Here is a 112847-nt window from a genome sequence, read left to right as displayed (position 1 = left end):
ATCTCGTCGTCGAGGTCGGCGGCGTCGGCACGCTGAACGAGTCGATCCGCGCCACCAGGATCGGCGGCACGATTGCCTTCATCGGCGTGCTCGCAGGTCCGGCAACGGCGGACTCCCGGCTGCCACTGATGGTGATGCAACAGCAGCGGCTGCAGGGCGTGACCGTCGGCTCGATCGAGGACCTGCAGGCGCTGTGTGACGGCATCAGCATGCACGGCGTCAAGCCCGTAATCGACAAGGTGTTCGCCTTCGACCAGGTCAAGGACGCGTTCGCCCACATGGCGAGCGGCGCGCATTTCGGCAAGGTCGCGATTGCAATCGGGTAGGACCGCCAAGGCCTAGCGCCCCGTGAACTGGGCCTTGCGCTTCTCGACGAAGGCCTGGCGGCCTTCCCTCGCGTCCGCGCTTTCGCGGATCACCGACTGCAGCTCGATCTCGCGGCGGAATTGGTCGGCGTAGCTCGCATGCTCGCTCTCCTCGAGCAGCCGGCGGGTCGCGACCAGCGCGCGGGTCGGGCCATCGGCGAGGCGGCGGGCGAGCGCCTTCGCCTCGTCGAACAGTCTTGCGTCATCGACGACCTCGCGCACCAATCCCCACTCTTTCGCCCGCTCGGCCGACAGCGGCTCGTTCAGCAACATCAGGTCGAGCGCGCGCTGGCGGCCGATCAGGCGCGGCAACAGCCAGGTCGAGCCGAGATCGGGCACCAGGCCGATCCGGCTGAACACCTGGATGAAGCTCGCCGAGCGCGCCGCCAGGATGATGTCGCCGGACATCGCGAGGCTGAAGCCGCCGCCGGCCGCAACGCCGTTGACCGCGACCACCACCGGCAGGCTGCATTCGCGCAAGGCGCGCATCGCCGGCCAGTAATGCGTCATCACGCCGGTCACGATGTCGTTGCCGAGCGACTGGAACGCCTTCAGGTTCTGCCCCGAGCAGAAGCCGCGCCCCTCCCCGGTCAGGACCAGCGCGCGGATGCCTTGGTCGCTGGTCATCTCGCCGACGGCGCGTGCGAGATCGCCGAGCAGCTCGGGTGTCATGGCGTTCAGGCTTGCGGGGTCGTTGAGCGTCAGGATGCCGACCTTGCCGTCCCGTTCGCGTCACTGCAGTCATTTTCCTCTCCCTGGAATTGCTCGTTATTGCGCTTCTTGTGCCGCTCTCTTGCGCTTACTGTGCCATGCTTGGCATGCTACGCCAACGTGCCCCGCCCGCAACAAGAACAGCGAAAGCAACGCCATGTCCGACCAGTTCTCCGACTCGCAAGTGATCCGCAAACCCGCCGTCAGCGCCAAGGGCGGCATCGTCGCCGCGCAGTCGCGCAAGGCGGCCGAAGTCGGCGCGGAGGTATTGGCAGCGGGTGGCGATTGCGTCGACGCGGTGATTGCAACCACGTTTGCTCTCGGCGTGCTGGAGCCCTGGATGAGCGGCGCCGGCGGCGGCGGCGCCATGGTGCTGTACCGCGCCAAGGAAAATCGCGTCGAGGTGATCGACTACGGCATGCGCGCGCCGGACGGCCTGCGCCTGGAGGATTATCCGCTGACCGGCGGCGCGGCCTCCGACCTGTTCCCCTGGGCGCGGGTCAAGGACGACCGCAATCTGCACGGCCCCGGCTCGATCGCGGTGCCCGGCGTCGTCGCCGGCATGGAGGAGGCGCATCGCCGCCACGCCAAATTGCCGTGGAAGGAGCTGCTGGCGCCGAGCGTCAAGCTCGCCGGTGAGGGCCTGCTGGTCGATTGGTGGACCACCGCGATGATCGCAAGCTCGGCCATCGATCTGCGGCGCTATCCCGCCAGCGCCGCGGCCTATCTGCTGGATGGCCTGCCGCCGAATGCGCCATGGGGCATCAAGTCGAGCGTCCGCATGCCGCAGGACAGGCTGAAGGCGACGATGGCGCAGCTCGCCGCAGCGGGTCCGCGCGACTTCTACGAGGGCGATCTGGCGCGCAGCATCGCCGACGACATCCAGGCTGCCGGCGGCGCGCTGTCGGTGCGCGATCTCGCCTCGTTCCGCGCCCATCTGCGCGAGCCGCTCAGGATCCCCTATCGCGGCGGCACGGTCTATGCGACGCCGGAGATGACCGCGGGTCCGACCATGGCGCGCACGCTCGGCCTGCTGCAGAAGGCGTTCGAACCGGCACAAGGCGGCCCGGATGCGGCCGCCTATACGGCTTACGCCGAGGCGCTGCAGGCCGCCTATCGCGAGCGGCTGAAGGAGATGGGCGACGTCGACGGCCGTCGCGCGCTCGGCGCGGAAGCGGTCGCGCCAGCCTGCACCACGCATTTCTCGGCGGTCGACCGCGACGGCAACATGGCGGCGGTGACGCAGACCCTGCTGTCGAACTTCGGCTCGCGCTTCGTGACGCCGAACACCGGGCTGACCATGAACAACGGCATCATGTGGTTCGACCCGACGCAGGGCGCGCCGAACTCGCTGGCACCCGGCAAGCGCTGCCTGACCAATTACACGCCCGTCGTGGCAGAGGCGGCCGACGGCCGCCGTCTCGCTGCCGGCGCATCGGGCGGCCGCCGCATCCTGCCGGCGGTGTCGCAACTGCTCTCCTTCGTGATGGATTACGGCATGGACCTCGACGCTGCGATCCACCAGCCGCGGATCGACACCAGCGAGGGCAATGTGGTGACCGGCAACGTCAGGCTTCCCGCCGCCGTGCGCGACGCGCTGCGCGGCCGCTTCGACTTCGAGGAAGCCCGTACCCAGACCCTGCCGATGAAATTCGCCTGCCCGAGCCTCGTGCTGCGCGACGGCACCACCAACTTTGGCGCCACCGAGCCGTTCCAGCCGTGGGGCGATGCGGTGGCGGAGGGGTGACGGCGTCGGCGGCACATCAAAGCTGTCGTCCCTGCGAAAGCAGGGACCCATAACCACAGGGTTGTGTTGTTGGGATAAGCTGTGGCCACAGCTCTGCAAGCCAATTCGCATTCGTGGTTATGGGTCCCGGCTCAAGGCCGGGACGACACTGAATTTTTTGCCGCAGGGGCTTGCCACGTCGGGCAACTCAGTGATTGGCGTTTTCGCGATGGCGTCTCATGCGCGAGCCGACTCAGGCGGCCGGCGCAGTCGGATCAGCAGCGGGGTATCCGGAACGTGAATCGTGTTTCGGCGGCGGAGGACGTCACCTCAAGTGTGCCGCCGTGGGCGCGCGCAATTTCCGTGGCGATGTAGAGGCCCAAACCCAGGCCTTCGTAGCTGGACTGGTGCGCAACGCGAAAGAAAGGTTGGAACAACTTCTCGATGACAGCCGGAGAGATCGGTGCCCCGCCATTCGCGACCGACAACTCAAAGCCCTCGCTGTCGGTTACGGCAGACACCGTGATCGGTGAATTGCCATCGCCATGCTTCAGGGCATTGCCGACCAGGTTGGACAACAATTGCGCGATCCGGGCGGAATCGCAGTTGATGCCGCGATTGATGGCGAAATCGGTTTGGATCACGCGATCAGGCCACGCCGCACGCAATTCATTCACGACTTGCTCAAGCGCCGGCAGCAATTGCGCTTCGGCGCTGCGCTTCAATTTGAAGCCGCCGCCGAGACGGACGCGCGCGAAATCCATGACGTCGTCGATCAGGGTCGCCATCCGCTTCACGCTGTTCTGAAGCAACCCGACATAGGTCATCGACTTTTCGTTGAGCGGCTCCTTCAGCAGAAGCCTCATGCCCGCGTCGATCGAGGCGAGCGGATTGCGCAGATCGTGCGCGAGAACTGCGATAAATTGCTCGCGAAGCTCGTCCGTCTGTCGGTGGCTCAGCAGCGCTGCCTCGCTGGTCGCGACCCTCTCCTGCGCCTGCAGGTGAAACGCGATCAGCGAAGCGAACAACTTGAACATGTTGACGACTTCCGACGTGTTCACTTTCGCCGGATGCGGATCGATCGCACAGAGTGTCCCGAAAAACGTGCCGTCGGCGAGGACGATCGGAATCGAGATGTAGCTCTGAAATCCGTACATCGCCGGCGTGCGGTGGTCGCGAAAAGCCGGATCCTCGGCAACGTGGTCGATGACAACCCCGTGTCCGCTCGCCCGGATCTCGTCGCAGATCGTGGTCTCGACCTTCAGCTCGCCGCCAGGCTGAAGTCCGAATGAGATGTTGTCCCGGACCGCGCACGCCACCCAACGATCTTCCGTGACCCTCGCCACCGCGGCAAAGCCCATGCCCGTGGAGCGGCACACAACGTCGAGGATGGTCGGAACCGCATCAATCCGCCCGATCGCGAGAATGTCGGCCTTCAGGTCAGCGGGGAGTTCGTTCGTCGCGGCGGCTGACGAATCTTTCAAGTCCGTTGCAATCAATTCGGAATTTCGGGCTTACTCCACGCAAATGCCGGGAACAAAAAATGCCCCATCGCGGGTCGCACACCATGGGATAGTCAACAATCTCAACATGGCCCGAAACTTCGACCGCTGTCCACATCAAAGATGGTTCCCGGATTCTGCCAAACCTTGGATCGTACCGACGCCGCAGGGGCTTGCGCCGTCGGACAAATCAGTGATTGGCGCTTTCGCGATGGGCGTGCCGGGAGACATTGCAGGCCGCAAGCGGGCTGATACATTTGGCCGGACAACAACCGAGGTGACCGGCTTGAGTGAAGCAAGTGCAGATGTGCCGCCCGGCGCTCAGCTGCTTGGACGCGAGTGGCTCGGCTTCGACGGCGAAATCGCCTCGATCCGCTTCGCGGCGCAGCCCTTGTTCACCAACCGGCATGGAACGATCCAGGGCGGCTTCCTGGCGGCGATGCTGGATTCGGCCACAGGCCTCGGCGCCCTCGCAGCGCTTCCCTCAACCAAGACCGTGGTGACCAAAACCCTCACCACGCGGTTTCTCAAGCCGGCGCGCGTCGGCCCGATCATCGCCAAAGCGAAAGTCGTCTCGCAGACCGACCTCAACATGATCGTCGAGGCCGATCTGATCGACGCTGACAATTTGACGGTTGCCAGCGCCACTGCCGAGTTGCGGATTCTGGACAAGCGATAGCCATGCGTTGTGCTCCCTTCGTGTTAGCAACCCTGTTGTCGTTTGCGGTCTGCACGGCGCAGGCGGCCGGGCTACGGCGCTTCGACGTTCCCGCGGGCCCCGACGGGCCAGCGATCAGAGGGGTGGCATGGCATCCCTGCGCCGAGCTCCCGCACGAGATCGATGCCCGCGACGGCAGATCCTTCTTCGGCGTGAACGACTGTCCGATCATGGGAGACAGACTGCCGCTCATCGTGATCTCGCACGGCCGGCGCGGATGGCTCGGTGCTCATCATGACGCCGCGGAGGCTCTGGCGAATGCCGGCTTCATCGTTGTGACGATCAATCATCCAACCGACACCGAGCGCGACACCAGCGGCACCGACAGCCTTGCCGTCATGGTCGAGCGCCCCGCCGACATCAAGCGTTCGATCGACTACGCGCTCGGAGGCTGGCCGGACGCGGCACACATTGACGCCGGACGCATCGGTCTGTTTGGCTTTTCGTGGGGTGGCTACACTGGCCTTGCCGCGATCGGCGGTGAGCCCGATCTCCGCAAGGGCCTGCCGAACTGCCAGACGTCGAACTTGCGGGCCTGCAAGGAGCTCGAAGAGGGAGAAAAGCCGAGCGGGCCGGTCGTCCATGATCCACGCATCAAGGCCGCGGTCATCATCGATCCCTATCCGGTGTTCGTCTTCCCGGCGGAAAACCTCAAGAGCGCGACGATCCCGGTTCAGTTGTGGAGTTCCGATCCCGCACAGAACGCCGACGGCCTATCTGGCTGCTGCGCTGCTGATGTCAAAGACAGGCTTCCGTCCAAGCCCGACTATCATTTTGTGGGGGATGCAAAACACTTCTCATTCCTTGCCGTCTGCACGCCGAGAGAGACGAAGGAGAGTGCCCGCATCTGCACCGACGCGCCGGGCTTCGATCGGGTCGCGTTTCATCAGCGCTTGTACGCGGAAGCCGTTGCGTTCTTCAGAGCGCATCTGGGCAATGCCGGAACGCGATAGCGCGAAGCTACACCCCAAGCCGGTCTCTCACCCGCCCCGTCAGCACCGCGGCGGTGACGCCGACGCGCCAGAAGGCGTGCATCGGGATCGGTTTGATGCCGGTCACCGGCATGTCGATCTCGGCCCTGGGGCCGCCGATCAGGCGGCGGGCCAGTTGCGCGCCCATCGCGGTCGAGAGCGCGACGCCGCGGCCGTTGCAGCCGAGCGAGATCAGCAAGTTCTCGGCGGGCTCGTGGACATGCGGATAATGATCGGCGGTAATGGCGAGGCGGCTGTTCCAGCCATGGGTCCAGCTGACGCCCTTGAGCTGCGGCCAGAGCCGCTCGGCGTAGCGGATCAGATAGGAGATGTCGGACGGGCCCTTGATCCAGCGCATCGGGCCGCGGCCGCCCATCAAGAGCCGATTTTGCTGATCGATGCGGTAATAGACCGTGATGTGGCCGCTCTCGTAGAGCACCGGCCGCGTCGGCATGATCGCGCGCGCGATCGCGTCGGACAGCGGCGCGGTCGCCGCGATTGAGGAGAACACCGGCACGATGGTGCGGCGAAGCGCCGGCCACAGGTCATCCGTAAAGCCATTGGTCGCGAGCAGCACCTTGTCGGCATGCACGACCGCGCGCGGCGTCTCGATCCGCCAGCGGCCGCCGTCGCGGCGGAGCCGCAGCGCCGGCGTCTCGCCATGGACGGCGGCGCCGGCGCCGATCGCGGCGCGCGCCAGGCCCCGCGCGTAGCTCAGCGGATGCAGGTCGCCGCCGCGCGCATCCAGCATCGCGCAGAGATAGCGGTCGCTGCCGGTCATCTCGCGCATCTCGGCGGCGTTGAGCAGTTTGACCGGCATGCCGCGCCGGATGCATTGCTGTGCTGTCGTCGCAATCGCCGCCGCGCTGACCTCGTTGTAGGCGGCGCGCAGCGTGCCGTTCTGCCGCGCCTCGCAGGGGATCTGGTAGCGGCGGATCAACTCATGCGTGAAATTGGTGGTGCCGTAGGAGAAGTCGATCATGCGGCGGCCGAGGTCGGCGCCGAAATCCGCTTCGATCTGGTCGGGGTCGTGCTTCAGCCCGGGATTGGTCTGCCCGCCATTGTTGCCGGACGCGCCCCAGCCCGGCTCCTGCGCCTCCAGCACGGTCGCAAGCACGCCCTGCTCGGCGAGATGCAACGCAGTGGAGAGGCCAGTGAAGCCGCCGCCGATGATCGCGACCGGCACGCTCTTGTCTGATGTCAGCGGCGGCGTTGGCGTCGCCTCGACCGCGGTGTCGGCGTAGAGGCTCGGTGGCAGCGGCAGGCGAATGGGCGCGTTCATTGGATGGGACCAGATCACAGCGGATGCAGCACGCGGCGCAGAAAGTCCTGGGTGCGCGGGTGCTGCGGTTGATTGAGGACGGATTTGGCGGCGCCCTGCTCGACGATGACGCCGCCGTCGATGAACAGCACGCGGTCGGCGACGTCGCGAGCAAAGCCCATCTCGTGGGTGACGACCACCATCGTCATGCCGTCGTCGGCGAGCTTGCGCATCACCGAGAGCACCTCGCCGACCAGTTCCGGATCGAGCGCGGAGGTCGGCTCGTCGAACAGGATCGCCTTCGGCTGCATCGCCAGCGCCCGCGCGATCGCGACGCGCTGCTGCTGGCCACCGGACAATTGCGGCGGGTGCACCTCGGCCTTGTCGGCAAGCCCGACCTGCGCGAGCAGCGCGCGACCGCGCGCGACGGCCACCTCACGCGGCTCCTTCTTCACATAGAGCGGGCCCTCGATGACATTCTCGAGCGCGGTGCGGTGCGGGAACAGGTTGAAGCGCTGGAACACCATCGAGACCTGGGTGCGGATCGCCACGATCGAGCGGTCGCCCTGGTCGACGCGCGCGCCCTCGACGCTGATCTCGCCGCGATCGTAGCTCTCGAGCCCGTTGATACAGCGCAGGATGGTCGACTTGCCGGAGCCGGACGGGCCGATGATGCACACCACCTCGCTCTTGGCGACCGAGGCGGTGATGCCTTTCAGCACCTCGACCTTGCCAAAGCTCTTGTGGACGTCGCGCAACTCGATCATTTGCGGTTCGCCTTGTTCTCGAAGTGCCGAACCAGCAGGATGAGCGGGATGCTCATGGTGAGGTACATCAGCGCCACCAGCGTGAACACGCTGGTGTTCTTGAAGGTCGAGGAGGCGATCAGCTTGCCTTGCAGCGCGAGCTCGGCGACGGTGATCGTGGACGCCTGCGAGGAATCCTTCAGCATCATGATCATGATGTTGCCGTAGGGCGGCAGGATGATCCTGACCGCTTGCGGCAGCACCACGCGGCGCATCGTGAGCCACCAGCCCATGCCGATGGTCTGCGCCGCCTCGATCTGTCCCTTGTCGATCGCCTCGATGCCGGCTCGAAAATTTTCCGCTTGGTAGGCCGAATAGGCGATGCCGAGCCCGATGATCGCGGCCTGCAATGCCGAGAGCGCGATGCCGAAATCGGGCATCACGAAATAGATGTAGAACAGCAGCACGATGATCGGGATGCCGCGGATCACGTTGATCAGCGCGGCGCTGAGGCCTGTGAGGATGCGAATGCCGGACACCCGCATCAAGGCCCACACCAGCCCAAGCACGGTCGACAGCACCAGCGAGCCGATCGTGACGACGATGGTCAGCCAGACACCCTGCAGCAGGATCGGCACGAACTCGACGGCGTCGCTAAAGAACCTTTGCATTAGCTAAGTGTATCCAATCCCGTCACTTGCTCGAATTTTACCCCGTCATCCTGAGGAGCGGCGTCTTCGCCGCGTCTCGAAGGATGCACGGCCCGGCTGATGGCCGTCGACCCTTCGAGACGCGCTACGCGCTCCTCAGGGTGACGGGCGACGAGAAGCAACACGCTCTCACGACGCGCTGGCCTTCTGGCCCCATTTCTCGAGGATCTTTGCGATCGTGCCGTTCGCCTTCAGCTTCGCCAGCGAGGCGTTGATCTTGGCGAGCAACTCGGTGTCGCTCTTGCGGACACCGATCGCGACTGTGCCCACCGTGACGGGCTTGTAGCCATCGACCAGGCGGACGTCGGCGAAATTGCCCTGCTGCAGATTGTAGGCGAGGATCGGATAGTCGGCGAAACCGGCCTTGAGGCGGCCCGCGTTCACGTCGCGCAGGATGTCGGGAATGGTGTCGTAGACCTTGACCTCGCTGAACAGCCCGGTCTTCTTCAGCGCATCGACGAACGCGGTGCCGACCTGGGCGCCGACCACGGTGCCCTTCAAATCCTCCTGCGAGGTGTAAGCCTTGCTGTCGGCCTTCGGCACCACGAGACCCTCGCCATAGCTGTAGACCGGATCGGAGAAGTCGATCACCTCCTTGCGCGCGGCGGTGGCGAACATCGCAGCGGCAATGATGTCGATCTTGTTCGCGGTCAGCGAGGGGATCAGCGCCGAGAACTGCATCGGCTCGATCTGCACGGAGAAGCCGGCATCCTTGCCGATCTCGGTGGCGAGATCGACCATGATGCCCTGGATTGAGTTGGTCTTGGTGTCGAGGAAGGTGAAGGGAATGCCGGTCGGCGTCGAGCCGACCTTCAACACCTGCTGGGCCTGCGACGGCACGCTCAAGGCAATCGCAATCACCGCGAGCGCGGCCTGGACGAGACGCTGAAACGACATCGCACCACCTCCCGAAGCTGGCCGCCGGCGCCGCATCGCCCCGCTGTTCAAGCTAGATGTTGCGGGCGACGCCGTTCCGGCCTATTTTCACCAGTATGAAATTGTGGTCACGAAACCGCGGTCAATGCAAGCGGTTTTCATGCACATGAAGGAAGCGGACTGACGTGAGCGGCGGCAAGAGAATGCGCAAAGGCGCGGCAGCGAGGCCTGCGACGGCACGCCGCGCCGCCAAAAAACCGGCCGGTAAACCGGCCGAGCCGGCGATGGATCTCGCGGTCGGCCGCCGCATCCGCGACCTGCGCCGCAGCAAGGAGATGTCGCTGGAGGTGGTCGCCGCGAGCACTGATCTATCGATCGGCTTCATCAGCCAGATCGAGCGCGGCCTGTCGTCGCCCTCGCTGCGTGTGCTGGCGACACTCGCCGACGTGCTCGGCGTCGGCATCGCCGCGCTGTTCGGCGCAACGCCGCGGGATGACGGCGCCGGCGGCGTCGTGACCCGCGAAGTGCAGCGCGCCGAACTGAAACTGTGGCGCACCGGAATTTCAAAGCAGCTGTTGAGCCCGGCCGGCAGCGAGAGCCGGCTCAATCTGTTCCTGGTGCATCTCGAGCCCGGCGGCAACACCGGCGACGAGTTCTATACCCATGACGGCGAAGAGGCCGGCCTCGTGCTTTCCGGCGAGATGACGCTCACGGTGGACACCGAGACCTGGACCCTGAAACAGGGCGACAGTTTCAGATTCGCCAGCCGCCGCCCGCACCGGTTTTCCAACCCGGCTGATGATGCCAAGGCCGTGGTGCTGTGGGTGAATTGCGTGACCGCGGCGGGGTAAGGCTTGGTCCTATCCACGTCGTCCCGGCGAATGCCGGGACCCATTACCACAGGGTCATGTTGTTGAAGCAGGCTGTGGCCCCGGCGTCGCACCACAACTCACATTGGTGGTTATGGGTCCCGGCTCCCGTGCGCAATTGCGCACTAGGCCGGGACGACGACGATGGTTACTCCGCCATTGCGTCGAGCCGTGTCACCCCAATCCCATCACCAATTCCTCGATCTTGATCGGGAAGCGGCGAACGCGGATCCCCGTCGCGTGCCAGACGGCGTTGGCGACTGCGCCGGCGCTGCCGGTGATGCCGATCTCGCCGACGCCCTTGATGCCGAGCGGATTGACGTGCGGATCGTGCTCGTCGACCGTGATCACCTCCATCGGCGGCACGTCGGCATTCACGGGCACATGATACTCGGCAAGGTTCGCATTGAGGATGCGGCCGGACCTGTGATCCATCACCGCTTCCTCATGCAGCGCGAAGGAGAGGCCCCAGATCATGCCGCCGCGCAGCTGGCTCTGCACCATCAGCGGATTGATGATACGGCCGGCGGCGAACGCGCCGACCAGCCGCGTGGCGCGGATCTGGCCGAGCTCGGGATCGACCTTGACCTCGGCGAAGACCGCGCCATGCGCGTGCATCGCATATTGCGATTGCGCCGCGGGATCGGCCGCACCGGTGCCATTGGCCTCGACCTCGGCAACGCCGGCGCGCGTCAGGATCTCGGCATAGCTTTCGCTGCGCGTATCGTCGTCACGGCGATGCAGCCGTCCGCCCCGCGCCACCACGCCGGCATTGCCGGCGCCGAACAGCGGCGAGCGCTGGTCTGACGTCGCGAGTTCGGCGAGTTTTGCGATCGCGGCCGCGCCGGCATTGTGGATCGCGGCGCCCACCGTTGCGGTATGCGCCGAGCCGCCGGCGATACCGGCATCCGGCAGATCAGAGGTGCCCGACAGGAACGAGATCTGATCGAGCTCGAGGCCGAGCGCATCGGCCGAGATCTGCGTGAACGCGGTCCAGGCGCCCTGCCCCATGTCATGTGCGCCGCTCTCCATCACGCCGCGCCCGTCGGCGCGGATCACGGCGCGGGCATTACCCTGGAACATCAGCGCCGGGAATGTCGCGGTACCCATGCCCCAGCCGACCAGAAAACCGTTGTCGTCGCGCATCTGCCGCGGCTTGAGCGGACGCCCCGCCCAGCCGAAACGTTCGGCGGCCTTCGCGTAGCATTGGCGCAGCGCCTTGGAGGAGAACGGCTTGCCGGTGATCGGCTCGACCTCGGAGTAATTCTTCAGCCGGAATTCCAGGGGATCGATACCGCAGGCGAACGCCGCCTCGTCGATCGCGCTCTCGAGCGCAATCGATCCGGTGGCTTCGCCCGGTGCGCGCATGAACAGCGGCGTGCCGGTATCGACGCGCACCGCTTCATGCGCGGTCCGGATCGCGGGACTGGCATAGAGCGTGTGCGAGGCGTCCGCCGCGGGCTCGTAGAAATCGTCGAAGCTCGACGTCGTGATGCGCGCCTCGTGATCGAGCGCGATCAACAGGCCCGCATCGTCGGTGCCGATCCGAATGCGCTGCCTGGTCGCCGAACGATGGCCGACCGGGCCATACATCTGGCTCCGCCGCAGCACCAGCTTGACCGGGCGTCCGACCAGCTTGGCCGCCATGATGCCGAGCACCTGCGGCCCGGAGACCAGTCCCTTGGAGCCGAAGCCGCCGCCGAGGAACGGGCTGTTGATGTGGATATTCGCCGGCGGAATGCCGAACAGCCCGCCGATCCGCATCTGCGCCATTGCCATGCCCTGGCTCGGCGTGTCGATGAACAGACGGTCGCCGTCCCACACCGCGACGATGGCGTGCGGCTCCATCGCGTTGTGATACTGCGCCGGCGTCTCATACGTTGCATCTGTCAGCTTCGAGGCCGCGGCAAGACCGGCATCGATGTCGCCGTGGCGAACCTCGGCCGGATTGCCAATGCCGACCACCGGCGGTGCATAGGCCTCGCCGGCGTCGAGGCCGACGCGTGCGATCTCGACCTGATAGCGCGGCGACAGCAGCGCAGCGCCTTCGGTCGCGGCCTCCAGCGTCTCGGCAATCACGACCGCGATCGCCTGGTTGGCGTAACGCACCTCGTCGCTCTGCAACAGCTCCATGCGGAAGGCGAACGGATTGCCTTTGGCGTCGGGATCCTCCGCAAGCTCGGGCTTGTGCGCCGGCGTCATCACGTCGATGACATCGGGGTGGCGCTTTGCGGCGGCGACGTCGAGCGCGGTGACGCGGCCGCGCGCGATGCAACTGGTCGCGATCACCGCATAGGCCATGGCGGGCGGATGATTGTCGGCGGCATAGCGGGCCTTGCCGGTCACCTTGAGCACGCCCTCGGTGCGGGTCAGCGGCTGGCCGATGTTCGAGCCATGGCGGAGATGGGCCGGGTCGCGGGTCAGATTGAGTTCAGCTGTCATGCGTCACGCTCCTGCAACGGATGAGAAGGGAGAGCCCGGCAGCGCGGGGATACGGTCCGGCGTGCCTGCGGCAGCAAGGGTGAGCGCGCGCACGACGATGCGCTGCGCGAGCTCGATCTTGAAGGCGTTGTCGCCGGACGGCTTTGCATCGGCGAGCGCGGCGCGCGCCGCCTCGCGATAGCTGGCCGTATCTGCCGCGCGACCGGCGAGCACCTGCTCGGCCTCGCGCGTGCGCCACGGCTTTGCGGCGACGCCGCCGAGCGCGAGCCGCGCTTCGCGGATTTTGCCGTCTGCGATGCGCAAGGCCGCCGCGGCCGAGACCACGGCGAAGGCATAGGAGGTGCGCTCGCGGACCTTGATGTAGCGGGCATGCCTGGCAAAGCCCTGCGCGTCGGCCGGAAGGCGCAGAGCGACGATCAGGTCGCCGCGCTCCAGCGCGGTCTCACGCTCCGGTGTCTCGCCAGGCAGCCGGTGCAGCGCCTCGAGCGGCAGCTCGCGCCGGCCGCTTTTGCCCTCGATCTCGACGATTGCATCGAGCGCGACCAGCGGCACGCAGAAATCCGACGGATGGGTCGCGATGCAGCCCTCGCTCCAGCCGAGCACCGCGTGCAGGCGGTTCTCGCCCTTCAAGGCGTCGCAGCCGGCACCCGGCCAGCGTCGGTTGCAGGCGCTGCCGGCGTCATAGAAATAGGCGCAGCGTGTCCGCTGCATCAGATTGCCGCCGACGGTGGCGGCATTGCGAAGCTGGGCGGATGCGCCCGACAGCAGCGCTTCGGCGACCGCGGGATAATTGCGCGCGAAGTCCGCGTCGTGCGCGAGATCGGCATTGCGCACCAGCGCACCGATGCGCAAGCTACCGTCGGCGAGATGCTCGATGCGATCGAGCCCGGGCAGCCGCGTGACGTCGACCAGGCGGCTCGGCCGGCTGACGCCGCCCTTCATCAGATCGAGCAGATTGGTGCCGGAGGCGAGATAGGTCGCGCCGTTTTCGGAAGCCGCCGCGATCGCATCCGCGACGCTGGCCGGCCTGACATAATCGAAATTCATCATGCGGAGCGCCTTTGTTTTGCAGTGGTCATGTTGCTCTGTGCCTCGAGCACGGCTTCGGTGATCCCCTGATAGGCGCCGCAGCGGCAGAGATTGCCGCTCATGCATTCGCGCACCCGCTCCGGATCGTCGCCCGCCTGCCCCTCCTGGATCAGGCCGATGCCGCTCATGATCTGGCCCGGCGTGCAGAAGCCGCACTGGAAGCCGTCATGGGCGATGAAGGCGGCCTGCACCGGATGCAGTTGATCGCCGCGCCCGACGCCCTCGATGGTTAAGATCTCGGCGCCGTCATGGCTGACGGCGAGCGCGAGGCAGGGATTGATGCGGCGGCCGTCGACCAGGATGGTGCAGGCGCCGCACTGACCGCGGTCGCATCCCTTCTTGGTTCCGGTCAGGTCGAGCCGCTCGCGCAACAGGTCGAGCAGGGTGACGCGGGGGTCGTCGAGGACAATTTCCCGGCGGACACCATTGATGGTGAGACTGAGTGGGAGATTCATGCGGGGCTCCGATCCGTGTATGGTCGGTTGAATCAGGGCAACGCCGTCCCGTGGCCGCCGATCGGTGATCGGCGCGCCTTGTCAGGCCGGGTGCTGGTCGCCATATACGGAGGCGCCCTCCGTTTACAAGGGAGGGCGAGAAGAAAAAGCAATGGCCGGTCCATCGACAGAAATGGCTCGCAAGCCGCGCGCCGATGCCGTGCGCAATCGCGAGCGCGTGCTGGAGGCGGCGAAGGCTGTGTTCTCGGCCGGCGGCAGCGAGGCGAGCCTCGAGGCCGTCGCGCGCCGCGCCGGCGTCGGCATCGGCACGCTGTATCGCCACTTCCCGACCCGCGAGGCGCTGTATGAGGCGGTCTATCGCCGCGAGGTCGAGCAGCTCGGCGACCTTGCCGAGCAGTTGCAAAGCGCGCCCGAGCCGGTCGACGCGCTGCGGCGCTGGCTGCGCGCCAATGTCGAATTCGTCGCCACCAAGAAGGGCATGGTCGCAGCACTTGCACTGGTGGCGGCCGGCTCGAGCGAGCTGCACGCCTATTCGTTCGACCGCCTGACCAAGGCCATCGGCACCCTGCTCGCGCGCGCGGTCGCGGCCGGCGCAATCCGCAACGACATCAGCGCCGAGGACGTGCTGCGCGCGCTGATCGGCATGTGCTACATGCACGACCAGCCGGGCTGGCAGACCACGGCGCTCAGGCTGCTCGATGTGTTCGTCGACGGCTTGCGGGTGCAGTCGGCGGGCACGGCGACGGGCCCGCAAGAGTCGAAACCGGCACGAAAGAAAGCCAGCCTCAAACCATCGCGCTAGAGCGTGATGAATTTAGATCGAATCGGTCCGTTGGTTCGGTTCACCTCTCCCCATCGGGGAGAGGTGAAGTTTCTGCGGCTGCTCCGGTTCAAGCTAACTTCATCAGGCTCTCCGGTGCCGCCAGTAGCCCGCATGAGCGCAGCGACATGCGGGACCGGCAGCCCCGGATATCGCGGAGCCTGTCATCGGGCGCGCATTCGCGCGACCCGTTGGCTCATCCGGGCTACAGCCGACAACGGTCCGTCGCTCAATCCAGTTGAACGCGGCGCTACAGGCCCGCTCAGGAACCGACCAGGCTGCGGCGAACGTCGAGCAGATGGTTCTTCATTTCCAATCCCGCGCGTTGAGCGTCGCGCGCGCGCAGAGCTGCCAGGATGTCGCGATGCTGCTTTTGCGTCACCGCGCGACGCGCGGGCGTCACGACGCGCGCCTTCAGGGCGGCCCAATCGGCCTTGCGGCGCACCGCGTTGATCGCGTCGTAGATGTCGATCAGGAGCTGGTTGCGGCATGCGGCAATCAGCGCCTGATGGAATAGACCGTCCCACATTTCAAATTCTGCCACTGTCGGCGCTCTCTCGCCCTTCTCCAGGCATTCGGCCATGGCGTCGAGCTCGGCGCCGTTGGCGCGCGCAGCCGCGCATTCGGCGGCCTGCGGTTCAATCATCAGGCGCACCTCCATGATCTCCGCCGGGCTCGCATTCTCGATGCGGTGCGCGAGGTCGTTCGGCTGCGTGCGCTTGCCCTGCTCGACAAAGGTGCCGCGGCCGACATGGCGGACGATACGTCCCGCGTCCTCGAGCTGCTGCAACGCGCGACGGATGGTATTGCGCGCAACACCATAGTGATCCGACAGCGCGCGCTCGGTGGGAATCCGCTCGCCGGGCTTCCAGCGACCGACGTCGATCGCTTCCTGGAGTGACAGCAGCAGGCGATCAGCCGATGTCTGCTTGGGCATGCGCTGTGAAACTTCGATGCTCATCGGATTGATCCGCAAACCATTGCCGTCATGTTCGCTATACCATCTATACCAATCTAAGCCAAATCGTTTAATCGCGTTACTTTAGCGATGACGCAGTCAGCTGCGAATTCTATAGCGAAGCTTGACGCATCCATATACCCATGCCAGCATAGCAATCAGACATTGGTTCAATTGGTTCATGATCAAGCACACCAAAGCCAATGCGTCTGCAGGGAAGGAAAAAACATGACCTCCGCATTCACGCCCAACGCGAAGAACCACGAAGGCCTGGGACCGCTTGCCTCACGCCTCGTGCACGCCAACGATATGCCCTGGGAGCCGATCCGCTATCCAGGCTGTCACGTGAAGACGCTTATGGTCGACAAGGCTTCCGGCCTGCTTACGGTGCTGCTGAAGATGGATCCGGGCGCCGAGCTCCCCGACCACGAGCACGTCATGCTCGAACAGACCTTCATGATCGAGGGCCGTCTGGTCGACAAGGAAGGACCGGAGACAGGTCTGTCCTGCGGTCCCGGCGAGTTCGTGTGGCGCCCGGCGGGCAGCCGTCATTCGGCATGGACGCCGGAAGGCGGACTGATGATCGCCATCTTTCAGATTCCCAACAAGTTCTACGAGAAGGACGGCAAGGTCGTCGACCTGCTCGGCGACGACTGGGGCCTGAAATGGGGCAAGGCGCTCGAGCACGCATCGTGAGCTAACGCGGCGGCCCGACGCGGAACGCCGCGCTTCATACCGATGGAATCGAGACAGCGGCGAATCTCGCCGGCACGCGCCGGCGCGATCGCATGCGCTCGACAAAAAATACGGGGGGAGGATTGATGTCGCAGCAAATCGCCAACACCACCGAGGAACGGACTGGCGCCGTTCTCGGATGGTACCATGAACTTTCCGCCAAGGAACGCCGCACATTCTGGGCCTGCTTTACGGGTTGGGCCCTCGATGCCATGGATGTGCAGCTTTACAGTCTGGTGATCGCCACGCTCACCGCGCTTTGGTCGATCAGCCGCGCAGATGCAGGCCTGCTCGCGACCGCAACGCTGCTCGCGTCCTCGCTGGGCGGTTGGCTGGTCGGCATTCTTGCTGACCGTTTTGGCCGCGTGCGCATGCTGCAGGTGACGATCCTGTGGTTCTCGGTTTTCACTTTCCTGTGCGCCTTCGCAACGTCCTATGAGCAGCTCTTCCTGTTCCGCGCACTGCAGGGCTTCGGCTTCGGCGGCGAATATGCGGCGGGCGCCGTGCTGATCGGCGAGATCATCCGCGACGAACATCGTGGAAAGGGCAACGGCATCGTGCATTCGGGCTGGGCGGTCGGTTGGGGCGTCGCGGTCATCGCCTATACCGTGCTGTTCACATTCCTTCCCGAGACTGTCGCCTGGCGCGCGCTGTTCGCGATCGGAATTCTGCCCGCGGTCTCTGTGTTCTTTGTCCGTCGCTTCGTCGACGAGCCAACGCTGTTCGTGGACGCTCAGCGCCGCTATGCCAGCGGCCAGGAAGCCCGGCCGAGCTTCCTGAAGATATTTGCACCGTCGTTGTAGCGAACCACGGTCCTGGCGTCGGTGCTGACCATCGGCACCCAGGGCGGCTACTACGCCATCATGATCTGGCTGCCGACCTACCTGAAGACGGTGCGCGGCCTGTCTGTGCTGGGCACCGGCGGTTTTCTCGCCATCATCATCGTGGCTTCATTTCTCGGTTACGTGGTCAGCGCCTATCTCACTGACATCCTCGGACGTCGGAGAAACTTCGTCCTGTTCGCCGTCTGCTCGATATTCACCGTTTTCGCCTACATGTTCCTGCCGATCGGCGACTCCGTCCTGTTCTTCCTCGGCGCACCGCTCGGCTTTTTCGCCTCGGGCATCTACAGCGGCATCGGGGCGTTCTTCAACGAGCTTTATCCGACCAGCGTACGCGGTTCGGGCATCGGCTTCTGCTTCAATGTCGGCCGCGCCATCGGCGCGCTGTTTCCGGCCCTCGTCGGTTACATCAGTGCGACCATGCCGCTTGGCCAGGCCATCGGGATATTCACGCTGGCCGCCTACGGGCTGATCATTGTCGCAGCACTCCTGCTGCCCGAAACCAAGGGGCGCTCGCTCGCCGCCTGACGCAGCACCGACACGGCGGCGTACCTGTCGTGCGCCGCCGCAACCGACAAACCAAGAGGGATTTATGAAGCTCGCTCGCTATGCCCTGAACGGCGCCATTCGAATCGGCCGTATTGACCAGGCCGAAGCAACCATTGTTCCAATTGCCGGCGTCAGCGACATGGTCGACGCAATCGAACGCATCGACGACATCGGCGGCGTCGCAGCCGGCGATGCGCCGGCCCATTCACTCGCCGACGTCAGGTTGCTGGCGCCGATCCCGGCCCCACTCCGCAACATATTCTGCGTCGGCAAGAATTATCGCGAGCATGCGCGGGAGTTCTCAAACAGCGGCTACGAGGCAGGCGCGGTGAAAGGCGCCGAAATCGACAGCCATCCCGCGGTGTTCACCAAACCCGCAAGTACCGTGGTGGGACCGAACGATGTCGTCCAATTGCATGCGCACATTACATCGAGTGTTGATTACGAGGCCGAGCTTGCGCTGATCATCGGCAAGCAAGGCCGAGACATCAAGCCGGAGCACGCCTACGATCACATTTTCGGCTACACGATCGTGAACGACGTCACCGCCCGCGATCGCCAGCGCAATCACAAGCAGTGGTTCCTCGGCAAGGCACTGGACACATTCTGTCCGATGGGACCCTGGATCGCCACCCGCGAAGACGTCGACTCCGAAAACCTCGACGTGAAATGCTGGGTGAACGGGGAATTGCGCCAGAACGCCAATACGCGCGACCTGATTTTCGACATCCCGACCCTGGTGGCAATCATCTCCGCAGGTCTCACACTGAAACCCGGTGATATCATCGCAACCGGCACACCGGCCGGAGTCGGCCTGGGTTTCAATCCGCCCAAATTTCTCCGCGCCGGCGACACCGTATCGATCTCGATCAGCCATCTGGGAACGCTGACCAATACCTTCCAGTAGTTTCGAATGATCGGAGTTCGCTCAGGCCGCCATGTTGAAGAGAACGCCGAGCGGCAGCCGGGGCCCGGCCGGATTGATATGAAGCACCGCGTCGATTGCGCGCGCGGCCGGAGATGACTGCTTCATCCAGTCAAGATGAGCCACGAGCCAGGATCGCGGCTCCGCGGCGAGCACGATCGCCGATCCCCAGGCACCCAATGGATTCTCGCGGGCCAGCGCCTGCTCGCGGCGGGGGATCGATGCGCCGGCCGCCCCCATCACATGATGCAGCACCGCCTTCGCAAGCAAATCATCGAAACGTCCGTCGTCGCATCGTTCGCTCCCGACGGCGTCGATCGCAAACAATGCGTCGGCTTCGGCGCGACTGACCGAAACGCCTGCGCGGCCTGCGACACAGAGAATGCGCGCGCATAATGTTGCGTCGTCGGCGTCGATCGTTCGCGAGAAATGCGCCCGGCCGGCGACGGTCGGCCCCTCACCGGCAATAATGTCGCAGCATACCTGCGCGAGCGCCGCCGCGCTGCGCGCAGCAGCGCCGGAGGTCGACTGCGCGACGTCTGCAACCAGGTCTTCCGCGCCGCGAGGCGCGCGGGAGAACAACTCAAGCTCACGGATCTGCATCGATCACTCCTCCGCCCACCCCGCGCCGGCGGAGCGGCGGCCGCCCTGGAGCCTTTTCAATTCCGATGGATTCGGAACGGGGCTCCAGACTTGTTTTGACGCATTTTCTTGACGCGAACCGGTGTCCATCCCGCCTCAGGCTTCGCTGGAAAACGCTCTTACGGACGTCCGGTGCGCGGCCACAGCCATCCCACGATGATCGCGTGCGGCGTGCGCCGGCTGCGCGGCAGGTTGTGCCGCTGCGACGCCGCCTTTGCAAAGGCTGCTGCCTGCTGGCCGGATTGCCGCTTCTCGCGGGCCAGCAACATCCATTCGCGAATCACGGCGCGTCGTACCTTGGACATATGAAATTCCTTCCGGCAAACCGCGTTCGCCATGGCGCAACCAGTGGCGCGTCAGGCCGCCAGCTGCATCGGATGGGCCTGCGACCGCCGCGCCGACAGCGCGCAACCGTATTGATGCACGATGCCCTGCTCGACGACGAAGCCGCGCCGCTCCAGCGAGGCGCGCAGGCTCTGGTTGGCCGAGGCCTTCTGCGCGTCGACCCAGACCACCAGCACCGCCCGGGCGCTGAGGAAATTCGCCAGCCAGTCCAGTGCCGGCTCGAGCGCAGGAAGCGTACGACGCCGCCAGTCGACCAGCGCGGCATCGTACTGGCCGACCGGACGGCCGCAATTGCCGGTCGCTGTCGCGCGCAGATAGCCGCGCCGGTGCAGCTCGAACATCAACTCCATGCTCTTCGAGCCGGCCACGACGATACGCTGCTGGGTCGTGCAGCCGGCCAGCGCGATCATCGGCTCGATGATCCGGTCGCCGGCGGTAATCTGAAGCGAAGACATGACATCACCTGTTCCCGTTCGCGCTCGCGCGTGCAGCAGAGCCTCGGCGGCCTGGCGTCCGCGGGAGCGCTTGCATCGGGCTCAATATCTTCAGGGCGGGATATGAATTCGAGAGCGCTGCGCACGCCGCGGCATATGAACCGCATAAGCCCGCACAAGTGTGCTGAAGTGCACAGACTGGACGGCGATAATCTCGTTAGATGCCGGTATTGCAAACTAGTGAATATTCATGATCCAGCCCGGCCGTCGTGCCGGGTTGTTTCACAATTTCGCATCAGAAGGCCTCGCTCGAAGCGAGGCTCCTGCGACGATGTTGTGCGGGAACGGGACGCAAAACCCGGATGTCGCTTCGCTCATCCGGGCTTCTGTAACGGGCCTTGGTAAGTCAATCCCTTTTTGCGTGATCCAGTCGCCGGGCACTTGCTTCTGTACGGGATCGGCGCGGTGGCCGTCGCCTGATGGGGTGCATTGAGGAGCCGGCCGGCCAATCTACGGAAGCGTGGTTGTGAGCCACTTCCCGGATGGCGGCCTGACCGGATCCATCGTCCCGGCGAAGGGACCTCGCTCAGGGAGAGCCTGGTGTCGTGGCCCGCCCGGAACCGATTGCTGCTCCTTGCTTAGGTTGCCGAGGCCTTGGCCATCGGGTTGAACGGTTTGGCGTCGGCGAGCATGCGATGCAGGATCACGGCGAGCTTGCGTGCAAGCGCCACCTTGGCCTTGCGCATGCCTGCGCGCCGGGCGATCCGCATCGCCCAGCCCTTCAGCGCCGAGCAGTTCCTGACCGGCTTGGTCAGCATGACATGAGCCGCCTGATAGAGCGCCTCGCGCACGGAGGCATCGCCGATCTTGCTGATGCGGCCGGTATAGTCGGTTTCGCCCGATTGGTACTTCTTCGGGGTGAGGCCAAAATGCGCTCCCGTCGCCTTCGATGACCGGAAGCGCTTCGGGTCGTCGATCGCCGAGGCATAGGTGAGCGCCACGATCGGGCCGACGGACGGTGTCGTCATCAAGAGCTTCGCCTGCGGGTGCGACCTGGCGAGCCTTTGGGTGTGCTTATCCAGGCCATTGAACTCGCGCCGCAGCACGGCGTGGGCTTCGAGCAGTGCCTGGGCCACCACCTCAAGTCCAGGATGGCCCGCTACGAGCTCCCGGATGCGTTCGGCGAACGTGCGCTCGGTGGTCGGGCCGACCTTCAGACCGAAGCCGCGGAGCACGCCGCGCAGGCTGTTCTCGATGTCGCGCAGCTTCGACTGCAGCAGCTTGCGTGCCGTCAGAACCGCCCGCGTCTCCTGCGCTTCGATCGACTTGCAGTGCACCGGCCGGAACCAGCCCAGCCGCATCAGTTGCGCGATCCCGCGGGCATCGTTGCGGTCCGACTTCACCGGCATCGCCTTGAAGGCATCGCGGACGTGCCGCGTCTCCAACAGTTCGACTGCCAGGCCCGCATCCCGCATCGCTGCGTAGAGCCATTGCGACAGCGGACCAGCCTCCAGCCCGATCCGTTCCAGCACCAACCCCAGCGACCGGAACCAGCCGATCAAGGCCTCCGGCTCGCTCGCAACCTTCGCCTCGCGCAAAATCTTACCCGTCCCATCGACAAGGCAGACGCTCGAGCATTCCAAAGACACGTCGATTCCTGCATAGTGGTACATGGTCGTCCCTTAATGATGCTTGGAGCGGGCTTGCCCGACTCCGTTGACACCATCAGTTTGAGGGACGACCGCCTTCCAACCAACAGGCCGCTCGCGAGCGCGCTTCCAAATCGCGCCGTAGCGAGCGGGCGGCCGGCCGTTACCCATCTACGCTTGCTACCGCGCCGACAAACCGAACAGCGATATTCAGAGGAGGCGGCTGGTTTTACCACCTGACGAGACCATCAACGCGACCGATAGATATCCGGGCGAACAACTTCCATGAAACGGGATGGATTGCCGAGCGCTTCGAAGCCGAATTGGCGGTACAATCCGTGCGCGTCCGACGTCAGGAGCAGGAGGCGCCTCAGGCCTTGCAGGTCTTCGTGCTCGACAACGCAACGCATCAGCCACTTCGACAGACCCTTGCCGCGATGTCCCTCCAGGATGAACACGTCGGCAAGCAATGCGAAAGTCGATTTGTCGGTGACGACACGCGCAAGGCCAACTTGCGCAGCGCCATGATAGACACCAAAGCAGAGCGAATTCTCGATCGCGCGCTCGACGATCGATCTTGGAACGCCCGGCGACCAGTAGCTCTGCTCTGCCAGGAACGTATGAATCACATCCAGGTTCAGGCGGCCTGCATCGGTCGATATCTCGTATCCGGCAACGGTCTGCTGCGTCTGCATTCACTTTGCTTCCTTCGATGAAGCCGGCACACCGGCAATACCGGTATCCGCGCGTGGGACGGCGTCTGGAAAACGCCGTTACCCGAATCGCTGATCGTAGCGCTTGATCGACAGCTCCTTGGTGTCGATCTCGGGCTTCTTGCCGGAGAGCATGTCGGCTAGCACCCGGCCCGAGCCGCAGGCCATGGTCCAGCCGAGCGTGCCGTGACCGGTGTTGAGATGCAGATTGGCAAAGCGCGTCGCGCCGATCACCGGCGGGCCGTCCGGGGTCATCGGGCGCAGGCCGCACCAGAAGGTGGCCTTGGGAAGATCGCCGCCGCGCGGGAACAGATCGGTCAGCGAATGGTCCAGCGTCGCACGCCGCGCGGCGTAGAGTTTGGTCGAATAGCCCGAGATCTCGGCGGTGCCGCCGACCCGGATGCGATCGCCGAGCCGGGTGATCGCGACCTTGTAGCTCTCGTCCATCACGGTCGATTCCGGCGCGCCGGCGGCGTCCTTGATCGGCACCGTGATCGAATAGCCCTTCACCGGATAGACCGGCAGTGAGATGCCGAGCGGCCGCACCAGATGCGGCGAGTAGCTGCCGAGCGCCAGAACATAGGCATCGGCGGTCATCATGCCGGCGCTGGTCGCAACGCCGGTGATCCGGGTCGCGTCCGCATTCAGACCGTCGATGCCGACGTTGAAGCTGAAGCGCACGCCGATCTTCTCGGCTTCCAGCGCCAGCGCCTGCGTGAACATGTGGCAGTCGCCGGTCTCGTCATGCGGCAATCGAAGTCCGCCGGCGAACTTCTGCTTCACAGAGGCGAGCGCAGGCTCGGCTTTGATGCAGCCCTCGCGGTCGAGCACCTCGAACGGCACGCCATATTGCTTGAGCACCGCGATGTCGTCGCCGGTGTGATCGAGCTGGGCCTGCTCGCGAAACAGCTGCAGCGTGCCGCGTGCGCGCTCGTCATAGCGGATGCCGATGTCATTGCGCAGCGCCTGCAAGCAGTCGCGGCTGTATTCCGCGATCGGGATCATCCGGCTCTTGTTCACCGCGTAGCGCGAGGTGGTGCAGTTGCGCAGCATCTTCAGAAGCCACAGGCACATCACGGGATCGAGCTTCGGGCGGATCACCAGCGGGCCGTGCTTCATCAGCAGCCACTTCACCGCCTTCACCGGCACGCCGGGACCGGCCCAGGGCGATGAATAGCCCGGCGACACTTCGCCGGCATTGGCGAACGAGGTTTCCAGCGCGGGCTTCGGCTGACGGTCGATCACCGTCACCTCGTGGCCGGCGCGCGCAAGGTAATAGGCCGAGGTGACGCCGATCACGCCACTGCCGAGAACAAGGACCTTCACTTTTCCTCACATCCTGCAGCAACAAACGCAATCGCCGCTGCGAAACCACTCTGCTCCGCAACGGCGACAGCAATTTGTAGTGCTAGCGGCTAATTTGCTAGCAATTATCAGGCCACGCGCTTGATGGCATCGCTCAGGATCGAGACCATGTCGTCGATGTGCTTCTTCTCGACGATCAAGGGCGGCGACACCGCGAGCGAGTCGCCGCTCATGCGCAGATACAGCCCGCTGTTGAAGCAGTCGACCATGAGGTCATAGCCGCGCGCGGCGACGACACCATCGCGCGGCGCGACTTCGACCGCACCCATCAGACCGATATTGCGGATGTCGACGACGTTCGGCAGCCCCTTCAGCGAATGCAGGCCATCGCGGAAATAGTCGGCCATCTGGGCCCCGCGGGTCAGCAGGCCTTCATCCTTGTAGATGTCAAGCGTGGCAATACCGGCGGCGCAGGCCACCGGATGCGCCGAATAGGTGTAGCCGTGGAACAGCTCGATCATGCCCTCGGGGCCGGTCATCAGCGCGTCATGGATCTGACGGGTTGCGAACACCGCGCCGCAGGGCACGCTGCCATTGGTGATGCCCTTGGCGGTGGTCATCATGTCCGGCGTCACGCCGAAGAAGTTGGCGGCGAACGGCGTGCCGAGGCGGCCGAAGCCGGTGATGACCTCGTCGAAGATCAAGAGGATGCCGTGCTTGGTGCAGAGCTCGCGCAGCCGCTGCAGATAATTCTTCGGCGGCGGCAGCACCGCGGTCGAGCCCGGCACCGGCTCGACGATCACGGCGGCGATGGTGTCGGCGCCATGCAGCGCCACCATCCGCTCGACGTCGTCGGCAAGCTCGGCGCCGTGATCCGGCATGTCCTTGGCGAAGGCGTTGCGCGCCATATCATGGGTGTGGCGGATATGGTCGACACCGGGCAGATGGGTCGCGAACTGGCGGCGGTTGGCGACCATGCCGCCGACCGACATGCCGCCGAAGCCGACGCCGTGATAGCCGCGCTCGCGGCCGATCAGACGGGTGCGGGTCGGCTGGCCAGCGGCGCGATGATAGGCCAGCGCGATCTTGAGCGCGGTGTCGACCGATTCAGAGCCCGAATTGGTGAAGAAGATGCGATCCAGCCCCTTCGGGGCGATCTCGGCGAGGCGCTCGGCGAAATCGAACGCCAGCGGGTGGCCCATGTTGAACGAGGGCGCGAAGTCCAGCGTGGTCAGCTGCCGCTCGACCGCGGACGCGATCTGCGGGCGGCCATGGCCGGCGTTGACGCACCAGAGACCGGCGGAACCGTCGATCACCTGCCGGCCGTCGACCGAGGTGTAGTACATGCCCTTGGCGGAGGAGAACAGCCGCGGCGCTTTCTTGAACTGCCGGTTGGCCGTGAACGGCATCCAGAGCGATTCGGTCTCGATGGTGTTCGGAATCTGATGAACGGTCACGGCGCGCTCCATTGCTGACGATGCCTAGTCGGACCACTCTTCCCGGCACTCAACAAGTCCTTTTCTGTCGCACGGCAAGCCATTGATCTTGTTGAGGCGGTCTGCAAAGATTTGTTCGATCCGCAACACCTGCAACAGCGATTTTGCCAAAGGGACTGTAAAGGGACTGTCATGAGCGTCGACATCGGCGGACGGCTGCGATTCATCCGCGCGCGGCACAAGCTGTCGCAGCGCGAACTCGCCAAGCGCTCCGGCGTGACCAATTCGACGATTTCGCTGATCGAATCCAACCAGATGAACCCGTCGGTCGGCGCGCTGAAGCGCATCCTCGACGGCATCCCGATGGGGCTCGCCGAGTTCTTCGCGATCGAGCCGGAGCGGCCGCGCAAGGCGTTCTACCGCGCCGACGAGCTGACCGAGATCGGCAAGAAGCCGATCTCCTACCTCCAGATCGGCGACAGCCTGTTCGGCCGGGCCTTGCAGATCCTGAAGGAGCGCTACGAGCCCGGCAGCGACACCGGCCGGGTGCCGCTGGTGCACGAGGGCGAGGAAGGCGGCATCGTGGTCTCGGGCCGGCTCGAGGTCACGGTCGACGACGAGCGTCGGGTGCTGAACGCCGGCGACGCCTATTATTTCGAAAGCCGCCGCCCGCACCGCTTCCGCTGCATCGGCGCCAAGCCGTGCGAGGTGATCTCGGCCTGCACACCGCCGACATTTTGAACCCGGCGCGCGCCGCCGGCGACCCAAGGCGCAAGGGCCGCATGCCGCGGCCTCGCAGGTCATAGCCCATGCCTCGCTCCCCTCGGCTCGCGGCCATCGCCGCGGCCATCACGGTCCTGGCGTCCGGCCCGTCCATTGCGATGGACGATTATCTGCGCGCATCGAGCAGCGCACCGACCGCGATCAGGCTGTGCGGAGATACCGCCGACAGCACGATCAAGACCTCCGACTGCAAGAAGGCCGGCACTGACAAGCTGGTGGCGCAGATCGACAAGGCGTTCGATGCGGCGCTGGCAAAAATGCCGGCGAACATCAAGCCGCTGCTGAAGCGCGACCAGGCCTGGTTCAACGAGATGATCATCGACGCCGCGGAGGTCTTGGCCGACGCCGATACGGACGAGCTGAAGGAGAGTTTCGCCGAGGCGTTGCGCCGCCGCGTCACCGCGCTTGACGGAATGGCATCCGGCCGTCCCGGCCTCGCCGGCAAATGGGTCAACGCCTTCGGCAACATCACGCTGACGCCGGCCGAGGGCGGCGCCTATCGCCTCGCCGCCGATCTGCGCGGCGACTATGGCGGCGACCGGCGGCGGACTTGCAAGCTGACCGCGCTGGTCAAGCCTGCCGCGAGCGGCTGGCTGTCCGGCCCCGCACTCACCGACCCGGCGAAGACTGCCGAACCCGCAAAGCCACCGTCGTTGAAGGTCCGCCGCCAGGGAGAGAGCTTGCGCATCGTTGCGATCCTGGGCGACGACGAGGGCGGCCTTGCCGCATGCGAATCCATGGGGCAAGTCACCGGCAGCTATTTTGCCGCCGGCAAGGATGCAGCATCCGACACGGCCAACACCGCGTTCGTCGCCCCGACCTTTGACTGCACCAGACCCGAGACGGCGACCGATGAGGAAATCTGCGCCGATCCCGATCTCGCCGACAACGACCAGCGGCTGAACCGCGCCTGGAAGGCGTTGCAGCCACGGCTCGACGAGGCGACGCGGCGCGCGCTGATCGACGACCAGCGCAACTGGGTGAAGAGCCAGGCCGAGGAGTATCCCGAATTCCTGCACCCGGCGTGGGAGAAACAGACCTCGCAGGTGCACGATACCGTCGGTGCCCGCGACCATGTCGACGGATTGCAGCGCGAACGCCTCGCGCTGCTCGAAGGCTTTGACGACAAGCGCAATGGGCTCACCGGCATCTGGCTCGCCTATAACGCCGTCATCAAGGTCACCGCCGACAGCGACGGCACCCTGAGCGCCGCGGGATGGAAGTGGGATCAGGGCGACTGGAAGGCGGGTTGCGACTACGACATGACCGGCAAGATCACCGGCGGCGCGTTCCGCTCCGACGAGCAGCGCAAGAACCCCGACACGCTCGAGCGCGACCACGCCATGCTGATCGTCAACCGGCAGGACGACGTTTTTGCGAAGAAACGCACCGGCAAGGACGGCGCCGAGGACAGCGCCGACGAGGCAAAATGCCGGCGCCGGCTCGACATCTCCTCAACTGCGCGGCTGTTTCCCGCCCGCCCTTCGCCTGACATCGACAAATTCAAGGGCGCGATCCGCTAAAGCGCGGACAGCGTCAGAGATCGCGCGTCTGCCGGTCGCCCCACGCGATGACGACGGCAATGGTGGCGAACATCGCGGTGACGGCGATCATGACAAGGATGGTGTCGAGGGGCATGGGTCGTCTCCTGCATATGATGGAGAGACCTAGCGCGCTCACGCGCGCATCGCCTTGTGCTGGATCAAAAAGCAGCGTCAGCTCGCGCCGCTCAGCTTCAGCCGTTCGAGGTCGAGCAGCCGCACGCCATCGGGCACGATCAGCACCACCTTCTCGCGCGCAAGCCGGGTCAGGGTTCGGCTCACCGTCTCGATGGTGAGACCGAGATAGTCGGCGATGTCCTGCCGGCTCATCGGCAGCGGCACGGTGACGGACATGCTTCCGATCCGGGCGTGTCGCGTCTGCATGTTGAGCAGGAACGCAGCGATCTTTTCCTCGGCACTGCGCCGCCCGAGCAGCAGCATCTGGTCCTGCGCCAGGCTGAGCTCGTGCCCCGCGAATTCATGCAGGCGGCGCAGCAGATGCGGCTTGCCGTCGACATAGGCGAGGAATGTCGATCGCGCGAAACGGCAAACCGCAACCTGGTTCACCGCCTCCGCGGTGACGCCGTAGCGGTCCTGCAGCGCGAGTCCGAGGAAGTCGCCCGGCAGCGCGAAACCGACGATCTGGCGGCGGCCGTCGGGCAATGACTTGTACAGCCGCACGACCCCGTCGGTGACGTTGAACACGCTTCCCGCCAGCGCACTCTGCTCGAACAGCGTCGCTCTTGCCGGGACCTGCTTGGCCTGGCTGATCCGGTCGAGTTCCTCGAGCTCGGACAGCTCCAGTGCGGCGCAGACGCTGAACAGCCTGACCTTGCAGTCCTCGCAGCCATTGGTGGCGCGGCCGTGCCTGCAGTCGCACGGCGCCGCGCCGGCAAACGAATCCTGCAGTGGTTCGGCGATGCTCATGGCTTCGGGGGTCCGCGTGGTTTCGATGTCGACACTATCAGCCCCGATTTGATCTGGATCAACCGCCGGGGTCATTGATGCAGATCAATGCTGCGCCGCCCGTTCCCCAGCAACTTCGACCGTGTTCGGGGAAACCGACGATGAACGAGCATTTCCAAGCACTTCCGATCGACCATCAGGACGCGATCGCGGCCTATCCGCTGGTGTTCATGCACGATGCCAGTATTACCACGGAGCAATGGCTGCGATTCGTGCGCCGGCGCAGCCGCAGCAGTTCGCCCGAGACCGGGCTGATCGCGATCCGCGATCGCCGTGGCGTCATCCATGCCGTCTTCAGCTACCGGATCGACAGCGACCTGCGCGTCCGCAGGCGACTCAGCATCAGCGACCTGATCGTCGCCCATCTGCCCGGCTCGCGGATCGACGACGCGGTGTCGAGCGTCGTCGCCGACGTTTCGGCGCAGCACGGCTGCCAGATCGTCACCATCGAGCGGCCCTTCGCGACGCCCTCAGCGCGGCGGACCGGATGCCCGACCGCCGAGGCGCTGCTGCGCCGCAACCGGCGCGTCAACTGACATGGCTCCTCGATCTGGATCGGTGCACGCCCGATAACGGGCGGCAGCTTCGTTCGAACCTGAGGCGATCCGGAAAGACCAATCCATAACAGCCCGACGTCCCGTCCCGCGGAGTGCATCACCATGTCCGGCCGAAACGGCATCCTGTCGCGCCTGATCGTCGCGGCATTCGTGCTGTGCATCGGCACCGCCGTTCAGGCCGAGAAGCGGGTCGCACTGGTGATCGGCAATTCCGCCTATCAGAGCGCGCCGAAGCTGCCGAACCCGGCCGGCGATGCCAAGCTGATCTCGGACACGCTGTCGTCGCTCGGCTTCATCGTGGTCGGCGGCGGCGCGCAGGTCGACCTGACCAAAGCCGGCTTCGACGCGGTGCTGCAGGCTTTCGGCCGCGAACTGGCCGGCGCCAACGTGGCGCTGTTCTATTATGCCGGCCACGGCGTCGAGACCCACGGCTTGAATTATCTGGTGCCGGTCGACGCCGATCCCACTGACGAGGGTGACGTGTTCATGCAGGGCATCGCCATGGCCGGCGTACTCGACCAGATGGAGAAGTCCGGCGCCAGGATCAATCTCGTGCTGCTCGATGCCTGCCGCAACAATCCGTTTCGCGACCGCGGCGTGCGCTCCGCCACCGGTGGACTGGCGCAGATGCAGGCGCCGGCGGGCACGCTGATCTCGTTTGCGACCCAGCCGCGCAGCGTCGCGCTGGATGGCGACAACGGCCACAGCCCCTACACGCGCGCGCTGGCCGCCACCATGCGGCATCAGGGCTATGGCCTGTTCAGGACCTTCAACGAGGTCGGGCTTGCGGTCGAGAAGGCAACCCACGGCCGGCAATTGCCGTGGGTCGCCGCCTCGCCGATCGCGGACCGGTTCTATTTTGCCGGCGAGCCGGCGGTCGCCAGGGAAACCGAGCCTGCACGGGATGCCGGACTAGCGGCCAGGCCGCCGCGCGGCGTCCCGCGCTGACGCACGCAACGCCTTTGTCGCTTGCAGCGGAAACCGGCCTGGGGTGTCATGCGTAACAGCAGGTATCCGAGATGGAGCCCCGCATGCGCGCGATCGCCCTCATTGCCGCCCTTCTGTTCGCCCTCGTCTCATCAGCTGCCGCCGACGACGTCGGCGCCGCGCAGGATGTGATCCGCGCCCAGGAGCAGGCATTCGGCCGCGACGACGCCGCTTCCGCCTATTCCTATGCCGCGCCCGCGATCCGGCAGATCTTTCCGCAGCCCGACATCTTCATGTCGATGGTGCAGAGCCAGTACGCGCCGGTCTATCGCCACCGGAGCTTCGAGTTCGGCGCGGCGCAGAGCGACGGCGACCGGATCGCGCAGCGCGTCCATATCGTCGATGCGAATGGCGAGGCGTGGGAGGCGCTCTACACGCTGGAGCGGCAGGCGGACGGCAGCTTGAAGATCACCGGCTGCTCGCTGCTTAAAGCCGGCCAGGCGGTGTGATCTGCTGGCCTGCTCCCGGGGCTGGAAAACCTCAGGACAAGTCCTTTCTCAGCCGGAGCCTGTCTTCCAGCCAGTCGAATATCACTTCATTGGCCAATGTGGGATTATCGATATGTCCCTGCATGGCAGCCGTTTCAGCACAGCGAAACAGGATCAGCCGGGCGTCATGATGAATGCTGTCCAATTGATTGCCGAATTCGGTCAGGGCACCGGGAAGAAGCCAGCCGCCTTCGCCCGCGGTGACAAGCAGCGGACAATCGATCCGCCGTGACATCGAGCTGGCGTCTTCAAGCCATCCAGGCTGCTCCCGGCCGGCGGCATGCTGGTAAAAGAAGCTTCTCTCGTGCGAGTCCCAAATGCCGGCATCGCACACGGCAGCGGCAAATCGGGCGTCGCTTGCGGCGGCTCGCGCGACCAGCGAGGAATTCCATGCATCCGCCACGATGGCGATCCGGCTGCTGTCGACACCCGGCTTCTCCGCGAGATAATCCAGGATGCGGCTCATCGCAGTCTCGAACTTCTGGCCTCCGAGCCGCTCCGGCGGCAGAGCCATTTGAGTACCCAAGAGATCCACGGTCAGCAGCGACAGTCCGCGCTCGTTCGCATGGCTGGCGTATTTGGTGATCAATTCTTCCTTGTAGGAACCCGGCTCGCCGATGCATACGATGACGGGCCCATTGTCGCGGAAAGCCGACGGCAAATAGCAGGCCTGAAGAAAGAGGTCTTCAGTCCAGGGGATCGAGAGCACCTGGCCGGCTGGAATCCTGTTCTCCAGGAAATTCGTTGCACATCGCCGCATGCCGTCGACGGCGCATTTCAAAAGATTGCTGGAGCACCCGGGAAGCCTTGCGGCGGCATGAAAGTAGGTCGTGGCCCGCAGCCAGTTGTGACGGGCGGTGATCAAATTGCCGTTCAACAACGAAAGATCGGCTCTCGCCTCGTTCAGTTCCGCGGTCCTGATCCACTCTTCGGACCAGGAATTTTCCGAAGCAAGGTCGATCCTGCTCAGTGTCAGCCAGCATTCGGAAACGGTCGAACCTCCCTCCTGCGCGGCAGCCAGCAGTTTGATGAACTCCGCCGACAAATCCTCTCGGCCCGGCCAGGAAGGCCAGCCCTTGTCGTCAAACTCGACGCCGCTTGACGAGGCGCCGCGCGCCCCCCGGTGCTCATGCATATTCCATCAACTCGTTCGCTTCTCGGAAGGGTCCCTGATCCTGCTTACCGGCAAGCCAACGATTTCGCCTCTACAGCTGAGATCTTCGCGTGCGGTTGGTCGCGACAGTTGGAGTTTGCGTAGCCGCGGAAAGCCGGCGCCGAAATCGCAAACGCCAATCACCCAGCTCTCCCAAGAAAATACACGAGCGCCTTTCATATAATTAAAGTAATTCGGCGGCCGCAATCGTTGATATGGCGGCGCAGGAATGCGTTGCGCTTATGTCTGACAGCTGATTGCTGATTGTTGCCGCCGCAATCGTTACCGAGCAATTGCTCGGTAAACGCGCACTGTCTCATGTGGCGAGCGTGCCGCCGGCGCAAGTCTGCTCACAGAATTGCGAGCAGCGGGATGTTGCCGGTCACTCGACCGTGACCTGGTCAGGCAACTTGACAAGTCATGCCGTTAGAACGAGACGATGTCGCTGTCCCTGGCCAGATAGTCCTGCATCGCCAGCGCTCGATCGCTTGACCTGATGAAGCGCTCGACGAGTTCGAGAAAGATGGAGAATTCTTCATCATTCATGCAGTCCAGCCAGACGTCGTTGACGTTCGACTGCATGGGCGCGAGCGAGTCGAGAAGGATGCTGCCGCCATGTGTGACGGTCAGCCTGGTCCGGCGGCGATCATCCGAATCCCCGGCCTTCTCGACCAGTCCAAGCTCGGTCAGGTGCTGGATCGCCTTCGTCACACCCGCGCTGGTCAAGCCGAGATACTCGGCGACGGTCACCGGGAAGACGTCGCCTTTGGTCTCGAGATAACGGATCGTGGTCAGGATCGTGTACTGAATGCCGGCGATGCCGACATGCGCTGCATAGCCTTGGGTCAGGTCGTGGTGGCGCGATGCCAGGGAGTGCAGACAGCCCGTGAGGCGCTGCAGCTGCAGTTCCGTTGCTTTCGCGACTCGATGGGTTCGAGCAGTCGAGCGAACCGCCGCCGGCAAATCGGCAGTCGAAGGTTTACGGTGACGGCTTGATTCTGCGTTTGCCTTCGGCATGCCGGGCACGCTCCCGCAATTCTATGATAGAGTCATATAACTGGCATAAGACTTCCCGTCCAGATGATCCTGCCGCCTCGGCCGTGTGGCAGATCACGATTTCGAGGCCGCCCTTCGATCCCGGGCTTCACGAACACGTGCGCCGCGCCTGCGCGCACCGAAAGGGCTTTGCATCGCCCTGTCGGCGCGCGCGTGCTGGAATTTCGCCGACAGCGCGATCGAACCGCGCACAAACGAAAACCTCCGGCAGGGCATTGCCGGAGGTTCGGGAGGTTCGTTCATGAAGAGGTTGGTTATCTCCTCATCAACATCGGCGGCAAAAGCCGCTGCGGGTTTGTATATGATCTAATAATGTTAGTAAATCATACAGTGATCTCGTTTCGACAACGGCCTCATTGCAAAAACAGAACCCCGACGGTTGCCCGTCGGGGTTCTTTTTAAAGGTCAGATCACGTCAGCTGGAGATTACCAGTTGCGCTGGGCGCGGAGCAGCAGCGTGACGGTGTCCTGATCCTTCAGCTCGTACACCGTGGCCGGCTTGCCGATCGAGGCGCTGCCGGGATAGGTGATCGTACCCGCGTACTTCTGATCCAGATGAGTGTAGGTCAGGTCTGCCGAGAAGGTCAGGTTCTTGACCGGGGTCCACTGAGTCTGCGTGCCGATCTGCGCGATGTTGTAGTCCGGATTGCACGAGGTCAGGCCGGCGGTGCCGAACACAGCACCGAACGAACCACCGACACCGTTACCGCCCGGTCCGCAAATCGCGCTCTTGGCCGTGTCGTTGTAGCGAATACCCGCGTAGGCACCATAGACGCTGGTGTTCCAGTTGGGGCTCCAGTTGTGGACGTACGCACCACGCATGCCCCAGGTCTGGATCAGCTGCTGCTGGCCGCCGTTCACGAACACGCTGTCAGGCGCCATGCCAAAGCCGATGCTCTGATAGGCACCGGGCACGTTGGTGCCGCCGAAGTAGGTGATCGCACCAGCGATCGACAGATCCTGGATGTTGTAACGGGTTGCACCGTCCGTATAGACGCCCTGGATGTTGATCGTGTCGCCTGGCCCGGTCGGAATGTTCTTGATCGACAAGGCCAGTTGACCGGCCCAGCCCCACTTGTCGTCCGGATGACCGGTCAACTCGGTGCCGCCATAGTAGGCTGCGTGGTTGTCATGGGCCGCGAACGATGCCTGGAACAGACCCCAGGCCTGGTCGACCTTGACCGCGGCGACGAGGTCCGGCGCGATCGTGCCGGCATAGTCGCTCGCACCGTAGGCACCGAGACTGCCGGTACCGAGCACACCGAGATTCTGCACGCCGGCCTGATAATAGGCCGACTGATCCTGGGCCGACAGCGACAGCGACACGCCGTTGCCGAACTGCGCGGTGTAGGTGAACTGGTTCACGCCGGTGACCGTACCGCCGCCGCCGACGAGACCGTCGAAGTTGTTGCCCGGGTAGTTAGTCCACGGCGCCGAGAACTGCGAGACCGCCTTACCCATCGTGAAGCCGGCGAACTGGATGAAGGCGTAGTAGACGCCGACCGTGCCGGCGGCAACGCCGCCCGAGGTTGCGTTGTTCGGAGCCGCCGCCGTTCCGATAGGTGAGTAAACGGTCGCGCCGTTACCCTGCCCACCGTAGGTATCCGACGTCCAGCTGAACACCGCGTCGAAATAGGTGCGAACCACGCCGTACTCGGTCGCGGTGCGGGTATCGACGTTCAGATCTTCACGCGAACGCCAAGTGTAGCCGTTCGTGAAGCGGTTCTGCGCGCCACCAGCGCCTGACGTGTTGCCGGACGCGTCCGAGTTGGTGTTGGCCAGCACGTCGACACGCAGATAGCCGCCCAGTTTGATGCAGGTATCGGTACCCGGGATGAAGTAGAACCCGGGACCATACAGCGAGCAAACCTTCACATACTCAACCGCCTTGGCCTTGACCGGAAGGTCGGCCGCCTGCGCGCCGCTGCTCGCGATGAGCGCCGCCACCGAGCCCAACAGAAGGCCCTTTACCATCTTCATGCTATCCTCCAAGTGATGCCTTGCGCTGCTGGCAAAGCGACAAAAAGTACCCCTCTCGAAAACCGCTGCGGCGCAGCCATTTTCAAGATGCTCGTGGTCAACTCGGCCACTGCAGGCGTGAGATGGCGGATGCCCCCCATCTACGGCGGGAAACTATGCACCCGACGGTCGCATGTTCAACTTATATTAGTTAATCATCTTATGTTTCGGCTGCCATGTGCCATTCAGGCAACGCCTGGGTGAACATTTTCGCGAGACCACCACTTCAAAAAAAACCGGATATCAGTGAAGATGACTTTTTGGTAAGGAATGCCATGAACGAGCGCAGGTCGACTGACAAACTGCAGGATGCGGCTGAGGGGTTGGCCTGGGAAATCGTGTCGACCAGCATCCGCCTGGAGGAGTTGCGCAGCATCTGGGCCAAGATGATCGGAATCACCGGTCCCCAATGGATGATCATGACGGTGCTGGCGAATGCCGAAGACCGCCACATCGGCCTGCCCGTCGGCGCTGTTTCGCGGGCGCTGCGCGTCGATCAGTCGTTTGTGGTGACGCAGTCGAAATTGCTCGAGAAGAAGAATCTCCTGCGCCGCAAAAGTTCGACCGAGGATGCGCGGGTCGTGAACCTGTCGCTGACCGACCACGCCAACAAGCAGATGGCAAAGCTGTCTTCGCAGCGTAAAGCGTTGAGCGAGTTCGTCTATGCCGACCTGGACTTACGGGAACTGCAGCAACTCACCGGCAAGATGAATTCCATCAAGAACCGGCTGGAAAAAGCGATCTTGAAGGTCTCGGCCGACCTTTAACAGTCACCGAGACGCCCCTCTCCCGAAGAGTTGAACTTCCGCTGCAGTCTTGGATCAGGCGATTGCGACGCGCTGCCGCGCCCGCATCAGAAGCAGCAGGATGATGCTGACATTGAGCAGGTTCCAGGCGAGGCCATTGGCGAAGGCCGCGGCATAGGAGCCGGTTGCGTCGAAGATCACGCCCGAGATCCAGCCGCCAAAGGACATGCCGAACACCGAGGCGAAGATCACGATGCCGATCCGGGTCGCGGCCTCCGACGCCGGCATCGCCTCCCGCACGATGATGGCGTAGCTCGGCACGATGCCGCCCTGGAACAGGCCGAACATCGCGGAGATGACGTAGAGCGAGGACAGGCTGTCGAAGAACAGATAGAACAGCAGCGCCGAGCCCTGCGCGATCGAGCCGATCAAGAGCGTGCGGATGCCTCCGATCCGGTCGGCGAGGAAGCCGGAGCCGATCCGGCTGATGATGCCGAAGCCGAGCATCAGCGACAGCATCTCGGCGCCGCGCGCCACGCCGTAGCCGAGATCGCCGCAATAGGCGACGATGTGGACCTGCGGCATCGACATCGCGACACAGCAGGAGATCGACGCGAGCGCCAGGATCGCGGTCAGCGCATTGGTGGAGAGCCTGAGATCGACCCGCGGCGGCGCCGCGTTGACATGGCTGCGCCTGACAGCCGCCCCCATCAACAGTCGCAGCACCATCAGCGCGAGCGTCATCGCGATCGCGGTGAAGATGCCGATCGCAATATGGGTGGTGCGCCAGCCGACGCTCTGCATGCCGAAATTGACCAGCGGCGGCCATACCGTGCCGCCAACATAATTGCCGCTCGCGGCGATCGCGACCGCCAGCCCCCGGTAGCGCTCGAACCAGTGCGACGCCTCCGCCATCAGCGGGCCGAAGGTCGCGGCCGACGACAGGCCGATGGCGAAATGCAGCAGGATGAAGGCCCAGATCGACGGCGCGTAGCCGGCGCCGACATAGCCGAGGCCGAGGATGCCGATCCCGGCGCCGATCGCCGCGACGATACCGTAGCGGTCGCTGATCTTGCCGGTCACGACCTGGCCGATGCCGAAGCCGAGCATCACCATGGTGAAGGCGAGCGAGGCCGTTCCGCGGGTGGCGCCGAAATCGGTTTGCACCACCGGCAGCGCCACAACGACCGACCACATGCCGACGCTGCCGAGCGAGCCGATGGCCACGGCCACGGCAAGGCGCAGCCACGCCCGGCGAGAGTCGGGAATGAACATTGCGACTTCAGGGGAAAATTCAGAAGAAATTGCCACGGCAGGCGGAACTTCGTCGGCATTTGCCTCGCGGTCAAGCCACATTGCCGAGAGATTAGGCATGCGCCAGCAACGGGACCCGCACCGCGCCGCCATGGTGGACGGATCAATTCCCGAAATTCGGATCCTGCGACTGGAACGCGCCGCACTTCGCGCGCCTGGCGAACCGCTGGTCGAAATCGACGGTGCCGCCGGCGACGGGAATCCGGGTCGGCGGCAGGCCACGGAGGTATTGATCGACGGCCACAGTCTTCTCGTCGGCGCTCAGGGTGACGCGTACCGGCTCGAGCGGCTTGCCCTTGTTCACATCCGTCAGGTCCAGCGTGTAGTAGCCGATCACCGATTGCCCGCCTCGCATATGGCGATCGACCGATAGCGGCAGATAGACCTCCATCCGAACCCCCGCGCCTTCGCAGGCGATCATGCGGATCATCACGGCCTCGGCGCCGGGCGGTTTCGCGGCCGCCGCGGTCGCAACGCAAAGGGAAATGGCCGCGACAAGACCCCGCTTCACGAACCCGCGCCTGTCAATCATCGCAATGGCGCGGCGCATCTGGTTTGGCATTCGGCATCCACAATGACCTTTACGTTGCATTTGGTCGGCGCCGGGTCCGGCAAGTTCAATTCTCCGGCTCCGCCGGCTCGGGAATATCGCTGGTCGAACGATGATCCATGCTGATGAAGAAAGCTGCTATAATGCGAAGCAGTTCACACTGGCGGCGCGCAACCCGAACTATCATTTCGCCGGGATGTCACGCAGTTCGCAAGGTAAAGGATCGAAGCGCATACTGTCGGAGGGTCATCATGCATTCGTCGTCAGCAGAGTGGTTGCCCGTTGCCATTGCGCCATCTGATCGGGAGCTCGAGGTCTGTGTCCTCGACTACGACGGCATGGTCCACGCGCTCATGTTTCCGTGCCACCGGGACGGCGCCGAATGGGTCGACCATGCCAGCAGCAGGCATCTCGATATCCAGCCGACGCATTGGCGCAGATGGATGCATTCGGCCAATTAGGTGACAGGGCGCCGACGTCCTGACGAGCGCAGCGTCCTCGCGCCCGGCATCATCGCCGCATCGGGCGTCGTCGTGCCCCGCGATCGTCTGCCGTGAACCCGTCTCCTGAGCGGGCGGGCGGTCCGACCTGCCCTCCGCGGCCCAAATCCCCCTCCCCGAGGCCTGCGACGACCCGCGCGATCCCATCGCCGGCACTTATTAACCCTTTGCTAACCATACACCCGGCAAGAATTGCCGAGTGAAGTCGAGTGTCGTCGAACGCGTATAACGGGTGGAGATCCCCGTGGACGCCAGCGCGGTGCCTCACTTTCGGAACGGCGGCCCTGCGGCCGTCGCGCAGACGCTTGGCGGCCGCAGCCGCCAGTCGCGGGGGAGAGCGGCTACCATGGTCGACGTCACGGCGGGTCAGGGCACGGCAGGCAAGAGCGGATTGCCGAGCCTAGGCGAGATCGGCGACATCTTAAAGCGCGGCGACCTCGCGCTGGCACTCGGCGTTCTCACCATCCTGGTGGTGCTGATCCTGCCGCTGCCCTCGATCGTGCTCGACCTGTTCCTGGCGGTCTCGATCACGATCTCGATCCTGATCCTGATGACCTCGCTGTTCATCCAGGCGCCGCTGGAATTCTCGTCGTTTCCGACCATCCTCTTGATCTCGACCATGATGCGGCTGTCGCTGAACATGGCCTCGACCCGGCTGATCCTGAGCCACGGTCATGAGGGCACGGCTGCGGCCGGCCACGTCATCGAGGCGTTCGGCAATTTCGTGATGGGCGGCAACTTCGTGATCGGCATCATCGTGTTCGCGATCCTGGTGATCGTGAACTTCGTGGTCATCACCAAGGGTTCGGGCCGCATCGCCGAAGTCGCGGCGCGCTTTCAACTGGACTCGATGCCCGGCAAGCAGATGGCGATCGACGCCGACCTGTCCGCCGGCCTGATCGACGAGAAGGCGGCCAAGGAACGCCGCAAGGCACTGGAAGACGAGAGCGGCTTCTTCGGCGCCATGGACGGTGCTTCGAAATTCGTCCGCGGCGACGCCATCGCCGGCCTCTTGATCGTCGGCATCAACATCGTCGGCGGCATCATCATCGGCGTCGCCCAGCAGGGCCTCTCCTTCAGCGAAGCCGCCCGCACCTACACCGTGCTGACGGTCGGCGACGGCCTCGTCACCCAGGTGCCGGCGCTGATCGTCTCGACCGCCGCGGGCCTGCTCGTTTCCAAGGCCGGCATCACCGGCGCCGCCGACAAGGCGCTGATGCGCCAACTCTCCGGCTATCCACAGGCGCTCGGCATGTCGGCCGGCGTCATGCTGATGCTGGCGCTGCTGCCGGGCATTCCGACGTTGCCGTTCCTGGCGCTGGGCTCCGGCGCCGCGGCGCTGGCCTGGAACGCGCGCAAGCACAAGCGGGCGGCGAAGGCCGCCGAGGCCGCCGAAGCCGCCGCCCCCGCTGCGGCCGCGGCCGCGGCAGCCGCCGCCGCGGAGGAGCCGATCGCCGCCGCGCTGAAGATCGACGACCTCAAGATCGAGCTCGGCTACGCGCTGCTGCCGCTGGTCAACGGACCCGACGGCACCGACCGCCTCACCGAGCAGATCAAGGCGCTGCGCCGCTCGCTGGCGATCGAGATGGGCTTTGTGATGCCGGCGGTGCGCATCCTCGACAACGTCCAACTCGAGGCCAACAGCTACGTCATCAAGATCAAGGAAGTCGACGCCGGCACCGGCAAGATCTGGCCGAGCCAGTTCATGGTCATGGACCCCGCCGGCAACCAGGTACAGCTGCCCGGCATCCACACCATCGAGCCGACCTTCGGCCTGCCGGCGACCTGGGTCGATGCCGGCCTGAAGGAAGAGGCCGCGCTGAAGGGCTACACCGTGGTCGACGCCGCCACCGTGCTGTCGACGCATCTGACCGAGCTGCTCAAGACCAACATGGCGGACCTGCTGTCCTACGGCGAGGTGCAGAAGCTGCTGAAGGACCTGCCGAAGGAGCAGGGCGAGCTGATCAAGGACATCGTGCCGAGCCAGGTCACGATGTCGGGCATCCAGCGCGTGCTGCAATTGCTGCTCGCCGAGCGCATCTCGATCCGCGATCTCTCGACCATCCTCGAAGGCATCGCCGACGCGCTGGCGTTCTCGCGCAATCCGGCCGCCATGGTCGAGCATGTCCGGGCCCGGCTGGCGCGGCAGATCTGCGCCCAGAACACCTCGCCGAACGGCTATCTGCCGCTGATCGCGCTGTCGGCGCGCTGGGAGCAGGCGTTTGCCGAGTCGATCGTCGGTCAGGGCGATGACCGCAGCCTGGCGATGCAGCCGTCAAAGCTGTCCGAATTCATGACTGCCGTGCGCAACGCCTTCGAGCAGGCCGCGCGCGAAGGCGAGGCACCGGTGCTGGTGACGTCGGCCGCGATCCGGCCGTTCGTTCGCTCCCTGGTGGAACGGTTCCGCTCGCAAACCACCGTTTTGTCGCAGGCCGAGATCCATCCGCGCGCCCGGCTGAAGACGGTCGGAAGCGTCTAGCGCGAGCAAATCATTCGCGTTTTCGCCTGTGTTTTCTCGCCACAGGCAACTGATTTGTGTGGAACCGCCCGAAACGGCCCTATCTTGGTGATTGCCACCCGGCATTCGAGCAAGCTACTGATATTACGTGCAGTTAATGTTATTTTCGGGTGCTGGAGGCGAGTTTTGATCGCGTCGGATCACGTCTAATCACGCCCTTGTGATGGCCTCTAGGGAACGGAAACGTCAAATCCTACGTTAGTGGGGCGCGAGACGTTGAACCGGGCATCAGACCAGTCCGACAGATTTACAGAGCAGGAAGGCGGCAGGAGACTTCCATGAACCACTCGATCTACAGCGCCGATCGTATGACGCACCTGAAGATTGTGGTCGTGGCGTTGTTCGCCGGTATCCTGGTCGCCGGTTTCGGCATCGCGGCGCACAATTCGTCGGATGACGGTTATACGCAGACGGCGCGTGTCATGAAGGCCGGCAAGCCGGTCGCGATCACAAGCTCGAGCAACTCGCTGGTCCGCTGATCAGTTCGCTCGCTAACAGGAGAGTTTCACGAATTCACGTAGTGTTCTTTACAGCCCCCCAAAGTCGCTGCGTGGATATTTAAGACCCCCAACTACCCCCAAGTTGACTACCGAAAACGCCCGCTCCCCACGGGCGTTTTCTTTTTGTGCGGATGGCAACAGCGTCGTTCGAGATTGTGCTGATCGCTGAACCGGCAAGAACACTTCAACTCGTCATGCCCGGGCTTGTCCGGGGCATCCACGTCTTGCTCACCTCGGCGGGCCAAAGACGTGGATGGCCGGGACGAGCCCGGCCATGACGGAGAACACCGATATTGCGCCGGGCTCTTACCGCGGCGTCGAACCCGGCGCGGGCGGCACGGTCTCGATCAGCTTCCCGGTGAAGATCGGTGCCGAGGTCGGCTGGCCATTCGGCGAACCGCCGGACTGCTCGACGGTCACGGCGTAGGTGGCGCCATTGATCACGTCGGGATCGTAGCCCGACAACACCGGGCGCGCGGTGAAATCATCGGCGCCGATCACGCCGAGCGAGCGCGGCTGCGGCAGCTTGTCGGAGATCAGCCAGAGCTCAAAACTCTTGCCGGGCTCCGACGCGGCGACGACCTTGCGGACCGTGAAGTTCTTGGTCGCGCCGTCGATGGTGAGGATGAAGGCGGGCCCGCCATTCTGCCCCTGCAACAGCGCGACATATTGCGCGGACGGCGCGAATGCCGGCGCCGGCGTTTTCACTTCCACGGTCTGGATGCGCGGCTTCGGCCGGATCGCGTTCGGCAAGGCATCGGGCCGGAAGATCTGCAGGCTGAGCGTCACCAGCAGCGCGGCAGCGATCGCAGTCGCAGCCGACGCAATGCCGCGCCAGCGCTTCACGCGGCTCGTCAGCGCGACCACGTTGCTGTCACCGAAGCTGACCCGTGGCCGCCGGATCTCGGTTGGCTGCGGTATCGCCCGCGGCTGCTGCGGCTCGTCCGGATCGAACGCCGAGCCGAACTCGGAATCGTCCATGATCGGCCGCGGCGGCGGCGGCGTCACCGTCGCGGCCGGCGGCTCGGGCAGCACAAGCGGCGCGCTCGCATGGCCGATCGCCGCCTTGATGTTGTCCCAGACCACCGGGCGCGGCTCGACCGAGCCAACCATCTGGTTGAGCGGCCCGAGCCTGAACTCCCAGGCCTGTACGAGGGCTGCGAACTCGGCGTCGACGGCCATCATGGTCTCGACCTGCGCGCGCTCCTCGGCGTCGAGCGTACCGAGCGCATATTCCGCGGCGAGCGCGATATGGTCTTCGCTAATGGCCATCAATCAGAGTCCAAGACACTCCCGGATATCCATCAGGCTGCGGCGCAGCCAGGTCTTCACCGTGTTCACCGGCGTCTCGAACTTTGCGGCGAGCTGTTCGCGGCTCCAGCCGTTGTAATAGGCGAGCAGCACGAGCTTCTGACGATCCGGCTCCAGACGACCGACGCACTCCAACAACCGTTTCAACTCTTCCGTCATTTCCCGTCGCGCCAGCGGATCGGGTGAGTCGGCGGCGACTTCCATCGCGGCCGGCTCATCTTCCAGCGAGGACTCGCCTCGCTTGCGCACGACGTCGATGGCGCGGTTGCGCGCGATCGACGTCATCCACGTGATCGGCGACGACAGGGCTGGGTTGAACTGCCCGGCGCTGTTCCAGATCTTGACGTAAGCCTCCTGAATGACCTCCTCTGCGAGGTCCTGTCGCCGCAAGATACGGAGCACAACGCCGAAGAGTTTCGCGCGGGTCGCGGCGTACAGCCGCTCAAAGGCGGCCTCGTCCCCCCTCGCAACGGCGGCGATCAGCCAGACCAGCTCAGCCGGCGTCAGCATCTTGCGCCCCCCAAGCCTGCATCAAGCCTGCATCCCCCATCGCCTCATTGCCACCGTGCCGCCGATCGTCCGGTCCGGACCGGTGGTAGCATATTTTGGGACACCACGATCCGCCAAGTGGGCGCCAAGTGGCCCGCTTGTGGACAGCGCCCAACAAAAAGCCCGGGCGATCGGCCCGGGCTCTCAATCTGGTCAGCGGAGGAGCGAGATATCAGGCGATGACGCCGAGACGGGCCCGCATCAGGCCGATCGAATCCATGTCGGCCTGCTCGCGGGCGCTCTCCTCCGCGCGTTCGCGCGCCTGGTCGCGCTCGTCGAGCAGCTCGACCTTCTTCAGCTCCTCGAAGGCCTCCGACAGCAGCGCCTTGGCGTCGTCGAGTTGGGCGCGCAGTTCGTCGGCCGAGCGGGTCAGGTTCTCGCGGCGCTGGATCGCGGCCTTGGCATAGGTCGGATAGGCGAAGTGCGTGGGGTCGTTGATCCCGGCGCGCTCCTGTTCGGTCTGGATCTCGCGCTCGAGTTCGACGGACATGCGCTGGAAGTCGGCGATCATGCCTTCGATCTGGGTAACCCGACGGCGCTTTTCATCGACCTGAAACTTCTTCAGGCGGATCAGCGTTTCACGTGACTTCATCGACTCATACTCCCCAGAAGTCCCAATTCTGAACGCGGGACAGAACCGGCTCCCCCCTGGGCCCCGCCGGCATAGCTATGGTGTGCCGGAGATGATGGCCTGACAAAGTTAGCGTTCCGTTTCCAAACCCGACAGGATTTGAGCGAGTTGCCGGTAGCCGTCGCCAAGGCTGGTCGCCTCCTCCTTGGCCTGGCGCAGGTAGGCCTCGAGCGGCTCATGCAGCCGGATCGCCTCGTCGACCTCGGGGCTGGAACCCGGCCGGTAGGCCCCGAGCCGGATCAATTCCTCCATGTCGGCATAGGTCGCCATCACCTGCCGCGCCTTGTTGATGTAGGGCAGGAAGTTCGGATCGGCCGACTTCGGCATGGTGCGCGAGACCGACTTGAGGATGTTGACCGCGGGGTAGCGGCCGCGCTCGGCGATCGCCCGCTGCATTACAATATGACCATCGAGGATGCCGCGCACCGCGTCCGCGATCGGCTCATTGTGGTCGTCGCCGTCGACCAGCACGGTGAAGATCGCGGTGATAGTGCCGTCGCCGGTGCCCGGGCCGGCCCGCTCCAACAGCTTCGGCAGCTCGGTGAACACGGTCGGCGTGTAGCCCTTGGCGGTCGGCGGCTCGCCGGCCGAGAGGCCGATCTCGCGTTGCGCCATCGCAAAGCGCGTCACCGAGTCCATCAGGCACAGCACATCCTGCTCCTCGTCGCGGAAATACTCCGCGATGGCGAGCGTCAGATAGGCCGCCTGGCGCCGCATCAGCGCCGGCTCGTCCGAGGTCGCGACCACCACGACCGAGCGCGCCAGCCCCTCCTCGCCGAGGTCTTCCTGGAGGAATTCCTGCACCTCGCGGCCGCGTTCGCCGATCAGCCCGATTACCGAGATCGCGGCATCGACATTGCGCGCCAGCATCGACAGCAGCACCGACTTGCCGACGCCGGAGCCGGCGAAGATGCCGAGGCGCTGGCCGCGGCAGCAGGTCAGGAAGGTATTGAGGCCGCGCACGCCGAGATCGAGCGGCGGACCGACCCGCTTGCGCGAATGCGCAGGGGGCGGCGAGTTGCGGTAGGACATCGGTGAGGCGCCCTGCGGCAGCGGGCCCTTGCCGTCGATCGGTTCGCCCATCGCGTTGACGACGCGGCCGAGCCAGGCCGGCGACGGCCGCACCTGGCTCGCCGCATTGGCGATGACGGCGCGGCAACCGCGCCTGACACCCTCGAGCCCGCCGAACGGCATCACCACCGCGTTCTCGCCGGAGAAGCCGATCACCTCGGCCGGGATGAAGCGGCCTGCACCGACATCGATCACGATGCGGGCGCCGACCGACATCGCGTGAATGGGCCCCGCGATCTCGACCATGAGCCCGCGAACGCCGACCACACGGCCATAAATATTGACGCCGTCGATGTCGCCGATCTGCTCCGCGAGCGCCTTCATTGCGAAAACCTTAAGTTTCCGCGATTTTGCTCCAGCCGCTTAACTTCGTGTTTACCCGCATCATTAATCATTGCGTCACTGTCTTTGGTGACTGAGGTCGCTTGCCCATCAGAAGAAGGGCGAGTCGCGAGAGTCGGTTAGGCCCGCCTCTTAATCTGGAATCTGAACGAGCGCGGTTAGGAAAACCTACTTCTACGCAATATCTTAGGGCGATTCGACAAAAATTGCACGGTTAGAGCTTGCGTGAAGGAATCAGTTTTTGTTAACCATATCTCGTCAGGATCCGAATCAGTTGTTCAAAGGCGTTTTGAGTGCCGCAAGTGCGGCCGACCTGACGCCCGGAGCGGCGACTATAGGGGACTGGCATGCGCGTTTTGCTGATTGAAGATGATAGCGCCGTCGCGCAGTCGATCGAATTGATGCTCAAATCCGAGAGTTTCAACGTCTACACGACGGATCTCGGTGAAGAAGGCGTCGATCTCGGCAAGCTTTACGACTACGACATCATCCTGCTCGACCTCAACCTGCCCGACATGTCCGGTTATGATGTGCTGAAGCAGCTCCGGGTCTCGAAGATCAAGACTCCCATTCTGATCCTCTCCGGCCTCGCCGGCATCGAGGACAAGGTCAAGGGTCTCGGCGTCGGCGCCGACGATTACATGACCAAGCCCTTCCACAAGGACGAGTTGGTCGCCCGCATCCACGCGATCGTGCGCCGCTCCAAGGGTCACGCCCAGTCGGTCATCCAGACCGGCGATCTCGTGGTCAATCTCGACACCAAGACGGTCGAGGTCGGCGGCCAGCGCGTGCATCTGACCGGCAAGGAATACCAGATGCTGGAGCTGCTCTCGCTCCGCAAGGGCACCACGCTCACCAAGGAAATGTTCCTCAACCATCTCTACGGCGGCATGGACGAGCCGGAGCTGAAGATCATCGACGTCTTCATCTGCAAGCTGCGCAAGAAGCTCGCCAACGCCTCCGAGGGCCGCAACTTCATCGAGACCGTGTGGGGCCGCGGCTACGTGCTGCGCGAGCCGCACGAGGCCGACGAGCGCATTCCCGCCTGACCTTCCGGACGCCGCAGCGAACCCAAGGTTCGCTCCTCCCGACCTCAACCCCGCCGCAAATGGCGGGGTTTTTGTTTGGGATTGAACCCGCTCCCGGCATGCGCAGACCAAGGGAACGTGCAATCCTGCCTCGCGCGAATCCCGACGAACTCCCGGACCGCCCCGACATGATCCTGCAATCCCTCGCCGGCCTGCCGGCGTTCCTGGTCTATTTCTGCACGGCACTGATCGCCGTGGTCGCCTACCTCTTCGTCTATACGCGCGTCACGCCACACGACGAATTCCAGCTGATCCGCGACAATGATCCGGCGGCGGCGATTGCGCTCGGCTTGAGCCTGCTCGGCTTCGTGCTGCCGGTGGTCAGCGCCATCGCCCACTCCGCCAATGTGATCGACTGCCTGATCTGGAGCATGATCGCGCTGATCGTGCAGATCATCGTCTATTACATCGTGAAGATCCCGGTGCCGAACCTGTCGGCGCGGATTGCCTCCGGCGAGCTCGCGCCGGCGATCTGGCTCGGGTTGTCCTCGCTGGCCGCAGGCGCGCTGAACGCGGCCTGCATGATCTACTGAGCCAATGAGCTAACCATGGCGCGCAAACCGAACCCGGATTTCGGCAAGCGGCGGCCGGTCGTGCCGGCGGTGCCGCCGCGGCCGGATCCACCCTCCAAGCGCTCCAACCATGTCGCGCTGCTGATCATGGGCACGCTCGCGGTCGGCGGCAGCGCCTACGCGCTGATGCCGCGGCCGAATTGCCAGCCCGTGCAGCCGCCACCACCGGGCGTCACCGCACCGGGCACCACTGCGCCAATGCCCCCGCAACCCGGCGTCGATTGCACGGCGCGCAGCTCGTCGTCAGGCTCGGGCGGTAGCAGCGGCGGCTCCTCGCGCAGCAGCTTCTACAGCAGCAGCTCCTCGTCGGGCGGCTCGTCATCCTCGTCGAGTTCGTCGTCGAGCTCCTCGGTCAGCCGCGGCGGCTTCGGCTCGCTCGCGCATGCGTTCGGCTTCGGCAGCGGCGGATGAGCATTTTGTGGTGTCATCGGCGCGTCATCGCGCTTTCGCTTGCCCGGCCATCCCGGCTGGTGGACACTCGGCGCGGCTCCGCAAATGGCAGGGATTGCGCCCATGAAACGCTCGCGCCGCGTCTGGCTGAAATTGATGGGAAGCGTCGCGATCGGCGCGGCGTCGATCGGCCTGACGCCAGGTCAGGCCCGCAGTCACCAGCACCATGCAGGGCACAGGAAGAAGAGAAAGCCCGAGCAATTGTCGCCCTCCGGCGGCTTCGGCGGCGCGCCGCGCAGCATCGCCCGCTTCGGCGACGGCGATCCCTCGCATGGCGGAAGCTAGAGCATGATCCGGACCGGAACGGCCGCGTTAGCGCAAAGTGGACACCGGTTTTCCGCGCCACAAACGCGAAGCGTTTGCGCGAAGATCATGCTCAAGCAAATCTGACACCAGGCTGACACGCGTCGTGAAGATCACGGGCCACCCCATGCAACGCATCGCATGCCCCGAGCGCGACGATTGGCAAACGACCGCCGAGAACGCCGGCTTCACCTTCCACAGCATTGACGGCGAACGTTACTGGGACGAGCGTGCCTATTACGCCTTCACGTTGGACGAGATCGAGCGCGACATCGAAGCGCCGACCGGCGAGATCGACGCGATGTGCCTCGAGCTCGCCGGCCGCGCGGTCAAGGACGAGCGCTATCTGCGCCGGCTGAAGATCCCCGAGGCGTACTGGGATCTGATCGCTGTGAGCTGGCGCCGCAAGAACCCGAGCCTGTACGGCCGGCTCGACCTCAAATTCAGCGGCAGCGGCCCGGCAAAGCTGCTCGAATACAACGCCGACACGCCGACCTCGATCTTCGAGGCGGCGGTGTTTCAATGGACCTGGCTCGAACAGGCGATCGCGCGCAACATCATCCCGAAGCGCGCCGACCAGTTCAACTCGATCCACGAGGCACTGATCGGGGCCTGGAAGACGATCGGCGCGACCCACCCGCTGCACCTCACCGGCCTGACCGGAAACGCCGAGGACGCCGGCACGCTCGCCTATCTCGAAGACACCGCAGCGCAAGCCGGGCTGAAGACCACGCTGCTCGACATCGAGCAGATCGGGCTGCGCAACGACGGCCAGTTCGTCGACCTCGACGAATGCCCGATCAGGCTGGCGTTCAAGCTCTACCCGTGGGAGTGGATGTTTCACGATGCGTTCGGCAAGAATCTCGCGGCCGCGCCGACGCAGTGGATCGAGCCGCCCTGGAAGGCGATCCTGTCCAACAAGGGCATCCTGCCGCTGCTGTGGGAGATGTTCCCGAACCACCCCAATCTGCTGCCGGCCTATTTCGAGGACGACCCGCAGGCCGCTCAGCTCGGCACCTCCTATGTGCGCAAGCCGATCTATTCGCGCGAGGGCGCCAACGTCGAACTGGTCAGCGCCGGCCTTACGCTGGTCGCGGAGGAAGGCCCCTACGGCGCCGAAGGCTTCATCCGCCAGGCGCTGGCGCCGTTGCCGAATTTTTCCGGGCAGTACCCCGTGCTCGGCAGCTGGCTGGTCGACCACACGCCGTGCGGGCTGTCGATCCGCGAGGACGAGAACCCGATCACCGGCAACACCTCCCGGTTTCTGCCGCACGCGATTTTGTAGCTGGCAGAGACGCGCACATCTCGATTCCCGTCATCCTGAGGTGCGAGCCTTGCGGCGCAATTGCGCCGCTGGGCGAGCCTCGAAGGATGCACGGCCCGGCTGGTGGCCGTCGACCCTTCGAGACGCCGCTTCGCGGCTCCTCAGGGTGACGGAACAGGCGGAGTCGCCTTCCCTGATCCGGAGCGATCTGGCTCAACGCGCAGCCGACGCGACCGCCTTCAGCACGTGAACCGCGGCGCCGGCGCGCGCGACCGGGGCGACGCTCGGCTGATAGAGCCCGCGCCGGTCGGGATAGGGCCTGAACAGATTGGTGATGCCGACCACGGATTCCGCGGCGCCGAGCGCCAGCACGCCGTCGGGCTCGAGCATCCGCGCGATCTTGCCGAAGATGCCGGCCTTGGTCTGCTGATCGAAATAGATCAGCACGTTGCGGCAGAAGATCACGTCGAAGGTGCCGAGATGCGACAGGTCCTGCAGCAGATTGAGCTGGCGATGCTGCACCATGCCGCGGATATCGGCGTTGAGCTGCCAGAGCTCGCCCTTCTGCACAAAATACTTCACCAGCAGCTGGATCGGCAGGCCGCGCTGCACTTCGAACTGGCTGAACAGGGCGGCCTTGGACTTTTCCAGCACCGCCTGCGACAGGTCGGTGGCGACGATCTCGATGCGCCAGCCGGCGAACAGCGCGGTCATTTCCTTCAGCAGCATCGCGATCGAATAGGGCTCCTGCCCGGTCGACGATGCCGCGCACCAGATCCGCAGGCTGCGGCGGGAGGCGCGCGCCTGCGCCAGCGCGGGCAGCACCGCGTCCTTCAGATGATCGAACGGGATCCTGTCGCGAAAGAAGAAGGTCTCGTTGGTGGTCATCGCCTCGACCACATCGGAGGTCAGCCGCTCGGCGCCGCCCTTCATCCGCTGCACCAGCTCGGGAATGCCGGCGAGGTTCGACCGGCGCGCCAAGGGCAGCAGGCGGCTCTCGACCAGATATTGCTTGTCGGGCGACAGATCGAGGCCGGAACGTTCCTTCAGCAGCTTGCGCAGATACTCATAGTCCAGCGGCGTCACGCACGGTCTCCCGAAAACACGCGAACAAGTTTCGGTGCGATCTGATTGAGCGGCAGCACGGCGGCGCAGATGCCGGCGTTGGCCGCGGCTCCGGGCATGCCCCACACCACGCTGGTGGCTTCGTCCTGGGCGATCACGCTGCCGCCGGCGGCGACGATATCCTTGCCGCCGCGCATGCCGTCGGAGCCCATGCCGGTCAGGATCACCGACATGATGCTGCCCTGCCAGACATCGATGGCGGAGGTGAACATCGGGTCCACCGCGGGCTTGCAGAAATTAACCGGCGGTCCGTCGTCGAGCGCGATGGTGGCATCGATGCCGCGGCGGGCGATGCGCATGTGACGTCCGCCCGGCGCCAGATAGATCTGGCCGGGCCTGATGCTCTCGCCGTCGATCGCCTCATGCGCCGGCCGCTTGCTGGCGCGCGCCAGATGCTCGGCGAGAATGGTGGTGAAGGTCGGCGGCATGTGCTGGGTGATCAGCACCGGGAACCGATCGATCACCGATCCGATCTCGCCGACCAGCGTCATCAGCGCCTGCGGGCCGCCGGTGGAAGAGCCGATCAGCAGCACCTTCGGCGGCAGCAGGCCGAACGCGCGGCGCACAATCGGCGCCGCCGCGACGGCTGCAGCGGGCGCTCCCGGAGCCGCCGTGCGCAATCTGTCATGTCCGGGCGCAAGCGGCGGGCTTGACGTCGTGTGCGCGGTGCCGCGCCGCGCCTTGGCGCCGAGATGACGGATCTTCTGGATCAGGTCGTGACGGAAGGTCTCCGCGGCGGTCGCCTCGCGCGTGCTTTCCGGCTTCGGAATGTAATCGGACGCGCCGAGCGACAGCGCCTTCAGGCTGATCTCCGCATTGCGGCGGGTCAGCGTCGAGGCCATGATGATGACGAGGTCGCGCTTCTTCGCCAGCAGCTGCGGCAGCGCCGAGATGCCGTCGAGCTCAGGCATTTCGATATCGAGCACCGCGACATCGGGGTTGATGCGCTCGAGCTGGTTGACGGCATCGAGGCCGGTGCGCAGCGATGCCACCACCTCCATGTCGGGCTCGGCGCCGATCCAGCGCGAGATCATTCCGCGGATCACCACGGAATCGTCGACCACCATCACCCGCACCTTGTCGGTACGGGTCAATGTCGGGACCGCAGCATTTGTCAACGCAATACTCATGACTTCACCAGCGACGCAACACGACGCACAACAAACCGTTGAGCCGAAGGCTTCTGCCGCCGGATCGAACGATGGACTTAAATCAGACCGACTTCCTGGAACTTCGCGGTGACGATGTCCCGGTCGAACGGCTTCATGATGTATTCGTTGGCACCGGCATGCAGCGCGCGTGCGATATGCGCGACGTCATTCTCGCTGGTGCAGAACACGACCTTGGGCTGATCACCGCCGGGCATGCGGCGGAGATTGCCAAGAAACTCGTAGCCGTCCATGACCGGCATGTTCCAGTCGAGCAGCACCGCCTCCGGCATCGCCCGCTTGCAGGCTTCGAGCGCCTTGGCGCCGTCCTCGGCCTCGATGATCTGGAAGTCGAGCCCTTCCAGGATGCGGCGGGCGACCTTGCGAATGACGCTTGAGTCATCGACAACAAGACAGGTTCTCATTTGCGACCTCTACTTCCTCATCCCCGTTGGGATGTTTCAGTTCTTCAGTTCTGGCGGCCCTGTTCACGCCGCTTTGGCGTCGGGCACCAGTTCGAGCACACGATCGATATCGAGGACGACCATGAGCTGGCCGTCGAGGCGGTAGACGCCGCCGGCGAGCTTGGCCATGCGGGGATCGAGGTTGACCGGGTTGTCCTGGCGGCTGTCGTCGGGCAGCCGCAGCACTTCGCCGATCTGGTCGATCAAGACCATAGGATTCGCCGCGCTGGTCGACCCCGACCGCCATCGGCGGCTGGCCGTCAGCGGCCTTCGGCAGCCCGAGCCGGGCGCGCATGTCGACCACGGTGACGATGCGGCCGCGCAAATTGAGCACGCCGGCGATCTCGGCCGACGACAAGGGAACGCGCGTCAGCCGCTCCGGCATGAACACGTCCTGCACCCGCGAGATCGGCAGCCCGAACAGCTGCCCGCCGATCACGGCGGTGACGTATTCGGCCATCGCGCCTTCGCTGGTCTCGGTCTTGCTGGTCATCGATCCTGTTTCCTTCGAGTCCTTTGTTTGAGCATGATCCGATCGGAAAACCGGTTCCCACTTTTCCGGATCATGCTCTAGGCCGCCCGACGCAGCTCGGCGGTCTGTTCTTTCAGCGCCGCGATCAGTCCGGGACGGTCAAACTTGGCGACATAGTCGTGGAAGCCGGCCTGCCGGCCGCGCTCGATCGCCGCCGGCGACACCATCGCCGACAGCGCGATGATCGGCAGCCCGATCAGATTGTGGTCGCTGCGGATGTTCTCGGCGAACTCGAAGCCGTTCATCTCGGGCATCTCGATGTCGGTCAGCACCACGTCGAAGGCCTGCCCCGAGCGCAGCGCGGCGAGCCCTTCCTGGGCGTTCGGCGCGGTGCGCACCTTGTAGCCGGCGGCCTTCAAGACCGGCGCCAGCATGTTGCGGAAGAACGCGCTGTCGTCGACCAGCAGCACCGACTGCGCTGACGCCGACGGCCGCATCTCCTTGCGCGAGAACCAGTCGGCGAACGCCATCGGCAGGAAGTGGCCGACGTCGATCACCTCGGTGGCCTGGCCCTTGATCACGGCCGAGCCCAGAATGCCGTCCTGCGAGCCTGCGACCTCGATGTTGAGCCGCTCCTCGACGATGTCGATGATCTCGTCGACCACGAGCCCCATCGAGCGGCCGTCGTCGGCGAACACCAGGATCGGCTGCGCGCCTTGTGTCTGCACCTCGACACCGGCCATCTGCACCAGCGGCATCAGCTGCTCGCGGTACTGCACCATGTAGCGGCCGTTACTGAGCTCGATCTTGTCGGTTGCGATCTCTTCCAGCCGGGTGACGAGGCCGAGCGGCACCGCCTTGGGCTGGTTCGATCCGGCGCGGAACACCAGCAGCGAGGTCAGCTGCTCGCCGCTCGAGGCGTGGGCATTCGCATTGTCCTCGGCCATGTCATGGGCCGAGGAGCCGGAGGCGCCGAGCGCCTTGGCGATGCCGTTGGGATCGATGATCATGATCACGGCGCCATCGCCCAGAATGGTGTTGCCGGAGAACATGTCGATGTGACGCAGCTTGGTGGACATCGGCTTGACCACGATCTCCTCGGTGTGGAACACGCCGTCGACCACGATGCCAAAGGTCTGGCTGCCGACTTGCGTGACCACGATGAAGCCGTTCTCGGCGTCGGTGGTGGTCGCGCCGTCGTCGATCTTGAGCAGCTTCTTGAGATGGATCAACGGCAGCAGCTTGTTGCGCAGCCGCAGGACCGCGGTGTCCTTGATCCGCTCGATGCGGTGCTCGGAGTTGGCGCGGGCCCGTACCAGCTCAACGACCGAGAGCTGCGGAATGGCAAAACGGTCGCCGCCGGCTTCAACGATCAAGGCGGAGACGATCGCCAGGGTCAGCGGGATCTTGATGGTGACGGAGGCGCCCTCGCCGGCCACGCTCTTGATGTCGATGGTGCCGCCGATCTGGTCGATGTTGGTGCGCACCACGTCCATGCCGACGCCGCGGCCGGATACCGAGGTCACCTGCGCTGCGGTCGAGAAGCCCGGCGCGAAGATGAACTTGTGGGTCTGGGCTTCGGTCATCTTCTCCAGCTCAGCCTCGGTGACGAGGCCGTTCTGGAGCGCCTTGGCCTTGATCCGCTCGGTGTTGAGCCCGCGGCCATTGTCGGCGATGCAGATGATGATGTGGCCGCCCTCGTGATAGGCGGAGAGGCGAATGGTGCCCTGCTCGGGCTTGCCGGCCGCGACCCGCTCGGCGGTGGTCTCCAGGCCATGGTCGGCGGAGTTGCGCACCATGTGCGTCAGGGGATCCTTGATCAGGTCGAGCACCTGGCGGTCGAGCTCGGTGTCGGCGCCGTGCATTTCCAGTTCGATCTGCTTGGCGAGTTCGCCGGAGAGGTCGCGGACGATGCGGGGCAGCTTCTGCCAGGCATTGCCGATCGGCTGCATGCGCGTCTTCATGACGCCCTCCTGCAGCTCGGCGGTGACGTTGGAGAGCCGCTGCAGCGGCACCTTGAACTCGGTGTCCTCGTTGCGCCTTGAGATCTCGAGCAGCTGGTTGCGGGTCAGCACCAGCTCGGAGACCATGGTCATGAGGTGTTCGAGGGTGTCGACATTGACCCGGATCGACTGGTTGGCGATCTTGTCGCCTTCCTGGACATCCTCACCGGCGGCCTTGCGGGCCGGCTTCTTCGCGGGCTCGGCAGCTTCGGCAGCGGGAGCCACGGCCGCAGGCTTGGCAACGGCAGTGGGTGCGGCGACTTCGGTCGCGGTCTCGCGGAAGGCGCGCTCGAGCTCGTCGAGCGAGACCTCGCCCGGACGCAGCGGACGCTCCAGCGTCTGCACCACCAGCGTGCCTTCAGTCATCGCTTGGGTCATGTCAGCCTGCACGGACGGCGCTTCGACGACAGGCACGTCTTCTTCGGCCGTCTCACCAGCGGCCATTGCGGCCATGCCGCGCTCGACCATCGCTTCCAGCTGATCAATCAGACCGCGGTCGTTGCCTTCAGGCTCGGCCTCGGTGGCCTCGAGCCCTGCAAGGATCTCCTTGATGCGGTCGATCGAGGACAGGATCAGCGTCACGGCTTCCGCCTTCACCGGCATGCCGTCGCGGAATTTGCCCATCAGGGTCTCGCCGGCATGCGCCAGCGCTTCCAGCCGCGGCAGCCCGAGGAAGCCGCAGGTGCCCTTGATGGTGTGCACCAGGCGGAAAATGTTATCCAGGATCTTCGCGTTGTTCGGATCCTGCTCGAACTGCACCAGCTGGTTGTCGACCGTATCCAGGCTCTCGCTGCTCTCCGTCAGGAACTCGCGCAACAGATCGTCCATGAAACCAACCTTCGAAAACGCGGCGGCGCGCGACATCGACGCGCCTGACGGAACCGGGCCAGCTTGTCCGCAAAGCGTTTAAGTTTGGTTGAGTAAATGGAAAAGAACGGGATCAACAAAGAGATAAGGCCGCGCGATCGAATCGCGCGGCCGGTCGTAACCTTTGATTAATGATGTCGCCGCGGCCGCGTTCAGGACGCTGCGATAATGACCTTATCGCCATCGAGCGCGAGCGTCACCTTCAGCCCGCAGGCGTCCGCGAGCAGGCGGGTGTAATGCGGCTGCACCGCATGCGCATCGACCGTATTTGACGACGTCGCATTCAAGAGATCGACGATGTTCTGCGGCACCCGCGCATTGAGGCCTGCGGCTGTGATGCGGAAGCTCATGGTCTCGCCGTCGCCGACCGGATCGATGATCAGCGTGCCGCCGCGCGGTATCGTCTGCTGCGCGATGACCAGCATGTTCAGCAGCAGCTTGACCCGGTTCTTCGGCAACAGCAGCCGCGGCAAATTCCAGGTCAGCGTCACCTTGCCGTCCTCGATATGCCCCTTAGCCATGTTCTGGGCGTCGCCGAGGTCGATCTGCGCGCCGGAGGAACCGGCGGCGCCGAACGCCAGCCGGCAGAACTGCAACCGGGCCGACGCGGTCTTGGCGCTCTTGCGAATGAGATCGAGCGCGAAGTCGCGGTCTTCGGGCTTGGGATTGTCGTCAAGGACCTCAAGCCCATTGACGATCGCGCCGACCGGACTGATGAGATCGTGACAGACCCGCGAGCACAACAGCGCCGCGAGTTCGAGCGCATCGGGAGCGGGACCGGGAGACGAAGTGCCAGACATTGATTGTTTCCTGGAAAACCGCACGCCGCGGGAGGAGTGCGAATCACGCATGCCTGTCGGCTTGATACACCGCGCAGACGGATGCTGCCAGCTTGCGGCGGGACTGATAAAGCATGATCCGGACCGGAACCGCCGCGTTCACGCACAGTGGAAGCGGGTTTTCCGAAAAGATCACGCTCAAACAAGGAGATGAGATCATGATGCGAGACCGAGTCATCGCATCACGATCTCTGGGGAAGACGAACAGGATATGAGACCCGCCCATGAATAAGGCACAGCCGCCCGTGATCGGCTGCGAGGCCGCCGCCACGCTGCTCGAATCGCTGACCGAACTGGCGATCCGGGCCGGCGAAGCGATTCTTGCGGTCAACCGTTCCGCGATGAATGTCACCGGCAAGAGTGACGGCTCGCCGGTGACCGAGGCCGATCTCGCCGCCGACCATATCATCGTCGAAGGGCTGACGCGGCTGGCGCCGCACGTGTCGCTGCTGTCGGAGGAGCGTGTCCATCTGGCGACGCCACCCTACAAGGACAGTTTCTTCCTGATCGATCCGCTCGACGGCACAAAGGAGTTCGTCGCCGGCCGCAATGAATTCACCGTCAATGTGGCGCTGGTCACGCACGGCGTGCCGCTGCTCGGCATCGTCGGTGCGCCCGCGCTCGGCTTGATCTGGCGCGGCATCGTCGGCAAGGGCGCCGAGCGATTGACGCTGCAGAACGGCGCGGTTGCGCAAGCCGTGCCGATCAAGACCCGTCTCTGCCCGCCGCGCGGCGCGCCCTGGACGGTTGCGGTCAGCCGCTCACATGGCGATGCGCGCACCGAAGCCTTCATCGACGAACGCGGCGGCGCGGTCCGCGCCGTGCTGGGCTCGGCCGTCAAGTTCGGCCGTGTCGCCGAAGGTCAGGTCGACATCTATCCCCGCCTGTCGCCCACATCCGAATGGGACGTGGCGGCCGGTCACGCGGTCGTCGTTGCCGCCGGCGGGAAGGTAACCGATGCGAGCGGAGGCCCACTGCATTTCGGGCTCGGCCGCGAGGACTTTCTGGTGCCGGAGTTCATTGCCTGGGGCGACCCGGCCGCAGCGACGTGATCACTGCGCGAGATTTTCTGCCAGCTCCGGCCAGCGCGCCGTGGCTTCATTCAGGAAGTGCGCGGGATCGGCAGCGAAGGCATCGCGGCTGCGTTCCCGGTTGAACAGGTAAAGCCGGTTCCCGACCACCGCCCAGAATCGCGGATTGCCTGCACAGGTGACGCCCCGCACCAGGTCGGTCGGATCATAGCCGCCGAACTGCGGTCCATAGATTTCGGGATGCGCCACGAACGAGGCGCGGTTGCCCTCGTTGCGGAAACGCCAAACCACGCCGCTTGCGGCGGCCTCGAATTCGGGCCGCCCCTGGGTGGCGGCAGCGTCGGTGAAATAGGCGACGGGATCGAATCCCTCGATCGCCAATCCCGAGTAGCGGTTCGTCACCACGCGCTCGGTCGTGGTGGCCGCAACAGGCAGCGGCGGCCAGATAGCCGCCAAAATGCCCGCCAACAGGCCGAAAAACGCCATCCCCCGGCACGATCCATATCTTTCCTGCCGTTGTACCGTCATAGTTGATACCGATAACATCCGAGTCGAGGGGACACTGGACGCAACCTAGAGCCGTGCCTGTTGGCATCAGGTTAAAGGGCAACGCCCGGGATTCGATAGCAGGGGTTCTTTATGAGTTTCGCATCACGCCTTGCCGCGGTCGCGTTCGCCGCGCTGATGTGCTGGAGCGCGGGGGCATCGGCACAGCAGGCGCCGCCACCGCAATATCCGCCGCCGCAGCGTGACCCGACCCCGTATACTTACGGGCCCGGCGAGCTGGTCGGAGCCGGACACAAGTTCTTCGGCAATGTCTCGCGCGGGCTGGCCTCGGTCATCGAGCGCGCGGTCAGCCAATGGGGTCTGCCGAACGGCTATGTGCTCGGCGAGGAAGGCTCCGGCGCGTTCGTGGCCGGGCTGCGCTATGGCGAGGGCACGCTCTACACCAAGAACGCCGGCGACCTCAGGGTCTACTGGCAAGGTCCTTCGGTCGGCTTCGACTGGGGCGGCGACGGCGCCCGGACCATGACGCTGGTCTACAACCTGCCCTCGACGCAGGCGATCTATCAGCGCTTCGTCGGCATCGACGGCTCGGCCTATATCGTCGGCGGCTTCGGCATGACGGCACTGACCGCCAACAACATCGTGCTGGTCCCGATTCGCTCGGGCATCGGCCTGCGGCTCGGCGCCAGCGTCGGCTATCTCAAATACACCCCGCGCGCGACCTGGAACCCATTCTAGGTCGCCGCCCTGATCGGGTAATGACGCCGGCGCTCCGGCACAGTTAGCGATTCAGGTTAACGCGGCAAACGGGCTGGCCTTCGGCTGGCCTGCCGTGGCATTGTGATTAACAAATTCCTTCTTTCTTGGAGTGACCCTTCATGATCGAGCCGATCATGTACGCGGCGATCGGTTTCCTGATCTCGATGCTGTGCGGCCTGATGATCGTGCCCCTGGTGCATAACCGGGCGGTGCGGCTGACCACGCGCCGCATGGAGGCTGCCACCCCGCTGTCGATGGCCGAGATCCAGGCCGACAAGGACCAGCTCCGCGCCGAGTTCGCGATGTCGGCCCGCCGGCTCGAGATGAGCGTCGATCAGCTCAAGAGCAAGACCACAAGCCAGCTCGCCGAGATCGGCAAGAAGACCGACGCGATCAATCGCATGAAGATCGAGCTGGGCGAGAAGAACGCCGCGATCTTCGCGCTGGAGGCGCGCGAGAAGGCGATGAAGGAGCAGCTTCGCGCCACCGAGGAAGAGTTCACCGCCAAGACCGAGCTGCTGCGCAATGCCGAGCAGGCGCTGACCGACAAGCAGAGCGAGCTCGGCAAGATCAACGCCGCGCTCAACGACCGCTCCATGACGGCCGACAGCCGCCAGATCGAACTGGTCGCGGTGCGGACCCAGGTCGAGGAGTTGAAGAACCGGGTCGGCGATGCCGCCCGGGAGTTCGCGGCGACCGAGGCCCGCCTCGCCCAGGAGCGCAGCCAGTCGGAAACCGCGACGCGCGATCTCACCGATGCGCGCGGCCGGGTCGAGAATCTGAGCCAGCGCGTCACCGATCTCGATCGCCAGCTGATCGTCCAGGTCAAGGAAGCCGAGATGCTCGGCAATCGCGTCACCGATCTCGAGGGGCGGCTCGCGACCCAGGGCAAGCTGCTTGCCGAGCGTGAGTTCGAGAACGGCCAGCTCAAGCAGGCCAACGCCGCCGCCGAGCGGACGGTGCAGGAGCTGCGCGAGGAGATCGCGGCGGCAGGCGGCGGCAAATCGTCCGCGCTCGAGAAGCTGCGCCAGGAGAAGGCCGCTGCCGAAGAGCAGCTGCGCATCGCCCGCGACGAACGCGGCAAGCTGCAACGCGACATCAACGCGATCCAGCAGCAGGCCGAAAGCTCCTGGGCGACCGAGCGGATGGAGAACGCGCTGCTGCGCGAGCGCATCAACGACATCGCGGCCGAAGTCGCCAAGCTCGCGATCCAGCTTGAGGGACCGAACTCGGCGATCGAGGCCATGCTGGCGGCCGAGCCGACCGTGCCGGCCAAGGCGACCGCCAAGCCCGCCAACGGTGCCGCCAATGGCGTCTCGCCTGGCAGCGCGATGCCCGAAGGCGGCGGGACGCTGGCCGAACGCATCCGGGCGCTGCAGTCACACGCCTCCCGCGCCCGCCAGCAGGGCGCCTGACCCCCGCAGGGTTTGATGTCCTGCAAGCCTTGATTCCTTGAGGTCTCCTGAAGGTCTTGGCTTGACACCCCTACCCGGCACTTCGTAAATCGCACGCTCTGACGAAGCGCCTCTATCGACCGGCCGCCGACCAGCGGCCTTTGGCACGTCACATCCCGGACGCATAGCTCAGCGGGAGAGCGTTCCCTTCACACGGGAGAGGTCCAAGGTTCGATCCCTTGTGCGTCCACCATTCCCCTTCCTGAACCGCCGGGTACGGACGATTGACGACATTCTGGCGCCCTTCGGGACCGCCTCATCAAAAATGTCGAAAACAACCCCATGCAAAGTAGCCGACGCAAGCCGGATCAATGGGTTACGCCATTTCTGAACTTGATTGACCGGTCGGGCAAAACACCGGCAGGATGGCATCATCCCGGGAGACGTGCCACCGGACGACCCAACCTGAGACCGACCGCGAGTTGAGCAAGAGTAGATTTCTGAACATAAGAGTCGAGACCATGCATCTACGGATTGTTGTTCTGCCCCGAGACATCCTTTAAGTGTTGAAACTTTAGAGGCCATCTCGAAGGACCCGGACTCGGCCGATCGCTATAAGCACACCATGGCGAGCGCCGAGGCTCGACGGCCGGACCTATTGCCGGTCCCCGTCTTTGCGAAGCGAAAGGTCCGCGGGGAGCGATGAAATGGGGGGACGTTAGTGGCCGCAATCCTGAGCTGGCTCAACGACAACGAAGCTCAAAAATGGCTTAACGACAATCAAGGCGTTGTATCGGCCGCGATATTCTTGTTAACGGCCCTGTTCGGGTGGGCATCAGGAATTTTTGGAGCGCTTCGCAGAAAGCCGAAGCTCAAATTAGCGATTATTCCCGGCCCCACCCTGTGCACCACGTTCAGAGCTGGCTCCGCAAATTCGGACAGTAGCTTGAGTGGATTTTCTGCCTGACAGCGGCGAGGATTCTTGCCGCGAATCAGGAGCGAAGATGACGAAGAAGAGCCGCCGGATGCATTCTCCGGCATTCAAGGCGAAGGTTGCTTTGGCTGCGGTCAAAGGCGACAAGACGCTGGCGGAGCTGGCGCAACTGTTTGATGTTCATCCGAACCAGATCACGATCTGGAAAAACCAGCTCCTGGAAGGCGCCGCCGGCGTGTTTGGGCATGACAAGGCGTCGGCCGAGACGCCGGTCGATTTGAAGGCGTTACATGCCAAGATCGGCGAGCTGGCGTTGGAAAACGATTTTTTGTCCGGCGCGCTCACCAAGGCGGGCCTGCTGAGCGCAAAGCGATGATCGACCGCGGTCATGATCTTTCTATCGTGCGCCAGGCGAAGGTCCTGAAGCTGGCTCGCAGCACGGTCTACTATGAACCTCGGCCAGTTTCGGCCGAGGACCTTGCCTTGATGCGTCGGCTCGATGAGCTGCATCTCGATTATCCCTTCGCGGGAGCGCGTATGCAGCGATCGTTGCTGCGGCGGGAGGGCGTATACGCCGGTCGCCGCCACATCGCGACGCTGATGAAGCGCATGGGGATCGAGGCGGTCTATCGTCGCCCGAACACGAGTAAGCCGGCACCGGGTCACAAGATCTACCCGTACCTGTTGCGCGGATTGAAGATCGAGCGGCCCGACCAGGCGTGGGCAATGGACATCACCTACATTCCGATGCGGCGTGGCTTCGTCTATCTCGCGGCGGTCGTCGATGTGTTCAGCCGACGGGTCCTGGCCCATCGCGTCTCGATCACAATGGAGGCGGCCTTCTGCGTCGAAGCGGTCCAGGAGGCGTTGGCGAAGCACGGCAGGCCCGAGATTTTCAACACGGACCAGGGCAGCCAGTTCACCAGCCTCGAGTTCACCGATGTGCTGCTGGACGCGAAGATCGCCATCAGCATGGACGGCAAGGGCGCCTGGCGCGACAACGTGTTTGTCGAGCGGCTCTGGCGCACGGTCAAATACGAAGAAGTTTATCTCCGCGCCTACGACAGCGTGTCCGAGGCGCGAGCGTCAATTGCCAAGTATCTGGCCTTCTACAATCAGGGACGCCCTCACTCGAGCCTTGACGGGCGCACGCCCGACGAGGCTTACTTCGGCACGCAAGCTATGGTGATGGCCGCATGACCGTCGCCGACGATTTTGTCGTCGCTCTGGTCGGGCTACGCCCTCCCGACGCAACGACAAAATCGTAAGGCCCCGCGTTCAGCATAACCCGGCAGGAATCCACTTAAATCCCGCGGGGCGCTGTCCAAACAACCGGCGCCAGCTCTTTCACAACTGGTGCAAAACACGGGGATTTCCCGGTCCATCGCACCGCACTCTCCTTATATCTGCGAGTTAGCAACGTCGGAACGGCGGCGACAAGCATTGAGAACGTGTCCCTCGGATATCACTGGTACCTTCGACCAAGATTCACCTTCGAGTGGGTGAGATATCGTCTTTTTTGGTACTGGCTGGATCAGCCAGCCATCACGATGACCGATTTCCAGGCGGACGTCGGTCAGCACATCAAAATATATCCGTCATTATTTCAAGGAAGCGCAACGACGGGCCGTTCGACCGATGTCTATCTTCAAGCCGGCCAGTCGGTGAATGGGGTGGTTTACTTCGAGCAGCGGGATAGCTGGGGTGGCTTCATGCCGTTTCCTAAGTCGCATCGAACGCGGGTGAAGGTCGCGGTGAAAGACGTCTTCGGTACTCATCACAAGCAGTGTTTCTGGATACCGGTCGTCCCACTTGCAGAAGCGCAAAAGTACAATCCGTCGTTCGGGCAGACCTATCACAGTTTGCAACAGGAGGGCGGCAAGGCTGGCGCGTGAGAACTGGGGATAATGTCGGGACCGGATGAGGACGAGAGCGCGCATAGTTCATGAGCAAATATATCAGCAGCGTTGTGGTCGGCCTCTTGGCTTGGATCACCGTCCGCATCATTGCCGGCGCATTTGGCCTCAACGAGAAAGCTCTGCAGCTCGGCTACTGGCTTCCTCACCTTTCGGCAGAACAGCGATCTTTCATTGTATCGTCGGCAGCGGTGCTGATCGGCATCATCGCTGTCGTCTTATGGCTTGCGCTGAATGCTGATGACCGCATTCGCAACCTGCTTTCATCCCGGCCGGAACTCGGAAGCCTTCGTGTCGAAGGCAAGCCGACTGCCAAGATGGCAGTTTACCCGCGCAACCCGGCCTGCTCAGTTGAGCTCGGCGTCGATTTATTCAACACGATGTCAAAGCTGATGGAGGTTGAGGGCAAGCTTTTCGCGACGATCAACGGCAAGGATCTCGACCAGCCAATGGACGCATCCTTTCCTATCAACGGCAATGCTTCGAAAACCTTGTTCGTCAGGATGGAGGACGTTCCGGTCCGCACCGTCGTGCAGACCGACGGGCTGGAGCACCATTTGTCAGCCCACTTGAGGTACGAGCTCACATATCGCTACGCGAACGCAAAACACTCACGTCGAACTTGCAAGACGGTCAGTTGGACATTTGCAACTCGAGCCGCCCCTGAGAATCCGGGTGCGCGACAGACCGTTGTGATGCCTGTCATTGTCCATTTCAGCGATGAAATCGAAGAATAGAATGCGGGGAATAACCGGGGAACGGCATTTCGAAGCAAAAAAGCCTAGAAAAATCGAGCACAGGGAGGGCCTTCACACGGGAGAGGTCCAAGGTTCGATCCCTTGTGCGTCCACCATCCCCTCCCAGCAGATCGACCGCTTTCGTTCATTGCCGGCGGCGGTGCTGTGCCGATGATGACGGCTTGGCGGTGCGCCGGCTGAGTTCGCCGAGCAGGTCGCGAACGGCGCCGTCGAGTTCGTCGGGCGGGGTGGCGTGATTGGCCTGTTGCGTGCCGGTCGGCCGCTGCCGGCCTTGCATCGAGATGTCGTCATTGGCGGCTCGCGCCTTCGGCGCGTGAACGCGTAACGGCGACCGGCGCCGGCGGCGCGAAATCAGCTCGCGGACGCCATATCCCGATGCGAATCCGATCCCGGCGACGAGAACGACAATCAGAAGCTCCAGCATTGTGTCGTCCCCAATCACCTTGCCGCAACGCAATAAGCGCGACAATGCGGCAGGGGCTTGACCGGGCCGGTTCCTTTTCACGGTATCGAACAGAACGCCGCCCCCCCCCACGGAGTCCTACGGTGTTTTATTCGCGAGCCTCCTCGGCTACCTTCCCGGAACTCGCGGAGGCCGGGACGTCTCGATGCGCAAGGGCAATGACTACATTCTGAAGCTGCGGCCGTGGTCGTTGTCGACGTTCGTGGTCGCCCTGCTGGCCGTGGTGCTCGCCACCGCGACTCAGGAGATGTTCACGAGCTTCGGCATGCAGCTCTATTTCGCGGGTTTTGTGCCGGCGATCCTGATCGCCGGCCTGATGGGCGGCGCGCCGGCCGGCGCCTTTGCCACCATCATCACGGTTCCGATCGTCTGGTGGGCGTTCATGCCGCCCTATTTCGACTTCGGCTGGCCCACCCCTGAAGACTATGACAGCCTCGCGATGTTCCTGCTGTCGAGCGCGCTGCTGGTCTGCTTCTCGCAGCTCTATCGGGAAGCGCTGGTGATCTTGCGGAAGTAAGTCGCCGATGCATGCCAATGCTGCTTGCCGGTGCCGGCAAGCCGGTGGTCTGGAAGGACCGTCGCCGTCAGATCCCGAACATCCAGACCGCAACGATGGTCGCCAGGGTCGCCACGCCGCTGACCGTCCAGCCCACCGCGTAGAAGCTGTCCTCGGGGGCGGTATCGAGCATGGTGCCGGTGGTTTCCGTCATCGATCGCCAGCGCATGGCGCGTCTCCTCGGAACTCCTGCCCAGCGACATAACGCGGCTCGAGGTTCCCGGTTCCGACGCCTGCGCGATGGTTGCGCCGTTCACGCGCTGCTCACGGACTGCTGATCGCGGTCGCGGAACCTGCGACATTCTGTCCCGTTGAGGGGCGCTGGAAACCAACTTGGGAGAACCATCCGATGCGAACATTGATCCTCGCCGCCACGGCGCTTGCCTTCGTCTCGTCCGCCGCACTCGCGCAGGACAAGGCGGGCACGAGCCCGGCCCCCGCCGCAAGCGGCGACACCGCGGCCAAGGGCGAGGCGTCCAAGATGGCGCCGAAGAAGAAGGCGAAGAAAGCCGCAAAGAAATCGAGCGCCAAGACTGGGGAAAAGACCGGCGACGACGCGGCCAAGCAATAGACAGAAGCAATCGCCCACAATCGCGCTTTGCGATCTCTTGGCGATCTCTTGGCGATCTCTTGGCGATCTCTTGGCGATCTCTTGGCGATCTCGAAGATCACGGAAAAGGCCGCCCGAGGGCGGCCTTTTCTGTCTCGGTTCGCGGGCTGTCTCGACCCGTCACGTCGCAATCGGCTGCGCCGCCGGTTTGGGGAGCGAGAGCTGAGCCCGTGAAGTCAAGTGCGGGAGGGGGAGCGAAAGAGTTGCGAAGCCGGTAATCCGCACCGCCATCGGATCGTTCTGAAATTGACCACCAGCCTCAGTAATTGCTCCACCTCCCGCGCCTTCTGTTCTGCCGCGCATGCGAAGGTGGCGCATGATCCAAACGGGCTATCACGGCAATGCGGAGAGAAGATTCATCCATGGACTTAGTGCTGAGCGCTATTGTCATGCTTGCCCGCAAGCCCGCCCGCATCCAGCCGCTCGGCAAACCAGCGTGATGCGGTGCTGTCGATGACGCCGCCGGCATAGACCTCGGACAGGCTCACCCCGTCCTTTCCCACGATCAGCAGCACGCCGACCGCGTAGGCGAACCAGACATTCGGATCGGTCAGCGCCTGCAGCTTGCGCTGATCGTGCTCGACGGGCTGGTGATTGCCGTCCTTGCGCAGCTCGATGGCCAGCAGATTGTTCGGGATGTCGCGCTGATGCACGACGATATCGGGATAGATCGACTTGCCGAGATGGTCATCGGTCGAGATCGTCGAGCCGCGCGGCAGCCGCAGGGTGCGCTCGCCGAGCCGGTCGTAGTTGCAATCGACCTGCCAGCCGGAAAACTGCCGCTCGACATAGACGGCCAGCCGGTGAGTAAGCGTTCGCTCGCCGAGGTCGCGCTCCAGCAGGAACGTCTCCTGCGCATAAAACTCCTCGACGGCGGCGATCACCTTGTTCAGCTCGGTCTGCATTGGCGCCTCCGACTGGACTAATGCGCGATGAGCTTCATCGCGGGCCGCCGCCGCGGCCTTCTAAAGCGGTGTGTCTACATCTGCACTTCGATCAGCCGCGGTCCCGGCTCGGCAACGGCTTCCGCCAGCGCCTTGTTGAACTCGTCGGCCGTCGTCACCGCCCTGCCCGGCACGCCCATGCCCCTGGCGAGCGCGACGAAGTCGAGCGTCGGGCGATCGATCTTCAGCATGTCCTGCGCCCGCTTGCCCGGCTCGCCGGCGCCGACGCCGTCGAACTCGCCGCGCAGGATCTGGTAGATGCGGTTGGCGAACACGATGGTCACGACGTTGAGCCCTTCGCGCGCCTGCGTCCACAGCGACTGGATCGTGTACATCGCCGAGCCGTCGCCGACCATGCAGATCACCTTGCGGTCCGGACAGGCGACCGCGGCGCCGGTTGCGACCGGGGTGGAGAAGCCGATCGAGCCGCCCATGTTCTGCAGCCAGTCATGCGGCGCTGAGGCCGCCGTCGGCGGGAAGAAGCCGCGGCCGGTGGTGACGGATTCATCGACCATGATGGCGTTCTCGGGGATCGCGCACGCAATCGCCTGCGCGATCGAGGCGTGATTGAGCGCGCCGGTCGGCTTGGCCAGTTCCTGGTGCTGCTGCGGCTTGACGTCGTGCGCCGCGGCATGCAGCGCGCCCGCGAGCGCCTCGAGCGCTGCGACCGAATTCTCGCCCCAGGCGGTCATGCGATGCACCTCGCAGCCTTCCGCTTTCAACATGCTCGGCTTGTTCGGATAGGCGAAGAACGCGACGGGATCGTTGGCCTCGACCAGCACGATGTGACGGAAATTCTTCAGGATCGGCAGCGCCTGCTCGATCACATAGGGGATACGGTTGATCGAGAACCGGCCGCGGCCGCGCGCCATGCGCGGATGATAGGTCTGGCCCATCACGGTGCAGCCGGTCTTGCCGGCGATGCGCTCGGTGAGCGCCAGCCCCTGTTCGGTCAGCGCGCTGCCGGTGACCAGCAGCAGCGTGTGCGCGGCATCGCCGTGCAGGATCTTCGCGGCACGCTCGACCGCCTGCGGCGAGTAGCTCGGACGCTGGGTGTCGACAGGCGTTTCGGCGATGCCGTCGGCCTCGTTCCAGGCGGTGTCGGCCGGCAGGATCAGGGTTGCGATCTGCGGCGGCGCGCTCCTGGCCGCGGCGATCGCAGCCGCACCATCGGCGGCGACCGACTTGGCATCCGGCGAGGTGCGCACCCAGGATGACATCGGCCGCGCCAGACCCTCGATGTCAGAGGTCAGCGGCGCGTTGTAGCCGATGTGGTAGGTGGCGTGTTGGCCGACGATGTTGACGATCCCGGAATGGGCCTTCTTGGCGTTGTGCAGATTGGCAAGGCCGTTGGCGAGGCCGGGCCCGAGATGCAGCAGTGTCGAGGCCGGCGTTCCCTTCATGCGGAAATAACCGTCGGCTGCACCGGTCACCACGCCTTCAAACAGACCGAGCACGCAGCGCATGCCCGGCACCTTGTCCAGCGCCGCGACGAAATGCATCTCCGAAGTGCCCGGATTGGTGAAGCAGACGTCCACACCGCCTGCGACCAATGTCCGCACCAGACTTTCCGCACCGTTCATGATCCCGCTCCCGCCAGAGATGTTTCTTGAGGTTGATCCAGATCAACCATTCTTCATCCGCTTCGTCAAAGGCTTGGCCGGACAATGCAGGTATCGCTTCCGATCTGTTGCCTTTTTAAACCGTGTTGTCGGAAAATGGCTGGTGTCACGGCTTCGTCGCTTGCGAAACGCCGACGATTGTGGCCTCTCTGGCTGCATATTTGATTGTTCGCGAGGACGATGACGATGCGCCCGATTGCCTTGATGTTTGCCGCGCTCACGATCCTGGCAGGTGCCGGCCAGGCCCAGGCCCAGTTCTTCGATTCCCGCGGCTACCAGTCCGAGCCACCGAGCTTCTTCGGCGGCGGCGCAAGCCCGATCCCGCGCACCACCGTCAACTACCCGACCAACTACGCGCCGGGCACCATCGTCGTAAATACCGCCGAGCGCCGGCTCTATCTGGTGCTGGCGAACGGCCAGGCGCTGCGCTACGGCATCGGCGTCGGCCGCGACGGCTTCCGCTGGGGCGGCGTCCACCGCATCTCGGCGAAGAAGGAATGGCCGTCGTGGACGCCGCCGTCGCAGATGCTGCGCCGCCGCCCCGATCTGCCGCGCCACATGAACGGCGGCATCGAGAATCCGCTCGGCGCGCGCGCGATGTATCTCGGTTCGACGCTCTACCGCATCCACGGCTCGAACGAGCCGGAGACGATCGGCCAGGCGGTCTCGTCGGGCTGCTTCCGCATGACCAATGACGACGTCACCGACCTCTATGGTCGGGTCTCGGTCGGCACCACCGTCGTGGTGAAGAACTGATCGCGTCGGTTTCACCGGAACCAGGCGCCGCCGTCCGGCAGGATCGCTGATCCCGCCGCCTTGATCCCGTCTTGCGCTGCCGCAAGCATTGCGGCAGCGTCGTCAGAATGCCCCAGCACCGCCCTTCGATCCTGCTCCTTCTCGCCGCAGCGCTCGCCGCTTGCCTCACTGACGCCACCGTGCCCGCGGCCGGCGCCGAGGTGCCGGCCGTTGTCGTGCGTCAGCGCAACGAGAAAAAGCTCTTCTCCGACGCCGAGATTGTCGAAGGTTTTCTGAAGACCGCGTTCGGCGCGGAATATCATCTCGCCGGACGGGTCGATCGCATCCGCAAATACGACAGCCCGGTGCGCGTGTTCGCCGACGGCAGCCGCGCCGACCGCAAGGCCCAGCTCGCCAAGGTCGTGGCCGACATCCGAGCCAAGGTGCAGCATCTCGACATCGCGATGACCGAGAGCAGCGACGCCGCCAATGTCGTGGTCAAGCTGGTGCGCGACCGCGAGCTCTACCGCACCATCGCGACCTTCTACGGCCAGGACCGCGCCAAGGAAATCCGCTCCTCGCTCGATCCGCAATGCCTGTCCGGCTTCCGCAAGAACGAGAACTACGAGATCGAGCATTCCGACGTGATCCTGACCGTCGACAACGGCGATTTCGTCTTCCTCGACTGCGCCTATGAGGAGCTGCTGCAGTCGCTCGGCCCGATCAACGATACCGCGACGGTGCCGTGGACCATGTTCAACGACAGCGTCTCGATGGGCTATTTCGACGTCTACGACCAATATCTGCTCAACCTGCTCTACGACCCCCGCATCAAGCCGGGCATGACCGTGCAGGAGGTCAAGGCCGTGCTGCCCGACGTGCTTAGCGACGTCCGCGCCTGGGTGGCGAAGGTGAACCATCTGGAGTGATGAAGTTGAGCGCGATTCCTCCGCACACACCGCTGTCGTCCCTGCGAAAGCAGGGACCCATACTCCGCGGCCGTTGTCGTTGAAGAGACCCGTCGTTCCAACACCGCTCACCGATAGCCATTCGTGGTTATGGGTCCCTGCTTTCGCAGGGACGACTTGAGAACGTTCTGGCGCAATACGCGCCAGCTACCCCCGTCACCCCTGAGGAGCGCGCATCGCGCGCGTCTCGAAGGGTCGACGGCCACCAGCGGGGCCGTGCATCCTTCATCTTTCGAGGCTCGCCCAGCGCGCAATTGCGCCGCAAGGCTCGCACCTCCAGCGACAAAGGCGAAGCCTTTGCGCGGGGATGACGGGATATGCGCTTGCATTCTCGCGGCGCGTCGCGTCCGAGGTGCTCTCCTCACTGGTCATCCGCATGAGGATCACCACCCTCACCGCTTGACCTTGCCCCTGCGGCCGCCTCCATAAGAGACGCGGTCAGACCATGCGAGGTGATTCGATGAATGCTGCCGCCCGTTTTCTCAGTCCGTCCGAAGCTGCGAGGCAGCTCGGCATCTCGGCCAAGGCGCTGCGCCTGTATGAGGAGCGCGGCCTGATCGCGCCTTCCCGCACGCCGGCGGGATGGCGCGCCTATGGTCCGGCCGAGATGGCGCGCGGCGCCGAGATCGTCGCGCTGCGTGCGCTCGGCCTTGGCATCGGTGAACTGGCGCGGGTCCTGAGCGGCGATGCCGCCGTGCTCGACCGCGTGCTGGCTACGCACGAAGCCACGCTCGAAGCGCGTGTCCGGCAATGCGGCGACAGCATCGCCAGGGTACGGGCGCTGCGTGCCGACCTCGGCCGTGGCAAGATGCCTGCGGCGCGCGAAATGATCGGCGCAGTCGGGGCGCGACCGGCGATCGCCGTCGCGTTCGATCTGCCGTGGCCCTGGGGCGGCGAGCGCTTCGAGCTGCGCGACGTCAAGCCGCTGAACTACATCGTCGGCCCGCTCGGCAGCGGCAAGACGCGGCTCGCGCAGCGGCTTGCGGAAGCGCTGCCCAACGCCAGCTTCGTCGGCATGGACCGCGCAGCCGATGGCGGCGCGGCGGTTCGCGCGCGTCTCGATGTCGATCCCGCCAACAAGGCCAGGGTCGATGCAAGCCTTGCCGCTCATCTCGCTGACGGCGCCGTGCAGACGCCGGCATTGACCACGCTGCTCGCAGAGCTCGAGGCCGACGGCGACGCGATCCTGGTGATCGACATGATCGAGCACGGGCTCGATGCGGCAAGCCAGGAAGCGGTGATCGCGCAGCTGCGTCGTCGCGGACCGGACGCGCGGCCGCTGTTCTTCCTGACGCGCTCCAGCGCGATCCTGGATCTCGACGCGGTCGGCGACGATGAAGCGATCATCCTGTGCCCCGCCAATCACAGCGTGCCGGTCTGCGTCACGCCGGTGCCCGGCGCGGTGGGCTATGAAGCGGTCGCGACCTGCCTCGCCTCTCCGGAGGTGCGCGCGCGGACCGAAGGCATGATCGCGTGGCGGCCGGCCTGATTTCTCGTCTTGGTTGTATTCTGATAATATAATAGTGCACGATGCCGGTCGATGCGCGCCGAAAAAAGTGTGCTATAAGCCCACTCAATGTCCGACCTCCCCCGTACCCAGGCCTTGCGTTGCTTCATCACGGTTGCCCGTGAGGGCACCGTGTCGCGCGCAGCATCAATGCTGAAACTGACCCAACCCGCGGTCAGCCTGCAACTGAAGGCGCTGGAGGAAAGCACCGGGTTGCAGCTGTTCAACCGCACACCGGGCGGTTTTACGCTGACCGAGGCCGGCGCCGCGCTGCTGCCGCTGGCGCACCGGGCGGTGGCGGCGGCATCCGACTTCAAGGCGACGGCGGACTCGCTGAACGAGGCGCAGCGCGGCACCTTGCGCGTCGGCACCATCCTCGACCCCGAATTCACCCGGCTCGGACCGTTCGTGCGCAGCCTTGCGATGTCCTCGCAACGCACCGAAGTATTTCTGCGCCATGGCGTCAGCGACGACGTGCTGGCGCAGGTCGGCCGCGGCGAGCTCGACGTTGGCTACTATGTCGACGCCACGCCGCCGGAGCAGCTCGCCCTTCACAGCTTCACTGAACGGACCATCGCCGACGGCCGCTACCAGCTGGCCCCGCTGCTCAGCTACGACTACCGGGTGATCGCGCCGATCGCCTGGCGCGAGCGGGTGATGGGCAAGGGCTGGGCCGAGCTCGCCGAGCTGCCCTGGCTCGCGACACCGCCGCATTCCGGCCACCGCCGGCTGCTCGACGACATCTTCCGCCCGCTCGGCCCGTTGCCGAAGCGCATCGGCTACACCGATCAGGAAGAAGCGATGATCGACTTCGTCGAATCCGGCCTCTGCCTCAGCCTCGCGCGCGACAGCGTGCTGGCGCCGCGGATGGCACGCCCGCATCAGTTCGTGGTGGTCGACAAAGTGAAGCTCACCTGCGATCTCTCTTTTGCCTGCCTCGCCGCGCGTCGCCAGGAGCCGGTGATCGCCCACGCCTTCGCCAGCGTGCGCGCGGTGTGGAATATCAAGCCGCCGATCGCCGGCGCCGGACCGACGCGCACGCGGAAGGTCGCGAAGAACGTGTAAGTGGGGCGCGGACAGATGTTCCGCTGCGGATACCAAGCTGTTGCATAGACCCCGCATTGGGGGAGCTCAATGACGCTTGACCGACGCGATTTCATGCAGTTCGTGGCAAGTGTAACTGCTGCGTCGGCGATCCCTGTCCACCCGGTTGAGGCAGAGACATCGCAACAGGTCCGCGTTGCGACCGGCCTGCTCGCGATGTGGCAAAGCACGGCATGGCTTGGAGCCGAAGCTGGCATCTTCAGGAAGTATAGCATCGATCTCAGCGTACCAGCGATTGCCGTCGGCGGCCCGCAGGCAGCCGCCGGCGTGATCCGCGGCGACTTCGAATTCGCGCACACCGGCGTGCTTCCGGTTGCCGACGAGGTGCTCAAGGGCAACGATATCGTGATCCTGGCCACCCCGACGTCGGAGTTTCCCAACCAGTTCGTGATGACCCGGAAAGAAATCACCGAGCTTGGCCAGTTGGCCGGACGAAGGGTAGGCGTGCTGTCGGAGACAGGCCAAACCAGTCTCGCGACGCGCATCACCATCGAAAAGGCCGGCGCAACCGCAACCTACCTGCCCCTGGTCAGGTTCGATCGCATCTTCGCGGCGCTTGCGGCCGGCGAGATCGATGCGGGGGCGCTTCCTGTCGATCTGCGCTTTGTCGGTGCATCGCGCTATGGTTGGAACGCATTTCCCATCTATGAGTTCGGCACGCCCTCGATTTTTGCGAGCACGCGCAGGCTGATCGCATCCAATCGCGAGCTTGTGGGGCGAGTCATGCGCGGCTTTGTCGAGACGATTCATTTATTCAAGACGCAGCCCGACCTCGTCGTGCCTTTGCTCCAGCGATATCTGAACGTCGCGGATCGAAAGGCCGCCGAGGACTTGTACGCGTACCACGTGCCCGTGTTTCAGAAGGTGCCGAAGCCGCTGCTGGGTAACTTGCAGAATGTGCGAGACGTGCTCGCACGCAAATATCCTGCCGCCGTTTCTCTCAAGGAAAGCGACATTGCGGATGCATCGTTCATCGAAGAGCTGGTACACGAGGGGTTCATCGAACACCTCTATGCGTCCGATACAAAATAGACCCAACGGCGGGTTGTTCGCCGATCAGGATACTCATCATTCAGGAACGGCCGCCGAGCACCCGTCCGGCTGCTCGACGACATCTTCCGCCCGCTCGGCCCGTTGCCGAAGCGCATCGGCTACACCGATCAGGAAGAAGCGATGATCGACTTCGTCGAATCCGGCCTCTGCCTCAGCCTCGCGCGCGACAGCGTGCTGGCGCCGCGGATGGCACGCCCGCATCAGTTCGTGGTGGTCGACAAAGTGAAGCTCACCTGCGATCTCTCTTTTGCCTGCCTCGCCGCGCGTCGCCAGGAGCCGGTGATCGCCCACGCCTTCGCCAGCGTGCGCGCGGTGTGGAATATCAAGCCGCCGATCGCCGGCGCCGGACCGACGCGCACGCGGAAGGTCGCGAAGAACGTGTAGGGGCACTCGGATGGTCTTGATTGCGGCCTCGGGACAGCCGAGACGGCCTGACAGCTTTGATCAAATGGCGACGTGACGAAAGATGCCGCCTCATTTCGAGAGTAGTCCTGCCAGAATTGACGCGGCAGAGATGGCCATACAAATAAAAAAGAGGACAAGGTTCTTGCCTCGCCATGCAGCGCGGCGGGCTCCTGGATCGAAGCTCCAAAGCCTGTAACCCGCGGCGCGGGCCTGTTTGATCGCGCGCACATTGACCCACATCACGCCGCACCAACCGAAGAACGCGATGATCAACCAAGCGATCTTCACGGGCGTGTTATCCTGTGAGCTGGCATTGATTTGTCGGCTTCGGAACCCGCACTATTTATCGCTGCGAACGCCAAGCTCACCGCGTGCACCGTGAAGCTGTCCTTGCGTCTTCTCACTTCAAAGCCAGGCTGGTGCAATACGCAGAGACTTCACCGCTTCTCCAACCGTTATTCAGTCCGGTTTCGGTGCACTGAGTATAGCTCTTGAAGGGGATGCCGCCGGGTCCGATGTTTCGGCACCCGGTGTAGGCGGACGCGCCGGCAGACCAGGAGCATCCGATCCAGGGGCGGTCACCTGACTTCATGCTCGTCATGCAACCGCCGATGCAAAACACTGAGGTCGAAGCTGTACGCGGAGATGAGGTGCTGCGAGCCGCCGCGCGCTGCGTCGGCCTGTGTTGCGTGCCGACCTGCCTCGGCGCCTCGACCGAAATGTTGGGCAGTGGGTTGATGGCGCTGTCCGGGGCTGGTGTGGGTTGCGACCACGCCGGGCCATTTGATGCGCATATTAGCGGCACGATCGACAACATAGCGACAGCGAAATTGGTGACGAAGAGCGACGAGCGTTTCATAGCCGTGTCCTCCCAAAAAGCCGGGACGGCAATTCCATCCCGGGATGCAGGGTAGCACACATTCAACTGACAGAAATCCTGTTAGCCGCTGTCGTTTGAGCCGAACCTACGGACCTCGCCTGAATTGGCCGCTCATGGTTGCGTCCAGGATACAATCAGCAACAAATGCTGGTCGGCCTGGTGAGTGCTCGTCGACAGCATCGTGTGTCGAGCCTCGGCTGGAACGAGGACGCGGGTCCCTGCTATCATCATGTGCCCGTTGGGCGAGCGGAGGCGACCGATGGAATGCACGATCCGGCCGGCGCGCCAAGACGACGCCGGCGACATCAGCGCGGTCATCCTGCGTGCACTGCACGAAACCAATGCCAGGGACTATGCAAGCGAGATCATCGAGCGGGTCGAGCGCAGCTTCAGTCCGGACGCCGTGCTGCAGTTGATCGGCAAGCGCACCGTCTTTGTTGCCGTGATTGATGGTCGTGTGGTTGGAACGGCAAGCCTCGACGGAAACGTGGTCCGTACGGTGTTCGTATCCCCCGACGTTCAGGCGAGGGGCATCGGCAGGCTGCTGATGGAAGCGATCGAGCGCACGGCACGCGAGAGAAATATCCCCAGCCTGGCTGTGCCCTCATCGATCAGCGCCGAGACCTTCTACGCGCAGCTCGGATACAGGGCCGTGCGCGACAGCTACCACGGTGAAGAGCGGACCATCATCATGGAGCGATCGCTGCAAGGCGGTTCGTAGGTGCGGTCAAGGCCGACACGTGACGCAGCAAGCGGCACTCCCGGCCTCCTGTCGTCCTAGTTCAGGCGGCGGATCCATGTTGTTTCTCAATGTTTCTGTGAGCGATTTGGCTTCGGCCTGAACGCGGGCCGCAGCATCATTTGGCCATAGGACTGTCACCAGCCTTGACGAAATCCCGAAAGTCTTAGCCCATTTGGGTTTTGGCCGGCGGAATACCTGGAGTGATACTCGAAGCGGTTGGCTTGCTCTTCAAGAGTTCCCCCAAGCGCGTCCTTGGTGCAATGGAGAATTTTGATGACCACTTACGTTGGGACCAACAGTGACGATACATATTCGTCATCTTCCGACGACGTCTACTATGGGCTTGATGGCAACGACAGCCTGACCGCGGTCTACGGACCGATTTCCCATCCGGTTATCTATGGCGGCGAGGGAAATGACACGCTTTCCGGGTTAACAGCCACCGCCTATGGCGGGAACGGCAATGACCAAATCTCGTCGACCGCCAGGGCCTACGGGGGTGACGGCAATGATACCTTGCTAAACATCGGGGCGTCGCCCTCGGAGCACGGGTCTGCCTATGCAGATGGTGGCGCAGGCAACGATTACGTCCAGGCCATTGACGGACTAAACACGACTGCGGGCTCGTACCTTTATGGGGGCGACGGCAACGACACACTCGAGCTGGTCACAACCGTGAATTATGCCGGCGGCCAGGACGTCTTCTACGGGGGAGAGGGCGCGGATCTTCTGTTCGTCAGCGGGCCATATGGGCTGTATGGCGACTACATGTACGGAGGGGCCGGTAACGACACCATCCTCGGCGGCGCAGCCGCGGACACGCTCGTCGGTGACGCAGGGGTGGATTTGCTGGAGGGCGGCGGCGGCAATGATTACCTATACATGTCGTCCGGTGGCGGAACGGCATATGGCGGTGACGGCAACGATGTGTTCGTCGGATCATTCGTCAACGACATCATGATCGGCGACGCCGGAGATGACGTCGAATACGGCTATGGCGGCAACGACTATCTGTACGGCGGCGCCGGCAACGACGTGATGTTTGGCGGCGATGGTGTCGATGTCCTAATCGGCGGCGCCGGCAACGACTACTTCGATGGCGGCACCGGCGTGAACTATTATTTTGGCGGCGATGGCGGCGGGCCGGGCACCGGATTGGGCAACGACACCTTCGTTGTCAACGACGTGCCCGGAGTGCAGGTCGTGCAGGACTGGACGCCGAGCCTGGACGTCGTGCAATTGAACGGCTCCGGTTTCACGTCCTTTGCCGACGTGCTGTCGCACTCGTATCAGAACGGGGCCTATTTCGTGGTTCAGGTCGACGCCGACACCGCGGTATGGCTGAATGGCGCTACGGCGAACACGGTCACGGCGGCAAATTTCTCCATCGTGAGCTGATGCGGATTCGGCGCGAGGCGCGCGAAGCGGTACCTTATCCGCGCGCCTTGTGCCGACGTCGCAAGCACCGTCCGCAGGTTATAAGCCTAGGCGGCAGCAACCAGCGGTCTCGTCATGTCGTCCATCGTGGGCACCAGCGACGGCGCGTCGCACTCCTGCTGGGCGAGCTGGTCCACGAGCTCGCGCAGCCTTGGCGGCAAATCGGCGTAGTCGCCGCGAAGCGCATGGCGCAGTCTCCAGCCGATCTCTTCGCAGATGGCGCGCGCGTGCTCGGGCGCGATCGGATGGTGCTGAATCATAGACGTGGACCGCTTGCGGCGACCGCGCCGTCAAACTGCATTTCGGTCAACACGGATCCCGCATACGCAGATGCGATCAAGACGAGGATCCGAACAATGCTGGACATCGCTCGTACTCCCTTTTCCTCTCCTTCAATAGCAGCAGGTCGTTGCCGCCCGATTAGGGAAACTGGTTCGCGCGGCCTTTAAGTGAATGGTAAACGCGAAGTTCACGAGGAGATCGGTGACCCCGACGCCTGCCGCCCGCTCCGTTGATACCGTGCCCGGATGTCCCCAATCAGGGGGACAGACGTATCGGGCGGAATCAGTATGATGCGGAACCGGACGGCGGTCGGCTATCATCGGCCGCGCATAAGAAGAACTTGCTGGGAGGATTTGCAATGAAGCTGGCCATGGCTGGACTCTGGGTACTCGCGGGCGCGATCCTGATGGCGCCGGACGCACATGCGGACATCAAGGTCGGCGTCGTGGTGTCCGCGTCAGGACCGGGCTCGGCGCTCGGCCAGCCGCAGATGCGCACCATCGCCGCGCTGCCGAAGGAGATCGGCGGCGAGAAGGTGACCTATATCGCGCTCGACGACGAGTCCGATCCGACCAAGGGCACGCAGAATGCGCGGCGTCTCGTCATCCAGGACGGCGTCGACATCCTGATCGGCTCCTCGCTGACGCCGGTGACCATGCCGATGCTCGACGTCGCCGTGGAATCCAAGACGCCGATCATCTCGCTCGCCGCGGCGACCGCGATCGTGCAGCCGATGGACGACCGCCGCCGCTGGGCGTTCAAGGTGGTGCCCAACGACGATCTGATGGCGGCGGCGATCCTGAAATACATCGCGAAGTCCGGCATCAAGACGCTCGGCTATATCGGCGTCTCCGACGGCTATGGCGAAGGCTATTACAAGGAGGTGTCGCGGCTGGCGCCGACGCTCGGCCTCACCGTCACGACCCATGAGGTCTATGCGCGCGCCGACACCAGCGCGATGGGCCAGGCGCTGAAGGTGATCGCGACCAATCCGGAGGCGGTGTTCATCGCATCCGCCGGCACGCCCGCCGTGCTGCCGCAGGAGGCGCTGCGCAGCCGCGGCTATGCCGGCAAGATATTCCAGACCCACGGCGTGGCGTCGGAGGAATTCATCAAGCTCGGCGGCGCCAATGTCGATGGCGCGATCTTCACCGGCGAGGCCTTCACCATCGCCGACGATCTGCCGGCGAACGATCCGTTCCGCCAGGCGCGCGACGAATTCGTGTCGTCCTACGAGAAGGCCAACGGGCAGAAGCCGAACATTTTTGGCGCGCATCTGTGGGACGCCGTCACGCTGTTCAAGCGGGCGGCGGCGAACGCGCTGAAATCGGCGAAACCGGGCACACCGGAATTCCGCGCCGCGCTGCGCGACGAGCTGGAGCGCGGCAAGGACGTCTATCTGAACAACGGCCTCTCGACCATGAGCCCGACCGACCACAATGGCTATGACGAGCGGTCGGCGTTCCTGATCAAGGTCGAGGGCGGCAAGTTCCGGCTGGTGAAGTAGGCGCGCGAAATTGGCTAGTCGCCGCCCCATCGCCATCGCGGCGGCTCGCCCTTCCACCAGCACACGCCGGTGAGGAGGACGCTCAGCACAACGACATAGGCAACGAAGCCGACGTGAGAGTGCCGCTGTATCGTTGCGGCCCCGACCGCAAGCAAAGCGACAAAGCCCACGACAATTGCCCAACCTTGCCAGCAGTTCGGAGGCCCCCAGCCCCAGCCGTATCGCTTGGCGGGAAACCAGTAGTTGCCGTCATGCTGCATGAGAGTGCTCCAGCAAACGACAAGAAACCCTTCACACCTTGCCCGGTCCGCAGATGCCCTTGAGCGCCTGCCATTCGGCAAGCGACAACAGCGGCTGGCCTTTCGCCGGACTGCCGGCGTCCGCCTTGCTCATGCGCGCGAGACGGTCCTCGGTCAGCGGATGGCTGGAGACGATCGAAATCCCCTTGCCACCTTCCTTGCCGGTGACGCGGAACATCAATTCGCCCATCGGCTTCGCCGGACGGCCGAGCCGGTGCATGGTCTCGATCGCGAAGCTGTCGGCATTGGTTTCGGCGTCGCGCGAATAGGATGACGTCACCAGCGAGCGCGAGGCGAAGATCAGCGCGCCGGAGCCGGTGATGTCGCCGAACAATAGCCCGATCAGGAACGAGGTGCCGCCATTGTGGATCAGCTCGCGCATGCTGTCGCGATGGCGGAGATGGCCGAGCTCATGCGCCAAAACGCCGGCGATCTCGTCCGGGTTCTCGGCCTTCTCCAGCAGCCCCTTGGACAGAAAGACCTTGCCGCCCGGCAGCGCGAAGGCGTTCGGCACCGGCGTCGCCAGCACGCCCGACTGCACCGAATTGTCGAGGCCTGCGGTCTCCCGCAATTTGCCGACGAGCTTCTCGAATGCCGCTTGTCCCGCCGCGTCGCTGCACGGCTTGCCGTCGAACAGCACCTTGACCTGCGCCTCCGCGACATCGCCGAGGCGGCGTTCGAAAGAATCCGGCACCAGCGGCGTCAGCCGGTCGGCGGCGAGCGGCACGCCGAACAGCACCACCAGCACGATCGACACCGCGGCCGCGAGCGACCAGCCGACGATCGCGGCGACGCCCTTGCCGTTCGGCTGCCCCTCCTCGAGCGTGTCGCAGCGCGCGACGAGCGCGGCGATCAGCTGCGCGTCGCGGATCTCGAGCCGCGCCAATTGTGGTGCGGTGAGGCAGCTCAGCCGCAACAGGCCGGACGGGCTGTCGGCGCGGCGGATGTCGGCATAGGCCCAGCGCGCGAGCAGCTTGCCGTCCTCCCTGATCTCCAGCGCATCGGACAGTTTGAGCGCGACCTGACGCCTCCGGCTCGATGCGCCGTCGAAGAAGACGCCGCCTTGTGCAGGCGTCGCCGCGGGGTTGGTCTGGCCGGAATCGGTCTCCATGTCGCTAGAAGCCCGCGACGTCGAGGCCGTCGGCAAAGCCTTCGCCGAGCGCATTGGCGAGTTCGCCGCGCGCGGTGACGTTGGCCGCCGCCTCGATGTTGTGCACGATGGTCGACGACAGCACCCGGACCCAGAGATCGCGCATCAGGTAGACGCGCATCACCACATTCATCGCCAGCACGAAGGCAAGATAACCGACGCCGGCGAGAGTGATCAGCGGAATGCTCTTGGCGAACGCCTCGGTCTTGAAGAAGGTCTCGATCGAGGAGCCGTCCATGCTGGCGACCAGCAAGGCGCACAGCACGAGATAGGCAAAGAACAGCGTGCCGAGCAGCATGGCCCAGCCGATCACCTTCCAGTACAGCCCGATCAGCGCGCTGCGACGCATGGTGGATTCCAGCCTGACCTTGCCGAAGCGGATGCCCGACAGCCACCAGCGCCACTCGATCGCCTTGAACGCGGCATAGATGAACGGCGCGAAGATCGTCATGTACAGCGCGAACGGCGTCAGCAGCCAGAGCCACCAGCCCTGCTTGAAGAAATCCCAACCGCGGCCTTCGAAGGAACCCCGCAGATCGCCGTAATAGGAATGCCGCATCTTGTAGCGTTCGAGCGCCGCCTCGCGCCATGGCAGCGCGAGGCCGAGCGTGATCACGACCAGCAGGCCCCATAGCGAGGCTTTCAGCGCATAGATCCAGCCCGAGCCGCTCATCCAGAAGCGGACGCCGCGCCACACCGTGCGGGTCAGCCGGTAACGCCGCGCACGATAGATCGCGAACTGGCCGAACAGATAGAAGAAGGCGACCAGCGGCAGCGAGGCGAAGGCCCGCAGATGCTCCGCCTCGATGCCGATCAGGAAGTAGCCGAGATAGATCGGCACCAGGATCGCGAGCGCGATCAGGAAACCGATCAGCAGCTCCTTGGCGCGGCCGGTATATTCCGGCGCATCGCCGTCGATCTGGGTGTTCGACCAGAGGTGACGGCGGATGTCGGTGGTGAGCCAGAACCGGTAGAAGCCGACCGTGGCGAGCTCGAGCCCGGCGCCGCGCGCGACCAGGCGGAAGAACTCCTGCCGCTTGCCTGAAAACCCCACCGGCATCGGCGGCGGGACCGGCGGCGGCTGCGGCGGCCCCAGCGGGGTCCAGCTCATGTCGTTCACGGGATAGCTCCAGGGCGGGACAATCTCTGCGTATCAAAACCACAGGTTTGTCGCTGCGAGTGTGATCCAGGTTTCACACAAGGTCGAGAGCGTGGGGATGTTTTTGGCGGTGGGCGGTTGGCTTTACCTTAACGGGATCGCCGGAAACGGCGAGCCTTTGCTGCTTCCAACCCTTATGGGCGAGCCCCGCTCGCCTCGAACCCCCGCCAGAGATAAACCGACAGAACGGCTAGTATAGACACCGCCGCAAAGCTGAGGAAACCTGGCGATGAACAAGTGGATATTGTCGGCATGCTTTTTGGCCCTCACGGCAGCTCCCGTCGCTGCCGCCGACGTGCGCCTGGAGTCCTATCGCAATCCAGCGAACGAGAACTTTCGCATCTTCAATCATATGTACCTGGACGGCGCGCGGGGCGGCATGATGGCTTCCAACGCCTGGCTGAAACGGCATGGCGGCCAAATGCTGTTCTGCATGCCCGACAACCTCGCACTAAGCACTGAGCAGACCGAAGAGATCATGCTGAAGTCCGCCGACAAGCGGGCCGCGAAAGGCGACATGGCAGTCGCTTCCCTGCTGCTGTGGGGCCTGCAGGACACCTTCCCCTGTGAAAAACCCGCCAGCCAATAAGCGCCCTCTCCACCCGCATTGTTCGCATGCGCCCAGCCGAATCAAATGCCGTTTCAAACAGACCCGCTCGACGCCCCTGCCCCCGGCCTGCGAGAAAGGCCCGGATTCGGCCGCTTTGGCCTGACAACAATGCGGCCAAAGGCGTGTTGAGAGCCCTTGCGCAAATTCAGGAATGAGAATGTAATTCGGTAAAACATGACGCGCCGGCGACGCCCCGGCTGCGAAACGGTTGAGGAGCCGCTCATGCACGGGACTGCCGATCTCGTCAAAGACGTGAATTTGGACGCCGCACGCGAACGCGCCAATGCACTTCCCCTTGCCGACTATGACCCCGGCGATCCCGAGCTGTTCAAGACCGATACGTTCTGGCCGTATTTCGACCGGCTGCGCCGCGAGGACCCCGTGCATTACTGCAAGGACTCGATGTTCGGTCCGTACTGGTCGATCACCCGCTACAACGACATCATGGACATCGAGACCAACCACGCGATGTTCTCCTCGGCCGCCTCGCTCGGCGGCATCACCATCCGCGACGTGCCGCCGGACCTGCGCCGCGAAAGCTTCATCGCGATGGATCAGCCGCGCCATTCCGCGCAGCGCAAGACCGTGGCGCCGATGTTCACGCCGACCCACCTTGACGAGCTTGCGCTCAACATCCGCAAGCGCTCGACCGAATGCCTCGACAATTTGCCGCGCGGCGAGGTGTTCGACTGGGTCGACAAGGTCTCGATCGAATTGACCACGCAGATGCTCGCGGTGCTGTTCGACTTCCCCTGGGAGGACCGCCGCAAGCTGACGCGCTGGTCCGACGTCGCCACCACCCTGCCCGGCGCCGGCGGCCTCGTCGCCACCGAAGACGAGCGGCAGGCCGAGCTGATGGAGTGCGCGAGCTATTTCGCAAGGCTCTGGAAGGAGCGAGCTGACCAGCCGCCGAAGAGCGACTTGCTTTCGATGATGGCGCACAGCGACGCCACGCGGAACATGGACCCGAAGAATTTCCTCGGCAATCTGATCCTTCTGATCGTCGGTGGCAACGACACCACGCGCAACACGCTGTCCGGCAGCATCTATGCGCTGAGCAAGCATCCGGAGCAGTACCGCAAACTGCGCGAGAACCCGGCATTGATCGACAGTTTCGTTCCGGAGGTGATCCGCTGGCAGACGCCGCTTGCCCATATGCGGCGCACCGCGCTCGCCGACTACGAATTCCGCGGACGCCGGATCAAGAAGGGCGACAAGGTCGTGATGTGGTACGTCTCGGGCAACCGCGACGAGGAGGCGATCGAGAAGCCCTACGAGTTCCTGATCGACCGCGCCCGGCCGCGCACCCACATCTCCTTCGGCTTCGGCATCCACCGCTGCGTCGGCCTGCGGCTCGCCGAGCTGCAGCTCAAGATCATCTGGGAGGAAATCCTGAAGCGCTTCGACACGATCGAGGTGGTGGAGGAGCCGCTGCGGGTGTATTCCAGCTTCATCAAGGGCTACGAGACGCTGCCGGTGCGGATTGCCGCCTGACGCCTCGCGAGCCAACCGGGATCAAGAACCATGAACGTCCAGACCGCCATCCGTGCCGACCGGGTCGAGCTAGAGCGCCAGGCCCGCGAGGAAGCCTATGCGACGCCGCTCAGGGATTTTCACCCCGGCGCGCCAAAGCTGTTCCAGAACGACACGCTGTGGCCGTGGTTCGAGCGGCTGCGCAAGGAAGAGCCGGTGCATTACTGCACCAATTCGCCGATCGAGCCGTACTGGTCGGTGGTGAAGTACAACGACATCATGCATGTCGACACCAGCCACGGCATCTTCTCTTCGGATTCCACGCTCGGCGGCATCTCGATCCGCGACGTGCCGCCCGGCTACGACTATCCGAGCTTCATCGCGATGGACCAGCCCAAGCACGCCCATCAGCGCAAGACCGTGTCGCCGATGTTCACCCCTGATCATCTCGACGAGCTGGCAAAGCTGATCCGCCATCGCTCGGCCAGCGTGCTCGACAATCTGCCGCGCAACGAGACCTTCAATTTCGTCGAGCGCGTCTCGATCGAATTGACCACCCAGATGCTGGCGACGCTGTTCGACTTCCCCTGGGAGGAACGGCGCAAGCTGACGCGCTGGTCCGACGTCTCCACCGCGCTGCCGAAGAGCGGCGTCGTCAACTCGCCGGAACAGCGGCGGGAGGAGATGGACGAGTGCTACGCCTATTTCTCAAGGCTCTGGAACGAGCGCGTCAACGCGCCGCCGAAGAACGACCTGCTGTCGATGATGGCGCATAGCGACGCCACCCGGCACATGGACCCCGACAATCTGATGGGCAACATCATCCTGCTGATCGTCGGCGGCAACGACACCACGCGCAACACCATGAGCGGCTCGGTGCTGGCGCTGCACGAGCATCCCGACCAGTTCCAAAAGCTCAAGGAGAACCCCGGTCTGATCGACACCATGGTGCCGGAAGTGATCCGCTGGCAGACGCCGCTCGCGCATATGCGGCGCACCGCGCTGGTCGACACCGAGATCGGCGGCAAGACGATCCAAAAGGGCGACCGCGTCGTGATGTGGTACGTCTCCGGCAACCGCGACGACGAGGTGATCGACCGTCCCGACGAGTTCATCATCGATCGGGCGCGGCCGCGCATCCATCTGTCGTTCGGCTTCGGCATCCACCGCTGCGTCGGCATGCGGCTCGCCGAGCTGCAGCTCAAGATCGTCTGGCAGGAGATGCTGAAGCGCTTCGACCGCATCGAGGTGGTCGGCGAGCCGAAGCGGGTCTATTCCAGCTTCGTGCGCGGCATCGAGAACCTGCCGGTGCGCATTCCGGGCTGAGCGCTGGAGCTCCGACCCGATCGAACCGGAACGGAGCTTAAGACTTTCGTCTTGACATGATCTCTTCAACGCGATGCGGTCCCCGCTTCGCTCAAAAACACTCCAAATCATCCTTGGCTGCAAACCTGATCCGCCCTATGTCTGCCGGGCATGGATGCGCCGCCCCGTTCGGCGACGTTAGCAGTCTGGGCCAGTTGACGGAAGATGAACCGAAAAGAACGGCGTGCGGCCAACAAGCGACGCGACGAGTCCGCAAAGCGGCCTAACGCCCCTGGCTTCGGCTCCGCGGCTGACCTCGCTGCCGAAGCAAGCCGCTTCTACGGGATGGGCCGCCTCAGCGAAGCGCAGGAGATCTGCCGGCAAATTCTTGCCCGCGAGCCCGCCCATGTGCAGAGCCTGAATCTTCTCGGCCTGATGGCGCAGGCCTCCGGCGACCACCGCGCCGCGGTGAAGATGTTCGTGAAAGCGATCGCTGCGGACGAGGTGAACGCCGCCTGCCATTACAACGCCGGCTATTCGTACCAGGCACTGGGCAATCGCGCCAAAGCGGCGACGCATTTTAGCAAAGCGCTTGCACTCGGCATGGACGCGAAGGCCGGCAGCCTCATCCTCCAGAGCCCTGTCATTACCAGCCATCTCGGGCGGATTGACGTCAAGTGGCCGCTGCCGGTAACGAACGTCGAATTGTTCGGCACCGAAGGCGTCGCGCCGCTTGCGAGCGACCTCTTCCTGCGCTGTGCGATGGAGACGACGACGCTGGCAAGCATACCGATCGAGGTGCTGCTGGGATATGCGCGCGCCGAGCTGCTGCGGCTCGCCGGCAATCAAGGCTCGGAGGACGACGATATCGTCGCCTTTGCGTGCGCGCTCGCCGGGCAATGTTTTATCAACGGATATGTCTATGGACGGACTGAGGCGGACGCCGAAGGTGCGAGCGCCCTGCGCGACCGGCTGCTGCAGGACCTGGCGTCCGGGGCCGCCATCACGCCGCTCGTGCTGGCGGTGGTTGCGGCCTCCTTCCCGCTGCATGCGCTGCCAACGGCGGACGCGCTGCTGCACCGGGATTGGCCTGCGGCCGTCACCGGCCTGTTGCGGATGCAGCTGCGCGAACCGCTTGAGGAAATGGCCGAGCGTAACGCCATCACGGCGCTCACTCCGATCAAGAACAGTGTCTCCGTCGAGGTCATGCGCCAGTACGAGGAAAATCCCTATCCGCGCTGGACCGTCAACCCGCTGACGGCCTTCGTCGCGGATCAGGCGCGGGGAAAGATTGCCCTGACGGAAGAGCGGCAAGCCAAGCTTGATATCCTGATCGCAGGCTGCGGCACCGGCTCGCACGCGATCCAGATCGCGCAGGTCTATCCGAACGCCCGTCTGCTCGCGGTCGACATCAGCATGACCAGCCTCGCCTATGCGCGCCGCAAGACGCGGGAGCTTGGCCTGCGCAACATCGAATATGCGCAGGCGGATATTCTGGAATTGGGCTCGATCGATCGTACCTTCGACAGCATCGAGTCGGTCGGTGTGCTGCACCATCTTGCCGAGCCGATGCCCGGCTGGCGGGTGCTGGTCCCGCTGCTGCGGCCGGGCGGCACGATGCGCATCGGGCTCTACAGCAATCTGGCGCGCCGCGTGATCGTGGAGGCCCGCGCCCGCATCGCCGCGCGCGGCTATCGCGCCACCGCCGAGGACATCAGAAGGTGCCGCCAGGACATCTTCCGCGAAGCCGAACAGTGGAAGCCGCTGATCGGCGCCAAGGATTTCTACAGCATGAGCGGCTGCCGCGACCTGCTGTTCAACGTCATGGAGCATCGCCTGACGATCCCCGAGATCGCGGCATTCCTGCACGATCATGGCCTGTCGTTCCAAGGCTTCGAACCGTTTGACGATCCGACGGTGATGGAAAAGTTTCGCAAGCAGTTTCCGGGCACGGCCGACGAGGCCAGCCTCGATCAGTGGCACCGCTTCGAGATCGAGCATCCGGAGACGTTCTGGGACATGTATGTCTTCACGGTGGGCAAGAACGTGCACGGAAGCTTCAGGGCGCCATCATGAAGCGCACGCGATGCCTCCAGCGGACCGCACGCTCAGTTCGTGCGCCAGCGGCTTACTCGATCACCTCATCCGCGCCGCTGACAACTGAAGCAGAGAACTCGCGGCCAAGCAGCTTGGCGGTCTTCAGGTTGATCACGAACTCGACCTTGGTCACCAGTTGCACCGGAAGATCGGCAGGCTTCTCGCCCTTCAGAACGCGGCCGGCATAGATGCCCGCGCGCCGATGCGACTGCACGAAATCACCACCATAGCTCATCAACCCTCCAGCTATGGGGAAGTCGCGGGTCTGCGTGATGGCGGGCACGCCATACTTCGTCGCGAGATCGGCCAGTCGCTGGCTACGAAATGCGAAATAGGGATCGGAGGTGAATACGAGTCCGTTTGCCTGCTCCTTCGCCACGGCAGAGAACAGCGATTCAAATTCATCTTCCTTGCTTGCACTCAAGATCTGCAGCTGAACCCCCAGGGTTTCGGCGGCGGAGCGCAGCCTCTGCACTTGTGAACCGGCGGTTGGACTTGTCGGGTTGGTGACGACCCCCAATGTGGCGGCCGCCGGCAGCAGCTCGCGCATCAACTCAAGCCGCTTCGGCGACACGTCGACGCTCAGGCTCGAGACTCCCGTGATATTGCCTCCCGGCCGCGACAGGCTGTCCACCACGCCCAACTGGACCGGGTCGCCGCCCATCTCGAAGACGATGGTCGTGGTGGTGCCGGTCGCTTTGGCGGCAAGTGCGACCGGGGCGCCGCCGGGGGCGACCAGCACATCCACATTGCGTGCGACCAGCTCGGCGGCCAGAGCGGGCAAGCGAGCATACTGCCCGTTGGCCCATCGATATTCGATTGCAACGTTGCGGCCCTCCGCGAAGCCGACTTCGGCAAGTCCCTGGTGAAATGCTTTCAGCCGACTGCCAAACAGATCAGGCGATTCCGGGCAAAGATAGCCGATGACCGGCATGGACGATTTCTGCGCATGCGATGATGTCGCCCAGGTCACGGCGGCGGCCATCAACGAGAGGACATCGCGCCGTCTGGCACGTCCGCGCAACGTTGCTGCTCCAGCGTCAACGCATCTCATGCTCACGAACTCGCTGCTCGTCGTCGATCGAAGCATATCTCAGGGGGCTCAGCCAGTCGCCAACGGATTGCGCCGAGCACCCGCGAGCCGACATCAGCTAGGGCACATCGAAGGAAATTCCGGAGACCGGAACGGCCTCATCGAAGCCCTTGATTTGTTGATTCCCGATCTCCTGCACAGCGCGCTTGCCCCGCACGCTTGCGGCGATCCCGGCGTCGACCAGGATTTCCCGGTCTGCGGCAGATGCGCACAGGCGGGCCGCCAGATTGACCACGCTGCCGATCGCCGTGTAGTCGAGCCGGTCCTCGTACCCGATCCGACCAACGGTCGCCGATCCGCTGGCGAGACCGACGCCGAAGCCGACATGGTAGCCTCGCGATCGCCAGTCGGCGATCAGGCCTTGCACGCGCTTCTGCATTTCGATCGCAAGGTCGACGGCTCTTAGTGCCGGCTGCTCGACCGGAACGGGTGCATTCACCAGCACCATCAATCCATCTCCGGAGAAGCTGATGAGCGTTGCTTCGAACTGCGCGATGACCCGGCCCAGCACCTCATAGTATTCGGACAGCACGCTCATGACTGCCTCGGGGGTGACGCCGGCGGAAAACGCGGTGAACCCACGCAAATCGCAGAACACAACGACGACGTCGGTGCGGCGGCCATCCAGTACGCTGTCGTCGCCGGCTCGATCGACGAGATCCGCGACCTGAGGCGCGAGAAACCGCTTGAGCTTTGCGATACGCTCCTGGTGCTGCTGTGCGAGCGCGAGTTCAGCGGCCATCCTGTTGAAGCTGTTTGCAAGACGCTGAAACTCGTCCCCGGTCTGGATGGAAATGCGGTGCTCAAACGATCCGGCGCCGATCCGTTCCGTCCCCTCCTCGAGCAACTTGATCGGCTCCGTCATCCGGTGCGCAAATGCATAGGCCAGCAGCCCTGCAAACAGGGTGCTGCCTGCGAGAAGCACTGCGGTCCGCCGCAGGGCGGCATAGATCGGCGCGTAGGCTTCAGAGAGCGGCTGTGCCACCACAACGGTCCAGTCGGGCCCCGCCACAGGGGCCGCGCTGGCAGCAACCTGACGTCCCTGCGCGTCCCGGCTCGTTGCAAAGCCTGCTCCCGGGCCGATCGCGTCGCGTATGGTGCGAAATGGCTGTGAGGTTCTCTCTTCCATCCCACGGAGGACGAGGCTGATGTCGGGATGGGCAATCAGGCGACCCTGACGGTCCAGGACAAAGGCGAGGCCGGTCTCTCCCACCTTGATCGCCGAAACGACATCCCAGATCAGCTTGAGATTGACTTCGGCGATGGCTGCGCCGACCGCGGTTCGGTTACCCACCAAAGCAACCGTCAAATAGGGTTCCGAGCCCCTGTGATAGCTGACATCGCTGAACCAAACCTGCCTCGCGTGGGCGCCGATCACCGCAGGATCCGTCGACCGATCTTTACGGCTTTCAATTCGATTAAGGCCAACCCGCGAGACGTAGAGACGCTCCAGGCCATTGTTGTCGATGAGAGTCACGCTGACAATGGCGGGCGCTTGGCGAAACAGACGCAAGGCATCGGTCCGCCGCTCTTCATCCGCCTCGTCGGTCCATGGCAGCTGGACCAGCCAGCCAAGCTGGACTGAAATATCGGAGATGAAGTTGTGAATTTCGGCGGCAGCGGACGTCGCCTGCACGCCAAGCAGTTGGTCCAGCCTTGCGCGCTGATCGCGGTAACCGAACCAGGCCTCAATGCTGCCGTTGATCGCAATCGGAAACGCGACGGCCAGGAAGAGCACGAGAAAGTACTTTGGGAAGAGGCCGCGAAAGCGATCTCGGACAATCATGCCCCGATACCTGAAAATGCGACGGGTCTATCAATATGACGAAAGTGAAGCCTTGAAACTAAGCTTGCACTGCGGCCCGGCGGCGGCCGCCATTTTGCATTCTGAAGATAGGGAGCCGCTTTTTTGGCTGCAATGAGGGCTGTCCGCCGATCCGGCCAAAAGACGCTCCGTCCGCTTCCCCGCTCGCTTGGCGGCTATACAATTCTGGCATAGCTGCGCAAAGCAGATGCGAAGAGAATATAGCCCCCATCTGGCCTAAAGCCTGTGACGTGAGGCCGCGCCCATGCGCGCCCCTTGTACTGACGCGTTTTTCTTCGCGAACCGGTACCCGGTTCGCTCGAAAACGCTAGCGCCGAGGCCATGATGGACCAGATTGCCGTTCACCAGGACAACGCGACCAGCACCGACTGGCCGGTTGCGATCTACCGCACGCTGAAGGATTTTGGCGTGGCGCAGGTGTCTTATGTTCCCGATGCCGGACATTCTAAGCTGATCAAGCTGTCGCATGCGGATGCCGACATCAAGACCACCGTGCTGACGACCGAGGAAGAGGGCGTGGCGCTGTCCGCCGGTGCCTGGCTCGGCGGCGACCGCGCGGTGCTGCTGATGCAATCGAGCGGCGTCGGCAATTGCATCAACATGCTGTCGCTGATGGCGAGCTGCCGCTTCCCGCTGCTGACCCTGGTGACGATGCGCGGCGAATGGGCCGAGTTCAATCCCTGGCAGATCCCGATGGGCCGGGCGACGCCGCAGGCGTTCGAGATCATGGGCACCACCGTGCTGCGGCTGGACAACCCTGACGATGCCGAGGAAGTGGTCTCGGCCGCCGCCTCGCTCGCCTATGACGGCGACCAGCAGGTCGCGGTGCTGATCGCGCAGCGGATGATCGGCCGCAAGAAGTGGACCAAGGAGACGCACTGATGTCAGCCCCAACAGGCACTCTCGATCGCCGCGCCGCCGTGAAGGCGCTGCTCACTAAGCGGGGCGACCTGCTCGTGATCTCCGGGCTCGGCTCCTCGTCCTATGATGTGTTCGATGCCGGCGAGCACCCCGGCAATTTCTATCTCTGGGGCGCGATGGGCGGCGCCGCGATGGTCGGGCTCGGCCTCGCGCTGGCGCAGCCGAATCGCCCGGTGCTCGTTATCACCGGCGACGGCTCCGGCGAGGTCGAGCGCGCGCTGCCGCCGCGCGACGGTCCGTATCTGAAGAACCGCTTTCGCGGCCATCTCGGCTTCGCGGTGACGTGATGCGCAAGCCGCGCTCAGGCGAGCTGGATATCCCAGAGCCCCTCGGCGCGCAGCGCGGCGACCTCGTCGCGCAACAGCTTTGCGATCAGCGTCATCGCATTGGAGCCGGGATGCTCGACCGGCGAAGCCAGCGTCAGCTCGCGCCGCGGCGCGGGCCGCGCGATCGAGGCGGTCTCGAGCCGGCCCTCCGCCACCTCGGCGCGCACCGAGGACGGCGGCAGCAAGGTATATCCAAGGCCCTCCTCGACCAGGCTGGTCAGCACGCGGAACGAATCCGCCTCGAGCTTGACGTCGAGATCGATCTTCTTTTTGGCGGCGGCATGTTCGAGCAGCGCGCGGAGCCCGTGCGAATGACTGGGCAGCACCAGGCGCTGGCGCATCAGCCATCCGAACTCGACCTGCCTCTTCTGCTTCAGGCCGCTGCCGCGCGGGCCGACCGCGACGATGCTGTCGCGGCCGAGGCTTTGCACCGCCAGATGCAGATCGACCGACGGCCCGTAGATCACCGCGAGGTCCATCTCGCCGCGATGCAGCCATTCGATCAGATGGCCGCTGTAGCTTTCGACGATGCAGAGCGAGATGCCGGGATAGCGCTCCACCGTGCGCCGCGCCAGCCGCGCCGACAGCACGCAGCTCACCGTCGGCACCAGCCCGAGCACGACGCGGCCGGACGGCGCGCCGCTGGCGGACTGGATGTCGTCCCGGATCTGGTCGATCTGCCGCACGATACCGCCGGTGCGCGCCAGCAGCAGCCGGCCGGCGTCGGTCAGCACCATGCCGCGGCCGTTGCGCGTGAACAATTCGGTGCGCAGCTCGTGCTCCAGGAGCTTGATCTGCCGACTCAGCGCCGGCTGCGCGACTCGCAGCGTATCGGAGGCCTTGCTCAGACTCCCGAGTTCCGCGACACAGGCAAAGGTCCTAAGCTGGCGGAAATCCATACTTGCCAATCCTGGAAGGCAGGTTCATACGCTATAACAAAACAGCATAGGGAGTTTACCGGGGCCCCACAACAGCGGGCAATTGGCCTGCACGATTCTGGTTTTGACGCGTTTTCTTCACGCGAACCGGTACCCACTTCGCTCGAAAACGCTCTGGTGCAACCTCTCGGCAAGACAGAACAATGACCACACACGATCAGCACACCGACGACCACACAGACATCCGCGACGCGGTGGCAAAACTCTGCGCGCAGTTTCCCGGCGAATACTGGCGCAAGCTCGATCGCCAGATGGCCTATCCGAAGGAATTCGTCGATGCGCTGACGGAGGCCGGCTATCTCTCGGTCTTGATCCCCGAGGAATATGGCGGCGCGGGCCTGAAGCTGTCGGCGGCAGCCGCGATCCTGGAAGAGATCCAGCGCGCCGGCTGCAATGGCGGCGGCTGCCACGCCCAGATGTACACGATGGGCACGGTGCTGCGGCACGGCAATGATGCGCAGAAAGCCAAGTATCTGCCGAAGGTCGCGACCGGCGAATTGCGGCTGCAGGCGTTCGGCGTCACCGAGCCGACCAGCGGCACCGACACGTCGTCGCTGAAGACCTTTGCGCGCCGCGAGGGCGACCATTACGTCGTCAACGGCCAGAAGATCTGGACCAGCCGCGCCGAATATTCCGACCTGATGGTGCTGCTGGCGCGCACCACGCCGAAGGAGCAGTCCAAGAAGCGCACCGACGGGCTTTCGGTGTTCATCGTCGACATGCGCGAGGTGAAGGGCAAGGGCCTGGAGATCCGCCCGATCCGAACCATGATGAACCACGCCACCACCGAAGTGTTCTTCACCGACATGAAGGTGCCGGCGGAGAATCTGATCGGCGAGGAAGGCAAGGGTTTCCGCTACATCCTTTCCGGCATGAATGCCGAGCGCATCCTGATCGCGGCCGAGTGCGTCGGCGACGCCAAATGGTTCATCCAGAAGGCCACCAACTACGCCAAGGAGCGCAGCGTGTTCGGCCGACCGATCGGGCAGAACCAGGGCATCCAGTTTCCAATTGCAAGAGCCTACGCCTCGATGCGGGCGGCGGAATTGATGGTGAAGGAAGCCACCCGCAAATATGAAGCCGGGCTCGATTGCGGCGCCGAGGCCAACATGGCCAAGATGCTGGCGGCCGACGCCTCCTGGGAAGCGGCCAATGCCTGCGTGCAGACCCATGGCGGCTTCGGCTTCGCCGAGGAATACGACGTCGAACGCAAATTCCGCGAGACCCGGCTCTACCAGGTGGCGCCGATCTCGACCAATCTGATCCTGTCCTTCGTCGCCGAGCACGTGCTCGGCATGCCCCGTTCCTACTGAGTTCTGTGATCATGCTGCCGCTTGAGGGATTGACCGTCATCGCCGTCGAACAGGCGGTTGCTGCGCCGTTCTGCTCGTCACGCCTGGCGGACGCCGGCGCCCATGTCATCAAGATCGAGCGGCCCGAGGGCGATTTCGCCCGCGGCTATGATGCCGCGGCGAAGGGCCAGAGCAGCTACTTCGTGTGGCTCAACCGCGGCAAGGATTCCGCGGTGGTCGACCTCGCCACCAAGGAAGGCCGCGCGCAGCTCGAGGAGCTGATATCAGGCGCCGACGTGCTGCTGCAGAACCTGAAGCCGGGTTCGATGGACAAGCTCGGCTTCGCGCGCGAGCGGCTGCGCAAGGACTATCCGAAGCTGATCATGTGCACGATCACCGGCTATGGCGACACCGGCCCCTATGCCGACCGCAAGGCCTATGACCTCCTGATCCAGGCCGAGAGCGGCCTTGCCTCGATCACCGGCGGCCCGGAAGGCGCCTCGCGTGTCGGTATGTCGATCGTCGACGTCGCCACCGGCGCCACCGCGCATGCGTCCATTCTCGAGGCGCTGATCGGGCGCGGCCGCACCGGTGAGGGAGCCGACATCCGGATCTCGATGTTCGACGTGATGGCCGACTGGCTCACCGTGCCGCTGCTCAATGCGGAGGACGGCAAGTCGCCGAAGCGGATCGGCCTCGCCCATCCCTCGATCGCGCCCTATGGCGTCTTCCGCTCCAAGGACGGCAAGGAAATCCTGATCTCGATCCAGAGCGAGCGCGAGTGGAAGGCGCTGTGCGCCAAGGTGCTGGGCCAACCGGCCCTCCCCGACGATCCGCGCTTTGCCAACATGGTCGAGCGGGTGCGCAACCGCACGCTGACCGACCAGATCGTCAACGACAGCTTTGGCAGACTGACGCGCGAGGAATTGCTGGCCAAGCTCGCCGAGGCCGACATCGCCTTTGCCGAGGTCAACAGCATGGACGACCTCGCCAAGCATCCGCATCTGCGCCGCATCGAGGTCGACACGCCGAACGGCCGCGTCAGCTATCCGGCGCCGGCCGCGATCGTGGTCGGCGAGGACAGGCACTACGGCAAGGTGCCCGCGATCGGCGAGCGCACCAGACGTTAGGCTGCAATGAGATCAGGCGCGATCGCAATCAAGAACGAGCTGCGCCCCCTCTCCCGCTTGCGGGGGAGGGTTGGGGTGGGGGCTCTCTCCACGAATCCCACCGTGGAGAGAGCCCCCACCCGGCGCTGCGCGCCGACCTCCCCCGCAAGCGGGAGAGGTGCACCGAGTTTGCCGTCACACCGACGCCATCACGCTCAGATTTCTCTCACCGCGGGCAACATCTCATGACCGACAAACTCGACCTCGATCATCTCCGCCAGTGGATCGGCCGCTCCCAGGAGGCCTCCGACGTCGTCACCAAATATCTCGTGATGGGGCTACGCGCGACGCTGTTCCAGGAGATTGGCGAGCCGAAGGCCGGCGATGCCGCGCCGTGGACCACGCATTGGTGCCTGGCGCAGCCGGTGTTTCCGATGTCGCAATTGAGCCAGGACGGTCACCCGACCCGCGGCGGCTTCCTGCCGCCGGTGCCGCTGCCGCGCCGGATGTGGGCCGGCGGCGAACTCGAATTCTTCGATAGCTTGTGCATCGGCGACGACGCCAGGCGGACCTCGCGCATTGCGGACGTCACGGTGAAATCGGGCTCGACCGGCACGCTGTGCTTCGTCTCGGTCAACCACGAGGTGACGACCTCGCGCGGGCTTGCGGTCCGCGAGCGGCAGGACATCGTCTATCGCGAGATGACGACGCAGGCCGCAGCGCCCGCCAAGGCGCCGCCGCCTCCGGTCGCGCAGCATCGCGAGAGCCACGTCTCCGACCCGGTGCTGCTGTTTCGTTATTCGGCGCTGACCTTCAACGGCCACCGTATCCACTACGACCGCGACTACGTCACCAAGGTCGAGGGCTATCCGGGCCTGATCTTCCACGGCCCGCTGCAGGCTTCCTTCATCGTCGAGCTCGCCGCGAAACTGCGCGGCGGCAAGCCGCCGAGGAAGCTGTCCTATCGCGGCGTGCAGCCGCTGTTCGAGGGCAGCGAGTTCTCGATCAACGCCAACGACAAGGACGGCGGCATGGAGCTGTGGACCGCCAATGCCGAGGGCCAGCCGACCATGAAGGGCACGGCGACCTGGTAGAGCCTGAGCCGGACGCATATCAAGACCACGAGAAGTGAAGGGCCGTCTTTCGCCGGCGTCTCGCATCGCCCAAGGCGCGATGCGATTGGGTTCAATCGTCATCGCGCTTTGGTACTTTGTTTGAGCATGATCTTTTCGGAAAACCGCTTCGCACTTTTCCGGATCATGCTTTACTGTGATCGCATTCAGCCATGGATCACGGGATCATGAGTCGCTTCTGGAGTTCGGTCGTCCACAATCTGTCGCCATACGTGCCCGGCGAGCAGCCGAAGATCGATGGCCTGATCAAGCTCAATACCAACGAGAATCCCTACCCGCCGTCGCCGCGCGCGCTGGCTGCGATCACCGCGACCACGGATCGCCTGCGGCTCTACCCTGATCCCCGTGCAACCGCCCTGCGCGAGGCGATAGCGAAGCGCAATGGCGTCACGCCAGACGAAGTGTTTGTCGGCAACGGCTCGGACGAGGTGCTGGCCCACGCCTTTCCGGCGCTGCTGAAGCACGACGCGCCGCTGCTGTTCCCCGACATCACCTACAGCTTCTACCCGGTCTACTGCCGCCTCTATGGCGTCAGCTACGAGGTGGTGCCGCTCGATGCCGCGATGCGGGTGAACCTCGCCGACTACCGGCGGCCCGGCAGCGCCATCCTGCTGTGCAATCCGAACGCGCCGACCGGCATCGCGCTGCCACGTGCGGCAATCGAGGCGCTGCTCACCGAGCATCCCGACCGGCTGGTGGTGGTCGACGAGGCCTATGTCGACTTCGGCGCCGAGAGCGCCGTGCCGCTGGTCGCGCGCCACGACAATCTGCTGGTGGTGCAGACGCTCTCGAAGTCGCGCGCGCTGGCGGGCCTGCGGGTCGGCTTCGCCATCGGCCAGCGCCCGCTGATCGAGGCGCTGGAACGGGTAAAGGACAGCTTCAACTCCTATCCGCTGGATTGCTTTGCGATCGCGGGCGCGGTCGCCTCGATCGAGGACGAGGCCTGGTTCGAGGAGACACGGCAACGCATCATCCGGAGCCGCGAGGCGCTGGTCCGCGGCCTCGCCGAGCTTGGCTTCGAGGTGCTGCCATCGCTGGCGAATTTCGTGTTCGCCCGCCACCCCGGCCACCGCGGCGCGGATCTCGCCGCAAAGCTCCGCAAGCGCGGCGTCCTGGTTCGGCATTTCCAGAAGCCGCGGATCGAGGACTTTTTGCGCATCACGGTCGGAACGGACGACGAGTGCGGCCGCCTGATCGACCTGCTGCGCGGCATGGTCTGATCACCGTCCGCGAGCCACGCAACTTGCGATCGATCGCGGCAACCCGCATAGTGAGCTTCGACCCGGCGGCGCGGCAAAGCAACTGAACGACAGCGACGCGTCCGCGGCGAGATGGCACGGTTCTCCGGGAAGGAGCTGTCATGCGATTTGCAATCGGCGACGCGACAGTCGACGTCATTGTCGATGACGATGATTTTGCGCTTCCGCTCTCCGAGTTCCTGCCTGGATACGATCGCGGCCTTATCGAAGCGCACCGCGATGTCCTGGAACCGGTGTTCATCGATCTCGCGCGGGACCAGGCAAAACATGCGATCCAGAGCTTTGTGGTGCGAACGGGCGGACGCACCCTGCTGATCGACTCCTGCATCGGCGAACACAAGGACATCCCTGAGATCCCGGCCTGGCACCGGCGGAACGGCAGCGGCTTCCTCGATCGGTTGCGCACGAGCGGCGTCGATCCGGCCGACATCGATCTGGCGTTCTGCACCCATCTGCATGTCGATCACGTCGGCTGGAATACGCGCCAGGACAATGGCCGCTGGCAGCCGACCTTTCCCAACGCGCGCTATCTGTTCGGCCGCCGCGAGCTCGCCGACTGGATGACGAAACACGATACCGGCCGGGCCGCGCCGATCCACGCCCGCGCCCTGGAGCAGAGCGTCATTCCGATCGTCGAGGCGGGCCGTGTCGATCTGGTCGACGACGGCCATGAGCTCGGTCCCGGTCTGCGGCTCGTGCCGCTGCCGGGCCACACCAGCGGGCAGATGGGCCTGCTCGTGGAGTACCCGCAACATCGCGCGATCTTTTGCGGAGATGCCGTGCACAATCCAGTGCAGGTCTTTCAGCCCGATCTTTCGACGTCATCCTGTGCCGACCCGCAGCTGGCGGGCGAGACGCGCGCGAAAATCCTGGCAGAGGCCGCGGACAGCGGCCGGCTTGTCATACCGGCCCACTTCCGCGGTGCGCGCCGCGCCCATATCCATCGAGACGGCAACGGCTACGCGCCGGTGTTCGACACCGGGCATGGGTAAGGCCGCGATGCGCGGCCGCGTGGTTTACCGCGATGGAGATGATACTCCTGTTTGCTCGCTCACTCCGGCAACGGCTGGCCGGCCTGCTCGCGCACGATGTAGTCGGCGTACCAATCCGGCCAGTTCGCATCGTGCCCGCCGGTGCGTTTCTCGTGCTCGCCATGCGCGGCTGCCGCGCGGCGGAGCGCAGCGGCAAGATCCGACGATGACGAGAAAGTCGTGCTGCCGGTATCGACGCGGCCGGGCAGGCGCTGCGTAACCTGCTGCAGCAGCCAGACATTGCCGTCGGGATCGCTGAACGTGGCGAGCGAGCCGTAGCTCGGGCGCTCCGGGTCCGGTCCCTTGATGCGGCCTTGCGATCCGCGGTGGAACACTTCGCTGACATCGACGCCACGCGCGATCAGCTCGGCGCGCGCCGCCTCGATGTCGTTCACGATCAGGAAGCGCGGCAGCGCGGATCCCTTGTCGAGATGAACAGAGGTCGGCGAGCCCGGCGGCGTCAATTGGAGGGCACGGGAGCCGTCCGCCCTGACGAAATCGGCGTCGAGCCGCCAGCCCAGATTTTCATAGAAGCGCTTGGCGCGATCGACATCGGACACCGGGATCACGACGACTTCGAGCTTCATGTCGACACCCGGTTTCGAACCCTTGCTTTCGGCACTCATGGCTCGCTCCTTGAAATGTGAGAGACCGGTCGGAAGATACCCGTTGCACCCGCGTTCACGCTAACATATTACTATGAATATCATAGTGACTTACTGATGAAGAAAACGTGATGGCAAAGCCAAAGGGCAACCCTGCTGATCGAACGCTCTGTCCGGTGGCACGCGCCGAGACTGTCGTGGGCGACCGCTGGACCGTGCTGGTGCTGCGCGAGCTGTTCGCGCGCAACCACCGCTTCGAGGAGATCCAGGCCTATACCGGCGCGACGCCCCAGATGATCGCGGCACGGCTGAAGAAGCTGGAAGCGGACGGGCTGGTGGCACGGCGCGTCTACAACAAGCATCCGCTGCGCCACGAGTATCATTTGACGGAGAAGGGCGCGGCGTTCTTCCCCGTGATGTTCGCGCTGCGCGCCTGGGGCGAGACCTGGTGCAAGTCGCCCAGGGACGGTCTTTCCATGAACTACACCCACCTCACCTGCGGCAAGCCGGCCGGGCTCGGTCCGGTCTGCCAGGCCTGTGGCGAGCCGCTGCATTGGGCCGACATGGCCGCCGAGCGAATGCCAAAATATCAAAGAGAGCGCGACGCGCGCTGGGAGGCCTTCAAGGCGACCCGCTGAATTCCCCGACGCCGCCGGCGCAAGCGGACGACGCGAAAGCCTTCGCACCGTCGCAGCGTCTCGATCACACGGGGCCGATCCGGCCGAGCCCCGCATAACTAACGGGAGACCACCATGCCATTCGTTCGCATCGACCTGAAGCGCGGCAAGTCCGCCGACTATCGCAAGACCCTGGGCGAGATCGTCTACAGAGCGATGCTCGACGTGATCAACGTGCCGCAGAATGACAAATTTCAGATCATCACCGAGCATGACCGCGGCGACCTGAACTACGCCGAAAGCTATCTCGGCAACAGCTACAGCGACGATCTGATCTTCATCCAGATCACGCTGAATGCCGGGCGTACGGTCGAGATGAAGAAGGCGTTCTACAAGCGGATCGTGGACGATTTCCAGAGCCAGTTGCAGGGCCGCCCGGACGATATCTTCGTCAGCCTGGTCGAGGTCGCCAAGGAAAACTGGTCGTTCGGCAACGGCATCGCCCAATACGCAAGCTGACCCCGGGGAACAGGGACGCGGCGGACGGTTCGCCGCCTGCATGGCGGCTCGGCAAAATGCTGGCCGTCCGCCGCTTGCGATCGGCATTGCCAGCACGCATAGTGCCGCCCGCACGAACAACAACAAACAGGGAGGCAATCATGAGGACGATCGCAGCCGCGCTGTGTGCGCTTACGCTGATCGCAACCGGTGCGCAGGCACAGACGCTTAAGGATTTCATGGCGACAGTCATGAAGAAGTGGACCGCGCCGTTCGACCCGTTCCAGCTGATCGGCAATATCTATTATGTCGGCACCGACGGCATCGCGGTCTATATCATCAAAACGTCGCAAGGGCTGATCCTGATGGATACGGCGATGCAGCAGTCGACCGGAATGATCAAGGACAACATCGCCAAGCTCGGATTCAAGGTCGCCGACATCAAGGTCATCCTCAACACCCACGCGCATCTCGATCACACCGGCGGCTTTGCCGAGATCAAGCAGGAGACCGGCGCGCAGCTGATTGCCGGCGAGCGCGACAAGCCGCTGCTCGAAGGCGGCTACTATCCGGGCGACGAGAAGAACACCGATCTCGGCTTCCCGCCGGTCAAGGTCGATCGCACCGTCAAGGAAGGCGACAAGGTGACGCTCGGCGACGTGACGCTGACCGCGCACACCACGCCCGGCCATTCGCCCGGCTGCACCAGCTGGGAGATGACGGTGAAGGATGGCAACCAGGAGCGCAACGTGCTGTTCTTCTGCAGCGGGACGGTGGCGCTGAACCGGCTGGTCGGCCGCCCGACCTATGCCGGCATCGTCGACGACTACCGCTCGACCTTCGCCAAGGTCAAGGGAATGAAGGTCGACGTGCTGCTCGGGCCGCATCCGGAGGTCTACGACATGCAGGCCAAGCGCGCGCAGATGAAGGACGGCGCGCCGAATCCGTTCGTCAAGCCCGGCGAAAACGCCAGCTATGTGGCGGGCCTCGAGCAGGATTTCGACAAGCAACTCGACAAGCAGACCGCCGCGTTGCAGAAGGCGAATTAACTAGCGCAGCGAAACGTTATCCCGTCATCCTGAGAGGATGTGAGGCTTTGTCCTCATCTACTGTTGTCGTCGCCCGGCTCGACCGGGCGACCCAGCACGCCGCGGCCTATCGGCTCAAGCACGATCGTCTCTGGAATACTGGATCACCCGCATGCGCGGGTGATGACACTGAGCAAGCTGAGTAAGCCAATTCCGTCATCCTGAGGTGCGAGCCCTTGCGAGCCTCGAAGGATCGACGGCCCCACTCGGGCCACGCATCCTTCGAGGCTCGCTCCGCTCGCACCTCCAGCGACAAAGGCAAAGCTTTTGCGCGGGGCGACGTGGAATAGCCGCCGGCAATTTTTCGGCCGTTGCCGCGGCAACTAAGGTCGCAGCGGCTTGACATCGCCGGGCAATCCATCGACAGGTGGATTGCCGTTCCGCGTTTGCCGCACGCAATGACGGAACACAACAAGACAGCAAGGGGAGCCGCCCGATGTCGTCCCGCAAGCCCGCCGCCGGCAAGGGCAAGACCGTCACCGTCAAGGACGCCACCTTCGGCCTGCTGCGCGCGTGGGGTATCAAAAAGGTGTTCGGCAATCCCGGCTCGACCGAATTGCCGTTCCTGAGCGACTGGCCCGATGACATCGATTACGTGCTCGGCCTGCAGGAGGCCTCGGTCGTCGGCATGGCCGACGGCTATGCGCTGACGACGCGCAATGCCGGCTTCGTCAACCTGCATTCGGCGGCCGGTGTCGGCAACGCGCTCGGCAACATCTACAACGCCTATCGCAACCAGACCCCGCTGGTCATCACCGCGGGCCAGCAGGCGCGTTCGATCATGCCGCTGCAGGCCTTCCTCTATGCCGAGCGCGCGTCCGAATTCCCGCGTCCCTACGTGAAATTCGCCGTCGAGCCAGCGCGCGCCGAGGACGTGCCGGCGGCGATCGCGCGCGCCTATTATGTCGCGATGCAGCCGCCCTGCGGGCCGACCTTCGTCTCGGTGCCGATCGACGATTGGGCGCATGCGACGCAGCCGCTCGATGCGCGCCAGGTCAGCCGCGAGGTCGGCCCTGAACTGTCAGCGATGCAAGCGCTGGTGACCGCGCTCGGCGAGGCCAAGCGCCCAGCCTTCGTCGTCGGTCCCGCCGTCGATCGCGCGCAAGCTGTCGACCTCATGGTGAAGGTCGCCGAGAAATCCAAGGCCGCGGTCTGGGCCAGCCCGTTCTCGGCCCGCTGCTCGTTCCCCGAGCGGCATCCGCAATTTGCCGGCTTCCTGCATGCCGCGCCCGGCCAGCTCTCCGACGCGCTGCGCGATCACGATCTCGTCGTCGTGGTCGGCGCACCGGTGTTCACCTTCCATGTCGAGGGCCATGCCACGATCTTCGACGGCGCAACCACGATCTTTCAGATCACCGACGATCCGGACGCTGCGGCGATGACACCCACCGGCCATAGCATCGTCGCGACCATGAAGCCGGCGCTGTCGGCGCTGCTCGAGATGCTGCCCGAGACGAGGCGCACCGCAGACGCGGGACGCGTCCTGCCGCCGGCGCCCGCGGCCGGCGATCCGATTCCCGCCGAATACGCGCTGCACGCGCTCGCGGCCGCAATGGGGCCGCACGATGCGTTGGTCGAGGAAGTGCCGTCGCACCGCCCGCTGATGCAGAAGGCGATGCCGATGCGCGGCCAGGACAGCTTCTACACCATGGCGAGCGGCGGCCTCGGCTACAGCCTGCCGGCCGCGGTCGGCATGGCGCTCGGGCGCAGCACGGGCCGCACGGTCTGCCTGATCGGCGACGGCTCGGCGATGTATTCGATCCAGGCGCTGTGGACCGCCGCGCAGCGCAAGCTGCCGCTGACGGTCGTGGTGCTGAACAATTCCGGCTACGGCGCGATGCGCTCATTCAGCCAGGTGATGCAGGTGCGCAACGTGCCGGGCCTCGATTTGCCCGGCATCGATTTCGTCAAGCTCGCCGAAGGCATGGGCTGCGACGCAGTCCGGGTGACGAAATCGGCCGAGCTCGCGAGCGCCTACAAACGCGCCCTCGCGCATCAGGGCACCAGCCTGATCGAGGTGATGGTGGATTCCGCGGTGCCGCTGCTCTACGCGCAGAAGAGCTGAGCGGCGATCCGTAGGATGGTAGAGCGAAGCAAAACCCATCGTTCTGGCCGCGGATACGAATTGAGGGGTATCGCTTCGCTCCACCCATCCTAAGAGAGTACGTGTTGCTGCTCTAGCGCGGCTGATGGCGCCGGCACCTCGCAGCCGGTGGCGCAGCAGCGTCCGGGCTGCTTCGACACCCGCTGGCCCTCGTCGACGAGGCCGCGGCCGAGCAGGTTTTCGACCAGCTCGGCCTTTTCCATCACCGGATAGTTGCGCCAGATCTCGCGCTTCATCGCCTCCGGCGAGCCGCCGCCGTGCAGCGAGATCACCGAGTACCAGCCCGCTTGGTTCGAGACCGTGAGGTCCTCGATCAATCGCGCCACCTCGGCGCGCTGCTCGGCCGGAATGTCGGGACGGCCGCCCATGACAGCGGCGAGCGAGGCACGCGTTTCCGGATTGTGGTCCTCATCGGGTCCCGGCAGCGCCACGATCAGCCCGCCAGACACATAATGCGCCACGCGGTGCATGTCGTAGATCTTGGTCGCGAGCAGCAGCTTGCCGATGTTCGAGAACACCGCATCCGGCATCACCGAGCCGGCGGGGTCCTTGGTGCAGTAGACCGAGGACGCGACGCCGCAGGCGTAGAAACTTTCAGTGATGGTGATCAGTTCGACCATCGCCTCGCGGATATGCGCGTGCTTCTCGGCATCGAGCCCGTTGGCCTCGATCATCAGGGCGCCGGCGCCGATCAACAGATCGCCGAACCCGGCGCGCGCACCGATGCAGGAATGGCGGTGATGCGTAGCATAGGACGTGGTGAGGAAGCCGCCCTCCTCGGTCTCGCCGGCGAGGAAGACGCGATCATGCGGCACGAACACGTCGTCGAAGATCACGACGCCGACCGACTGGCCGTACTTCGCCGAGAATTTGGCAGATGCATCGCCGGGCCGGCCGGCCGGGCGTGCGACGATGGTGACACCGGGCGCATCGACCGGCACCGCGCAACACACCGCAAAATCCTTGTCGTCGGGCACATGGGTGCGGCACGGCATGACAAGAAATTCGTGCATGTAGGGCGCGCCGGTAACGATCGCCTTGGTGCCGCGGATCACGATGCCGTCGCCGCGCCGCTCCCTGATGTGGACATAGACGTCCGGATTGGCCTGCAGCCCCGGCCGCTTGGAGCGATCGCCCTTGGCATCGGTCATGGCGACGCCGAGCGTCAGGTCCTTGTCCTGCACCTCGTGCAGATAGTTGAGGAAGCGCTGGCTGTAATCGGTGCCGTGCCGATCGTCGGTCAGCTTCGTCGCCTGATACAGGCCGTTGAGCGCATCATGGGTCAGATAGCGTTGCGCGCAGCCCGATGTCCTGCACACCAGCCGCACTGCCTCGAGCTTGTAGAGCAGGTCCTGCGAGCTCTCATTGATGTGGAGCATGCGGTTGACCGTCTTGCCCGAGGTGCCCTGCCGCGCCGTCATGATCGGCGCGTGCTCGGCGCGATGCGCGAAATCGTAGGTCACGCCGACACCCGCCACGCCGGGCGCCAGCAACGGCTCGTCGGCGACGCTCGCGACCGCCTCGCCATTGACGAACACCCGCGGCTTGTAGCGGCGCAGGGATTCCCGGTAGTCCGTAGCCGTCATCAGCATGACGCTTCTCCCTTGCTCATTTATTCTAACACTGTTAAATTATCTAACGCTGTTAGAATTGAGTCAAGAACGGATTCGCCGGATGCAGATGCGCGAGAGCAGGAAGGAAGCGGTCAGCCGCCACAAGCGGGAGCTGATCCTCGATGCGGCGCGCAGCGTGTTCGCCGAGGAAGGCCTCGAGGGCGCGAGCCTGCGGGCGATCGCGACCCGGGCCGGCTACACCCCGGCGGCGCTGTATTTCCACTTCGATTCCAAGGAAGCGATCTATGCCGAGGTGTTGCGGCAATCGCTGGCCTCGCTGGGTGAGGCGGTCAGCGCCGCCGTCGCGACGACGCGCGGCGCGAAGCAGAAGCTGCACGCCGCGGGCATGGCGTTCTTCCGCTATTATGCGGACCATCCACGCGACCTCGATCTCGGCTTCTATCTGCTCCGCGGCGGCATGAAGCCGGCCGGGCTCGGCCATGATCGCGACCACGAGTTGAACGCCGCGCTGGAGGCTGCGCTGCATCCGATTGCGGAAGCGGCCGAGGCGCTCGGCGCGTCGCGTCAGAAAGCCAACACCGTGATGGTGGATTGCTTCGCGCACGCGACCGGCCTGCTGCTGTTGCTGCACACCGGCCGCATCAGGATGTTCGGCGCTTCGGCGCCCGATCTGATGGACGCCTATCTGCGCGACAGGATCGCACAACTCGCCAAGGAGTGAGGCCACCGGCGGAAGGGTTCCCTCCCCCTTGTAGGGAACGGAGCCTGACCAGCGTGCTCACCTCACATTGCAGCGACATGCGGCTGCGAGTCACTTCCCGTGCGTCTCGCGCATCTTGGCCTGGATCTTGGCCATGCCGCCGATCCAGCGGTCGTAGTTCTCGGTCTTCTTGCGCATGTAGCCGAGCACCTGCGGGTGCGGCAGGATCAGGAAGGTCTCGTGCTCGATGCCCTTGAGCGCGTCCTGCGCGACCTGTTCCGCGGAGAGATCGCCGTCGCCGGATTGCGGGCCCCTCGGGATCGAGCGCAGCATGTTGGTCTCGACGCCCTGCGGGCAAAGGATCGAGACCTTGATGTTGTCGGCGCGGTGCGAGATCGCGAGATTTTCGGCGAACCCGACCGCGGCGTGCTTGGTGGTCGAGTACGCCGGGCTGCCGACCTGCGACAGCAGGCCAGCCGCCGAGATCGTGTTGAGGAAGTAGCCGCCGCCGCGCGCCTTCATGCGCGGCACCAGATGCCGTGCAGCATAGACATGCGCCATGACATGGATCGCCCAGCTGCGCGACCACGGCTCGTCCGAGGTGCCGCCGGCATTTTTCGACAGCGGATCGAAGCCGCCGCCGATCCCGGCATTGGAGCAGAACAGCGCGATCGGGCCGAACATGCGCTCGGTCTCGTCGATCACATGCAGGATGTTCTTCTCCTGCCCGACATCGCATTTGAAGGCCGCGCCGCCGACCGAGGCCGCGACCTTCTCGGCGGCCGCATGATCGAGGTCGACGACCACGACCTTGGAGGCGCCCGCGGCGTGGAACGCCTCGCACAGCGCCTTGCCGATGCCATTGCCACCGCCGGTGACCACCACAACCTTACCTGCCACCTGCATGGCCATCCTCCCGATATCTTGATCCGAGAGCATCATCCGGAAAAGTGGAAGCCGGTTTTCCGAAAGATGATGCTCAACTAACGGCGACCATGATATCGCATCTTTGGCCGATGCATGATCTTTTCGATGAGGGGAACGCTCAGCTCGCCAGCACGACGTCGAACACTGCCGTATAGTGGCAGGCGGCCCCGAGCAGCACGAAGCCGTGCCAGATCGCATTCTGGAAGCGCAGCCGCCGCCAGGAGTGGAAGATCACCCCCAGGCTGTAGAGGATGCCGCCGGCCAGCACAAAGCCGAGCGCCATCGCCGGCAGCGCCTTGACGACGCGGTCGTAGAGCATGATGCCGCTCCAGCCCATCGCGAGGTAGAGCCCGACTGCGAGCCGGTCGAAGCGGCCGGGATAGGCGAGCTTCAGCCAGATCCCGACGATCGCCACGCACCACACCCCGACCAGCAGCGCGATCGCGAAAGTGCTGTCCTTCAGCTCCACGATGAACGGCGTATAGGTCGCGGCGATCAACAGATAGATCGCGGAGTGATCGAAGCGCCGCAGCACCCATTTGGCGCGCGACACCGGCCAGAGATTATAGGTCGCCGACAGCACCAGCATCGCGAGCAGGCCCGCGACATAGACCGACACCACGGCAACGTCGAACGGACCGGCATAGACCGCGGTCAGCACGATCAGCGCGGTGGCGGCAACCAGGCCGAAACAGACGCCGATGATGTGGACGACGCCGTCGGCGATCAGCTCGGCACGGTCGTAGTTCCACAGCGCGGCGCCGGCCGCGTGGATCGAGGTCGAGGCGAATTGCTTCAGGCGGAAGACCGTCATGCAGGCTTTCCCGTGGGCCGACAGATGATGGGTATCGCTGATATCGCGGCACGTTCAACCCCTCGCCTGCAAAGGCGCCGGAAATGTGAAGCTTGATTTTGGCCCGATAATCGCCACCTTGCGGGTGATCGCCCGCCCCTTTTTGGCTCCTCCTGCCGGGTCTTTTCGTTAACCCTCCATGCCCCCCAGGTTTCGAGATATCGTCGAGGAAGCGCGTCTCTCGGCGCGGGCGCTGCTCGACTATGGCGAGGGCTTCTTCAACCCGACGGTACGGCTCGGCGTCACCGGCCTGTCGCGCGCCGGCAAGACCGTGTTCATCACCGCGCTGGTGCACGGCCTGACCCGGGGCGGCCGCTTCCCGGTGTTCGAGCCCTATGCCTCGGGGCGGATCGCGCGCGCCTATCTCGCACCGCAACCTGACGATGCAGTGCCGCGCTTCGCCTATGAGAACCATGTCCGCACTTTGGTCGAGGAGCTGCGATGGCCGAGCTCGACCACGGACATCTCCGAGCTTCGCCTCGTGATCGAGTATCAGCGGCAAAATGGCGCGGACCGCACGCTGACCGTCGACATCGTCGACTATCCCGGCGAGTGGCTGCTCGACCTGCCGCTGCTGGCCAAGAGCTACGAGCAATGGTCGGCGGAGAGCCTTGCGCTGTCGCGCGAGCCGCTGCGCGCGAAACTCGCGGCGCCCTGGCACGCGCATCTGGCAACGCTCAACCCCGAAGCCAAGGAGGACGAGCAGGCGGCGCTCGCCGAGGCAAGACTGTTCACCGACTATCTGCGCGCCTGCCGCGACGAGCGCTTTGCGATGAGCCTGCTGCCGCCCGGCCGCTTCCTGATGCCGGGCAATCTCGCCAATACGCCGGCGCTGACCTTTGCGCCGCTCGACGTGCCCGTCGACGGCAGCGCGCCGGACGGCTCGCTGTGGGCGATGATGCGGCGGCGCTTTGAGGCCTACAAGGACGTCGTGGTGCGGCCGTTCTTCCGCGATCATTTCGCGCGGCTCGATCGCCAGATCGTGCTCGCCGATGCGCTGGCCGCATTCAATGCCGGCCCCGAGGCGCTGCACGATCTCGAGGCCGCGCTCGCCGGCATCCTCGACTGCTTCCGGATCGGCCGCAGCACGATCCTGAGCGCGCTGTTCCGGCCGCGCATCGACCGCATCCTGTTCGCGGCGACCAAGGCCGACCATCTGCACCACCAGAGCCACGACCGGCTGGAGGCCGTGCTGCGGCGGATCGTGGCGAGGGCCGCCGAGCGCGCCGAATATGCCGGCGCCGCGATCGACGTGGTGGCGCTCGCCGCGGTGCGCGCCACCCGCGAGGCGCAGGTCACCCGCGGCCGCGACCGGCTGCCGTCGATCCTCGGCACGCCGGCACCGGGCGAAATCGCCAACGGCGAGCGGCTGGACGGCGAGACCGAGGTTGCGACCTTTCCGGGCGACCTGCCCGACAATCCGGAGGCGCTGTTCAACGGCGGATTCCGCGGCCTCTCCAGCGCCGGCGCCGAGGCGGCCGACTACCGTTTCCTGCGCTTCCGTCCGCCGAAGCTGGAGCGAAACGGCGATGCGGAGCCGGCGCTGCCTCACATCCGCCTTGACCGCGCTCTCCAATTCCTGATCGGAGACAAACTGCAATGAACGAGAAGACGCCCCCGCGGCGGCCGGCGACGTTCAAGCTCGACGATCCCGGCGTGGTCGTGATGGATCCGGACGACAGCGGCCGCCTCGCCCGCGGCACGATCCAGATCGTGCCCGAGGCCGAGCCTGCACAGCTCCCGGTGCCAACAGATGCGCCGCTGCTGCCGGCGCGCCGCGGCTTCCGCTGGGGCACGCTGTTCTGGAGCGCGGTCACGGGCCTCGTGGTGCTCGGCGCCGGGCTTGGCGTCATCAATCTGGTCGAGGATCTGTTCGCGCGCAACGAGGGCCTCGGCGTCCTCGGGCTCGGGCTTGCCGTCATCGCCGCGGTGGCGCTGGCGGTCGTCACCATGCGCGAGCTGATCGGTCTGGCGCGGCTTGCGACCATCGAGAAGCTGCATCTGCGCGCCGCCGAGGTGCTGATCAGCGACGACCGCGCCGCGAGCCGGGCTGTTGTCGCCGACCTGCTCAAGCTCGCGCACCAGACCCCGCAGCTCGCCCGCGCCCGCAGCGCGCTGCAGAGTCACACCGACGACATCATCGACGGTGCCGACATGATCCGCCTTGCCGAACGCGAGCTGATGACGCCGCTCGACCAGGAAGCACGGCGGCTGGTCTCGACCGCCGCGCAGCGCGTCTCGGTCGTCACCGCGGTCAGCCCGCGCGCGATGATCGACGTGCTGTTCGTGTTCGTGGCTAGCTTGAGGATGATCCGGCAGCTGGCGCGGCTCTATGGCGGCAGGCCCGGCGCGCTCGGCATGATCCGCCTGTTGCGCCACGTCATCGCGCATCTGGCGATCACCGGCGGCATGGCGGCGAGCGACAGCCTGATCCAGCAGATGCTCGGCCACGGTATCGCGGCAAAGCTCTCGCAGCGGCTCGGCGAAGGCATGCTCAACGGCCTCTTGACCGCGCGGCTCGGCCTCGCCGCGATCGACGTCACCCGTCCGCTCCCCTTCAACGCCCTGCCGCGCCCCGCGCTGACCGATCTGGCAAAGGACCTGATCCGCAAGCGCGACGAAGAGGAATAGCCGGGTTCTTTCAGAACGGACGGCGCCCATTGCTGCGCGCTCTCCCCTTGTGGGAGAGGGCAGCTCAGCTGCTCGTCACACACTCGCTTAGGTGAGGGGTATCCATCCTCGTGCACCTCCCCCGCGGAGAGAGCCCCCTCATCCGGCGCGCAAATGGGCGCCACCTTCTTCCACAAGGGGAGAAGGAAGACGCATCGCCAGCACGCGCCAGCGGAAGAATGTGGTATCCGGCGGCGGCGACAGATCGGGCGTCCAGCCGCTGATTTTCTCCAGCGCATAGGTGTCCATCACCATGCCGCGCCAGCTCCGCGTCACGCGCTCCAGCGGCTGACGCACCGCTGATGTCTCGCGCCACAGCGGCAAATTGTTCTCGGGCTCGCGCCCGACATAGATGCCGACATGGTCGCGGATCACGCTCATGCCGGGATCGGCAAAGCCCTGGAAGCGGCCGCGCTCGTTGACCTCGATGACCGGCACCCGCCCGCGCAGCAACCAGCGCAGCATCGCATAGGTGCGGTAATCCGTGGTCGCGACCCAGGTCGCGCCGGTCGCCTGCACCTGCGCCAGGGTGCGCGCGGCCACCAGATCGTAGCCGGCCTCGGTGCCGATCGGATCGGTGCGGCCGATCAGATTCCACGGCGCAAACATGTAGTAGAGGAAGACGCAGACGACGAACACGATGCCGGTGGTGATAGCGGTCCGGGCCCAATAGACCGTCGATTTGACTAAGCCAACCGACCAGCCCTCGAACGGCATCCGTGTGACATTGATGGCAACCGCCGCGAAGCCGGCCGGCCACAGGAACATCGGCCAGGTGTCGCCGACCCGCAAGGTCAAGGACTTCCAGAGAAAGTAGGCGAACGGCACCAGCACCGCGGTCGCCAGCAGGATTGCGACCGGCTCGCGCCTGACATAGCCGCGCCATGCCGTCAGCGCTGTTCCGAACAGCGTCACCGGCAGCAGCACAAAGCCGACCAGCCCGAACTGCATGCCGAGGAACTCGCCCAGCGTTCGGAGCGTGAAAGCGCGCTCGGTGGTGGCGCGCACCGCCTGGAAGCGGAACGAGGCCCAATCGTGCTCGGCATTCCAGATCAAGACCGGCGAGAACATGACGATCGCGATCAGTGCGGCGAGGTAAGGATACGGGCTGCGCAGCCAGCGCCAACGCCAATCCGGCACCAGCGCGAAGGCGAGCACCGCCGGCGCGAACATGATCGCGGTGAATTTCGACAACAGCGCCAGCCCGGCAAACAGCCCCGCGGCGAGCCACCAGCGCTCGTCATTGCTTTGCGCAAGCCGCACCAGCGACCACAGCATCGCCACCGAAAACGGGATCAGCGCGGTATCGGGTGCCACCTTGGCCATCAAGAGCCCGTAGTAGAGCGCCGCCTCCGGCAGCAGCAGCGCCAGCATCACGGCGCGGACATTGTTGGATGTCACGCGGCGGACGATGTCGGCGAGCAGGAGCTGGGTCGCCAGCATCGCCACGATGCCACCGAGGCGGACGCCGAGATTGGTGTCGCCGAGGATCGCGGTGCCGAAGCGGATGAACCAGGCCACCATTGGCGGATGGTCGAGGAAGGACAGCACGTTTTCCTTCGACCAGGTCCAGTAATAAGCCTCGTCGGTGCGCAGATCGAGCGCATGGGCATAGACCAGCCGCATCGCGGTCATGGCAACGATCACGGCGATGACGCCGCGCCAATCCGGCGCGCGCGACCGGGCCGGCTTAACGCTGTTGTTATCGGCGGGAGTTATCGTCACGGCGCTTTTTGTTCGACTCTTAACGGAGTGTCAACGTGCTGCAGTGCCCGCTGTCACGGCCCGTCCGGACACCCGTGGTGGTGTTCAGCGCGGGAATTAAGCACTAGACTTGCCGATCATGAATCACATGGCCTCCCCCTCGCGCGAGCACCTGCAGGATCTACAGGATTTGGCCCGCGGCGTTGGCCTGCGGCAGGTCCGCCTGGTCACGGGGGCGATCATGTTCGCCTACCTGATCAGCCATTTCCTCAACCACGCGCTCGGCAATATCTCGACGGAGGCGCTGGCGATCGGGGTGTACTACCACACCGAATTCTGGCAATTCCTGCCGGTCGCGATCACCTTCTACAGCTCCTGCCTGGTGCACACCGCGCTCGGCATCTGGGCGCTGTATCAGCGCCGCGAGTTCCACTGGAAGACGATCGAGCCGCTACAGCTCACGCTCGGCCTCAGCGTCCCGATGCTGATCGTTGCGCACGTTGTGGGCGCGCGGCTCGGCCAGACCCTGTACGGGCAGGAGAAACTCTACCCGCAAGAGCTGTACACGTTCTTCATCTCGGCACCGAACCGGCTGTGGCTGATGCTGGCGGTGCTGGTGATCGCCTGGGTGCATGGCTGCATCGGCCTGTATTTCTGGCTGCGGCTGCGTCCGTTCTTTGCGCGCGCCGCACCATACCTGCTCGCTGCCGCGGTGCTGATCCCGACCCTGGCGATGCTCGGCATCTATCAGGGCGGCCGTGCCACGATGGAAGATTATCAGGACCCCGACTGGCGGCGCGAGGAGCTGTCGGTGCAGAAGCTCGGCACGGCGGCGCAGGCGACCACGCTCGAGAAGATCACGGACCGCCTGACGATCGGCTATCTCGGGCTGCTCGGCCTCGTGCTGCTGGCGCGCGGCGCGCGTGCCCTGCTGGAGCGCCGCGGCGGCATGATCGCGCTGTCCTACGGCAACGGTCGTACGCTGCGGGTGCCGAAGGGATTGAGCGTGCTGGAAGCGAGCCTGCGCTACAACGTGCCGCATGCCAGCGTCTGCGGCGGCCGCGCGCGCTGCTCGACCTGCCGCATCCGCATCATCGGCGATCATGCTGCCCTGCCCGAACCCTCGCCGCGCGAAGCCTTCGTGCTGCACCGGGTCGGCACTGACGATCCGTCGATCCGGCTGGCCTGCCAGTTGCGGCCGACCGCCGACCTGAACTTCTTCCAGCTGTTCCTGCCGCACACGATGTCGGCGAATGCGCACGCCACCCATCCGACGCGGGTCGGCCAGGAGCGTTATCTCGTCAGCATGTTCGTCGACATGCGCGGCTCGACGCAGCTTGCCGAGAAACGGCTGCCGTTCGACACCGTGTTCATTGTCAACCGCTTCCTCGGCGCAGTGTCGCAGGCGGTGCTGGAAGCCGGCGGGCGGCCGAACCAGTTCATCGGCGACGGCATGCTGGCGCTGTTCGGGCTCACCACCGATCGGCAGGTGGCCTGCCGTCAGGCGTTGCGCGCGGCAGCGCTGATCGCGGCCAATATCGACGAGCTGAACCAGTTCCTCAGCCACGATCTGCGCGAGCCGATCCGCTTCGGCATCGGCATCCATGGCGGCGAGGTGATCGTCGGCGATATCGGCTATCGCGACCACATGGTGTTCACCGCGCTCGGCGATGCCGTCAACGTTGCGGCAAGGCTGCAGGACATGACCAAGGCGCTGGCCTGCGAGGCGGTGATCTCGGACGAGGTGCGCGTCACCGCCGGCCTTGCCGACGATGCGCTGCCGGCCCAGGAGGTCGCGATCCGCGGCCGCAACGAGCCGATGACCGTGCGCACCGTCGAAGCGACCCGCATCCTGTCCGCGCTGGTCGACGACCGTCGCGCCGTCGCGGCCTGACCGGGTTCATCTTCCACCCCACTCCGAGTGTGACCTGCCGCACATCCAAGCGCGCGTTCAGCAGAGATGCTCGAACAGGCCCGATGCCGGATGCGACTGACTGGCGATGGGTAACACTGCAACCGCGCCGCGACAGAGTTCAACGCGCATCTGAAGGAGACGACCATGCTTCGCAAAGTCACGCTTGCTCTCGCTACCGCCGCAACCCTCGGTGCCGCCGCGCTGGCGCCGACCTCGGCCTCCGCCAAGCCGTTCTTCTGGCATCCGCATCACCATCACTTCTGGGGTGGCCCGGGCATCGCCGTCGGCTTCGTCGACTCCGGCTGCTACGCCACCCGCCTGGTACTGACGCCCTACGGCTATCGCTATCGCACCGTGAACGTCTGCTACTGATCGATCCCTCCGGTTGGATCGAAATGCCCCGGTCGCCAATGCGACCGGGGCTTTTCGTTGTTGCGACGCAACGCCGTTGGACGCTGCGAAAGCTCAATTGACTTGCGGTTGTCAG

At 64.6% G+C, this 112847-nt stretch carries 110 protein-coding genes, 1 tRNA gene and 3 pseudogenes (1 of these 114 running past the window's edge); 63 read left to right on the top strand and 51 right to left on the bottom strand.

Features of this window, described 5'->3' with window-relative positions; translation table 11 throughout:
• Positions 1-326, top strand: the 3' portion of a protein-coding gene (locus HAP48_RS26100; protein ID WP_166208832.1) for a zinc-dependent alcohol dehydrogenase family protein. Its footprint begins 688 nt before the window's first position; the window shows 326 of its 1014 coding nt (coding positions 689-1014); the start codon falls outside the window, past its left edge; the stop codon is at positions 324-326.
• A 12-nt stretch (positions 327-338) separates the two neighbouring features.
• On the opposite strand, the pseudogene HAP48_RS26095 reads toward HAP48_RS26100, so the two are convergent.
• Positions 339-1091, bottom strand: a pseudogene (locus HAP48_RS26095) (enoyl-CoA hydratase-related protein); the annotation flags it as partial.
• Positions 1092-1233: 142 nt separating this feature from the next.
• Between HAP48_RS26095 and HAP48_RS26090 the strand changes: the two are divergent.
• A complete protein-coding gene (locus HAP48_RS26090; RefSeq protein ID WP_166208835.1) occupies positions 1234-2823 on the top strand; it encodes a gamma-glutamyltransferase in 1590 nt (529 codons plus the stop codon).
• Between the two features lie 254 nt (positions 2824-3077).
• On the opposite strand, the gene HAP48_RS26085 is transcribed toward HAP48_RS26090, so the two are convergent.
• Complete coding sequence (locus tag HAP48_RS26085) at positions 3078-4286, bottom strand: ATP-binding protein (RefSeq protein ID WP_166208838.1); 1209 nt, start codon at positions 4284-4286, stop codon at positions 3078-3080.
• Here HAP48_RS26085 and HAP48_RS26080 point away from each other — a divergent pair.
• Complete coding sequence (locus tag HAP48_RS26080; protein WP_224497303.1) at positions 4228-4983, top strand: PaaI family thioesterase; 756 nt, start codon at positions 4228-4230, stop codon at positions 4981-4983. The genes HAP48_RS26085 and HAP48_RS26080 overlap by 59 nt on opposite strands.
• Before the next feature lie 35 nt (positions 4984-5018).
• On the top strand, positions 5019-5975 hold the full coding sequence (locus HAP48_RS26075) for an alpha/beta hydrolase family protein (RefSeq protein WP_224496590.1): 957 nt from the start codon (positions 5019-5021) through the stop codon (positions 5973-5975).
• Between the two features lie 7 nt (positions 5976-5982).
• Here the strand turns inward: HAP48_RS26075 and HAP48_RS26070 are convergent, their stop codons facing one another.
• The 4 genes from HAP48_RS26070 to HAP48_RS26055 form a co-directional block, all read right to left on the bottom strand.
• Positions 5983-7275, bottom strand: a complete 1293-nt coding sequence (locus HAP48_RS26070) for an NAD(P)/FAD-dependent oxidoreductase (RefSeq protein ID WP_166208844.1) — start codon at positions 7273-7275, stop codon at positions 5983-5985.
• Between the two features lie 14 nt (positions 7276-7289).
• Positions 7290-8021, bottom strand: a complete 732-nt coding sequence (locus HAP48_RS26065) for an amino acid ABC transporter ATP-binding protein (protein WP_166208847.1) — start codon at positions 8019-8021, stop codon at positions 7290-7292.
• A complete protein-coding gene (locus HAP48_RS26060) occupies positions 8018-8671 on the bottom strand; it encodes an amino acid ABC transporter permease (RefSeq protein ID WP_166208850.1) in 654 nt (217 codons plus the stop codon). Before HAP48_RS26060 ends, HAP48_RS26065 begins: the two co-directional genes overlap by 4 nt.
• 168 nt (positions 8672-8839) lie before the next feature.
• Entirely contained in the window at positions 8840-9607 is a 768-nt protein-coding gene (locus HAP48_RS26055) for an ABC transporter substrate-binding protein (protein WP_166208853.1), read from the bottom strand.
• 182 nt (positions 9608-9789) lie between these two features.
• On the opposite strand from HAP48_RS26055, the gene HAP48_RS26050 reads away from it, so the two are divergent.
• Positions 9790-10437: a cupin domain-containing protein gene (locus HAP48_RS26050; RefSeq protein ID WP_166208856.1), complete on the top strand. Its 648-nt coding sequence runs from the start codon at positions 9790-9792 to the stop codon at positions 10435-10437.
• 192 nt (positions 10438-10629) lie between these two features.
• On the opposite strand, the gene HAP48_RS26045 is transcribed toward HAP48_RS26050, so the two are convergent.
• The 3 genes from HAP48_RS26045 to HAP48_RS26035 are packed head-to-tail and all read right to left on the bottom strand — an operon-like array spanning position 10630 to position 14441.
• Positions 10630-12897, bottom strand: coding sequence for a xanthine dehydrogenase family protein molybdopterin-binding subunit (locus HAP48_RS26045; protein WP_166208859.1), 2268 nt, complete (start codon positions 12895-12897; stop codon positions 10630-10632).
• Between the two features lie 3 nt (positions 12898-12900).
• Entirely contained in the window at positions 12901-13947 is a 1047-nt protein-coding gene (locus HAP48_RS26040) for an FAD binding domain-containing protein (RefSeq protein ID WP_166208862.1), read from the bottom strand.
• Complete coding sequence (locus HAP48_RS26035) at positions 13944-14441, bottom strand: (2Fe-2S)-binding protein (RefSeq protein WP_166208865.1); 498 nt, start codon at positions 14439-14441, stop codon at positions 13944-13946. The genes HAP48_RS26040 and HAP48_RS26035 overlap by 4 nt, the downstream gene beginning before the upstream one ends.
• Positions 14442-14592: 151 nt before the next feature.
• Between HAP48_RS26035 and HAP48_RS26030 the strand changes: the two genes are divergently transcribed.
• Complete coding sequence (locus HAP48_RS26030) at positions 14593-15243, top strand: TetR/AcrR family transcriptional regulator (RefSeq protein WP_210292678.1); 651 nt, start codon at positions 14593-14595, stop codon at positions 15241-15243.
• A 280-nt stretch (positions 15244-15523) separates the two neighbouring features.
• On the opposite strand, the gene HAP48_RS26025 is transcribed toward HAP48_RS26030, so the two are convergent.
• Entirely contained in the window at positions 15524-16222 is a 699-nt protein-coding gene (locus tag HAP48_RS26025) for a FadR/GntR family transcriptional regulator (protein ID WP_166208869.1), read from the bottom strand.
• Between the two features lie 225 nt (positions 16223-16447).
• Between HAP48_RS26025 and HAP48_RS26020 the strand changes: the two genes are divergently transcribed.
• The 3 genes and pseudogenes from HAP48_RS26020 (at position 16448) to HAP48_RS26010 (ending at position 19252) form a co-directional block, all read left to right on the top strand.
• Positions 16448-16915, top strand: coding sequence for a cupin domain-containing protein (locus tag HAP48_RS26020; protein WP_166208872.1), 468 nt, complete (start codon positions 16448-16450; stop codon positions 16913-16915).
• Positions 16916-17040: 125 nt separating this feature from the next.
• Positions 17041-18324: pseudogene (locus tag HAP48_RS26015) on the top strand (MFS transporter).
• A 64-nt stretch (positions 18325-18388) separates the two neighbouring features.
• The gene (locus HAP48_RS26010) at positions 18389-19252 is read left to right on the top strand and encodes a fumarylacetoacetate hydrolase family protein (protein WP_166208875.1); all 864 of its coding nucleotides are present in this window, start codon (positions 18389-18391) and stop codon (positions 19250-19252) included.
• A 21-nt stretch (positions 19253-19273) separates the two neighbouring features.
• Here HAP48_RS26010 and HAP48_RS26005 read toward each other — a convergent pair whose 3' ends face one another.
• From HAP48_RS26005 to aptA, 7 genes are all read right to left on the bottom strand, one after another.
• Positions 19274-19873, bottom strand: coding sequence for a hypothetical protein (locus tag HAP48_RS26005; RefSeq protein WP_166208878.1), 600 nt, complete (start codon positions 19871-19873; stop codon positions 19274-19276).
• Between the two features lie 158 nt (positions 19874-20031).
• Complete coding sequence (locus HAP48_RS26000) at positions 20032-20217, bottom strand: hypothetical protein (protein WP_166208881.1); 186 nt, start codon at positions 20215-20217, stop codon at positions 20032-20034.
• A 51-nt stretch (positions 20218-20268) separates the two neighbouring features.
• Positions 20269-20712 (bottom strand): hypothetical protein, encoded by a 444-nt coding sequence (locus tag HAP48_RS25995; protein ID WP_166208884.1) that lies wholly within the window; start codon positions 20710-20712, stop codon positions 20269-20271.
• Between the two features lie 617 nt (positions 20713-21329).
• Positions 21330-22364, bottom strand: a complete 1035-nt coding sequence (locus HAP48_RS25990) for an IS110 family RNA-guided transposase (RefSeq protein WP_166203463.1) — start codon at positions 22362-22364, stop codon at positions 21330-21332.
• Positions 22365-22588: 224 nt separating this feature from the next.
• The gene (locus HAP48_RS25985) at positions 22589-23035 is read right to left on the bottom strand and encodes a GNAT family N-acetyltransferase (protein WP_166208887.1); all 447 of its coding nucleotides are present in this window, start codon (positions 23033-23035) and stop codon (positions 22589-22591) included.
• A 78-nt stretch (positions 23036-23113) separates the two neighbouring features.
• Positions 23114-24379 carry a D-amino acid dehydrogenase gene (locus HAP48_RS25980; RefSeq protein WP_166208890.1) on the bottom strand — a complete coding sequence of 422 codons (1266 nt, stop codon included), beginning with the start codon at positions 24377-24379 and terminating at the stop codon, positions 23114-23116.
• A gap of 107 nt (positions 24380-24486) precedes the next feature.
• A complete protein-coding gene (gene aptA / locus HAP48_RS25975) occupies positions 24487-25827 on the bottom strand; it encodes an omega-aminotransferase AptA (protein ID WP_175612294.1) in 1341 nt (446 codons plus the stop codon).
• A 159-nt stretch (positions 25828-25986) separates the two neighbouring features.
• Between aptA and HAP48_RS25970 the strand changes: the two genes are divergently transcribed.
• Together HAP48_RS25970 and HAP48_RS25965 are read left to right on the top strand one after the other, a co-directional pair.
• Positions 25987-26535 carry a cupin domain-containing protein gene (locus HAP48_RS25970; protein ID WP_018273259.1) on the top strand — a complete coding sequence of 183 codons (549 nt, stop codon included), beginning with the start codon at positions 25987-25989 and terminating at the stop codon, positions 26533-26535.
• Between the two features lie 68 nt (positions 26536-26603).
• Positions 26604-28100, top strand: coding sequence for a lysozyme inhibitor LprI family protein (locus HAP48_RS25965; RefSeq protein WP_166208896.1), 1497 nt, complete (start codon positions 26604-26606; stop codon positions 28098-28100).
• Between the two features lie 192 nt (positions 28101-28292).
• Here HAP48_RS25965 and HAP48_RS25960 read toward each other — a convergent pair whose 3' ends face one another.
• A complete protein-coding gene (locus tag HAP48_RS25960; RefSeq protein ID WP_166208899.1) occupies positions 28293-29045 on the bottom strand; it encodes a helix-turn-helix domain-containing protein in 753 nt (250 codons plus the stop codon).
• A gap of 140 nt (positions 29046-29185) precedes the next feature.
• Here HAP48_RS25960 and HAP48_RS25955 point away from each other — a divergent pair, with 140 nt between their 5' ends.
• The 3 genes from HAP48_RS25955 (at position 29186) to HAP48_RS25945 (ending at position 31077) form a co-directional block, all read left to right on the top strand.
• The gene (locus HAP48_RS25955; RefSeq protein WP_166208902.1) at positions 29186-29620 is read left to right on the top strand and encodes a hypothetical protein; all 435 of its coding nucleotides are present in this window, start codon (positions 29186-29188) and stop codon (positions 29618-29620) included.
• A 123-nt stretch (positions 29621-29743) separates the two neighbouring features.
• On the top strand, positions 29744-30589 hold the full coding sequence (locus tag HAP48_RS25950) for a caspase family protein (RefSeq protein WP_166208906.1): 846 nt from the start codon (positions 29744-29746) through the stop codon (positions 30587-30589).
• 83 nt (positions 30590-30672) lie between these two features.
• Positions 30673-31077, top strand: coding sequence for a DUF4864 domain-containing protein (locus tag HAP48_RS25945; protein WP_166208909.1), 405 nt, complete (start codon positions 30673-30675; stop codon positions 31075-31077).
• Between the two features lie 31 nt (positions 31078-31108).
• Here the strand turns inward: HAP48_RS25945 and HAP48_RS25940 are convergent, their stop codons facing one another.
• The 3 genes from HAP48_RS25940 to HAP48_RS25930 form a co-directional block, all read right to left on the bottom strand.
• Positions 31109-32251: a dienelactone hydrolase gene (locus tag HAP48_RS25940; protein ID WP_166208914.1), complete on the bottom strand. Its 1143-nt coding sequence runs from the start codon at positions 32249-32251 to the stop codon at positions 31109-31111.
• 444 nt (positions 32252-32695) lie between these two features.
• A complete protein-coding gene (locus HAP48_RS25935) occupies positions 32696-33286 on the bottom strand; it encodes a MarR family winged helix-turn-helix transcriptional regulator (RefSeq protein ID WP_166208917.1) in 591 nt (196 codons plus the stop codon).
• Positions 33287-33751: 465 nt separating this feature from the next.
• On the bottom strand, positions 33752-35305 hold the full coding sequence (locus tag HAP48_RS25930; RefSeq protein WP_166208920.1) for a porin: 1554 nt from the start codon (positions 35303-35305) through the stop codon (positions 33752-33754).
• A 239-nt stretch (positions 35306-35544) separates the two neighbouring features.
• On the opposite strand from HAP48_RS25930, the gene HAP48_RS25925 reads away from it, so the two are divergent.
• A complete protein-coding gene (locus HAP48_RS25925) occupies positions 35545-36111 on the top strand; it encodes a MarR family winged helix-turn-helix transcriptional regulator (RefSeq protein WP_166208923.1) in 567 nt (188 codons plus the stop codon).
• Positions 36112-36165: 54 nt separating this feature from the next.
• On the opposite strand, the gene HAP48_RS25920 is transcribed toward HAP48_RS25925, so the two are convergent.
• Positions 36166-37365, bottom strand: coding sequence for an MFS transporter (locus HAP48_RS25920; protein WP_166208927.1), 1200 nt, complete (start codon positions 37363-37365; stop codon positions 36166-36168).
• A gap of 142 nt (positions 37366-37507) precedes the next feature.
• Complete coding sequence (locus HAP48_RS25915) at positions 37508-37966, bottom strand: hypothetical protein (protein ID WP_234622326.1); 459 nt, start codon at positions 37964-37966, stop codon at positions 37508-37510.
• A gap of 239 nt (positions 37967-38205) precedes the next feature.
• Between HAP48_RS25915 and HAP48_RS25910 the strand changes: the two genes are divergently transcribed.
• The 3 genes from HAP48_RS25910 (at position 38206) to HAP48_RS25900 (ending at position 41451) form a co-directional block, all read left to right on the top strand.
• Positions 38206-38415, top strand: coding sequence for a hypothetical protein (locus tag HAP48_RS25910; RefSeq protein WP_176399234.1), 210 nt, complete (start codon positions 38206-38208; stop codon positions 38413-38415).
• A 385-nt stretch (positions 38416-38800) separates the two neighbouring features.
• Positions 38801-40933, top strand: a complete 2133-nt coding sequence (gene flhA, locus HAP48_RS25905; protein ID WP_166216006.1) for a flagellar biosynthesis protein FlhA — start codon at positions 38801-38803, stop codon at positions 40931-40933.
• Between the two features lie 317 nt (positions 40934-41250).
• Positions 41251-41451, top strand: a complete 201-nt coding sequence (locus tag HAP48_RS25900; protein ID WP_166208930.1) for a hypothetical protein — start codon at positions 41251-41253, stop codon at positions 41449-41451.
• 327 nt (positions 41452-41778) lie between these two features.
• On the opposite strand, the gene HAP48_RS25895 is transcribed toward HAP48_RS25900, so the two are convergent.
• From HAP48_RS25895 to fliI, 4 genes are all read right to left on the bottom strand, one after another.
• Positions 41779-42744 (bottom strand): anti-sigma factor, encoded by a 966-nt coding sequence (locus tag HAP48_RS25895; protein WP_166208933.1) that lies wholly within the window; start codon positions 42742-42744, stop codon positions 41779-41781.
• A 3-nt stretch (positions 42745-42747) separates the two neighbouring features.
• Positions 42748-43293, bottom strand: a complete 546-nt coding sequence (locus tag HAP48_RS25890) for a sigma-70 family RNA polymerase sigma factor (RefSeq protein ID WP_029083680.1) — start codon at positions 43291-43293, stop codon at positions 42748-42750.
• 211 nt (positions 43294-43504) lie between these two features.
• Positions 43505-43924, bottom strand: a complete 420-nt coding sequence (fliJ, locus tag HAP48_RS25885; protein ID WP_016848565.1) for a flagellar export protein FliJ — start codon at positions 43922-43924, stop codon at positions 43505-43507.
• Between the two features lie 108 nt (positions 43925-44032).
• Complete coding sequence (fliI, locus tag HAP48_RS25880; RefSeq protein WP_166208936.1) at positions 44033-45358, bottom strand: flagellar protein export ATPase FliI; 1326 nt, start codon at positions 45356-45358, stop codon at positions 44033-44035.
• A 365-nt stretch (positions 45359-45723) separates the two neighbouring features.
• Between fliI and ctrA the strand changes: the two genes are divergently transcribed.
• The 5 genes from ctrA to HAP48_RS25855 all read left to right on the top strand — a co-directional run bounded on the left by ctrA (position 45724) and on the right by HAP48_RS25855 (position 49074).
• Positions 45724-46425, top strand: a complete 702-nt coding sequence (ctrA, locus tag HAP48_RS25875) for a response regulator transcription factor CtrA (protein ID WP_016848562.1) — start codon at positions 45724-45726, stop codon at positions 46423-46425.
• A gap of 167 nt (positions 46426-46592) precedes the next feature.
• Positions 46593-46997 carry a DUF350 domain-containing protein gene (locus HAP48_RS25870; RefSeq protein WP_166208939.1) on the top strand — a complete coding sequence of 135 codons (405 nt, stop codon included), beginning with the start codon at positions 46593-46595 and terminating at the stop codon, positions 46995-46997.
• 15 nt (positions 46998-47012) lie between these two features.
• On the top strand, positions 47013-47447 hold the full coding sequence (locus HAP48_RS25865; protein WP_166208942.1) for a hypothetical protein: 435 nt from the start codon (positions 47013-47015) through the stop codon (positions 47445-47447).
• A gap of 102 nt (positions 47448-47549) precedes the next feature.
• Positions 47550-47771: a hypothetical protein gene (locus HAP48_RS25860; RefSeq protein ID WP_166208946.1), complete on the top strand. Its 222-nt coding sequence runs from the start codon at positions 47550-47552 to the stop codon at positions 47769-47771.
• A gap of 145 nt (positions 47772-47916) precedes the next feature.
• Positions 47917-49074, top strand: a complete 1158-nt coding sequence (locus HAP48_RS25855) for a glutathionylspermidine synthase family protein (RefSeq protein WP_166208950.1) — start codon at positions 47917-47919, stop codon at positions 49072-49074.
• Between the two features lie 192 nt (positions 49075-49266).
• Here the strand turns inward: HAP48_RS25855 and HAP48_RS25850 are convergent, their stop codons facing one another.
• From HAP48_RS25850 to chpT, 6 genes and pseudogenes are all read right to left on the bottom strand, one after another.
• Complete coding sequence (locus tag HAP48_RS25850) at positions 49267-50139, bottom strand: CheR family methyltransferase (RefSeq protein WP_166208953.1); 873 nt, start codon at positions 50137-50139, stop codon at positions 49267-49269.
• On the bottom strand, positions 50136-51308 hold the full coding sequence (locus HAP48_RS25845) for a protein-glutamate methylesterase/protein-glutamine glutaminase (protein ID WP_166208956.1): 1173 nt from the start codon (positions 51306-51308) through the stop codon (positions 50136-50138). The genes HAP48_RS25850 and HAP48_RS25845 overlap by 4 nt, the downstream gene beginning before the upstream one ends.
• Positions 51309-51385: 77 nt before the next feature.
• Entirely contained in the window at positions 51386-51751 is a 366-nt protein-coding gene (locus HAP48_RS25840; RefSeq protein WP_166208959.1) for a response regulator, read from the bottom strand.
• A gap of 63 nt (positions 51752-51814) precedes the next feature.
• A pseudogene (locus tag HAP48_RS25835) lies at positions 51815-52283 on the bottom strand (chemotaxis protein CheW).
• A gap of 77 nt (positions 52284-52360) precedes the next feature.
• Positions 52361-55093 carry a hybrid sensor histidine kinase/response regulator gene (locus HAP48_RS25830; RefSeq protein ID WP_166208962.1) on the bottom strand — a complete coding sequence of 911 codons (2733 nt, stop codon included), beginning with the start codon at positions 55091-55093 and terminating at the stop codon, positions 52361-52363.
• A gap of 191 nt (positions 55094-55284) precedes the next feature.
• Complete coding sequence (chpT, locus tag HAP48_RS25825; protein WP_166208965.1) at positions 55285-55932, bottom strand: histidine phosphotransferase ChpT; 648 nt, start codon at positions 55930-55932, stop codon at positions 55285-55287.
• A gap of 263 nt (positions 55933-56195) precedes the next feature.
• Between chpT and cysQ the strand changes: the two genes are divergently transcribed.
• A complete protein-coding gene (cysQ, locus tag HAP48_RS25820) occupies positions 56196-57023 on the top strand; it encodes a 3'(2'),5'-bisphosphate nucleotidase CysQ (protein ID WP_166208968.1) in 828 nt (275 codons plus the stop codon).
• Here cysQ and HAP48_RS25815 read toward each other — a convergent pair whose 3' ends face one another.
• Positions 57024-57488: a YHS domain-containing (seleno)protein gene (locus tag HAP48_RS25815; protein ID WP_166208971.1), complete on the bottom strand. Its 465-nt coding sequence runs from the start codon at positions 57486-57488 to the stop codon at positions 57024-57026.
• A 153-nt stretch (positions 57489-57641) separates the two neighbouring features.
• Here HAP48_RS25815 and HAP48_RS25810 point away from each other — a divergent pair, with 153 nt between their 5' ends.
• The 7 genes from HAP48_RS25810 (at position 57642) to HAP48_RS25780 (ending at position 63249) form a co-directional block, all read left to right on the top strand.
• Positions 57642-58247, top strand: a complete 606-nt coding sequence (locus tag HAP48_RS25810) for a DUF1134 domain-containing protein (protein WP_166208974.1) — start codon at positions 57642-57644, stop codon at positions 58245-58247.
• A 140-nt stretch (positions 58248-58387) separates the two neighbouring features.
• Positions 58388-59683, top strand: a complete 1296-nt coding sequence (locus tag HAP48_RS25805; protein WP_166208977.1) for a coiled-coil domain-containing protein — start codon at positions 58388-58390, stop codon at positions 59681-59683.
• A 157-nt stretch (positions 59684-59840) separates the two neighbouring features.
• A tRNA-Val gene (locus HAP48_RS25800) sits at positions 59841-59915 on the top strand.
• 468 nt (positions 59916-60383) lie between these two features.
• Complete coding sequence (locus tag HAP48_RS25795) at positions 60384-60629, top strand: hypothetical protein (protein WP_166208981.1); 246 nt, start codon at positions 60384-60386, stop codon at positions 60627-60629.
• A 37-nt stretch (positions 60630-60666) separates the two neighbouring features.
• A protein-coding gene (locus HAP48_RS25790; RefSeq protein WP_166204126.1) for an IS3-like element ISRj2 family transposase occupies positions 60667-61796 on the top strand; the annotation gives its coding sequence in 2 pieces (ribosomal slippage) (positions 60667-60919 and positions 60919-61796; 1131 coding nt in all).
• Between the two features lie 350 nt (positions 61797-62146).
• Positions 62147-62491, top strand: coding sequence for a hypothetical protein (locus HAP48_RS25785; protein WP_166208985.1), 345 nt, complete (start codon positions 62147-62149; stop codon positions 62489-62491).
• Between the two features lie 50 nt (positions 62492-62541).
• Positions 62542-63249 carry a hypothetical protein gene (locus HAP48_RS25780; RefSeq protein ID WP_166208990.1) on the top strand — a complete coding sequence of 236 codons (708 nt, stop codon included), beginning with the start codon at positions 62542-62544 and terminating at the stop codon, positions 63247-63249.
• A 145-nt stretch (positions 63250-63394) separates the two neighbouring features.
• Here the strand turns inward: HAP48_RS25780 and HAP48_RS25775 are convergent, their stop codons facing one another.
• A complete protein-coding gene (locus HAP48_RS25775) occupies positions 63395-63694 on the bottom strand; it encodes a hypothetical protein (RefSeq protein WP_166208993.1) in 300 nt (99 codons plus the stop codon).
• Between the two features lie 184 nt (positions 63695-63878).
• Here HAP48_RS25775 and HAP48_RS25770 point away from each other — a divergent pair, with 184 nt between their 5' ends.
• Positions 63879-64250 (top strand): DUF4118 domain-containing protein, encoded by a 372-nt coding sequence (locus HAP48_RS25770; protein WP_166208996.1) that lies wholly within the window; start codon positions 63879-63881, stop codon positions 64248-64250.
• 67 nt (positions 64251-64317) lie between these two features.
• On the opposite strand, the gene HAP48_RS25765 is transcribed toward HAP48_RS25770, so the two are convergent.
• Positions 64318-64458 carry a hypothetical protein gene (locus HAP48_RS25765; RefSeq protein ID WP_166208999.1) on the bottom strand — a complete coding sequence of 47 codons (141 nt, stop codon included), beginning with the start codon at positions 64456-64458 and terminating at the stop codon, positions 64318-64320.
• Positions 64459-64638: 180 nt separating this feature from the next.
• On the opposite strand from HAP48_RS25765, the gene HAP48_RS25760 reads away from it, so the two are divergent.
• Entirely contained in the window at positions 64639-64860 is a 222-nt protein-coding gene (locus HAP48_RS25760; protein WP_029080282.1) for a hypothetical protein, read from the top strand.
• 407 nt (positions 64861-65267) lie between these two features.
• Here the strand turns inward: HAP48_RS25760 and HAP48_RS25755 are convergent, their stop codons facing one another.
• Together HAP48_RS25755 and HAP48_RS25750 are read right to left on the bottom strand one after the other, a co-directional pair.
• Positions 65268-65804: a hypothetical protein gene (locus HAP48_RS25755; RefSeq protein WP_166209002.1), complete on the bottom strand. Its 537-nt coding sequence runs from the start codon at positions 65802-65804 to the stop codon at positions 65268-65270.
• 74 nt (positions 65805-65878) lie between these two features.
• Complete coding sequence (locus HAP48_RS25750) at positions 65879-67426, bottom strand: acetolactate synthase large subunit (RefSeq protein WP_166209005.1); 1548 nt, start codon at positions 67424-67426, stop codon at positions 65879-65881.
• 225 nt (positions 67427-67651) lie between these two features.
• Between HAP48_RS25750 and HAP48_RS25745 the strand changes: the two genes are divergently transcribed.
• The 6 genes from HAP48_RS25745 to HAP48_RS25720 all read left to right on the top strand — a co-directional run bounded on the left by HAP48_RS25745 (position 67652) and on the right by HAP48_RS25720 (position 73216).
• Complete coding sequence (locus HAP48_RS25745; RefSeq protein WP_175612295.1) at positions 67652-68221, top strand: L,D-transpeptidase; 570 nt, start codon at positions 67652-67654, stop codon at positions 68219-68221.
• A 107-nt stretch (positions 68222-68328) separates the two neighbouring features.
• Complete coding sequence (locus tag HAP48_RS25740; RefSeq protein ID WP_166209012.1) at positions 68329-69129, top strand: DUF2927 domain-containing protein; 801 nt, start codon at positions 68329-68331, stop codon at positions 69127-69129.
• A gap of 499 nt (positions 69130-69628) precedes the next feature.
• Positions 69629-70657, top strand: a complete 1029-nt coding sequence (locus tag HAP48_RS25735; RefSeq protein ID WP_166209015.1) for a MerR family transcriptional regulator — start codon at positions 69629-69631, stop codon at positions 70655-70657.
• Between the two features lie 87 nt (positions 70658-70744).
• Positions 70745-71740 (top strand): LysR family transcriptional regulator, encoded by a 996-nt coding sequence (locus HAP48_RS25730; protein WP_166209018.1) that lies wholly within the window; start codon positions 70745-70747, stop codon positions 71738-71740.
• Positions 71741-71809: 69 nt separating this feature from the next.
• Complete coding sequence (locus HAP48_RS25725) at positions 71810-72811, top strand: ABC transporter substrate-binding protein (RefSeq protein ID WP_166209021.1); 1002 nt, start codon at positions 71810-71812, stop codon at positions 72809-72811.
• A gap of 141 nt (positions 72812-72952) precedes the next feature.
• Positions 72953-73216 (top strand): hypothetical protein, encoded by a 264-nt coding sequence (locus HAP48_RS25720; RefSeq protein WP_175612296.1) that lies wholly within the window; start codon positions 72953-72955, stop codon positions 73214-73216.
• Positions 73217-73306: 90 nt separating this feature from the next.
• On the opposite strand, the gene HAP48_RS25715 is transcribed toward HAP48_RS25720, so the two are convergent.
• Positions 73307-73525 (bottom strand): hypothetical protein, encoded by a 219-nt coding sequence (locus HAP48_RS25715; protein ID WP_166209024.1) that lies wholly within the window; start codon positions 73523-73525, stop codon positions 73307-73309.
• Between the two features lie 302 nt (positions 73526-73827).
• On the opposite strand from HAP48_RS25715, the gene HAP48_RS25710 reads away from it, so the two are divergent.
• The 3 genes from HAP48_RS25710 (at position 73828) to HAP48_RS50125 (ending at position 76257) form a co-directional block, all read left to right on the top strand.
• Complete coding sequence (locus HAP48_RS25710; RefSeq protein WP_166209027.1) at positions 73828-74151, top strand: hypothetical protein; 324 nt, start codon at positions 73828-73830, stop codon at positions 74149-74151.
• A 225-nt stretch (positions 74152-74376) separates the two neighbouring features.
• Positions 74377-74838 (top strand): GNAT family N-acetyltransferase, encoded by a 462-nt coding sequence (locus HAP48_RS25705; protein WP_166209030.1) that lies wholly within the window; start codon positions 74377-74379, stop codon positions 74836-74838.
• A gap of 294 nt (positions 74839-75132) precedes the next feature.
• Complete coding sequence (locus HAP48_RS50125) at positions 75133-76257, top strand: calcium-binding protein (protein WP_166209033.1); 1125 nt, start codon at positions 75133-75135, stop codon at positions 76255-76257.
• A gap of 86 nt (positions 76258-76343) precedes the next feature.
• Here the strand turns inward: HAP48_RS50125 and HAP48_RS25690 are convergent, their stop codons facing one another.
• Positions 76344-76556, bottom strand: a complete 213-nt coding sequence (locus HAP48_RS25690; RefSeq protein WP_166209036.1) for a hypothetical protein — start codon at positions 76554-76556, stop codon at positions 76344-76346.
• A 380-nt stretch (positions 76557-76936) separates the two neighbouring features.
• Here HAP48_RS25690 and HAP48_RS25685 point away from each other — a divergent pair, with 380 nt between their 5' ends.
• Positions 76937-78085, top strand: coding sequence for an ABC transporter substrate-binding protein (locus tag HAP48_RS25685; protein WP_166209039.1), 1149 nt, complete (start codon positions 76937-76939; stop codon positions 78083-78085).
• Between the two features lie 14 nt (positions 78086-78099).
• On the opposite strand, the gene HAP48_RS25680 is transcribed toward HAP48_RS25685, so the two are convergent.
• From HAP48_RS25680 to HAP48_RS25670, 3 genes are read right to left on the bottom strand one after another with little or no spacing between them, the layout of a single operon-like run.
• Positions 78100-78345, bottom strand: a complete 246-nt coding sequence (locus HAP48_RS25680; RefSeq protein ID WP_166209044.1) for a hypothetical protein — start codon at positions 78343-78345, stop codon at positions 78100-78102.
• 31 nt (positions 78346-78376) lie between these two features.
• The gene (locus tag HAP48_RS25675) at positions 78377-79495 is read right to left on the bottom strand and encodes a M48 family metallopeptidase (RefSeq protein WP_166209048.1); all 1119 of its coding nucleotides are present in this window, start codon (positions 79493-79495) and stop codon (positions 78377-78379) included.
• 4 nt (positions 79496-79499) lie between these two features.
• Complete coding sequence (locus HAP48_RS25670; RefSeq protein ID WP_175612404.1) at positions 79500-80645, bottom strand: DUF898 family protein; 1146 nt, start codon at positions 80643-80645, stop codon at positions 79500-79502.
• Positions 80646-80922: 277 nt separating this feature from the next.
• Here HAP48_RS25670 and HAP48_RS25665 point away from each other — a divergent pair, with 277 nt between their 5' ends.
• The 4 genes from HAP48_RS25665 (at position 80923) to HAP48_RS25650 (ending at position 86157) form a co-directional block, all read left to right on the top strand.
• Entirely contained in the window at positions 80923-81282 is a 360-nt protein-coding gene (locus HAP48_RS25665) for a hypothetical protein (RefSeq protein WP_166209055.1), read from the top strand.
• Between the two features lie 243 nt (positions 81283-81525).
• On the top strand, positions 81526-82797 hold the full coding sequence (locus tag HAP48_RS25660; RefSeq protein ID WP_166209058.1) for a cytochrome P450: 1272 nt from the start codon (positions 81526-81528) through the stop codon (positions 82795-82797).
• A 30-nt stretch (positions 82798-82827) separates the two neighbouring features.
• Complete coding sequence (locus HAP48_RS25655; RefSeq protein ID WP_166209061.1) at positions 82828-84102, top strand: cytochrome P450; 1275 nt, start codon at positions 82828-82830, stop codon at positions 84100-84102.
• Between the two features lie 204 nt (positions 84103-84306).
• Positions 84307-86157, top strand: a complete 1851-nt coding sequence (locus HAP48_RS25650) for a class I SAM-dependent methyltransferase (protein WP_224496582.1) — start codon at positions 84307-84309, stop codon at positions 86155-86157.
• A 52-nt stretch (positions 86158-86209) separates the two neighbouring features.
• Here HAP48_RS25650 and HAP48_RS25645 read toward each other — a convergent pair whose 3' ends face one another.
• Together HAP48_RS25645 and HAP48_RS25640 are read right to left on the bottom strand one after the other, a co-directional pair.
• On the bottom strand, positions 86210-87163 hold the full coding sequence (locus tag HAP48_RS25645; RefSeq protein WP_166216012.1) for an ABC transporter substrate-binding protein: 954 nt from the start codon (positions 87161-87163) through the stop codon (positions 86210-86212).
• 166 nt (positions 87164-87329) lie between these two features.
• A complete protein-coding gene (locus HAP48_RS25640) occupies positions 87330-89057 on the bottom strand; it encodes a cache domain-containing protein (protein WP_166209064.1) in 1728 nt (575 codons plus the stop codon).
• 360 nt (positions 89058-89417) lie between these two features.
• Here HAP48_RS25640 and HAP48_RS25635 point away from each other — a divergent pair, with 360 nt between their 5' ends.
• Entirely contained in the window at positions 89418-89978 is a 561-nt protein-coding gene (locus HAP48_RS25635) for a thiamine pyrophosphate-binding protein (protein WP_166209068.1), read from the top strand.
• Positions 89978-90304 (top strand): thiamine pyrophosphate-dependent enzyme, encoded by a 327-nt coding sequence (locus HAP48_RS25630; protein ID WP_166209071.1) that lies wholly within the window; start codon positions 89978-89980, stop codon positions 90302-90304. The genes HAP48_RS25635 and HAP48_RS25630 overlap by 1 nt, the downstream gene beginning before the upstream one ends.
• 14 nt (positions 90305-90318) lie before the next feature.
• On the opposite strand, the gene HAP48_RS25625 is transcribed toward HAP48_RS25630, so the two are convergent.
• Positions 90319-91242, bottom strand: a complete 924-nt coding sequence (locus HAP48_RS25625; protein WP_166209075.1) for a LysR family transcriptional regulator — start codon at positions 91240-91242, stop codon at positions 90319-90321.
• 182 nt (positions 91243-91424) lie between these two features.
• On the opposite strand from HAP48_RS25625, the gene HAP48_RS25620 reads away from it, so the two are divergent.
• The 5 genes from HAP48_RS25620 (at position 91425) to HAP48_RS25600 (ending at position 97066) form a co-directional block, all read left to right on the top strand.
• Positions 91425-92594, top strand: a complete 1170-nt coding sequence (locus tag HAP48_RS25620) for an acyl-CoA dehydrogenase family protein (protein WP_166209078.1) — start codon at positions 91425-91427, stop codon at positions 92592-92594.
• 11 nt (positions 92595-92605) lie between these two features.
• Positions 92606-93703 (top strand): CaiB/BaiF CoA transferase family protein, encoded by a 1098-nt coding sequence (locus HAP48_RS25615; protein WP_166209080.1) that lies wholly within the window; start codon positions 92606-92608, stop codon positions 93701-93703.
• A 224-nt stretch (positions 93704-93927) separates the two neighbouring features.
• On the top strand, positions 93928-94776 hold the full coding sequence (locus HAP48_RS25610) for an HTD2 family dehydratase (RefSeq protein ID WP_166209082.1): 849 nt from the start codon (positions 93928-93930) through the stop codon (positions 94774-94776).
• Positions 94777-94982: 206 nt separating this feature from the next.
• On the top strand, positions 94983-96035 hold the full coding sequence (gene hisC, locus HAP48_RS25605) for a histidinol-phosphate transaminase (RefSeq protein ID WP_166209085.1): 1053 nt from the start codon (positions 94983-94985) through the stop codon (positions 96033-96035).
• A gap of 140 nt (positions 96036-96175) precedes the next feature.
• On the top strand, positions 96176-97066 hold the full coding sequence (locus tag HAP48_RS25600; protein WP_166209087.1) for an MBL fold metallo-hydrolase: 891 nt from the start codon (positions 96176-96178) through the stop codon (positions 97064-97066).
• Positions 97067-97125: 59 nt separating this feature from the next.
• On the opposite strand, the gene HAP48_RS25595 is transcribed toward HAP48_RS25600, so the two are convergent.
• Positions 97126-97731 carry a VOC family protein gene (locus HAP48_RS25595; RefSeq protein WP_166209089.1) on the bottom strand — a complete coding sequence of 202 codons (606 nt, stop codon included), beginning with the start codon at positions 97729-97731 and terminating at the stop codon, positions 97126-97128.
• A gap of 110 nt (positions 97732-97841) precedes the next feature.
• On the opposite strand from HAP48_RS25595, the gene HAP48_RS25590 reads away from it, so the two are divergent.
• The 4 genes from HAP48_RS25590 (at position 97842) to mdlC (ending at position 101978) form a co-directional block, all read left to right on the top strand.
• Positions 97842-98348, top strand: a complete 507-nt coding sequence (locus HAP48_RS25590) for a winged helix-turn-helix transcriptional regulator (protein WP_166209091.1) — start codon at positions 97842-97844, stop codon at positions 98346-98348.
• Positions 98349-98462: 114 nt separating this feature from the next.
• Positions 98463-98846 carry a tautomerase family protein gene (locus tag HAP48_RS25585; RefSeq protein WP_166209093.1) on the top strand — a complete coding sequence of 128 codons (384 nt, stop codon included), beginning with the start codon at positions 98463-98465 and terminating at the stop codon, positions 98844-98846.
• Positions 98847-98986: 140 nt separating this feature from the next.
• Positions 98987-99874, top strand: coding sequence for a BJP family subclass B3 metallo-beta-lactamase (gene blaBJP, locus HAP48_RS25580; protein ID WP_166209096.1), 888 nt, complete (start codon positions 98987-98989; stop codon positions 99872-99874).
• Positions 99875-100349: 475 nt separating this feature from the next.
• Positions 100350-101978, top strand: a complete 1629-nt coding sequence (gene mdlC / locus HAP48_RS25575) for a benzoylformate decarboxylase (protein ID WP_166209098.1) — start codon at positions 100350-100352, stop codon at positions 101976-101978.
• A gap of 89 nt (positions 101979-102067) precedes the next feature.
• Here the strand turns inward: mdlC and HAP48_RS25570 are convergent, their stop codons facing one another.
• On the bottom strand, positions 102068-103609 hold the full coding sequence (locus HAP48_RS25570; RefSeq protein WP_166209100.1) for a 4-hydroxyphenylacetate 3-hydroxylase family protein: 1542 nt from the start codon (positions 103607-103609) through the stop codon (positions 102068-102070).
• An 82-nt stretch (positions 103610-103691) separates the two neighbouring features.
• Here HAP48_RS25570 and HAP48_RS25565 point away from each other — a divergent pair, with 82 nt between their 5' ends.
• Positions 103692-104312 (top strand): TetR/AcrR family transcriptional regulator, encoded by a 621-nt coding sequence (locus HAP48_RS25565; protein WP_166209102.1) that lies wholly within the window; start codon positions 103692-103694, stop codon positions 104310-104312.
• Between the two features lie 90 nt (positions 104313-104402).
• Here the strand turns inward: HAP48_RS25565 and HAP48_RS25560 are convergent, their stop codons facing one another.
• Positions 104403-105197 (bottom strand): SDR family oxidoreductase, encoded by a 795-nt coding sequence (locus tag HAP48_RS25560; RefSeq protein ID WP_166209104.1) that lies wholly within the window; start codon positions 105195-105197, stop codon positions 104403-104405.
• A gap of 139 nt (positions 105198-105336) precedes the next feature.
• Positions 105337-106032 carry a PAQR family membrane homeostasis protein TrhA gene (trhA, locus tag HAP48_RS25555; RefSeq protein WP_166209106.1) on the bottom strand — a complete coding sequence of 232 codons (696 nt, stop codon included), beginning with the start codon at positions 106030-106032 and terminating at the stop codon, positions 105337-105339.
• Positions 106033-106210: 178 nt separating this feature from the next.
• On the opposite strand from trhA, the gene HAP48_RS25550 reads away from it, so the two are divergent.
• Both HAP48_RS25550 and HAP48_RS25545 read left to right on the top strand, forming a co-directional pair.
• Positions 106211-107674 carry a YcjX family GTP-binding protein gene (locus tag HAP48_RS25550; protein ID WP_166209108.1) on the top strand — a complete coding sequence of 488 codons (1464 nt, stop codon included), beginning with the start codon at positions 106211-106213 and terminating at the stop codon, positions 107672-107674.
• Positions 107671-108702 (top strand): YcjF family protein, encoded by a 1032-nt coding sequence (locus tag HAP48_RS25545; RefSeq protein ID WP_166209110.1) that lies wholly within the window; start codon positions 107671-107673, stop codon positions 108700-108702. Before HAP48_RS25550 ends, HAP48_RS25545 begins: the two co-directional genes overlap by 4 nt.
• Before the next feature lie 138 nt (positions 108703-108840).
• On the opposite strand, the gene HAP48_RS25540 is transcribed toward HAP48_RS25545, so the two are convergent.
• Complete coding sequence (locus HAP48_RS25540) at positions 108841-110376, bottom strand: glycosyltransferase family 39 protein (RefSeq protein ID WP_166216014.1); 1536 nt, start codon at positions 110374-110376, stop codon at positions 108841-108843.
• Between the two features lie 217 nt (positions 110377-110593).
• Between HAP48_RS25540 and HAP48_RS25535 the strand changes: the two genes are divergently transcribed.
• Positions 110594-112339, top strand: coding sequence for an adenylate/guanylate cyclase domain-containing protein (locus HAP48_RS25535; protein WP_166216017.1), 1746 nt, complete (start codon positions 110594-110596; stop codon positions 112337-112339).
• A gap of 165 nt (positions 112340-112504) precedes the next feature.
• Positions 112505-112732 (top strand): hypothetical protein, encoded by a 228-nt coding sequence (locus HAP48_RS25530; protein WP_029080319.1) that lies wholly within the window; start codon positions 112505-112507, stop codon positions 112730-112732.
• Positions 112733-112847: the final 115 nt, after the last annotated feature.

The organism is Bradyrhizobium septentrionale (assembly GCF_011516645.4).
GTDB classification, from domain to species: Bacteria; Pseudomonadota; Alphaproteobacteria; order Rhizobiales; family Xanthobacteraceae; genus Bradyrhizobium; species Bradyrhizobium septentrionale.
This window is presented reverse-complemented; position numbering and strand designations above follow the sequence as displayed.

Coding starts and splice junctions, on each gene's coding strand:
- HAP48_RS25770 (WP_166208996.1), top strand. CDS start 63,879: ATGCGCAAGGGCAATGACTACATTCTGAAGCTGCGGCCGTGGTCGTTG.
- HAP48_RS25685 (WP_166209039.1), top strand. CDS start 76,937: ATGAAGCTGGCCATGGCTGGACTCTGGGTACTCGCGGGCGCGATCCTG.
- HAP48_RS25760 (WP_029080282.1), top strand. CDS start 64,639: ATGCGAACATTGATCCTCGCCGCCACGGCGCTTGCCTTCGTCTCGTCC.
- HAP48_RS25540 (WP_166216014.1), bottom strand. CDS start 110,376: ATGACCGCGATGCGGCTGGTCTATGCCCATGCGCTCGATCTGCGCACC.
- HAP48_RS25560 (WP_166209104.1), bottom strand. CDS start 105,197: ATGCAGGTGGCAGGTAAGGTTGTGGTGGTCACCGGCGGTGGCAATGGC.
- HAP48_RS26005 (WP_166208878.1), bottom strand. CDS start 19,873: ATGCAGATCCGTGAGCTTGAGTTGTTCTCCCGCGCGCCTCGCGGCGCG.
- HAP48_RS25900 (WP_166208930.1), top strand. CDS start 41,251: ATGAACCACTCGATCTACAGCGCCGATCGTATGACGCACCTGAAGATT.
- HAP48_RS25780 (WP_166208990.1), top strand. CDS start 62,542: ATGAGCAAATATATCAGCAGCGTTGTGGTCGGCCTCTTGGCTTGGATC.
- HAP48_RS25815 (WP_166208971.1), bottom strand. CDS start 57,488: ATGGCGTTTTTCGGCCTGTTGGCGGGCATTTTGGCGGCTATCTGGCCG.
- HAP48_RS26090 (WP_166208835.1), top strand. CDS start 1,234: ATGTCCGACCAGTTCTCCGACTCGCAAGTGATCCGCAAACCCGCCGTC.
- HAP48_RS25935 (WP_166208917.1), bottom strand. CDS start 33,286: ATGCCGAAGGCAAACGCAGAATCAAGCCGTCACCGTAAACCTTCGACT.
- HAP48_RS25995 (WP_166208884.1), bottom strand. CDS start 20,712: ATGTCTTCGCTTCAGATTACCGCCGGCGACCGGATCATCGAGCCGATG.
- HAP48_RS25670 (WP_175612404.1), bottom strand. CDS start 80,645: ATGAGCTGGACCCCGCTGGGGCCGCCGCAGCCGCCGCCGGTCCCGCCG.
- HAP48_RS25630 (WP_166209071.1), top strand. CDS start 89,978: ATGTCAGCCCCAACAGGCACTCTCGATCGCCGCGCCGCCGTGAAGGCG.
- HAP48_RS25730 (WP_166209018.1), top strand. CDS start 70,745: ATGTCCGACCTCCCCCGTACCCAGGCCTTGCGTTGCTTCATCACGGTT.
- HAP48_RS25930 (WP_166208920.1), bottom strand. CDS start 35,305: ATGAAGATGGTAAAGGGCCTTCTGTTGGGCTCGGTGGCGGCGCTCATC.
- HAP48_RS25625 (WP_166209075.1), bottom strand. CDS start 91,242: ATGGATTTCCGCCAGCTTAGGACCTTTGCCTGTGTCGCGGAACTCGGG.
- HAP48_RS25765 (WP_166208999.1), bottom strand. CDS start 64,458: ATGCGCTGGCGATCGATGACGGAAACCACCGGCACCATGCTCGATACC.
- HAP48_RS25960 (WP_166208899.1), bottom strand. CDS start 29,045: ATGAGCATCGCCGAACCACTGCAGGATTCGTTTGCCGGCGCGGCGCCG.
- HAP48_RS25720 (WP_175612296.1), top strand. CDS start 72,953: ATGATCGACTTCGTCGAATCCGGCCTCTGCCTCAGCCTCGCGCGCGAC.
- HAP48_RS25535 (WP_166216017.1), top strand. CDS start 110,594: ATGGCCTCCCCCTCGCGCGAGCACCTGCAGGATCTACAGGATTTGGCC.
- HAP48_RS25920 (WP_166208927.1), bottom strand. CDS start 37,365: ATGTTCATTCCCGACTCTCGCCGGGCGTGGCTGCGCCTTGCCGTGGCC.
- HAP48_RS25735 (WP_166209015.1), top strand. CDS start 69,629: ATGAATGCTGCCGCCCGTTTTCTCAGTCCGTCCGAAGCTGCGAGGCAG.
- HAP48_RS25565 (WP_166209102.1), top strand. CDS start 103,692: ATGCAGATGCGCGAGAGCAGGAAGGAAGCGGTCAGCCGCCACAAGCGG.
- HAP48_RS25860 (WP_166208946.1), top strand. CDS start 47,550: ATGAAACGCTCGCGCCGCGTCTGGCTGAAATTGATGGGAAGCGTCGCG.
- HAP48_RS25610 (WP_166209082.1), top strand. CDS start 93,928: ATGACCGACAAACTCGACCTCGATCATCTCCGCCAGTGGATCGGCCGC.
- HAP48_RS25705 (WP_166209030.1), top strand. CDS start 74,377: ATGGAATGCACGATCCGGCCGGCGCGCCAAGACGACGCCGGCGACATC.
- trhA (WP_166209106.1), bottom strand. CDS start 106,032: ATGACGGTCTTCCGCCTGAAGCAATTCGCCTCGACCTCGATCCACGCG.
- chpT (WP_166208965.1), bottom strand. CDS start 55,932: ATGTCTGGCACTTCGTCTCCCGGTCCCGCTCCCGATGCGCTCGAACTC.
- HAP48_RS25970 (WP_018273259.1), top strand. CDS start 25,987: ATGAGCGTCGACATCGGCGGACGGCTGCGATTCATCCGCGCGCGGCAC.
- HAP48_RS25910 (WP_176399234.1), top strand. CDS start 38,206: ATGCATTCGTCGTCAGCAGAGTGGTTGCCCGTTGCCATTGCGCCATCT.
- HAP48_RS26025 (WP_166208869.1), bottom strand. CDS start 16,222: ATGAGCATCGAAGTTTCACAGCGCATGCCCAAGCAGACATCGGCTGAT.
- HAP48_RS25570 (WP_166209100.1), bottom strand. CDS start 103,609: ATGCTGATGACGGCTACGGACTACCGGGAATCCCTGCGCCGCTACAAG.
- HAP48_RS25635 (WP_166209068.1), top strand. CDS start 89,418: ATGATGGACCAGATTGCCGTTCACCAGGACAACGCGACCAGCACCGAC.
- HAP48_RS25895 (WP_166208933.1), bottom strand. CDS start 42,744: ATGGCCATTAGCGAAGACCATATCGCGCTCGCCGCGGAATATGCGCTC.
- HAP48_RS25755 (WP_166209002.1), bottom strand. CDS start 65,804: ATGCAGACCGAGCTGAACAAGGTGATCGCCGCCGTCGAGGAGTTTTAT.
- HAP48_RS26000 (WP_166208881.1), bottom strand. CDS start 20,217: ATGTCCAAGGTACGACGCGCCGTGATTCGCGAATGGATGTTGCTGGCC.
- ctrA (WP_016848562.1), top strand. CDS start 45,724: ATGCGCGTTTTGCTGATTGAAGATGATAGCGCCGTCGCGCAGTCGATC.
- HAP48_RS25595 (WP_166209089.1), bottom strand. CDS start 97,731: ATGAGTGCCGAAAGCAAGGGTTCGAAACCGGGTGTCGACATGAAGCTC.
- HAP48_RS26030 (WP_210292678.1), top strand. CDS start 14,593: ATGGCCGGTCCATCGACAGAAATGGCTCGCAAGCCGCGCGCCGATGCC.
- HAP48_RS26040 (WP_166208862.1), bottom strand. CDS start 13,947: ATGATGAATTTCGATTATGTCAGGCCGGCCAGCGTCGCGGATGCGATC.
- HAP48_RS25940 (WP_166208914.1), bottom strand. CDS start 32,251: ATGCATGAGCACCGGGGGGCGCGCGGCGCCTCGTCAAGCGGCGTCGAG.
- HAP48_RS50125 (WP_166209033.1), top strand. CDS start 75,133: ATGACCACTTACGTTGGGACCAACAGTGACGATACATATTCGTCATCT.
- HAP48_RS26060 (WP_166208850.1), bottom strand. CDS start 8,671: ATGCAAAGGTTCTTTAGCGACGCCGTCGAGTTCGTGCCGATCCTGCTG.
- HAP48_RS25845 (WP_166208956.1), bottom strand. CDS start 51,308: ATGAGTATTGCGTTGACAAATGCTGCGGTCCCGACATTGACCCGTACC.
- HAP48_RS25775 (WP_166208993.1), bottom strand. CDS start 63,694: ATGCTGGAGCTTCTGATTGTCGTTCTCGTCGCCGGGATCGGATTCGCA.
- fliI (WP_166208936.1), bottom strand. CDS start 45,358: ATGAAGGCGCTCGCGGAGCAGATCGGCGACATCGACGGCGTCAATATT.
- HAP48_RS25810 (WP_166208974.1), top strand. CDS start 57,642: ATGAGTTTCGCATCACGCCTTGCCGCGGTCGCGTTCGCCGCGCTGATG.
- HAP48_RS25890 (WP_029083680.1), bottom strand. CDS start 43,293: ATGCTGACGCCGGCTGAGCTGGTCTGGCTGATCGCCGCCGTTGCGAGG.
- HAP48_RS25785 (WP_166208985.1), top strand. CDS start 62,147: ATGACCGATTTCCAGGCGGACGTCGGTCAGCACATCAAAATATATCCG.
- HAP48_RS25600 (WP_166209087.1), top strand. CDS start 96,176: ATGCGATTTGCAATCGGCGACGCGACAGTCGACGTCATTGTCGATGAC.
- HAP48_RS25645 (WP_166216012.1), bottom strand. CDS start 87,163: ATGGCCGCCGCCGTGACCTGGGCGACATCATCGCATGCGCAGAAATCG.
- HAP48_RS26035 (WP_166208865.1), bottom strand. CDS start 14,441: ATGAATCTCCCACTCAGTCTCACCATCAATGGTGTCCGCCGGGAAATT.
- cysQ (WP_166208968.1), top strand. CDS start 56,196: ATGAATAAGGCACAGCCGCCCGTGATCGGCTGCGAGGCCGCCGCCACG.
- HAP48_RS25750 (WP_166209005.1), bottom strand. CDS start 67,426: ATGAACGGTGCGGAAAGTCTGGTGCGGACATTGGTCGCAGGCGGTGTG.
- HAP48_RS26045 (WP_166208859.1), bottom strand. CDS start 12,897: ATGACAGCTGAACTCAATCTGACCCGCGACCCGGCCCATCTCCGCCAT.
- HAP48_RS25590 (WP_166209091.1), top strand. CDS start 97,842: ATGGCAAAGCCAAAGGGCAACCCTGCTGATCGAACGCTCTGTCCGGTG.
- HAP48_RS26020 (WP_166208872.1), top strand. CDS start 16,448: ATGACCTCCGCATTCACGCCCAACGCGAAGAACCACGAAGGCCTGGGA.
- HAP48_RS26065 (WP_166208847.1), bottom strand. CDS start 8,021: ATGATCGAGTTGCGCGACGTCCACAAGAGCTTTGGCAAGGTCGAGGTG.
- HAP48_RS25615 (WP_166209080.1), top strand. CDS start 92,606: ATGCTGCCGCTTGAGGGATTGACCGTCATCGCCGTCGAACAGGCGGTT.
- HAP48_RS26055 (WP_166208853.1), bottom strand. CDS start 9,607: ATGTCGTTTCAGCGTCTCGTCCAGGCCGCGCTCGCGGTGATTGCGATT.
- HAP48_RS25965 (WP_166208896.1), top strand. CDS start 26,604: ATGCCTCGCTCCCCTCGGCTCGCGGCCATCGCCGCGGCCATCACGGTC.
- HAP48_RS25665 (WP_166209055.1), top strand. CDS start 80,923: ATGAACAAGTGGATATTGTCGGCATGCTTTTTGGCCCTCACGGCAGCT.
- HAP48_RS25915 (WP_234622326.1), bottom strand. CDS start 37,966: ATGCCAAACCAGATGCGCCGCGCCATTGCGATGATTGACAGGCGCGGG.
- HAP48_RS25805 (WP_166208977.1), top strand. CDS start 58,388: ATGATCGAGCCGATCATGTACGCGGCGATCGGTTTCCTGATCTCGATG.
- HAP48_RS25620 (WP_166209078.1), top strand. CDS start 91,425: ATGACCACACACGATCAGCACACCGACGACCACACAGACATCCGCGAC.
- HAP48_RS25725 (WP_166209021.1), top strand. CDS start 71,810: ATGACGCTTGACCGACGCGATTTCATGCAGTTCGTGGCAAGTGTAACT.
- HAP48_RS25680 (WP_166209044.1), bottom strand. CDS start 78,345: ATGCAGCATGACGGCAACTACTGGTTTCCCGCCAAGCGATACGGCTGG.
- HAP48_RS25550 (WP_166209108.1), top strand. CDS start 106,211: ATGCCCCCCAGGTTTCGAGATATCGTCGAGGAAGCGCGTCTCTCGGCG.
- HAP48_RS25545 (WP_166209110.1), top strand. CDS start 107,671: ATGAACGAGAAGACGCCCCCGCGGCGGCCGGCGACGTTCAAGCTCGAC.
- HAP48_RS25675 (WP_166209048.1), bottom strand. CDS start 79,495: ATGGAGACCGATTCCGGCCAGACCAACCCCGCGGCGACGCCTGCACAA.
- HAP48_RS25530 (WP_029080319.1), top strand. CDS start 112,505: ATGCTTCGCAAAGTCACGCTTGCTCTCGCTACCGCCGCAACCCTCGGT.
- HAP48_RS25950 (WP_166208906.1), top strand. CDS start 29,744: ATGTCCGGCCGAAACGGCATCCTGTCGCGCCTGATCGTCGCGGCATTC.
- HAP48_RS25945 (WP_166208909.1), top strand. CDS start 30,673: ATGCGCGCGATCGCCCTCATTGCCGCCCTTCTGTTCGCCCTCGTCTCA.
- HAP48_RS25955 (WP_166208902.1), top strand. CDS start 29,186: ATGAACGAGCATTTCCAAGCACTTCCGATCGACCATCAGGACGCGATC.
- HAP48_RS26080 (WP_224497303.1), top strand. CDS start 4,228: ATGTCGGCCTTCAGGTCAGCGGGGAGTTCGTTCGTCGCGGCGGCTGAC.
- HAP48_RS25745 (WP_175612295.1), top strand. CDS start 67,652: ATGCGCCCGATTGCCTTGATGTTTGCCGCGCTCACGATCCTGGCAGGT.
- hisC (WP_166209085.1), top strand. CDS start 94,983: ATGAGTCGCTTCTGGAGTTCGGTCGTCCACAATCTGTCGCCATACGTG.
- HAP48_RS25985 (WP_166208887.1), bottom strand. CDS start 23,035: ATGCAGACGCAGCAGACCGTTGCCGGATACGAGATATCGACCGATGCA.
- HAP48_RS25855 (WP_166208950.1), top strand. CDS start 47,917: ATGCAACGCATCGCATGCCCCGAGCGCGACGATTGGCAAACGACCGCC.
- HAP48_RS25585 (WP_166209093.1), top strand. CDS start 98,463: ATGCCATTCGTTCGCATCGACCTGAAGCGCGGCAAGTCCGCCGACTAT.
- aptA (WP_175612294.1), bottom strand. CDS start 25,827: ATGGAGCGCGCCGTGACCGTTCATCAGATTCCGAACACCATCGAGACC.
- HAP48_RS25655 (WP_166209061.1), top strand. CDS start 82,828: ATGAACGTCCAGACCGCCATCCGTGCCGACCGGGTCGAGCTAGAGCGC.
- HAP48_RS25740 (WP_166209012.1), top strand. CDS start 68,329: ATGCCCCAGCACCGCCCTTCGATCCTGCTCCTTCTCGCCGCAGCGCTC.
- HAP48_RS25640 (WP_166209064.1), bottom strand. CDS start 89,057: ATGATTGTCCGAGATCGCTTTCGCGGCCTCTTCCCAAAGTACTTTCTC.
- HAP48_RS26050 (WP_166208856.1), top strand. CDS start 9,790: ATGCGCAAAGGCGCGGCAGCGAGGCCTGCGACGGCACGCCGCGCCGCC.
- HAP48_RS26010 (WP_166208875.1), top strand. CDS start 18,389: ATGAAGCTCGCTCGCTATGCCCTGAACGGCGCCATTCGAATCGGCCGT.
- HAP48_RS26070 (WP_166208844.1), bottom strand. CDS start 7,275: ATGAACGCGCCCATTCGCCTGCCGCTGCCACCGAGCCTCTACGCCGAC.
- HAP48_RS25830 (WP_166208962.1), bottom strand. CDS start 55,093: ATGGACGATCTGTTGCGCGAGTTCCTGACGGAGAGCAGCGAGAGCCTG.
- flhA (WP_166216006.1), top strand. CDS start 38,801: ATGGTCGACGTCACGGCGGGTCAGGGCACGGCAGGCAAGAGCGGATTG.
- HAP48_RS25660 (WP_166209058.1), top strand. CDS start 81,526: ATGCACGGGACTGCCGATCTCGTCAAAGACGTGAATTTGGACGCCGCA.
- fliJ (WP_016848565.1), bottom strand. CDS start 43,924: ATGAAGTCACGTGAAACGCTGATCCGCCTGAAGAAGTTTCAGGTCGAT.
- HAP48_RS25865 (WP_166208942.1), top strand. CDS start 47,013: ATGGCGCGCAAACCGAACCCGGATTTCGGCAAGCGGCGGCCGGTCGTG.
- mdlC (WP_166209098.1), top strand. CDS start 100,350: ATGTCGTCCCGCAAGCCCGCCGCCGGCAAGGGCAAGACCGTCACCGTC.
- HAP48_RS25690 (WP_166209036.1), bottom strand. CDS start 76,556: ATGATTCAGCACCATCCGATCGCGCCCGAGCACGCGCGCGCCATCTGC.
- HAP48_RS25990 (WP_166203463.1), bottom strand. CDS start 22,364: ATGTACCACTATGCAGGAATCGACGTGTCTTTGGAATGCTCGAGCGTC.
- HAP48_RS25840 (WP_166208959.1), bottom strand. CDS start 51,751: ATGAGAACCTGTCTTGTTGTCGATGACTCAAGCGTCATTCGCAAGGTC.
- HAP48_RS25870 (WP_166208939.1), top strand. CDS start 46,593: ATGATCCTGCAATCCCTCGCCGGCCTGCCGGCGTTCCTGGTCTATTTC.
- HAP48_RS25650 (WP_224496582.1), top strand. CDS start 84,307: ATGAACCGAAAAGAACGGCGTGCGGCCAACAAGCGACGCGACGAGTCC.
- blaBJP (WP_166209096.1), top strand. CDS start 98,987: ATGAGGACGATCGCAGCCGCGCTGTGTGCGCTTACGCTGATCGCAACC.
- HAP48_RS25710 (WP_166209027.1), top strand. CDS start 73,828: ATGCTCGTCATGCAACCGCCGATGCAAAACACTGAGGTCGAAGCTGTA.